Below are 111,767 nucleotides of genomic sequence, written 5' to 3'. Positions count from 1 at the left end.
CGGACTGGCGCCGGGTCACGGTGGTGACGCTGAGCGAGTTCGGTCGCCGGCTCCCTGAGAACGGGGCGGCCGGCGTGGACCACGGCTACGGGAACGCCGTCCTGGTCGCCGGTGGGGGAGTGCGCGGCGGCCGCTACCACGCGAGGTGGCCGACCCTGCGCGACGGACGCCTGGAGTCCGGTGACCTGACCGTGACCACGGACTACCGACACCTGCTCATGGAGGTCCTCCAGACCCGGTTCCCCGGGGTGGACGCCCATCGGGTCTTCCCGCAGGCGGGCTACCGCAGGCGGCTCGGCGTCATGCGCTGAGCCGGCGCCCTCCAGACGGTGCGGCCTCGGCTCAGCCGAGCACCACGGTGAGGACACCGAGGCCGTAGAGACCGAGCAGCCCCACGCTCTCGAAGCCGATGCCGCCCGGCCCGCGGGGCTCACGTCGGATCAGGCCGAGCATGAGGACGGCCGTCATCACCGCGCCCAGCGCGGTCCACAGCACCACGTTGCTGGAGACGGCGTGGTAGATCGAACCCTCGGTGTAGGCGACGTCGGAGAAGGCCGCGAAGAGCGTGTCGAAGGCGTTCCCGCCGATGATGCCGGCCACGGCGAGCGTCAGGGCCCCACGCCTGACCGCGGCCAACGTGGTGACCAGCTCGGGCAGGGACGTGGCGACGGCGGTGAACAGGACACCCATGAGCGCCTCGTCGAGCCCTGTGGCGTCGACGATGCCGGTGGCGGCGCGCTGCATGAGGAACCCGGCCACCCCCATCACGGCGACGAGGACCGCCGTGGTGCCGAGCAGCCCGCGGAGCGAGCGCTCCTCGCCCGCGGGGTCGGGCTCGTCCTCACGGGTCTCCTGTGTCCGTTGGGGCACCCACATCGGCTCCAGCCGGGTGTCGCGGGCCAACCGGAGCCCGTAGAGGTAGGAGACCAGCAGCAGCGGGGTCACCACGTGCACCGGCCCGATGGTCCACTGCGGCATCGCGAAGGCGAGGAGCAGCCAGGACAGCTGGGTCATCAGCAGCGCACCCTGGAGCAGGTTCCCCAGCGACGCGGCCGCGTGCTCGAGGTTCGCCCGCCGGTAGGCGAGGTCGGCCAGCGCGAGGAACAGCGTCTGGACCGCGATCCCGCCCACCGCGTTGGACAGCGCCAGCTCCGGGTGCCCGCTGGCGGCAGCCGAGGTGGACAGCACGCTGCCGCTGAGGGAGGTGGCCAGACCCATCAGGACCGCGCCCATGATCGCCTCGCCCAGCCCGGTTCGGTCCGCGAGGCGGTCGACGACCCCGGCCAGCCGGGTGCCGGCGACACCGATCGCGACCGTGCACGCGCAGAAGAGCGCGACGGCCGGACCGAGCGTGAGACTCTCGAGCACGGGACCCCCTGGGCCTGGTGTCTGGGTGTCTGGGCGGGTGGCGCCGCCTGGGCTGCCGGGCGTCCTTCGACCGTAGCCGTTCGTGGTCGAGCGCCCGCACCCTCGTGGACCGCCGAGGGGCGGAAAAGCAGAAGGCCCAGGTGCGCTGACCTGGGCCTTCTGTGTCTCTGGTGTCCGAGGGGGGACTTGAACCCCCACGCCCTAATACGGGCACTAGCACCTCAAGCTAGCGCGTCTGCCAATTCCGCCACCCGGACGAGTGCGGGCGCAACAGTAGCAGCGGCCTGGCGCGACCACCGCATCGGGACCGCTTCGGCGGTGATGCCATGCTGGAGGGCATGTCGACGCCCCACTCGGACGCCCACGGACCGCGCGACTACGACCCCGCCGGGGAGGTCGTGGAGCTGTGTCGCGACCTGATCCGCATCGACACCTCCAACTACGGCGAGGCCGAGGGGCCGGGCGAGCGCAAGGCCGCCGAGCACGTCGCAACGCTCCTGGACGAGGTGGGGATCAAGTCCACCGTCGTGGAGGGCACGCCGGGTCGCACCAGCATCGTCGCCCGCTGGGGCGACACCTCCAGCGACCGCGACGCCCTGCTCCTGCACGGCCACCTCGACGTCGTGCCGGCGGCCGCCGAGGACTGGCAGGTCGACCCGTTCTCCGGCGAGGTCCAGGACGGATATGTCTGGGGTCGCGGAGCGGTCGACATGAAGGACTTCGACGCGATGCTGCTGAGCGTGGTGCGCGCGCGCACCCGCGCCGGGCAGGTGCCCGACCGGCCGGTGGTGCTCTGCTTCACCGCCGACGAGGAGGCCGGCGGCCACCATGGCGCCCAGGTCATCGTGGAGGACCACCCCGAGCTGCTCGAGGGCTGCACCGAGGCCGTCGGCGAGGTGGGCGGGTTCTCCACCACGGTCCGCGGGCGCCGCGTCTACCTCGTCGAGGCCGCCGAGAAGGGCATGGCCTGGATGAAGCTCACGGCCCGGGGCCGGGCCGGTCACGGGTCGATGATCAACACCGACAACGCCGTCTCCCGGCTGACCGCCGCGGTGGCGCGGATCGGCGCCCACGAGTGGCCGGTGCGACTGACCCCCACGATGGAGGTCCTGCTCGCCACCGTCGCCGACCTCGCCGGGACGCAGGCCACCCCGGAGAACGCCCGCGACCTGATCGAGGAGTTCGGGGGAGCGGCACGGATGCTCGGTGCGGTCATCTCCAACACCACCAACCCCACGATGCTCGACGCCGGATACAAGGTGAACGTGATCCCGACCGAGGCGACCGCGCACGTCGACGGCAGGTTCCTCCCCGGCTTCGAGGACGAGTTCTTCGCCACCCTCGCTGAGCTCACCGGGGAGGGGATCGACATCGACTTCGTCTCCCACCAGCAGCCCTGGGAGACGCCGTACGACGGTGACCTCGTCGCCGCGATGAACCGCTCCATCCTCGCCGAGGACCCCGAGGGCATCGTCGCGCCGTACCTCATGTCCGGTGGCACCGACGCCAAGCACTTCCGCAAGCTCGGCATGCGCTCCTACGGGTTCGCCCCGCTGCGGCTGCCCGCCGACCTCGACTTCACCGCGCTGTTCCACGGCGTCGACGAGCGGGTCCCCGTGGACGCCCTGGAGTTCGGCGCCCGGGTGTTCGACCGATTCCTCGACCAGGTGTGATCAGGCGGTCCGCACCGCCCGGATGATCTTGCGGCGCAGGACGACCCGGCGGATGCCGTCGTTGCCGATCCGCACCCGGTCCAGCTCCCAGCCGCCGTGCTCGGCACGCTCGACGAGCAGCTTGGCGACGACGCCGCGGCTCAGCTCGCGGGAGAACGCCACCTGGGCGAACTCCCACTCCACTCCGGGACGGGGCGGTCTGCGATCGGCTCTCATCGGCCCTCCCTGTCAGCGGCGAGCGTCAGTCGGCGCTCACGTCGTCCAGTGCCGCCACGATCTCGGGCGGCAGGGTGAGGTCCTCGACGCTGAGGGCGGTCCGCAGCTGGGCGGCGGTCCGCGCTCCCACGATAGGCGCGGTCACCCCGGGCCGGTCGCGGACCCACGCCAGGGCCACCTGGACCGGTGAGAGGTCCAGGCCCTCGGCGGCGCGGCAGACGGCCTCGACGACCGCCATGGTCCGCTCGTCGTCGAGGTAGGGCTGGACGAACCGGGAGAACTGGCTGGTCGCCGCCCGGGAGTCCGCCGGCGTGCCGGTGCGGTACTTGCCGGTCAGGACGCCGCGCCCGAGCGGGGACCACGGCAGGACGCCGAGGCCGGTGGCGGCCGCGGCCGGCAGCACCTCGTGCTCGACGGCCCGGTTGACCAGCGAGTACTCCACCTGGGTCGAGGCCAGCGCCACCCGACCCGGCACGGCCGCCTGCCAGGTGGCCGCCTGGGCGGTCTGCCATCCGGTGTAGTTGGAGATGCCGACGTACGCCGCCCGGCCGCTGCTCACCGCGAGGTCGAGCGCGCTGAGCGTCTCCTCGACCGGGGTGCGCGGGTCCCAGGTGTGCACCTGCCACAGGTCGACGTGGTCGACGTCCAGCCGACGCAGCGAGGCGTCGAGGGTGGAGAGCAACGCCCCGCGCGAGGCGTTGACGTGGGTGCGTCCGTCGCGTGCGCTGATGGCCGCCTTGGTCGCGACCACCAGCTCGTCGCGGTGCGCGACGTCGCCCAGCAGGGAGCCGAGCAGCTCCTCCGAGCGGCCCTCGGCGTACGCCGCCGCCGTGTCCACCAGGGTCCCGCCGGCCTCCACGAAGGCGATCAGCTGGTCGCGGGCCTCGTGCTCGTCGGTGTCACGGCCCCAGGTCATCGTCCCGAGCCCCAGTCGGGAGACCCGCAGCCCGGTGCTGCCGACGGATCGCTGCTGCATGGGCGGTAACCTATCGGGACCGCTGGCTCGTGCCGCCGACGGCTCGCCGGAGGCACCCCCTAGGCTTGCTGTCCGTGCTCGACCTCCTCAAGGCCGTCGTGCTCGGGACCCTGCAGGGACTCACCGAGTTCCTGCCGATCTCCAGCAGCGCCCACCTGCGCATCTATCCCGAGCTGTTCGGCTGGGGCGACCCGGGCGCGGCGTTCACCGCCGTCGTCCAGATCGGCACCGAGCTCGCGGTGCTCGTCTACTTCCGCGAGGACATCTGGCGCATCGGCAGCACCTGGGTGCGCTCGCTGTTCCAGGCGGAGTACCGCGGTCACCTCGACGCCCGCATGGGCTGGTTCATCATCGTCGGCTCGCTGCCGATCGTGGTGCTGGGGATCGCCCTCAAGGACGTGATCGAGCAGGACTTCCGCAGCCTGTGGATCGTCGGCTGCACGCTCATCGTCTTCGGCGTCCTGCTCGGCCTGGCCGACCGGTTCGGCCGCAACGAGAAGGAGATCCGGAAGCTGACGCTGCGCGACGCGGTGCTCATGGGCGTCGCCCAGGCCTGTGCGCTCGTCCCCGGTGTGTCCCGCTCGGGCGCGACGCTCTCCATGGGGCGCCTGCTCGGCTACGAGCGTGCCGCCGCCACCCGCTACGCCTTCCTGCTCGCGATCCCCGCGGTCGTCGGCGCCGGTCTCTTCGAGCTCAAGGAGATCCCGCACGGTGACAACTCCTACGGCTGGGGCCCCACCCTGGTCGCGACGATCGTCTCCTTCGTCGTCGGGTACGCCGTCATCGCCTGGCTCCTGAAGTGGGTCACGACCCGCACCTACACGCCGTTCGTGGTCTACCGGGTCGTCCTCGGTGGTGCCGTGCTGGCGCTGCTGTCTTCGGGCGTCCTCACGGCCTGAGCGCCTCGCCCACCCGCGCAGCTCTGGAGGTCCGGCTCGGCACCTGGTGCCGGCCTGGACCTCCACAAGGGGGGGCCGGCAGAGGTGGCCAGCAGAGGACCCGGAGTCTCGCTACAGCCACCCGGACCGCCGGAAGAACCACCACAGCAATCCCGACACCCCGCCCATCAGCAGCAGGGAGAACGGGTAGCCGTAGGTCCAGCCGAGCTCGGGCATGTGGGTGAAGTTCATCCCGTAGACCCCCGCGATGAGGGTCGGCACGACGACCAGGGCGGCACCGGCGGAGATCTTGCGCATGTCGTCGTTCTGCTGCATCGAGATGCGGGCGACGTGGGCGTCGAAGGCGGTCGAGAGCAGCCCGTCGAGGGTGTCGACGTCCTCGGCGGTGCGGGCCAGGTGGTCCAGCACGTCGCGGAAGAACGGGGCGGCGGCGTCGTCGACCTCGCGGACCTGGCCGGCGGCGAAGCGGGCCATCGGCTCCCGCAGGGGCAGCACCGCGCGGCGTACCTCGGCGATCTCCCGCTTCAACGCGTAGATGCGGGCCGAGTCGTCGGTGCGCTCCTCGGAGAACACCGACGCCTCCACCTCGTCCACGTCGACCTGCAGGTCGTCGACCACCTCGACGTACTCGTCGACCACGCGGTCGCACACCGCGTAGACCACCGCCGCGGGTCCGTGCTCCAGGACGCGGGTGTCTCCCTCGAGTCCCTCGCGGGCGGCGGTCAGCCCGCTGCCGCGACCGTGCCGGACCGTGACGACGAAGTCGGCGCCCCAGAAGATGCTGATCTCGCCGGTCTCGACGGCGTCGTGCTCGTCGACGTACCAGAGCGTCTTCAGCACCAGGAAGAGGTTGTCGTCGTACCGCTCCAGCTTGGGCCGCTGGTGCGCCTTCACCGCGTCCTCGATGGCCAGGTCGTGCAGCCCGAACGCCTCGGCCACCTCGGCCAGCTCCTGCTCGCTCGGCTCGTGCAGGCCCACCCAGACGAACCCGTCCTCCTGCGCCGCGCGGGCTCGCAGGCCCGCGTAGTCGTGGGGTTCCCCGTCGGGCACGACGCGGGTGCCGTGCCGGTACAGCGCGCTGTCGACGATCACGGCACGAGGCTACGGTCCCCGGGCGCTGGCTACAGTCGCCCCATGGCCACCGTCGTCCTGCTCCGCCACGGCCGGACCACCGCCAACGCCTCGGGCGTGCTGGCCGGTCGCACCCCGGGGGTCCGCCTCGACGAGCTGGGCCGGGGTCAGGCCGACCGGGCCGGCACCCGGCTCGCCGGTGTCCCGCTGGCGCGGGTCGTCAGCAGCCCGCTGGAGCGCTGCAAGCAGACGACCCGTGCCGTCCTGGCAGCGCAGCCCACCGAGCCACCGCTGCTGACCGAGCGCGGCATCACCGAGTGCGACTACGGCGAGTGGCAGGGCCGCACGCTCAAGGAGCTGGCGAAGGAGCCGCTCTGGCGCACGGTGCAGGCCCACCCCTCGGCGGCGGCGTTCCCCGGGGGTGAGTCGATGTCGGCGATGCAGGCGCGTGCGGTCGAGGCGGTACGCCGCCACGACGCCGAGGTCGAGGCCGAGCACGGTCCCGGCGCGGTCTGGGTGGCGGTCAGCCACGGCGACATCATCAAGTCGGTGCTCGCCGACGCCCTGGGCATGCACCTGGACCTCTTCCAGCGGATCTCGGTGGACCCGGCGTCGTTGTCGATCGTGCGCTACACCGACCAGCGTCCCTACGTCCTGGCCAGCAACACCCACGAGGGCGACCTGTCCTGGCTGGTGCCGCCGGCCCACGCCCCGGCCGCGCCCGACGCGGCGGTCGGTGGGGGAGCGGGTCCGGGGGAGCAGGGCACTGGGGCGCACCCCTAGGCTGGTCGGCATGGCTCTCGTCCACGGCTTCGACCCGCCCGAGCGCTTCGTCGCGGGCACCGTCGGCCCGCCGGGCTCGCGCACCTTCTTCCTGCAGGCGCGCAGCGGCACCCGCCTGGTCAGCGTCGCCCTGGAGAAGCAGCAGGTGGCGGCCTTGGCGGAGCGGATCGACGAGCTCCTCGACGAGGTGATGGCCAGCGAGTCCGCCGGCACCGTCGTCCCCGCGGTGGCGCCCGTCGGCCTGCAGGACAACGCCCCCCTGGAGCAGCCGATCGAGGAGGAGTTCCGCGCCGGCACGATGACCCTGTCGTGGGACCCCGACGACGAGCGGGTGGTCGTGGAGGTCTTCCCCTACACCGAGGCGGCCGTGGTCACTCCCGACCAGCTCGACGAGGACTTCGAGGAGCCGGAGCCCGACGAGGTGCTGCTGGTGCGGATGCCCCCGGGGCTGGCGCGGGCCTTCGTCGCCCGCAGCGAGAGCGTGCTGGGCGCCGGGCGGCCGACCTGTCCCTTCTGCGGCAACCCGATCGATCCCGACGGGCACCTGTGCGTCCGGGCCAACGGCTTCCGTCGGCGCGACCCGGTCTGAGCGTGGGCGCCATGGGGGCGGTGCCGGTCGGCGAGCTGGTCCTCGACGGACGCGTCATGCCCGCCTCCAACGCGACCTTCGTCGGGAGCATCACCACGGGCGACGGTGAGGTGCGTGTCGTCTACAAGCCCATCGCCGGTGAGCGGCCGCTGTGGGACTTCCCGGGTGCCGTGCTCGCCCGGCGCGAGGTCGCGGCGTACCTCGTCGGCCGGGCCTTCGCCGGCCACGCCTTCTGCAACCCGGTGCCCCAGACGTGGCTGGCCGACGGGCCGCACGGGCCCGGCATGCTGCAGGCCTGGCAGGAGCCCGACGAGGCCCAGGAGGCGGTGACGCTGGTCGAGGCCGGCAGCGTGCCGCACGGCTACCTCCACGTCTTCGACGGGTACGACGCCGCGGACCGCCCGATCTCGCTCGTCCACGAGGACACCCCGGCACTGCGCCGCATCGCCGTGCTCGACGTGCTGCTCAACAACGCTGACCGCAAGGGCGGTCACGTCCTCGAGGCCGCCGACGGCCATCGTTGGGCCATCGACCACGGCATCGCCTTCCACGCCGAGCCGAAGCTGCGCACCGTGCTCTGGGGCTGGACGGGTCAGCCGCTCACCGACCAAGAGCGCGACGGGGTGGCGCGGGTCCGTGACGCCGTGGCCGCGGACCTCGGCACCACGCTCGGCGGTCTGCTGGACGACCCCGAGGTCGAGGCGCTCCTGCGCCGCAGCGAGCGCCTGCTCGCCCGGGGTGTCCTCCCCGGGCCCGGCGGTGACGGCCCGGCGATCCCGTGGCCGCCCTTCTGACCGCAGCTCGCCGCACTCCGTCTAGGCTCGGGCCCATGCGCGCCTGGCCTGCTCCCGACCTCCCGGACCTGCGGGTCGTGGCCCCGCCGGTCTCCCTGCACGACACCGCCTCCGGCGGTCGTCTGGTGCTGGAGCCCGAGGGCCCCGCCCGGCTCTACGTGTGCGGCATCACCCCCTACGACGCGACCCACATGGGCCATGCGGCCACCTACGTCGGCTTCGACCTGCTGCACCGGGCGTGGCGCAACGCCGGCCACCAGGTGACCTACGTCCAGAACGTCACCGACGTCGACGACCCGCTGCTGGAGCGGGCGACCAAGGTGAAGGTCGACTGGGTGGAGCTCGCCGAGCGCGAGACCGAGCTGTTCCGCCAGGACATGACCGCGCTGCGGGTGCTCCCGCCGGCGCACTACACCGGGGCCGTGGAGTCCATCCCGCTGGTCATCGACCTGATCGAGCGCATGGAGGCGGCCGGGGCGGTCTACCGCGTGGACGACGACCTCTACTTCTCCGTCACCGCCGACCCGGCCTTCGGCGCCGAGTCCGGGCTGGACCGCGAGGCGATGCTGGAGATCTTCCCCGAGCGCGGCGGCGACCCCGACCGGCCCGGCAAGAAGGACCCGCTGGACTGTCTGGTGTGGCGCGCCGAGCGTGAGGGCGAGCCGTCGTGGCCCAGCCCGTTCGGTCCCGGCCGGCCCGGGTGGCACGTCGAGTGCACGGCCATCGCCTGGGAGCACCTCGGCGGCACGCTCGACGTCCAGGGCGGGGGCTCCGACCTGGTCTTCCCGCACCACGAGATGTGTGCGGGGCACGCCCACGTCGCCACCGGCACGCCGTTCGCCAAGGCCTACGCCCACGCCGGCATGGTCGGCTACGACGGCGAGAAGATGTCGAAGTCGCGCGGCAACCTGGTCTTCGTCTCGGCGCTGCGCAACTCCGACGTCGACCCGATGGCCATCCGACTCACCCTGCTGCGCCACCACTACCGCAGCGACTGGGAGTGGACCGACGCCGAGCTGTTCGACCAGGTCGACACCCTCGATCGGTGGCGCCGCGCGCTGGCCCTGGGCGCCGGCGCGGCCGCCGAGCCCGTGGTCACCGGTGTGCTGGCCGCCCTGGCCGACGACCTCGACGCCCCGCGGGCGGTCCAGCTGGTCGACGCCTGGGTGGATGCCACCCTCGGCACCCACGGACTCGCCGACACCTCCGACCCCGACGCCGCGGTGCGCATCCACGCGCTCCTGGACGCCGCGCTCGGGCTGTCGCTCTAGCGGGGGACCCCCCGGCGGGGTCAGTCGTCCTCGCCGCGGCGCTTGAGGTACCGCTCGAACTCGCGCGCGATCGCCTCGCCGGAGGCCTCCGGCAGGTCGGTCGTGTCGCGGGTCTCCTCCAGCGAGCGGACGTAGTCGGCGACGTCCTCGTCCTCCTCGGCGAGCTCGTCGACGCCGCGCTCCCAGGCGCGGGCGTCCTCGGGGAGGTCGCCCAGCGGGATCGAGATCTCCAGCAGGTCCTCGATCTGGCCGATCAGCGCCAGCGTGGCCTTGGGGCACGGCGGCTGGGCCACGTAGTGGGGGACCGCCGCCCAGTAGGACACCGCCGGCATGTCCACGCGCACGCAGGCGTCCTGGAAGACGCCCACGATGCCGGTGGGTCCCTCGTAGGTCGACTGCTCGAGCTTGAGCCGGTCCACCAGCTCGGGCTCGGTGGCGGTGCCCGTGACGGGGATCGGTCGGGTGTGCGGGGTGTCGGCGAGCAACGCCCCCAGCGTCACGACCAGCTCGCCCCCGAGCTCGTCGGTCGCGGCCAGCAGCTCGGCGCAGAACTGCCGCCAGCGCATGTTCGGCTCGATGCCACGGATCAGGATGACGTCGCGCGCGAGGTCCGGGGGAGAGGCGACCGCGATCTGGGTGGTCGGCCAGGTGATCCGCCGGTGACCGCGCTCGTCGCTGCCGACGACGGGCCGGTTGACCTGGAAGTCGTAGAAGTCCTCGGGGTCGACGGCACCCACGATCCGGGCACCCCACACCCGGATCAGGTGGTCCACCACCGAGGAGGCGGCGTCCGCAGCGTCGTTCCAGCCCTCGAAGGCCGCGATGACGATGGGGTCCACCAGGTCCGGGGCGTCGTCGATCTCGATCACCCACCCAGCCTAGGCACCCGGTGGGCCCCGCTCCGAGGATTTCGGGGCCGCTCGGCCACGGTGTCAGGATCTGGATACGAGCCGCGCAGCGTCGTACGGCGTTCCTAGGCTGGTCCGTCCGCCCGAGAGGAGCCCAGCGATGACCCCCGCGACGACCCAGGACTGGCGTCCCGACGCCACCGAGGAGCTCAGCCGTGCGCTGAGGGAGCGGATCCTGGTCATCGACGGCGCCATGGGCACCGCCATCCAGCGCGACCGGCCCGACGAGGCCGGCTACCGCGGCGAGCGGTTCAAGGACTGGACCGGCGAGGACCTCCAGGGCAACAACGACCTGCTGACCATCACCCAGCCCGACATCATCGCCGGCATCCACCGCGAGTACCTCCTGGCCGGCGCCGACATCGTCGAGACGAACACCTTCAACGCCAACGCGGTCTCGTTGAGCGACTACGGCCTCGAGGAGCTCGCCTACGAGCTCAACCTCGAGTCCGCCCGGCTGGCCCGTCGCGTGGCCGACGAGGTCGCCACGCCCGAGCGGCCCCGGTACGTCGCGGGGGCACTGGGGCCCACCACCCGCACGGCCTCGATCAGCCCCGACGTCAACGACCCGGCCGCCCGCAACGTCACCTGGGACGACCTCGTGCCGGCCTACCTCGAGGCCGCCCGTGGCCTCGTCGACGGCGGCGCCGACCTGATCTTCGTCGAGACGATCTTCGACACCCTCAACGCCAAGGCCGCGATCTTCGCGATCGAGACGTTGTTCGAGGAGACCGGCCGGCGCTGGCCGGTGGTCATCTCCGGCACGATCACCGACGCCTCCGGCCGCACCCTGTCCGGCCAGACCACCGAGGCGTTCTGGAACTCCGTCCGGCACGCCCGCCCCCTGGCCGTGGGGCTGAACTGCGCGCTGGGCGCCCGGGAGATGCGTCCCTACCTCGCCGAGCTCTCCCGGATCGCCGACACGTTCGTCTCCTGCTACCCCAACGCGGGACTGCCCAACGCCTTCGGGGAGTACGACGAGGCGGCCGAGGAGACCGCCGCCATCATCCGCGAGTTCGCCCACGACGGGCTGGTCAACCTCGTCGGCGGCTGCTGCGGCACCACCCCCGACCACGTCCGCGCCATCGCCGGTGCGGTCGAGGGACTGCCGCGTCGTGAGGTCCCGACCATCCCGCCGGCGATGCGGCTCTCCGGCCTCGAGCCATTCACCATCGACGGGACGAGCCTGTTCGTCAACGTGGGGGAGCGGACCAACATCACGGGCTCGGCACGCTTCCGCAACCTGATCAAGGACGGCGACTACGACACCGCCCTCTCGGTGGCCGCCCAGCAGGTCGAGAACGGCGCGCAGGTCATCGACGTCAACATGGACGAGGGCATGATCGACGGCGTCGCGGCCATGGACCGCTTCCTGCGCCTGGTGGCCTCCGAGCCCGACATCTCCCGGGTCCCGCTCATGGTCGACTCCTCGAAGTGGGAGGTCATCGAAGCGGGTCTGAAGACCGTCCAGGGCAAGCCGATCGTGAACTCCATCTCGCTCAAGGAGGGCGAGGAGCCCTTCCTCGAGCACGCCCGGCTGTGCCGCAAGTACGGCGCCGCCGCCGTCGTCATGGCCTTCGACGAGGACGGCCAGGCCGACAACCTCGAGCGTCGCAAGGCCATCTGCGAGCGGGCCTACCGGCTGCTGGTGGACGAGGTCGGCTTCCCCGCCGAGGACATCGTCTTCGACCCCAACGTCTTCGCCGTCGCCACCGGCATCGAGGAGCACGCCGGCTACGGGCTGGACTTCATCGAGGCCACCCGGTGGATCAAGGCGAACCTCCCCGGCGCCAAGGTGTCCGGCGGCATCTCGAACGTCTCCTTCTCCTTCCGCGGCAACAACCCCGTGCGCGAGGCGATCCACGCGGTCTTCCTCTTCCACGCCATCCGGGCCGGCCTGGACATGGGCATCGTCAACGCCGGGGCGCTGGTGGTCTACGACCAGGTCGACGCCGAGCTGCGCGAGCGGATCGAGGACGTCGTCCTCAACCGCCGCGCCGACGCGGCCGAGCGGCTGCTGGAGGTCGCCGAGGCCCACAACCGAGCCGGTGAGCAGGCCGAGGCGGTCACGGAGGCCTGGCGCGAGCTCCCCGTCGCGGAGCGGGTCACCCACGCGCTGGTCAAGGGCATCGACGCCCACGTCGAGGCCGACACCGAGGAGCTGCGCCGCGAGATCACCGAGCGTGGGGGACGTCCCATCGAGGTGATCGAGGGCCCGCTGATGGACGGCATGGACGTCGTCGGCGACCTGTTCGGCTCCGGGAAGATGTTCCTCCCACAGGTCGTGAAGTCGGCGCGGGTGATGAAGAAGGCCGTCGCGTACCTCATCCCGTTCATCGAGGAGGAGAAGCGGACCAACCCGGCGCTGGCCTCGCAGAAGGACACCAACGGCACGGTGGTGCTGGCCACGGTCAAGGGCGACGTCCACGACATCGGCAAGAACATCGTCGGCGTGGTGCTGGCCTGCAACAACTACGAGGTGATCGACCTCGGGGTGATGGTGCCGGCGCAGAAGATCCTCGACGCGGCCGCCGAGCACAGTGCGGACGTCATCGGGCTCTCCGGGCTGATCACGCCGTCCCTGGACGAGATGGTCGGCTTCGCGACGGAGATGCAGCGCCTCGGCCTCGAGATCCCGCTGCTCATCGGTGGCGCGACCACCTCGCGCGCCCACACCGCGGTGAAGGTCGACCGGAAGTACGACGGCCCGGTGGTCTGGGTCAAGGACGCCTCGCGCTCGGTGCCGACCGTCTCGGCACTGCTCAACCCGCAGCGCCGCGAGACCCTGCTCGCCGACGTCAAGGAGGACTACGACGCCCTGCGCGCCCGGCACGCCGCCAAGTCCGACCGCCCGCAGCTGTCCTACGCCGAGGCCGTCGCGAACGCGACCCCGGTCGACTGGGAGGGCTACGTCCCTCCCGCGCCCCGGACCCCCGGCGTGCACCTGCTCGAGGACTACGACCTGGCCGAGCTGCGCGAGTACATCGACTGGCAGCCCTTCTTCAACGCCTGGGAGATGAAGGGGAAGTTCCCCGACATCCTGAACTCGCCGAGCCACGGCGAGGCCGCCCGCAAGCTCTACGACGACGCACAGTCCATGCTGGACACGGTCATCGCCGAGCAGTGGCTGACGGCCCGCGGCGTCTACGGCCTGTGGCCTGCCAACAGTGACGGCGACGACGTCGTCGTGTGGGCCGACGACTCCCGCACCCAGCAGCGTGCCGTGCTGCACCAGCTGCGCCAGCAGGGCAAGCACCGCGACGGCATCCCCAACCGCTCGCTGGCCGACTACGTGGCGCCCACCTCGACCGGGCTCGCCGACCACGTGGGCGGCTTCGCCGTCACCGCCGGCATCGGTCTCCCCGAGCGGGTCCAGGCGTTCAAGGACGACCTCGACGACTACAACGCGATCCTGCTCGAGTCCCTGGCCGACCGGCTGGCGGAGGCCTTCGCCGAGCGGCTGCACCAGCGCGTGCGCACGGAGTTCTGGGGTCACGCCGCGGACGAGACGCTCAGCAACCACGACCTGATCGCGGAGCGCTACACCGGCATCCGCCCCGCACCCGGCTACCCGGCCTGCCCCGACCACACCGAGAAGACCACGCTGTGGGACCTCATGGACGTCGAGGCCGGCACCGGGATCCGGCTGACGGAGTCGATGGCGATGTGGCCGGGCGCCTCGGTGTCAGGGCTCTACTACAGCCACCCCGAGAGCCAGTACTTCGTCGTCGGGCGGCTGGGCCGCGACCAGGTGGCGGCGTACGCCGAGCGCAAGGGCTGGAGCCTGCAGGAGGCCGAGAAGTGGCTCTCCCCGAACCTCGGCTACGACCCCGATGACTGAGTCGCGGCCCTCCGCCGCGCCCGCGGCGGTGCTGTGGGACATGGACGGCACGCTGGTCGACACCGAGCCGTACTGGATCGCCACGGAGCACGCCATGGCCGACAAGTACGGCGGCACCTGGTCCCAGGAGCAGGCGCTGTCCCTGGTCGGCAACGACCTGCTCTCCTCGGGCCGGGTGCTCAAGGAGGCCTGGGGACTGCCCCAGAGCCCTGCGGAGGTGGTCGAGGAGCTGCTCGACGGCGTGGTCGCCCGCGTCGAGGAGTCCGTGCCGTGGCAGCCCGGGGCGCCCGAGCTGCTCGCCTCACTGCGCGACGCCGGCGTGCCCTGCGCGCTGGTCACGATGTCCTACGAGCGGTTCGTGGCACCGATTCTGCGGCACCTGCCGGCCGAGACCTTCCGGGTCATCGTCACCGGTGACCAGGTCGAGCGGGGCAAGCCCCACCCGGAGCCGTACCTCACCGCCGCCGCCTCCCTGGGGCTCGACCCGCAGGACTGCGTCGCGATCGAGGACTCCAACACCGGGGCCAAGTCGGCCGAGGCGGCCGGCTGCGCCGTGCTCGTCGTGGAGAACCACGTCCCGGTCCTGGACGGCCCGCGCCGGGTGTTCCGCCCCACGCTCCAGGGTCTCGGCCCTGCCGACGTCGCCACCGTCCTGGCGGAGGTCGCCGCCCGCGGCTGACCGCGTCGAATGCTCGCGGGGCACCGGGGCACGGGACCACCCGGCGGCCACCCGGGCGGACTACCGGTGACTACTCGCGGGGTGGGTCAGGTGCTAGGACCACCGGACAAGTGGCGCCGTCCCTTTACCTTGGGCGAGGATGAGGTCACGCAGGGCGAACACCCCGGTCCTCAGCGGCGGACCGGGCGCCCTGGCCAGACCCAACCCCGTCGTCATGGGCATCGCGGCTCAGGCGCGGTGTCCGCACAGCGGCCCCCGGGAGACCGGGGTTGACGGCGGGGTTGGGCATGGCCGTTCCCTGTGTGTCTCGGAAGACGCCGTGAGACCCTGGGACGACCGTCACACCGGACATCCTTCGAAGGGCACCATGGACCACCTCAGCACCCGCCGCGCTCGTGGTCGGCGAGCCGCTGTCGCGGTCGCTGCCACCCTCGGCCTCGTCCTGGGGGCTCCCGCGGCCGTCGCCAAGAAGGACGACGCCAAGAAGTTCAAGGACGACTGCCGGGAGAGCAGCTCGGTCAAGCTCAAGGTCGAGCCCGAGTCCGGAGGTGTCCTCCAGGTGACCGCGGTCGTCTGGAGCGACGACAGCGATGTGTGGGACTGGCGGATGAAGCACAACGACGACGTCTCCGCGCGCGGCACGGTCAAGGCCAAGGACGCCGACAAGTCCTTCAAGATCGTGCGCGACATGGCTGATTTCACCGGCCCGGACGACATCGAATTCCGGGCGCAGAACACAGTGACCGGCGAGATCTGCAAGAACCAGCTGACGTACTGAGGCCGTGTCCGCTCCCCGCTCGCGGTTCGGCCGTCTCCTGCGCACGCCCCTGACGCTCTTCCTGGTCGTCAGCCTCCTGCTGGTCTCGGGCATCTTCATCGCGACCAACGCCATCGCCACCAGGGCCGCCGAGCGTGCGGCACTCGAGCAGGCCGAGTCGGTCACGCAGTCGTTGGCGGGCTCGGTGATGCCCGGGAACCTGCGGGAGGGCCTGCTGAACGGTCGCCCGGGGGCCGTCGACAAGTTCTTCCGGCGGCTGAAGCCCTTCAGCACTGGTGACATCGACAGCTTCGACGTGCTGACGACCGAGGGCCGGCTGGCCTTCGACTCCTCCGACGCGGGCGCCGCGCTCGACGACCACGTCTACGAGCTCTCCCGGAGCCAGGAGCGGGTGCTGGCGGACGGGGGCACGGTCTCGGAGTTCGCGGATCCGTCCTCCCTCCGCAGCTCCGACCGTCCCGGCTCGGAGGCGGGGCTGGTGAAGATCTCCACCCGCGTGTACGCGACCCGCGACTCCAAGGGCCGCGACACCGGGCTCAACCGGGGCCAGAGCGTGACCTCACCGGCCCTGTTCGTGGCCTACTGGGACCTCGACGACGTCGAGCAACGGCGCGAGGACATCTTCGGCACCTTCCGCTGGATCACGCTGGGGCCCCTGGTCCTGCTGGTCGTGATCTCCACCGCCATGCTGGCGGTGCTCACGAGCCAGGTGCGCCGGGGGAGTCGGGAGCGGGAGCGGCTGCTCCAGACCGCGATCGAGGCCTCGGACGCCGAACGGCGTCGCATCGCGCGCGACCTGCACGACGGCGTCGTCCAGGACCTGGCCGGGTCGGCGTTCGCGCTCTCCGGCGCAGCCCGGGACCCGGCCACGACCCCCGCGACCGCGCAGGTGCTCGGCTCCGTGAGCGCCTCGATGCGCGACAGCCTCAAGCAGATGCGCTCCCTGCTCGCCGAGATCCACCCGCCGGACCTGCACGGGCAGGGCCTGCAATCGGCGCTCGAGGACCTGATCGCCCCGGCGGCGGCCGCCGGGATCCACGCGTCCGTGAGTGCGGCGGGCGTGGAGGAGGCCACGGAGGCCGAGGTGGCCCTGCTGTGGCGGGTGGCGCAGGAGGCGGTGCGCAACGCGATCCGGCACTCCGGCGCCTCCACGCTCGCGGTCACCGTGCGCGGCGACACCGACGGCCTGCTGCTGGAGGTGGTCGACGACGGCGTCGGTTTCGACACCACCGCACCCAGCCCGCCGGACCGCTTCGGCCTCCGGGGCCTGCGCAGCCTGGTGCGCGACGTGGGCGGGGAGTTGGACGTCACCTCGGCGCTGGGCGAAGGTACCTCCGTGCGCATGGCGGTACGACGATGAGCGGCTCGGGGACCATCCGGGTCGTGCTGGTCGACGACCACGCCGTGATCCGGGCGGGCCTGGCCCAGCTGATCGCCACCGCGGAGGACATCGAGGTCGTCGGCCAGGCCGCCGACGGCGCCGAGGCGGTCGAGCAGGCGCGTGCCCTCACCCCCGACGTGGTGCTGATGGACCTGCAGATGCCCGGGGTGGACGGGGTCAGCGCGACCCGGGAGATCGTCTCGGCCGGGTTGGGGGTCGACGTCCTCGTGCTGACGTCGTACTCCGACAACGAGCGGATCCTCGACGCCCTCGACGCAGGAGCCGTGGGCTACCTGCTCAAGGACGCCGACCCCGACGACGTCCTCGCCGGGGTGCGGGCGGTGGCGCGGGGGGAGTCCCCGATCCACCCCAAGGCCGCGCGGGCACTGCTCGGCGCGCGCTCCGGAGGGGGCCGGCCCCAGCTGACCGCCCGTGAGGTGGAGGTGCTGACGCTGGTGCGCGACGGGCTGGCCAACAAGCAGATCGCCCGTCAGCTCGAGATCAGCGAGCGCACCGTCAAGGCGCACCTGACAAGTGCCTTCTCACGCATCGGCGTCACCGACCGGACCCAGGCCGCGCTCTGGGCGCAGCGCAACGGCCTCTGAGCGGCGATCGGCGGCCTCGGGGCAACAGTCTGTCGCGGGTCAGTCGCCGGAGGGCAGCGGCGGGGGAGTGCCGCCCCAGGACGGGCACAGGGCCTTGTGGGCGCACCAGCTGCACAGCGGCCCCTTGCTGGGCCGCCAGTCCTGCTCGTCGGTCGCGCGGCGGATCGCCTCCCACACCGCCTGGACCTTCCGCTCGGTCGCGAGCAGGTCGTGCTCGTCGGGGACGTAGCGCACCAGCTCCCCGTTGCCGAGGTAGACCAGCTGCAGCATCGCGGGCACCACGCCTCGCAGCCGCCACAGCACCAGCGCGTAGAACTTCATCTGGAACAGCGCCCGACCCTCGAAGCCCGGGCCCGGGGCGCGACCGGTCTTGTAGTCGACCACCCGGATCGCGCCGTCGGGGGCGACGTCGACGCGGTCCACGAACCCGCGCAGCAGCAGCTTGGAGTCCAGCAGCCACTCGACGTAGAGCTCGCGCTCGGCGGGCTCCAGACGCGTGGGGTCCTCCAGGGTGAAGTAGCGCTCCAGCACCGTCCGGCAGGTGTCCCACCAGCGGTCGCGGTCCACCGAGTCATCGCCCTCGAAGATCGCCGCCAACCCGGGCTCGTCCTCGAGCAACCGGTGCCAGGAGGGCTCGAGCATCTGCTCGGCGCGCACCGGGGTCCGCTCCAGCGCCGGCAGCTCGAAGAGGTCCTCGAGCACCTTGTGGACCAAGGTGCCGCGCACCGCGTCGGGCGAGGCCGGCTCGGGCAACCGGTCGATGGTGCGGAAGCGGTAGAGCAGCGGGCAGGTCATGAAGTCGCCGGCCCGGCTGGGCGAGAGCGCCCCCAGCACCTCCACACCGTCCACCGACGTCGAGTGCCGCTCGGCGGGGCTGGGTGCCGCCACCTCCCCGGTCGGGATCTCCCCGGGCAGTACCTCCGCGCTCATGGGAGGCACGCTAGGCGATGGCGCCGACAGCGTGACCGGCGCACCGCCGTACGCCGCTCGGACGGGGCCGCAGGGTCAGATAGCCTCCCCGCGTGAGTGATCAGCGACCGCCGGGCACCTTCAAGGTCGGCACCGTGGCGGGCAGCGACGTGCTGGTCAGCACCTCCTGGTTCCTCGTCGCCGCGCTGATCGCGGTGATCATGGCGCCGCTCGTGGAGCAGGTGCAGCCGGGCCTCGGTGCGCTCAAGTACCTCGCCGGCCTGGCCTTCGCGGTGCTGCTCTACGGCTCGGTGCTCCTGCACGAGGCCTCCCACGCGGTCATGGCCAAGCGGCTGGGCTACCCGGTCACCTCGATCACGCTGCACTTCCTGGGCGGCATGACGTCGATCGAGGGGGAGGCCAAGCGCCCGCGGGAGGAGTTCCTCATCGCGGTGGTGGGGCCCCTGACCTCGATCCTGGTCGGCGTCGTCGCCCTGCTGCTCCTGCCCGTCACACCGGACGGGCTGACCCGCCTGGCCATGGAGGGCCTGGCCGGCGCCAACCTCCTGGTCGGGGTCCTCAACCTGGTGCCGGGGCTGCCGCTCGACGGCGGCCGCCTGCTCAAGGCCGGGGTCTGGGGCGCGACCGGCAGCATCGTGCGGGGCACGGTCGTGGCCGGCTGGGGCGGCCGGGTCGCCGCGGTCGCGGCACTGGCCTGGCCACTGCTGCAGGAGTCCGTCCTCGGTGTCCCGCCCGACGTGGTCGACTTCGTCCTCGCCCTCGTGATCGCCGCCTTCTTGTGGTCCGGCGCGACGGCCTCGATGTCCGCGGCCCGGCTGAGGAGCCGGCTGCCGCACCTCGTCGCCCGTGACCTGGCCCGCCGCACCCTGGCGGTGCCCGCGGACCTGCCGCTGGCCGAGGCGGTACGCCGGGCCCAGGAGGCCCGGGCCGGCGGGATCCTCACCACGACCACCGACGGCCGCGCCACCGGGCTGGTCTCGGAGGCGGCACTGCTCGCCACGCCCGAGGATCGCCGCCCGTGGGTGCCGACGTCGAGCGTGGCCAGGACCCTCGAGGAGGGGCTGCGCCTCCCCGTCGGGCTGCGCGGGGAGGAGCTGGTGCGCGCCCTGACCCGCACCCCGGCCGCCGAGTACCTCCTGGTCGAGGAGGACGGCAGCGTCTACGGGGTGCTGAGCACCGCCGACGTCGACCGGGCCTTCCGGGAGACCGCCGGCTGAGGTCGGCCCGCCCTGAGTCGCTCGCCCTGAGTCGCTCGCCCTGAGTCGCTCGCCCTGAGTCGCTCGCGCGGAGTCGCCGCGCCGGGCCGCGCCGGTCTAGGGTGCGCGCGTGTCCGAGCACGACCAGCACCCGTCCCAGCCCGTCGACGACGTCCCCCAGGAGGCCTGGTCCGGTGTCCACCGGGGCCCCCTGCGTGCCGGTGAGTGGGTGCGACTGGTCGACGGCAAGGGGCGCAAGCACAACTTCGCCCTGGAGGCGGGCAAGCGGTTCTTCTCCAACCGCGGCCACCTCGACCACGACGAGCTGATCGGTCGCGAGGAGGGCTTCACCGTCACCACGTCCGGCGGCGGGGACTACCTGGTCTTCCGGCCGCTGCTCTCGGAGTTCGTGGTCTCGATGCCCCGCGGGGCGGCGGTGATCTACCCCAAGGACGCCGCGCAGATCGTCGCGATGGCCGACATCTTCCCGGGCGCCCGCGTGGTCGAGGCCGGGGTGGGCTCCGGGGCCCTCACCTGCTCGCTGCTGCGCGCGGTGGGCCCGCAGGGCAGGGTGTCCTCCTACGAGCGTCGCGAGGAGTTCGCCGAGGTGGCCCGGCGCAACGTCGACCAGTTCTTCTCCGCGCCCGAGGGCAGCAGCCACCCGGCCTGGACCCTCACCCTCGGCGACCTCGCCGAGGCGCTGCCGGCCAGCGGTGAGCGCTGCGACCGGATCATCCTCGACATGCTCGCGCCGTGGGAGTGCCTGTCGGCCGCCGCGGACGCGCTGGTGCCGGGCGGCATCGTCTGCGCGTACGTCGCCACGACCACGCAGCTCTCGCGGTTCGTCGAGACGGTGCGGGCCCACGGAGGCTTCACCGAGCCGCACGCGTGGGAGTCGCTGGTGCGCGACTGGCACGTCGAGGGGCTCGCGGTGCGTCCGGACCACAAGATGATCGGCCACACGGCGTTCCTGGTCACCGCGCGCCGGATGGCGCCGGGCGAGAGGCCCCCGCGCAAGACCCGCCGTCCGGCACCGGGCGCCTACGGCCCGGACTACACCGGGCCCCGTCCCCCCGACGTCCCGCAGGAACCCGTCGCGCCGGCCGATGAGTGAGGTGGAGGGCCTCCCGCCCGCCGCGACGACGGGGTGGGCGACCGCGACACGGTGGTGACACAGCCGGTCCGAAATCGTGACCGACACCGTCCTGGTTGGCCTTCCGTGCTTCACGCACACGAGTAGGGTCACGGCAAGGAGGTGCTCTGATGTCGACATCCGATGGCAGGTCACGAGAAGGTTCCCCGAGTCCCGAGGCGGGTCGCAGCGCCGAGGAGCTCATGGGGCAGGTGCGCTTCCTGGAGGCCGAGGTCACCGACCTGCGGCGCCGTCTCAGCGACGCCCCCGGCTCCCACCGCACCGTCGAGCTGCGCCTGGCCGACGCCCAGCGGTCGCTGGCGGCCGTCACCAGCCAGAACGAGCGGCTCGCCCAGACCCTGCGCGAGGCCCGTGACCAGATCACGAAGCTGAAGGAGGAGGTCGACCGGCTGGCCCAGCCGCCCGCCGGGTTCGGGACCTTCCTGCAGCGCAACGGCGACGACTCCGTCGACGTCTTCACCGGCGGACGCAAGCTGCGCGTCAACGTCAGCCCCGACGTCGAGCTCGACGACCTGCGCCGCGGCCAGGAGGTCATGCTCAACGAGGCGCTCAACGTGGTCGCCGCCTTGGAGTTCGAGCAGGTCGGCGAGGTCGTGATGTTCAAGGAGCTGCTCGCCGACGGCGAGCGGGCCCTGGTCATCGCCAACGCCGACGAGGAGAAGGTCGTCCGCCTGGCCGCGCCGCTGCGCGAGGAGACCATCCGCGCCGGCGACTCCCTGCTGCTGGACTCCCGTGCCGGCTACGTCTACGAGAAGGTCCCCAAGTCCGAGGTCGAGGAGCTGGTCCTCGAGGAGGTCCCCGACATCGCCTACGAGTCCATCGGTGGCCTCGGGGGACAGATCGAGGCCATCCAGGACGCGGTGGAGCTGCCCTACCTCTACCCCGAGCTCTTCAAGGAGCACCAGCTCAAGCCGCCCAAGGGCGTGCTGCTCTACGGCCCTCCGGGCTGCGGCAAGACGCTGATCGCCAAGGCGGTCGCCAACAGCCTGGCCAAGAAGGTCGCGGCCAAGACCGGGGCGGAGGGGAAGTCCTACTTCCTCAACATCAAGGGCCCCGAGCTGCTCAACAAGTACGTCGGCGAGACCGAGCGCCACATCCGCCTGGTCTTCCAGCGGGCCCGTGAGAAGGCGTCGGCCGGCACCCCGGTCATCGTGTTCTTCGACGAGATGGACTCGCTGTTCCGCACCCGCGGCACCGGTGTCTCCTCCGACGTCGAGAACACCATCGTCCCGCAGCTGCTCAGCGAGATCGACGGCGTGGAGCTGCTGGAGAACGTGCTGGTCATCGGCGCCTCCAACCGCGAGGACATGATCGACCCCGCGATCCTGCGCCCCGGGCGCCTGGACGTGAAGATCAAGATCGAGCGTCCCGACGCCGAGGCCGCCCGAGACATCTTCAGCAAGTACCTCACCGCCGACCTCCCACTGCACGCCGAGGACCTCGCCGAGTTCGGTGGGGACCGCCAGGCCTGCGTCGACGGGATGATCCGCGCGACGGTGGAGCGGATGTACTCCGAGACCGAGGAGAACCGCTTCCTCGAGGTCACCTACGCCAACGGCGACAAGGAGGTCCTGTACTTCAAGGACTTCAACTCCGGCGCCATGCTGCAGAACATCGTCGACCGCGCGAAGAAGATGGCGATCAAGGACCTGCTGGACCACCAGCAGAAGGGTCTGCGGGTCAGCCACCTGCTCCAGGCGTGCGTGGACGAGTTCAAGGAGAACGAGGACCTCCCGAACACCACCAACCCCGACGACTGGGCCCGCATCTCCGGCAAGAAGGGCGAGCGGATCGTGTTCATCCGCACGCTCATCACCGGCAAGCAGGGCACCGAGCCGGGTCGCTCGATCGACACGGTGTCGAACACGGGTCAGTACCTGTGATGCTGCGGAAGGTCTGACTGATGTCAGTCAGACCTTCGCGATGGCGGTCGAAGGTTCGACCGCGAACCGAAAGGTTGGACTGACATCAGTCGAACCTTCCCTCACGGGGGCCGCGGATCAGCCGGTGGCAGGCCGCCGGGCGAGGAGCCGGTACCCGTAGACCCAGGGGCGGGCGACGGCAGGGCCGGGCAGGTAGCGCTCGGTCCGGTCGACGACCTCGAGCCCGGCCTGCTCCAGCAGGGCGACGGGGTCGCGGGTGAGGTGGCAGCCGCCGGCCACCCGCTTCTCGATCGGGTCCAGCCGGCGCTGCCAGCGCGCGACGCGAGCATCGGGGGACAGACCGTGCTCCAGCACGTGCACGGTGCCGTCGGGGCGGACCAGCCGCGCCATCTCGCGCGCGGCCAGCGCGGCGTCGGGGATCGTGCACAGCGAGAACGTGCACAGCACCGCGTCGTACGCCGAGGAGTCGGCGTCCACGCGCTGGCCGTCGAGCCCGACCCGACTCACCGGCCGGCTCGCGGTCCCGCGGCGCGCGGCGGACATCTCCCAGCCGAGGTCGGACGGCTCGACCGCGTCCACGGCGGTGACCGACGGCGGCAGGTGCGGCAGGTTCATGCCGCTGCCGAACCCGATCTCCAGCACCCGACCGGACAGGCCCTCGCAGACCAGCGTCCGCTCCCGGCGTACGTCGCCGCTCGACAGCGCCTTCTCGACCAGGCGCGGGACCACGCGCCTCTCCCACCAGCTCACCCGCACCACCGTAGTGCGCCCGCCGCGTAGGCTCGATCCATGAGCGTGCGACGGGTCATGGGCACCGAGGTCGAGTACGGCATCTCCGTGCAGGGCCAGCCCACCGCCAACCCGATGGTGGCCTCCTCGCAGGTCGTCAACGCCTACGCCTCGGCGACCCTGAAGGCGCGCCGGGCGCGGTGGGACTTCGAGGAGGAGTCGCCGCTGCGCGATGCCCGCGGCTTCGACATGAGCCGCCAGGTCGCCGACCCCAGCCAGCTCACCGACGAGGACCTCGGCCTGGCCAACGTCATCCTGACCAACGGCGCCCGGCTCTACGTCGACCACGCGCACCCGGAGTTCTCCACCCCCGAGGTCACCAACCCGCTCGACATCGTGCGGTGGGACAAGGCGGGGGAGCAGGTGATGCTCGACGCCCAGAAGCGGGCCGCCGCCCTGCCCGGGGGCCAGCCGATCCTGCTCTACAAGAACAACACCGACGGCAAGGGCGCCTCCTACGGCGCCCACGAGAACTACCTGATGCGTCGCTCCACGCCGTTCGCGGACATCGTCAAGCACCTCACGCCGTTCTTCGTCAGCCGGCAGGTCGTCTGCGGTGCCGGCCGCGTCGGGATCGGTCAGGACGGCCGCGACCACGGCTACCAGATCAGCCAGCGCGCGGACTTCTTCGAGGTCGAGGTCGGCCTGGAGACGACGCTGAAGCGGCCGATCATCAACACCCGCGACGAGCCGCACGCCGACCCCGAGAAGTACCGCCGCCTGCACGTCATCATCGGCGACGCCAACCTGGCCGAGATCTCCACCTACCTCAAGGTGGGCACCACCGCCCTGGTGCTGGCGATGATCGAGGACCGCTTCATCGATCGCGACCTCGGCGTCGACGGCCCGGTCTCGGCGCTGCGGGCGGTCTCCCACGACCCCGGCCTGCAGGAGCTGGTCACGCTCCACGACGGACGGCGGCTGACCGCGGTCCAGCTGCAGCTGGAGTACCTCGACCTGGCCCGCAAGTACGTCGAGGACCGGTACGGCGCCGACGCGGACGACCAGACGCTCGACGTCCTGGCGCGGTGGGAGTCGGTCCTGGACCGGCTCGAGCGGGACCCGATGTCCTTGGCCTCGGAGCTGGACTGGGTGGCCAAGCTCAAGCTCCTGGAGCAGTACCGCCAGCGCGACGGTCTCGGCTGGGACGACCCCAAGCTCCAGCTCATCGACATCCAGTACTCCGACATCCGGCCCGAGAAGGGCCTCTACCAGCGCTTGGTGCAGAGCGGCCGGATCCAGCGCCTGCTCACCGACGAGACCGTCGAGCGGGCCATGCACGAGCCACCGACCGACACCCGCGCCTACTTCCGCGGGCGGTGCCTGGAGCGCTACCCGACCGCGGTCGCGGCCGCGTCGTGGGACTCGGTGATCCTCGACCTCGCCGGCCGGGAGTCGCTGCAGCGCGTGCCGACCATCGACCCGCTGCGCGGCTCGCAGGCGCACGTGGGCGAGCTGTTCGACCGGTGCGAGACCCCGGAGGAGTTCTTCCTCGCGCTCACCCGCTGACCCCTGCCGGTCGCCGGCTGCTCACCGGGCCCACCAGCGCCCCCCGGAACCCGCGCGGACACGGGCCGAACGCCACCCGCATCCACCCGGGGAGTGGATAGGGTCGGGTCATGGCACAGGAGCAGAAGCAGCCGCGACGGTCCCAGGAGACCGAGGAGGTCGTCGAGACCTCCCCCGAGACCGATGTCGCCGAGCGCAAGGAGGCGCTGGACTCCGAGGTCGACGACATCCTCGACGAGATCGACGACGTCCTGGAGTCCAACGCCGAGGACTTCGTGAAGTCGTTCATCCAGAAGGGCGGCGAATGAGCGACCCGCGCCTGCCCGTGTCCTACCTCCAGCCGGGCACGTCCTCGTTCACCGACTTCCTGGCCCAGCAGGCCCCCGACCTGCTCCCGGGTCGACGCAGCGTCCCGCAGGGCAACGCCGCGGACCTCGCCCCGCACGGCACGACGATCGTCGCGGTGACCTTCCCCGGTGGTGTGCTCCTCGCCGGTGACCGACGCGCCACGATGGGCAACATCATCGCCAGCCGCGACATCGAGAAGGTCTTCCCGACCGACGAGTTCTCCGCGGCCGGGATCGCGGGCACCGCCGGCCTGGCCGTCGAGCTGGTGCGGCTGTTCCAGACCGAGCTCGAGCACTACGAGAAGATCGAGGGCACGACGCTGTCCCTCGACGGCAAGGCGAACCGCCTCTCCGCGCTGATCCGCGGCAACCTCGGCATGGCGATGCAGGGCCTGGCGGTCGTGCCGCTGTTCGTCGGCTACGACCTCGACCATGCCGGAGGACGGATCTTCTCCTACGACGTCACCGGCGGCCGCTACGAGGAGACCGGCTACCACGCGGTGGGTTCCGGCTCGCTGTTCGCCCGCGGGTCGCTGAAGAAGCTCTACCGCTCCGACCTGGAGATGGAGGAGGCCGCCACGGTCGCCCTCGAGGCGCTCTACGACGCCGCGGACGACGACTCCGCGACGGGTGGGCCCGACGTGACCCGCAGGATCTTCCCGATCCTGCACGTCATCACGGCCGAGGGCGGACGCCGGCTGACCCAGGAGGTCGTCGGTGACCTGGCCGAGCAGGTGGTCGCCGGCCGGATGAACCGACCGGGCGGACCGCACGCACCGCTGAACCCGGGGAGCACCTCATGAGCACGCCGTTCTACGTCTCGCCCGAGCAGCTGATGAAGGACCGGGCCGACTTCGCGCGCAAGGGCATCGCCCGCGGCCGCTCGGTCGTGGCCGTGCAGTACGCCGACGGCGTGCTCTTCGCCTCGGAGAACCCCTCCCAGGCGCTGCACAAGGTCTCGGAGATCTACGACCGGATCGCGTTCGCCGCGGTCGGCCGCTACAACGAGTTCGAGAACCTCCGCATCGCCGGCGTGCGCCTGGCCGACATGCGCGGCTACGCCTACGACCGCCGCGACGTGACGGGTCGGGGGCTGGCCAACGCCTACGCCCAGACCCTGGGGACGATCTTCTCCTCCGGTGGCGAGAAGCCCTACGAGGTGGAGATCTTCGTCGCCGAGATCGGCTCCCGGCCCGAGGACGACCAGATCTACCGGCTCACCTACGACGGCCAGGTCGCCGACGAGCACGACTACGCGGTCATGGGCGGCGCGGCCGACGTGGTGGGCAGCTACCTCCAGGAGCACTACACCGCCGGCGCGTCGCTCGAGGACGCGCTGCGCCTGGCGGTCGCGGCCCTGGGGCACAGCGAGTCCGAGGACCGCACCATCCGCGCCGACGACCTCGAGGTCGCCGTGCTGGACCGCACCCGCACCCAGCCCCGCAAGTTCGCCCGGATCCGGCCCGAGCGGCTCGAGCCGCTGCTGGGCGCTCCCGCGCCCACGCCGTCCGGGGGTGGCGAGACCTCGGCGGCCGGCGGCCCGCCGGACGAGCCGCCCGTGGCACCGCCGGTCGGCTGACGCCCTGCCGGGTGGGGGCTTTGGTCACCGAACGGTCACCAAAGCCCTCACTTGCCGCCTGCGCCACCGCTCGACCCGTAGTGTTCCGGTATGGATCGTCGGATCTTCGGCATCGAGAACGAGTACGGCGTCACCTGCACCTTCAAGGGCCAGCGCCGCCTCAGCCCCGACGAGGTCGCGCGCTACCTCTTCCGGAAGGTCGTCAGCTGGGGGCGCAGCAGCAACGTCTTCCTGCGCAACGGGGCGCGGCTCTACCTCGACGTGGGCAGCCACCCCGAGTACGCCACCCCCGAGTGCGACGACATCGTCGACCTGGTCACCCATGACAAGGCGGGGGAGCGGGTCCTGGAGGGCCTGCTGCTCGACGCCGAGCAGCGCCTGCACGACGAGGGCATCGCCGGCGAGATCTACCTGTTCAAGAACAACACCGACTCCGCCGGCAACTCCTACGGCTGCCACGAGAACTACCTGGTCTCCCGCAGCGGGGAGTTCACCCGGCTCGCAGACGTGCTGATCCCGTTCCTGGTGACCCGGCAGATCATCGTCGGCGCCGGCAAGATCACCCAGACCCCGCGCGGGACCGGCTACAGCGTCAGCCAGCGCGCCGAGCACATCTGGGAGGGCGTCAGCAGCGCGACGACGCGCAGCCGTCCGATCATCAACACCCGCGACGAGCCGCACGCCGACGCCGAGAAGTACCGCCGACTGCACGTGATCGTGGGCGACTCCAACATGAGCGAGACCACGACCCTGCTCAAGGTCGCCTCCTGCGACCTGGTGCTGCGGATGATCGAGGAGGGCGTGGTGATGCGCGACCTCACGATGGAGAACCCCATCCGGGCGATCCGCGAGATCAGCCACGACGTCACCGGCCGGCGCAAGGTCCGGCTGGCCAACGGTCGCGAGGCCAGCGCCCTGGAGATCCAGGCCGAGTACCTCTCCAAGGCCCGGGACTTCGTGGACCGTCGCGAGATCTCCACCCCGGTCATCGAGCAGGTGCTCGACCTGTGGGAGCGCGGCCTCAAGGCCGTCGAGTCCGACGACCTCGGCCTGGTCGACACCGAGATCGACTGGGTCATCAAGTGGAAGCTGATCGACGCCTACCGTGCCAAGCACGGCCTGCCGCTGGGCCACCCGCGCATCGCCCAGCTCGACCTGGCCTACCACGACATCCACCGCCAGCGCGGCCTCTACTACCTGCTGGAGAAGCGGGGCCGGGTCGCCCGCGTCACCAGCGACCTGAAGATCTTCGAGGCCAAGTCCGTGCCGCCGCAGAACACCCGTGCGCGCCTGCGCGGTGAGTTCATCCGCAAGGCCCAGGAGCGCCGCCGCGACTTCACCGTCGACTGGGTGCACCTCAAGCTCAACGACCAGGCCCAGCGCACCGTGCTGTGCAAGGACCCCTTCCGCGCCTACGACGAGAGGGTCCAGCGTCTGATCGAGAGCATGTGAGCGGTAGGGTTCCCCTGCTCTGCACGCCACCTCGCGAAGGAATCCCCGGTGCCTCGACGCGTACGCCGACCGCTGGCCCTGCTGGTCGCCCCTGCTCTGCTGATCCCCGCCCTCGTGGCGTGCGGCTCCGACGACGCCGACGCGGGCGCCGGCCTGGACGCCGTGGAGATCACCGGCACCGTCGGGGAGGCCCCCGAGGTCACGTGGGGCGAGGACTTCTCCGCCACCTCCGACCCGCAGGTCGAGACCGTGGTGGCCGGCGACGGCCCGGAGCTGTCGGCCGACGGTGACGCGCTGGTGCACTACTGGATCGGCAACGGCTACGACGAGTCCGAGGCGCTGTCGACGTACACCTCGCTGCCCGAGGTCGTCGACCTCTCCGACGACCAGCTGACCGAGGTCTTCTCCGCCGCGCTCGACGGTGCCACCGTCGGCTCGCGGATCGCCGCCAGCGTCGTCGCCGAGGAGGTCGTGGGCCCCTCGGGCAACTCCGCCCTGGGCATCTCGAACGCCGACCCGCTGCTGCTGGTCTTCGACGTGCTCGGGCCCGACGCGGTCGACGAGCCGTACGCCGAGGACGGCACCGGCTTCGCCCCCGACCTGGTCCTCGACGAGGACGGCAAGCCCGAGGCCATGCGCTTCCAGGGCCGCCCGCGCCCGACCGGCCGGCTGCAGGTCCAGACCGTCGTCGAGGGCGACGGAGAGGTCGTGCGCAAGTCCGACGTCGTGATGGTCGACTACCTCGGCTCGGTCTACGCCAAGCCCAAGCCGTTCGACGGCAGCTACGACGGCGACCCGCTCGTCCAGCAGCTCAGCGGCCTGGTGCCGGGCTGGGCCGAGGCGCTGGCCGGCAAGACCGTCGGCAGCCGGGTGTGGATGGCCCTGCCGCCGCGCTTCGGCTACGGCGCCGCCGGCAACGAGGGCGCCGGCATCAAGGGGACCGACACGATCTACTTCCTCGTCGACATCCTGGCCCGCGCCCCGAAGCCGGTGCAGCCCGAGCCCGAGGAGCCCGAGGAGTCGGAGTCGCCCGCGGCCAGCCCCAGCGCTGACGCGTCCCAGAGCCCCAGCCCCTCGGACGACGAGTCCTGACCCCGACCACCCCGACCACCCCGACCACCCCGACCACTCCGCACCCACCCCGGGACCCGGCATGAGCGTCCGCAAGAGCGAGCGGCTGATGAACCTGCTCATCATGCTGCTCGTCCAGCGGCACTACGTGCCCAAGGGGCGGATCCGTGAGCTGCTCTACCCCGGGTCCTCCGACGAGGCGTTCGAGAAGATGTTCGAGCGCGACAAGGACGAGCTGCGTGCCCTGGGGGTGCCGATCGAGATCGGGCAGATGGATGCCTACTTCGACGACGACCCCGGCTACCGCATCCGCCCCGACGACCTGTCGCTGCCCGACATCGACCTGACCCCCGACGAGGCCTCGGTCATCGGTCTCGCGACCCGGGTCTGGCAGCACGCCAAGCTCGCCGAGGCGACCACCGACGCCGTGCGCAAGCTCAGTGCGCTCGGGGTGCCGGTCGACCCGGGTGCACTCGACATCGTCGAGCCCCGGCTCAGCGCCGACGAACCCGCCTTCGACGTCTTCTGGGAGGCCGTGCAGGAGCGGCGTGCCGTGGCCTTCGACTACCGCACCGCCCAGGCGACCGAGACCACCACCCGCCACCTCCAGCCGTGGGGCGTCACCCGCTACGCCGGACGCTGGTACGTCGTGGGGCTCGACACCGACCGGGGCGAGGAGCGGGTCTTCCGGCTCTCCCGGGTGCAGGGCCAGGCGCGTCCAGAGGGCCCGCCCGCGGCGTACGACGTCCCGGCGGGCACCGACGTCCAGGCCCTGGCCCGCCGGCTCGCGCCGGACCCGGTGCGCCTGGAGGCCACCTTGCTGGTGCGGCGCGGGGCCGGCCACACGCTGCGGCGCGGGGCCGACCACGTCGAGCAGGACGTCGTCGGCCCCGACGAGCGCACCCGATGGGACCGGGTGCGGCTCACCCGGGCCCGCCTCGGTCTCGACGACGACATCCTCACCCACGGCGACTCGGTGGTGGTCGAGGCACCGGCCGAGCTGCGCGAGCAGGTCGTCGACCGGCTGCGTCGGGCCCTGGCCGCCGACGGTCCGGTCACCGACGGTCCCGCCACGGGAGGGGACCGATGAGCACGACGCCCGCCCCGCAGGCACGTGACCAGGTCGCCCGGCTGCTGACCCTGGTGCCCTACCTGCACGCCCGTGGCACCGTGCACGTCGACCAGGCCGCCCGCGAGCTCGGCACGACGCCCACGCAGCTGGTCAAGGACCTCAAGGTGCTGCTGATGTGCGGGCTGCCCGGCGGCTACCCCGACGACCTGATCGACGTCGACCTCGACGCGCTGGAGGAGGGTGGCGACGGCGTCATCCGGGTCTCCAACGCCGACTACCTCGCCCGCCCCCTGCGCCTGACGCCGACCGAGGCCAGCGCGGTGATCGTCGCGCTGCGGGCCCTGCGCAACAGCGCCGGCCCCGACACCCGTGAGGTCCTCGACCGCACGCTCGCCAAGCTCGAGGCGGCCGCCGCCCACGGCGGCGTGGGACGGATCGACCCCGGCCAGGGTGCCGCGGACGCCGACGTCGCCCTGCTGGCCAGGCGGCTGCAGGAGGCCGTCGAGCGAGGGCGCCAGGTGCGCCTGCGCTACTACGTCCCCAGCCGCGACGAGGTGACCGTCCGGGTGGTCGACCCGCACGCGGTCACCCGCGGACAGGGCTTCGCCTACCTCGACGCCGACTGCCACAGCGCCGGTGCGCCGCGGCTGTTCCGGCTCGACCGGATCCAGGACGCGGAGGTCCTCGACACCGCCGTCAGCTCCACGCCCCGACCCGGTCGCGAGCTGCCCGCCGGCGTCATCGACGAGCAGGAGAGCGTGGTGGCCACCCTGCGCCTGGCGCCCGAGGCGCGCTGGGTCGTCGACTACTACCCGGTGCTGGCGACCCGCCCGGTCGACGGGGCGGACCCCGACGGCGCGCTGGAGGTGGACCTCCGGGTCGCCGACGCGCGGTGGCTGACCCGGCTGGTGCTGCGCCTGGCGCCGTACGCCGAGGTCGTGGCACCCCAGGAGTTCACCGACTCGTCGGTCGCCGCCGCGCGGGCCACGCTCGGTCTCTACTCCTGACGCGACGTAGGATGGTCCGCAGCAGACCGCGGCGCCCCCGGCGTCGTGTCCCCGAGAGAAGGCAGTGCCACAGATGTTCTCGCTGATCGCCATGCCCCAGGGCGCCGAGTGGCTCGTGATCCTCGCGATCGTGATCCTCGTCTTCGGTGCGGCCAAGCTCCCCGACCTCGCCCGGGGCACCGGGCAGGCGCTGCGCATCTTCAAGGCCGAGACCAAGGGCCTGCGCGACGACGACGACGAGACCCCGGCCAAGGACTCCACACCGGCGGGCGAGCTCCCCACCTCGACCACCCAGGAGACCTCCACGGACTCGCCCACCGTCGGCGAGACCAACCGCGACCAGCAGCACGGCTGAGTGGCGCTCCGCGGGATCGTCGGCCTCTTCGTCGGCAAGCCCCACCACCCCGTCGGTCCTGACGGGAGGATGGCCCTCAGCGACCACCTGCGCGAGCTGCGCGCCCGCATCCTCAAGGTCGCTCTCACGCTGATCGTGGCGCTGGTCGTCGCCCTGTTCTTCTTCGACCAGCTCTTCGACCTCGTCTACGGCCCCTACGAGCAGGCCGTCGAGCGGCTCGAGGACAAGCAGACCCTGGCCACCACCACCGGGGCCGGCGGCGGCCTGATGCTCTACCTCAAGCTGTGCGGCTTCGCCGCGCTGGTCGCCACCGCACCGGTGTGGCTCTACCAGATCTGGGCGTTCATCATGCCCGGCCTGCACGCCCACGAGCGCAAGTGGACCCGCGTCTTCGGCGCCGTCGCCACCCCGCTGTTCCTCGTCGGCATCTGGCTCGGCTACGTCACGCTCCCCAAGGGCCTGGAGATCCTGATCGGGTTCAACCCCGACGGCATCACCAACATCTTGGAGTTCTCCGGCTACCTGCAGTTCTTCACCCGCACCATGCTGGTCTTCGGCATCGCCTTCGAGATCCCCGTCTTCGTCGTGCTGCTCAACCTCGCCGGGGTGGTCAAGGGCCGCCAGCTGGCCGAGCACCGCCCCTGGATCATCGTCGGGCTCTTCGTCTTCGCCGCCGTCGCGACACCGTCGGCGGACCCGTTCACGATGACCTTCATGGCCGTCCCGATGGTCGTGCTCTTCTTCTTCGCCGAGATCATCGCCCGGTGGAACGACCGGCGGCGCGAGCGCAACAAGCCCTTCGCCGGGCTCTCCCCGGACGAGACCAGCCAGCTGTGAGGGGCCGGCTGTGAAGGCTCCGCACCCCGACGAGGTGGACCCCTTCGACCTGCCCGAGTGGCTCGGCACCGCCGAGGTCACCTGGACCTCTGCGTCCGGGCTGCGCTCGGGGCACCTGGTCACCGGCACCCTGCACGACCAGAGCCGCGAGCACGGCGAGCACCCCTGCGACCTGCTCGCCGTCGACGAGGCCTACCCGGCCCCCGTCGTCGACGACGACACCCGCACCCGCGCCCACCAGGCGTGGCGGCACGGCCAGGTGCTCTGCGTGACCCACCCGCCCGGTCCCGAGGGGCGGCTCTCGCTCGCCGTGCCCGGTCGTGACCTGACCGCCGGCCGTGCGCTGGACGCGCTGGCCCGGCTCTCGAAGGCCGTCGGCGCCTCCGCCGACGACTGGAGCGTGCTGATCCGCATCGGCGAGGAGCGTGCGGCGACCCGGCGCGGCCGCTAGGTTCGCGCAGGTGAACGGTGCCGTCCCGCGCGTCGCGCTGCTGACCAACCCGACCTCCGGCAAGGGCCGGGGTGCCCGTGGTCGCGAGGCCACCCTCGACGTGCTGCGGGGGACCGACGTCGAGGTGCTGGACCTGGTCGGCGCCGACGCGGACGAGGCGCTCGCGATGGCGCGCAGGGCCGTCCCCGACGTCGACGCCCTGGTGGTCTGCGGCGGCGACGGGCTCGTGCACCTGGCGGTGCAGGCACTGGCCGACTCGTCCACGGCGCTCGGCGTCGTACCCGCTGGCACCGGCAACGACGTGGCGCGCTACCTCGACCTGCCGCGCCGCGACCCCGCCGCCGCCGCGCACGCGATCGTGGCGGCACTGTGCCACCCCGAGGACCCCCGTCGCAGGCGCCGCATCGACCTGGCCAGGGCCGGGGACAAGCACTTCGTCACCGTCCTGGCCGCGGGCTTCGATGCCAAGGTCAACGAGCGCGCCAACGCGATGACGTGGCCGCGCGGGCAGATGCGGTACAACATCGCCACGCTGGCCGAGCTGCGCACCTTCGCCCCGATCTCCTACACCCTCGACCTCGACGGGGAGACCCGCTCGCTCGAGGCGATGATGGTCGCCGTCGGCAACGGGCCGTCCTTCGGCGGCGGGCTGCGCATCACCGAGGGTGCCGTGCTCGACGACGGGCTGCTCGACGTGGTCGTCATCAAGCCGATGGGCAAGGGCGAGCTGGTGCGCACCTATCCCAAGCTGTTCAGCGGCACCCACACCACCCACCGGCAGTACGAGCACCACCGCGTGCGTCGGGTGACCGTGGCCGCTCCGGGCATCGTGACCTACGCGGACGGCGAGCGCTTCGGGCCGCTCCCGCTGACGGTGGAGTGCGCGCCGGGCGCGCTGGAGGTTCTCACCCCCGCGTAGGTTGGGGGCCGTGAGTGACGCGACCGGTGACCAGAGCCCGGCCGAGCGGTACGCCGCCTTCCGCCGCAGCCAGTCCCACCCCGTGCTGGCCGACTTCCGTGAGCTCTACGGCTTCCCGCTCGACGAGTTCCAGATCGCGGCCTGCCAGGACATCGAGGACGGTCGGGGGGTGCTCGTCGCCGCCCCGACCGGCTCCGGCAAGACGGTGGTGGGGGAGTTCGCCATCCACCTGGCCCTCTCGCAGGGCCGCAAGGCGTTCTACACCACGCCGATCAAGGCCCTCTCGAACCAGAAGTACGCCGACCTGGTGGCGCGCTACGGTCCCGACGAGGTCGGTCTGCTCACCGGTGACAACACCGTCAACGGCGAGGCGTCGATCGTCGTGATGACCACCGAGGTCCTGCGCAACATGCTCTACGCGGGCTCTCGGACCCTGGACCGGCTCGGTTTCGTGGTGATGGACGAGGTGCACTACCTCGCCGACCGCAGCCGCGGGGCGGTGTGGGAGGAGGTCATCATCCACCTGCCGGAGTCGGTGGGGCTGGTGGCGCTCTCGGCGACCGTGTCCAACGCCGAGGAGTTCGGCGAGTGGCTGGAGACGGTGCGCGGGGACACCTCCACGATCCTGGAGGAGCGCCGCCCCGTGCCGCTGTTCCAGCACGTGATGGTGGGGCGTCGGCTGCTGGACCTCTTCGCCTCCTCCGACGTGGACGCCGCCGCGGGCTTCGTCAAGGAGGGCGCCCCGGTCAACGAGGAGCTGCTCAAGGTGGCCCGCGACGACTGGGCCGCCTCGCGCATCCGCGACCGACGCTCCCCGCGCGACCGCCGCGGCGGCGGCCGGCAGTCCGGGCCGAGGTCCGGCAACGGGCGCCGGGTCTGGGTGCCGAGCCGCCCCGACGTCATCACCCGCCTCGAGCGGGACCGGCTGCTGCCCGCGATCGTGTTCATCTTCAGCCGGGTCGGCTGCGACGCGGCCGTGACCCAGTGCCTGGCCGCCGGCGTGCGGCTGACCACGCCCGAGGAGCGCGACGAGGTCTTCGCCTTCGTCGAGGACGCCACCAAGCACCTCGACCCCGACGACCTGCACGTGCTCGGCTACCACGACTTCCTCGACGGCCTCACCCGTGGCGTCGCAGCCCACCACGCCGGCATGCTGCCGGCCTTCAAGCAGATCGTGGAGGAGCTCTACGTCCGCGGCCTGTGCAAGGTCGTCTTCGCCACCGAGACCCTCGCGCTGGGCATCAACATGCCCGCCCGGACGGTGGTGATCGAGAAGCTCACCAAGTGGAACGGCGAGACCCACGCCGACATCACGCCGGGGGAGTACACCCAGCTCACCGGCCGAGCCGGTCGTCGCGGCCTGGACACCGAGGGCCACGGCGTCGTGCTCTGGCAGCCGGGCACCGACCCGCGCGAGCTGGCCGGCCTGGCCTCCACCCGCACCTACCCGTTGCGCAGCTCCTTCCGGCCCTCCTACAACATGGCCGTCAACCTGGTCAGCCAGTTCGGCCGGGTGACGGCACGCGAGCTCCTGGAGCAGTCCTTCGCCCAGTTCCAGGCCGACAAGGCGGTCGTCGGTCTGGCGCGGCAGCTGCGCAAGGCCGAGGAGGCGCTCGACGGCTACGCCGAGGCGGCCGCCTGCGACCAGGGCGACTTCATCGAGTACGCCGGCCTGCGGCACCGGATCAACAAGCTGGAGAAGGGCGCCAGCCGCCAACGCCGCGAGGACCAGCGTCAGGAGGCCGTCGCCTCCTTGAAGTTCCTCAAGACCGGTGACGTCATCGAGGTGCCCACCGGCAAGTTCGCCGGGTACGCCGTCGTCATCGACCCGGGCTGGTCACCGGAGGGCCCGCGCCCCTACGTGGTCACCCAGGAGCGCCAGGCGCGCCGGCTGGCGATGATGGACTTCCCGGTGCCGGTGGAGGCGCTGACGCGGATGCGCGTGCCCAAGACGTTCAACCCCCGCAACGCGCAGATGCGCCGCGACCTCGCCCACCAGCTGCGTGAACGCACCAGGGACCTGCCGCGCGGGCAGGCGGCCGCCCAGCGGCGTACGGGGGGCCCGGCGCCGTGGGAGCAGGAGATCACCGACCTGCGCCGTGAGCTCAAGGCGCACCCCTGCCACGGGTGCCCCGACCGCGAGGACCACGCCCGCTGGGCCGAGCGCTGGTTCAAGCTGGACAAGGACGCCGCCACGCTGCGCCGTCGGGTAGAGAACCGCACCAACACCGTGGCCCGGCAGTTCGACCGCGTCTGCGACGTCCTCACCTCGCTGGGCTACCTCACCGCCGAGGGCGACGAGGCCCGCGTGACGACCGAGGGTGCGCACCTGCGCCGGCTCTACTCCGAGCTGGACCTGGTGGCGGCCGAGTGCATCCGGCGCGGTGTCTGGGCCGACCTGGACGCCCCGGGGCTCGCCGCGGCGCTGTCCACGCTGTGCTTCGAGGCGCGGCGCCCCGACGATGCGCGCTCGCCCCGGGTCCCCGGTGGGGCCACGAAGCAGGCGATCGGCGCGACCGTGCGGCTGTGGGGCGAGCTGGACCGGCTGGAGAAGGAGAACCACCTGGACTTCCTGCGCCAGCCGGACCTCGGCTTCGCCTGGATCGCCTACCGGTGGTGCGAGGGCGACGACCTCGACGAGGTCCTCGGCGAGAGTGAGCTGTCTGCAGGTGACTTCGTGCGCTGGATGAAGCAGCTGCTCGACCTCGCCGGACAGGTCGCCGACGCCGCGGGGGACAGCCCCCTGCGGCACACCGCGCGCCAGGTCGTGGACCGCCTGCGCCGCGGCGTCGTCGCCATGTCCGGTCTGGCCGAGTAGGGACCCCGACACGGCCGAACCGGCGTATTGATACGCCGGCTCGGCGGGCCGTGGTGGTCGAGCCGGCGTATTGATACGCCGGCTCGGCGGGGACGACGCTCAGACGAGGGCGCGTACGGCGTCGGCGACGGTGTCGTTGCCGGCCACGAGGTCCACCTGCTGGCCGACGGTGCCCGGCTCGTCGAGGACCGCGGCCAGGACCGCTCCCACGTCGGCGCGCGGGATCTCGCCGGGCTCCACCTCGGGCGCCAGCCGCACGGCGTCGGTGGCGGGGTCGTCGGTGAGGCGACCGGGACGGATGATCGTCCAGTCCAGGCCGGAGTCGCGCAGAGCGGCGTCCGCGTCGCGCTTGGCCTCGACGTAGGCGCGCCACACCGGCTCGGTGTCCTGGGGCACGGGGTTGTCGACCCCGATGGCGGAGAGCTGGACGAACCGGCCGATGCCGGCGCGACGCGCCCCCTCGATCGACTTCAGCGAGCCCTCCAGGTCGACGGTGCGCTTGCGCTCGATGTCGCCGTCCGGGCCACCACCGGCGGCGAACACGACCGCCCCGCACCCCTCGAAGGCGTTCGCGAACGCCGCGGCATCGTCGGCCTCGATGTCCAGGAGGCGCACCTCGGCTCCGAGGCCCTCGAGCTCCTCGCGGTAGTCGGGGTTGCGCACCAGCGCCACGGGCGTGTGCTCCGAGCGGCGCAGGGCGATGTGGAGGTGCTTGGCCACCTGTCCGTGGCCGCCGACGACAGCGATACGAGTCATGCCCTCGACGCTACGGGCCTGCCGGCGCCGGAGCTCGCCCGAACGGGTGGGAGGGCTTCAGCCCAGTGAGGCCAGCACGGTGGTGAGACGCTCGACGGGTCCCTCGAGGTTGTACTCCGCGGCCAGCGAGGAGAGCCGGGCGGCGTCGGCGGGCTCGGTGGGGAGCGTGAACCCGGTGCGGGGAACGTCGAGGGTGCGGCGCACCGCGACGACCTCGGGTGCCACGGCCAGGTAGTCCGCCGCGGCCTTGATCTTGGCGCGGACGCCGGGGGCCATGTCCGCCTCGGGGTCCGAGGCGGCGGTGAGGATCCCGTCCAGGTCGGTGAAGCGCTGCAGCAGGGTCGCGGCGGTCTTCTCACCCACGCCCTTGACCCCGGGCAGCCCGTCGGAGGTGTCCCCGCGCAGGGTCGCGAAGTCGGCGTACTGCGAGGCCTCGACGGCGTACTTCTCGCGCACCCACTCCTCGGTGACCCGCTCGTGGTTGCCGACCCCGCGGGCGATGTAGAGGATGCGCACCTCGTCGGCGGAGCCCGCGCCCGTGGAGCCGTCGTGCACGAGCTGGAACAGGTCGCGGTCACCGGTCACCACGTCGACCGGCTGTCCCGCGTCGGTGGCGAGGGTGCCGATGACGTCGTCGGCCTCGGCCTCGGGGGCACCGACGACCACGATCCCCAGGGCGGCCAGCACGTCGCGGATGATCGGCACCTGCACCTCGAGCGGGTCGGGCACCTCCTCGACGTCGGCGGAGCCCTCGACCACCTCCACGACGCGGTGCGCCTTGTACGTCGGCACCAGGTCGACGCGCCACTGCGGGCGCCAGTCGTCGTCCCAGCAGCAGACCAGGTCGCGCGGCTCGTACTGCTCCACGAGGCGGCTGATGAAGTCCAGGAGGCCGCGCACCGCGTTCACCGGTGTGCCGTCGGGGGCAAGGATCTCCGGCACCCCGAAGAAGGCCCGGAAGTACATCGAGGCGGTGTCCAGGAGCATCAGGCGGTCGGTTCGCGGCACGACGACACCCTAGGGGGCCTGCCCCGCGGCGTGCGGGGGCCTAGGGTGTCGCACGTGAGTCAGTCCGCCGTGGAGCCCACCGACCGCAAGATCCTCCAGCTGCTGGCCGAGGACGGCCGGATGTCCTTCACCGATCTCGGGAAGGCGACCGGCCTGTCGACGTCGGCGGTGCACCAGCGGGTCAAGCGCCTGGAGCAGCGCGGGCTGATCCAGGGGTACGGCGCGACGATCAACCACGCCGACATCGGACTGCCGCTGGCGGCGTTCATCTCGATCCGCCCCATCGACCCCTCCCAGCCCGACGACTGCGCCGCACGGCTGGAGCACATCCCCGAGATCGAGTCCTGCTGGTCGGTCGCGGGCGAGGAGTCCTACGTCCTGAAGGTGCGCTCGACGACGCCCGCCGCCCTGGAGGACCTGCTGGCACGCATCCGGTCCGCGGCCAACGTGTCGACCCGCACCACCATCGTCCTCACGACCTACTACGAGAACCGGCCGGTCACGGGGGAGTAGGTCTCGACGCCCGCTCGCTGGCGCTCGCTGCTCGACCAGCGATCAGTCACCAGGCCTGCAGCGCCGCCGTCCGACGCGACGCCTCGGCCACCTCGGCGGCCTTGAGCGCGGACTCGTCGAGCCGGCCGTGCTCCTCCCACCAGGCGCGCCCGGCCTCGGGCAGGGTGTGGATCGGGTCGTAGTAGGTGTAGGTGCGGCTCAACGCCTCGGCGTCGCCGGCCTCGATGGAGGTGCGGTAGTTCTTCGTCCAGTGCGAGATGCCGCGCTCGGTGTCGTAGCCGGCGATCTGGTGGACCCAGCGCTTGCCCACGAACGGCACGTCGCAGACGATGCGCGGCGTGGCGTAGCCCGGCAGGTAGCCCATGATGTGGTGCTGGAGGCGCTGGGCGTCGGCGACGGAGACCCGCCAGTGCTCCGAGAACGGGATCATGTCGCACATGTAGAAGTAGTAGGGCATGACCTGGGCGCCGTCGAGGAGCCGGAAGCACAGGTCTAGCAGCGCGTGCGGGTCGGCGTTGACGCCGTTGAGGAGCACGCCCTGGTTGCGGACGTCCCGCAGGCCGGCGTCGAGCATCGCCTTCGCGCCCCGGGCGACCATGGGGGTCACGGAGTTCGCGTGGTTGGCGTGGGTGTGCATCGCGAGGCTCACGCCCTGGCTGCGCGCGAGGGTGGCGACCCGGTGGACGCCCTCGACGACGTCGGGCTGCAGCCAGTGCTGCGGCATGCCGATGAGGGCCTTGGTCGCCAGCCGGATGTCGCGGATGTTCTCGACGGTGAGCAGCTCGGTGAGGAAGGCCTCGAGGCGGGGCCAGGGCATGTTGGCGACGTCGCCGCCGGAGACCACGACGTCGCGCACGCTCGGCGTACGACGCAGGTAGTCGATCATGGCGCCGAGCCGGTCGTTCGGCTTGCCGGTGAGCTTGAGCTTCTCGACGGTCGGCGTGGAGTTGCCGACCAGGTCCATGCGGGTGCAGTGGCCGCAGTACTGCGGGCAGGTGGGCAGCAGCTCGGCGAGGACCTTGGTGGGGTAGCGGTGGGTGAGCCCCTCGACCGCCCACATGTCGTGCTCGTGCAGGCTGTCGCGGGTCGCGTGCGGGTGGCTGGGCCAGTCGGTGCGACGGTCGGAGAGCACCGGCAGCATGTAGTGGCGCACCGGATCGGCGTAGAAGGCGTCGGTGAGGCTGCCCGGGCCCTTGGGCGTGACGTGCGGCGCCATGGTGTTGAGCATCTGCGGCGGAACGAGCATCGACATCGTGGCGCGCTCGGCCTGGTCGCGCTCGAGGTCGGCGTAGAACCGCTCGTCGACGAGGTCGCCGAGGACCTCACGCAGCTGCTTGAGGTTCTTCACGCAGTGGCTGCGCTGCCACTGGACCGACTCCCACTCCGCGGCCGTGACGTCCTTCCACCCCGGGAACCGGGTCCAGTCGGGCTCGACGAGCTCGACGCGGCGGTAGGGGTAGGGCTGGCCGGTCTCGTCCTCGACCAGGGCGGCGATGGAGGTCTCGATGCTCATACGAGCACGGTGCCAGATGATTTCCCGCCTGTCGAATACATCGCGGGAGATTCTCCTGCCGACGGGTGCCTGCATCCCCCGTCGACAGCGTCGGCGTCACGAGGACCGGAGGATCTCCAGCAGTGGCCCGGCCGCCTCGGACAGGAACGCCTCCTGGGTGGAGTCGCCGATCTGCACCAGGGCGACGTCGGTGAACCCGGCCTCGGAGAAGGCCGAGACCGCCTCGGCGATCTTGTCCAGGTCAGGGCCGCAGGGGATGTTGTCGGCCACGTCCTCGGGCCGGACGAACTGGGTGGCGCCGGCGAACCCGGCCGGGGTCGGGAGGTCGGCGTTGACCGACCAGCCGCCGGCGAACCAGCGGAACTGGTCGTGCGCCAGCTCCCGGGCCTCCGCCTCGTCCGGACCCCAGCAGATGGGGATCTGACCCACCGCACGACCCTCCGCGCCGATCCGCTTCGCGCCGGGCACCCCGTTCCAGGTCGAGATCAGCTCCGCCTTCGGCTCCACGGCGACGAGGTGGTCGGCCAGCGGGGCGAAGGTCTCGACCGAACGGTCACCGGAGACTGCGACGCCGATGTCGACGCCCTGCTCCGGGACGTCCCAGATCCGCGCGGAGTCCACCTGGAAGAACTCACCGGCGAAGTCGACCAGGTCGCCGGTGTGGAGCCGACGGATGACCTCGATCGCCTCGGCGAGCATCCCCTGCCGGGTCTGCACCGCCGGCCACCCCTCGCCGACCACGTGCTCGTTGAGGTTCTCCCCGCTGCCCAGCCCGAGGGTGAACCGGCCGTCAGCCAGGATCTGCAGGGTCGCGGCCTTCTGGGCGACCACGGCCGGGTGGTAGCGCATCGTCGGGCAGGTCACGTACGTCATCAGCTCGACGTCCGAGGTCGCCTGCGCCACGGCACCCAGCACCGTCCAGGCGTACGGCGCGTGGCCCTGGCTCGTGAGCCACGGTGAGTAGTGGTCGCTGCTCACCAGCAGGTCGAAGCCGACCTGCTCGGCGCGGGCGGCGTACTCCACCAGCTGCTTGGGCCCGGACTGCTCGGTCATCAACGTGTACCCGAATCGCGACATGCCCCTATCGCAGCGTGCCGGGCGCGCCGCGACCTCACCCGGCCATGCACACCCTTCCGTGTGGTTCAGGCGGTGTGGTGGCGGGGCAGCGTCGTGGGCATGGACCTCGGACTGGACGGACGCACTGCACTGATCACCGGCGGCGACTCCGGCATCGGCTGGCACACGGCCCGCATCCTCCTGGAGGAGGGGGCGACCGTCGTGCTGACCGACAAGGACGAGGAGGCGCTCGACGAGGCCGCCGCCCAGCTCGGCGCCGCGCCCGGCCGGCTGCACACGGTCGCGGCCGACCTCACCAGCGACGAGGCGGCGCAGCAGCTGGCCCGCCAGGTCGAGGAGGTCGCCGACGAGAAGGGCCTGTCCATCCTGGTCCACTCCGCAGGCGTCACCGGAGCCCAGGGCAAGTTCCACGAGATCGACGACGACGGCTGGGTCGACACCCTGACCATCGACCTGCTCGCGCCCGTGCGCGTGACCCGGGCCGTCCTCCCGTCGCTGCGCAGGGACGGCTGGGGCCGCATCGTCTACCTCACCTCCGAGGACGCGGTGCAGCCCTACGACGACGAGCTGCCCTACTGCGCGGCCAAGGCGGGCGTGCTCGCCTTCGCCAAGGGGCTCTCGCAGACCTACGCCCAGGAGGGGTTGCTGGTCAACTGCGTCTCGCCGGCGTTCATCCACACGCCGATGACCGACGCGATGATGGAGAAGCGCGCCGACGAGCTCGGCTGCTCCGTCGACGAGGCCATCGCGTCGTTCCTGGCCGACGAGCGCCCCCACATGGAGCTCGGGCGCCGGGGCGAGCCCGAGGAGGTGGCGGCCGTCGTGGCCTTCCTCTGCTCCGAGCGCGCGAGCTTCGTCAACGGGTCCAACTGGCGGGTCGACTCCGGCTCCGTCGCGACCATCTGACCCGACGACCACCGAGGAGCGCACCGTGACGCACTACGACCACCTGATCATCGGGGGCGGGATGGCCGCGGACGCCGCCGCCCACGGCATCCGTGAGCAGGACCCGACCGCCAGTATCGGCATCCTGGGCGAGGAGCCGACGTCGCCGTTCCCGCGCCCCGCGCTGTCGAAGAAGCTGTGGACCGATCCCGACTTCACCGTCGAGAACACCGCGCTGGACACCGTCGGCGAGACCGCTGCGACGTTCCACCCACGCACCAGGGTCGTCGCCGTCGACCTCGAGGCGCACGAGGTGACCACCCACGGCGGCGACACCGTCGGGTACGGCCGCCTGCTGGTCGCCACCGGCGGCCACCCGCGGACGCTCACCGACCTTCCGGGCGGCGACCGGGTCCTCTACTACCGCTCCCTCACCGACTACCACCGGCTGCGGGTCCTCGCCGACACCCGACCGCACGTGGCGGTGGTGGGAGGTGGCTACATCGGCACCGAGATCGCCGCCGCGCTGATCGGTCAAGGCTGCCGCGTCACTCTGCTGCACCCCGGCGAGGTGCTGGGGGAGCAGATGTTCCCCGCCGAGCTGGCCGACGACTTCGAGCGCCTCTTCACCGACGCCGGTGTCGAGGTGCGCGGTGGAGCCGAGGTCGCCGGCGGACGGGAGCACGCCGACGGAGTACGGCTGGAGCTGGAGTCCGGCGACACCGTGCAGGCCGACGTCGTGGTGGTCGGGCTGGGCGTGGAGCCGGCCACCCACTTCCTGCCCGAGGAGGTCGAGCTCGCCGACGACGGGGGCGTGGTGGTCGACGAGCACCTGCGCACCAGCGCGCCGGACGTGTACGCCGCCGGCGACGTCGCGTCGTACCCCGACCCGATCCTGGGGCGCACCCGCGTCGAGCACGTGGACAACGCGACCACGATGGGCACCGCCGCCGGGCGGATCATGGCCGGGTCGGAGGAGACCTACGACCACACGCCGATGTTCTACTCCGACGTGCTCGGCCTCGGCTACCAGGCCGTGGGGACCCTGGACTCGTCGCTCGAGACCTTCGTGGAGCGCGTGGGTGAGGGAGCCGTGGCCTACTACCTCGACGACGAGGCTGTGCGTGGCGTGCTGCTCTGGGACCTCGACGAGGGCGTCGAGGAGGCCAGGGCACTGCTCGCGAGGCACTCGCGGCCGACCGACCCCGCGGACCTGGCCGGCACCATCACCGGCTGAGCGTGGCCAGCGCCCGGAGCACGGCGGGGTGGTCCGGGGCCAGGTCGTAGCGCAGCGTCATCGCCGTGAGCAGGACCTCCCGGGCCGGCGGCGGGTCGCCGTCACCGAGCGGCAGGCACATCAGCCGCAGGCAGGGTGCGTGGCCGTCCTCGTCCTCGTCGGGCAGGTCGTCGCCGTGGGGCGGCGCGTAGTCGCGCACGGGCAGCAGCACCCCACCCGCCCGCTCGTAGAACGCGATGCGTCGGCGGTGCTCCAGCGCCGCATGCTCGCCCAGGCCCGGCTCGTCGGGGTCCTCGACGTCCCAGACCAGCAGCGAGCGGCCCTCGTCGGCCAGCATCGCGGCCAGCTCGCCGAGCATCGCCGTCCCGACCCCGCCCCCGCGCACACCGACGGCGTAGTAGCGCAGGAAGACCCACCCCGTGTCGCCGAGCGGCCGCAGCACCGCCAGGCCCTCGGGGGCGCCGGCCTCGGTCACGCGCACGACCAGGCGGTCGACGAGCAACGACTTGAAGTCGGCCCGCAGGTCCTCGGGGAAGGCGTCCTCGTAGATCGCGCGTACGGCCGCCAGCTGCCGGGCGTCCAGGTCAGTCGTCAGCACGCCACACCTCCTGTCCGCCCAGGATCGTCCTGAGCACCTCGATGTCCCGGATCCGCGCCGGGTCGCAGGTGGCCGGGTCGTCGGAGAGGACGGCGAGGTCGGCGAGCTTGCCGACCGCCACCGTGCCACGGTCGGCCTCGGCGTGCGAGGCGTACGCCGAACCGAGCGTGTACGCCGTCAGCGCCTCGAGCCCGGTGACCGCCTCGTCGGGGCCGCAGTCGGCTCCCGAGTCGGTACGCCGGTTGACCATGTCGTGCATGCCGCGCAGCGGGTGCCCGTCGACGACCGGCCGGTCCGAGGAGCCCGGGACCACCACACCGGCGTCGAGCAGCGACCGGTACCGGTAGGCCCAGCCCGACCGCTGTGGGCCCAGGGCCCGCAGCATCCCGTCGCCGATCTCGCCCACGAAGCGTCCCTGCGGCACCGGCACGACGCCGAGGGCGGCGCACCGCGCCACCTGGTCGGGCCGGGACACCCCGAAGTGCTCGATGCGGTGGCGCACGTCGGGTCGCGGCCAGCGCCGCTGCGCCTCCTCGTAGGCGTCGAGGACCAGGTCGATGGCGGCGTCCCCGATCGCGTGCGCTGCGACCCGCCAGCCGGAGCGGTGGGCGTCGAGTATCCGGTCGCGCAGCGCCTCGGCGGAGTCCTGCAGGTAGCCGCGCTCGCCGGGGGTGTCGGCGAACTCCTCGCTCAGCGCGCAGGTGTGCCCGATCAGCGACCCGTCGCTGAACACCTTGGTCGGCCCGATCCGCAGCCGGTCGTCGCCCAGGCCGCTGCGGATGCCGAGGTCCAGCCCGATGCCCAGGTCGTCGGTGGCGTGGCCGGCCAGCGGGTGCAGCGCGTCGGCGGCGACCATCAGCTCCACGCGCAGCGGCAGCCGGTCGGCGTCCCTGGCGGCCTGGTAGGCGGCCACCTCCACCGGGCTCTTGCCGATCCAGCCGCCCCCGACACCTGCCTCGACGACGGAGGTGAGCCCCTGGGCCAGGTAGACCTGTCCGGCCCGCTCGATGGCGTCGACCAGCCCGGCGATCGGGTAGGGGAGCACCAGCGCGTTGAGCAGCTGCTGCGCCTGCTCCTGCAGCAGACCGGTCGGGCGCCCGGCGGCGTCGACCACGACCAGCCCACCGGGCACCTCCCTCGGCGCCCCGGCGAGACCCAGGTCGGCCAGCAGCGGGCCGTTGATCGTGCACATGTGGCCACTGGTGTGCTTGAGCCACACCCGGCGGCCGCCGGCTGCCCGGTCGAGCGCGTCACGGTCGGGGTGGGCGCCGAGCTTGTTCTCGTCATACCCCGCACCGACGACCCACTCGTCGGGTCCGAGCTGCGCGGCCCGCGCGGCGACCGCGTCGTAGAGCGCCTCGAGCGAGGGGACCCGCAGGTCGACCTCGGCCAGCGACAGGCCGAACCACGCCATGTGGTTGTGGGCGTCGTGGAAGCCGGGGACCACCACGGCACCGTCGAGGTCGACGGTGCGCACGGCCGGGACGTCCTCGTCGACCGCCACGACCCGGTCGCGCCAGATCGCCACCGAGCGCGCCACGTCGGCGCGCCCCGGGCCCTCGAGGGTGCGGACCCGGGCGTGGGTGAGGAGGAGGTCAGCGCGCACTCTGGGCCTCCGCGCGCAGTGCGGCCTTCTCCACCCTCAAGGACGCGGTCAGCGGCAGGTCGTCGCGGAAGCGCCACACCGAGGGCACCTTGAACGGCGCGAGCCGCTCGGCGCACCACGCGGTGAGCTCCTCGGCGGTGGCCCCCGGCGCGACGACGTACGCCGCGACCTCCTCGCCCCGGACCTCGTCGGGGACCCCGATGACCGCTGCCAGCCGCACCGCGGTGTGCGCGAGCAGCACCTCCTCGACCTCGACGGCGGCGACGTTCTCCCCGGAGCGGCGGATCATGTCCTTGAGCCGACCGGCCAGGTAGAGGCGTCCGGCCTCGTCGGTGCGTGCCAGGTCGCCGGTGGGGAACCAGCCCTCGGCGTCGAAGGGGGAGGGGTGCCCGAGGTAGCCCTGCATCATCCCCGGACCGCGGAGCCACAGCTGGCCGCCCTCGTCGATGCGCGCCTCGCGGTGCGCCGCGGGCCGTCCCAGGCAGCCCGAGCCGACCAGCTCGTCGTGCTCGTCGGCGCTCACGCGGATGTCGGCACCGGTCTCGGTCATGCCGAACGCCTCGGTCCACGGCACGCCCCACCGCTCCTCGAGCTCGGCGTGCAGCGCGGGCGGGATCGCTGAGCACTGGACCGCGCGCACCCGGTGCTCGCGGTCGGCGGGGTCCGCGGGCATCCGCAGCAGCAGGACGGGCATGGAGGCCAGGCAGTAGAAGTAGGTGACCGCGTGCTCGCGCACCTTCGCCCAGAAGGTCGAGGGGTGGAAGCCGTCGAGCACGACCAGGTGGGCGCCGGCCATCAGCGCGGCGACGACGTTCCACTGCGGGTCGACGTAGTGGAAGGGCTGCGCGGTGAGCAGCACGTCGTCGGGTCCCAGGTGGGGGTGCTCGGTGAGCATCGACCCGCCCAGGGTGGTCCAGTAGGTGTGGTCGAGCAGGCAGCCCTTGGGGCGCCCGGTCGTGCCGGAGGTGTACTGCACGTTGACCACCGTGTCCGGGGTCGGCGTGAGCGCCGGCAGGTCCTGGGGCTCCTGGCTGGCGAGCTCGTCGGGCCCCACCACGGTCGCGTACGACGTCAGCAGCCCGTGGTGCTCGGGCCGGGCCACCACGAGGCGGACCGCGGCGTCGGAGAGCAGGTGGGCGACGTCGTCGCGGCGGTAGCGGGGGTTGAGGGGCACCATCGCTGCGCCGAGTCGCATCAGCGCCAGCCAGGTGAGCGGCATCTCGGGGGTGTTGCCCAGCATCACGCCGACCCGGTCACCGGGCCCCACGCCCCGGGCCGACAGGGCCGAGGCCAGCCGACGCGACCGGTCGGCGACGGCGGCGAAGGTCAGCTGCTCGCGCCCGTCGGGGAGGTCGAAGGTCCAGGCCGGCCGGTCCGGGTGCTCCGCGGCCGCCCGGTCGAGGAGGTCGACGAGCGTGGTGCCCTCAGCCACGGTTGAACCCCTCCCGCGGTGCCTCGCCCTCTCCGGAGAGCGAGGTCAGCAGGGCGTGCTCCACCTCGCGGGCCATCGCCTCGTCCACCGTGGAGTCCAGCCCGGCGTCGAGGACCTGCTTGGCCAGCGAGAGGGACAGTGCCGGTCGCTCCGCCATCCGCCGGGCGAGGTCGAGCGCCACCGTCTCGTGCTCGCCGGCGGGCACGCAGCGGGCCACCAGGCCCATCCCCGCCGCCTCGGCGCCGCTGACCCGCTCCCCGAGCAGGAGCAGCTCCTTCGCCCTGGCCCAGCCGACCAGGCCGGGCAGCAGCCGGGAGATGCCACCGGTGACCGAGAGGCCCACCGAGACCTCGGGGAACCCGAAGGAGGCGTCCTCGGCCGCGACGACGACGTCGCAGCACAAGGCGAACTCGGCCCCTGCCCCGAGGGCGTACCCGTGCACCGCGGCGACGACCGGTGCCGGCGACCGGCGCACGAGGCGGGTGACCTCCTGGATCTCCTCCAGCCTCGCCCGGGTCTGCAGGACCGTCTCGACCGCGGGCTCCTGCTTCAGGTCGTGGCCGGCGCAGAAGGCCCGTCCGGCGCCGGCCAGCACCACGGCCCGGGCACCGTCGGCCCCGGCGTGCGTGAGGGCGGCGACCAGTCCGCGGGTCAGGTCGACGTCGACGGCGTTGAGGCGGTCGGGCCGGGACAGGCGGATGACCGCCACGGTCCCGTCGAAGGAGTACTCCACGCTGGGGTGGAGGGGCGGGCGGGTCACGGGGGCTCCCATCGCGTCGGACCGGCGGTCACGGTGCAGTCGATCGATCGATCGATAGCATAGGCCCATGACCCCCACCGCCGTGCGCGTGCGCCGGGCCGCGCTCGAGCTCTTCGCGGAGCGAGGCTTCCACGGCACCGGCATCCGCCAGCTCGCCGAGCGTGCCGGAGTCTCCTCGGCGTCGCTCTACCACTACATGGGCACCAAGGAGGAGCTGCTGGTGGCGCTGATGACCGACAGCCTGGAGCGGCTGGTCGCCGATGCCCAGGCGGCCGTCGCCACCAGCAGCGACCCGGTGTCTCAGCTGGAAGCACTGGTGCGGATGCACGTGACCGCCCACGCCTCCCGTCCACTGGACACCCGGGTGGGCGACCACGAGGTGGAGGCGCTCTCCGAGCCGGCGCGCGCACAGGTGGTGACGCTGCGCGACCGGTACGAGCAGCTGTGGCAGGAGGTCCTCGCGGCCGGGCTCGAGGACGGGGTGCTGCGGTCCGAGCACCCCGCGGTCGCCCGTCGTGCCCTGCTGGAGATGTGCAGCGGGGTGGCCCGGTGGTTCGACCCCGCCGGGCCGCTCACCCTGGAGGGCCTCGCTGACCACTACGCAGCCCTGGCATGCAGGCTCCTCGGCGTGTCGCCCCCGACACGCCGAGGCGGTGCAGACATTTGCGTCTGATCGGGCCTGGATCCTGTCCTCGTTCACACCCTCCTGACCTGCGGATTCTCACGTCCTCGCAGGTCAGGAGGCGGTTGACACACGCCGCGTCCCGCAGCAAGGTGAGCCGTCCGCTCGTGCAGATCGCGGGAGACGGACCGGCGTCCGAGTGGCCGCCTCGGAGGGTGGGGGTGCCAGCCACCTGTCCGAGGTTGTTCGCGGAGGTCGGTTCGTCCTGCGAGGGCGGACACGAGAGGGCCTGGGTCCCCCTAGACAACAGCCTGCCCCGGCCGCCTGTCGGACATCAGCCTGGACCGAAGGCGTCCCGGGCCCTCTCGTCGCTCTGCACCCGTCACGCCCGCCCGGTACCGTGGCGGCGTGCTCCGCCTGGCCCTCGCCGTCGTCTCGGGCCTCGTGCTCTCCCTCGCCTTCGAGCCGGTCGCCTGGCCGGTGCTGCTGCCGTTGGCCGTCGCCGGCTTCGTCGGCGTCGTCCACGGGGTCGGTGCCCGCCGCGGCCTGGCCCTGGGCCTGGCCTTCGGCGCCGCGTTCTACCTGACCCACATCTGGTGGATGCGGGCGGTGGCGGTGCCGGCGTGGATCGGCCTGTCGCTGCTGGAGACCCTCTTCTACGGCCTGGCCGGCGCCGCGGCGGCCGTGCTGACCAGCCATGCCCCCACCCGCCGCTGGTGGCCGGTCTGGGTGGCGGCGGCCTGGACCGCCGCCGAGGTCGTGCGCAGCGGGTGGCCCTTCAGCGGCATGCCCTGGGGTCGCCTGGCCTTCGCGGTCGTCGACACCCCGGTCGCGCGGCTGCTGCCCTGGGTCGGCATGGTCGGGGTCTCGTTCCTCCTCGCGCTCGCGTCCGCGTGCCTGGCCCACCTGGTCCTCACCCGGGCGCGCGCCTGGCGCGCCGACGCCTCCGTGCTGCTGGTGCTGGTGGCGGGCACCACGCTGGCCGCGCTGGCGCCGTACGACGCCGGCGACCCGAGCGGGACCGCGACCGTGGCCGCGGTGCAGGGCGACGTGCCGGGGCCCGGCAACGACGTGCTCTACGACCACCGCCAGGTCACCCGCAACCACGTGGACGAGACCGTGCGCCTGGCCGGCGAGGTGGCCGCCGGTGAGCAGCCGCGACCGGACCTGGTGGTGTGGCCGGAGAACTCCACCGCTGTCGACCCGTTCCTGGACTTCTCGACCAACCAGGGCATCGAGCGCGCGGTCGAGGCCATCGGCGTGCCCGTGCTGGTCGGGGCCATCGTCGACGACGGGCCCGACCACGTGCTCAACCAGGGGATCGTGTGGGACCCGGTGACCGGCGCGGGGGAGCGCTACACCAAGTGGCACCCGGTGCCTTACGGGGAGTACATCCCCTTCCGCCGCTACCTCGACGTCAACTTCGGCGAGCTGGCACGCATCCGGCGCGACATGCGCGCCGGGGACCGCACCGAGCCGCTGCGGGTCGGCGACATCCTGCTGGCCGACGCGATCTGCTTCGACGTGGCCTACGACGACGGGCTGCACGCCCAGGTGCGCGAGGGCGCGGAGCTGCTGACCGTGCAGACCAGCAACGCCACCTTCATCTTCACCGACCAGGTCGACCAGCAGTTCGCCATCACCCGGCTCCGGGCCATCGAGGCCGGCAAGTGGCTGGTGGTCGCCTCCACCAACGGTCGTTCGGGGATCATCGCCCCCGACGGGACGGTCGTGGAGACCACCGAGCGGCGCACCACCGCCTCGATGGTGGCCGAGGTCGAGCTGCTCCCCGGCGTCTCACCGGGCATCCGGCTCACGCCGTGGGTGACCCGCGGAGTCGTGGCGCTCGCCCTGCTCGGACTGCTCCTCGTGCTGGTGCCGGTGATCGCCGCGAGGGCCGCCACCCGGCGTTCGCGCAGGGTTGCTCCGGAGTACGCCGATGCGTCCTCCTGACTCCCGTACAGTCCGGCCAATGCGCGTGATCATGGTCGTCCCGACCTACCAGGAGGCCGACAACATCGCCTGGATCCTGGGCCGGTTGCGCACCGCGCTCCCGGCCGTCGACGTGCTCGTCGTCGACGACAACTCCCCGGACGGCACCGGCCGGATCGCCGACGAGATCGCGGCCGCGGACCCGCAGGTGCAGGTGCTGCACCGGGTGAACAAGGGCGGTCTGGGCGCGGCGTACCGGCACGGCTTCGCGCACGCGCTCGAGGCCGGCTACGACGTGATCGGGGAGATGGACGCCGACGGCTCCCACCAGCCCGAGCAGCTGCACCGGCTGCTGGCGGCGATCGAGGGGAGCGACGGCGGTCCGGCCGCGGACCTGGTCATCGGCTCGCGCTGGGTCCCCGGCGGCACGGTGGTCAACTGGCCGCGCCGACGAGAGGCGCTCTCCCGCGGCGGCAACCTCTACGTGCGGGCCCTGCTGGGCATCTCGGTGAAGGACGCGACCGCCGGCTTCCGGCTCTTCCGCCGCGAGGCGCTGGAGAAGCTCGACCTGGCGACCGTGCGCTCCACCGGGTACGTCTTCCAGACCGACATGGTCGTGCGCGCCCTGCGCGCGGGGCTGAGCGTGCGGGAGGTGCCCATCGAGTTCGTGGAGCGGGTGCGGGGGGACTCCAAGATGAGTGGCAAGGTGGCGGTGGAGTCGCTGCGTCGGATCACCGCGTGGGGGCTGCGGGAGCGCCGGGACCAGCTCCGGCGCATGTGGAGCAGGAGCAGGAGCAGGGGATGAGTGGACGACGCCGCGGGGGCGTGGCCTGGGCGCTGGGACTGGCCTTCATCGGCCTGCCCCTGCTCGAGCTCTACCTGGTCATCCAGGTCGGTCAGGCCATCGGCGCCTGGTGGACGATCCTGCTGCTGGTGGTCGACAGCGTGCTCGGCGCGCTCATCGTGCGCCGCGAGGGCGGCCGCGCGTGGCGGGCCCTGCGGGAGGCGCTGGCACAGGCCAGGATGCCCCACAAGGAGCTCGCCGACGGCGCGCTGGTGCTGATCGGCGGCACGCTGCTGCTGACGCCCGGCTTCGTCACCGACGCCCTGGGGGCGCTGCTGGTGCTGCCGGTGACCCGGCCGTTCTTCCGCGGGCTGCTGGCCCGCGTCGTGGCCGCCCGGCTGGTCGTGGTCCCCGGGCGGGGAGGCCCCGGGAACGACGAACGCCCCGGACCGGTGGTCCGGGGCGACGTGGTGGACCCGCCGGAGTGAGGGCGGGTCGGAAGGTCAGGCCGAGGCCTTGCCCTTCTTGCGGTTCGCGCGGTGCAGGTGCGCGGGGCCGATCTCGCCACCGCGGAGCAGCTCCAGGCGCTCCTTGAGGATCTCCTCGAGCTCCTTCTCCGAGCGGCGCTCGAGCAGCATGTCCCAATGGGTGCGGGCCGGCTTCTCGGCCTTCACCTCGGGCTTGATGCCGCTGACGCTCAGCGCCTCGGCGCCGCACCGCGGGCACTCCCACACCGCCGGCACCTCGGCCTCGACGGACATGGTGATCTCGAACTCGTGGTCCTGCTTGCAGCGGTAACCGACCTGCTGCCGCGCGGCGAACTCGATGCCGCGCTCGTCCTCGAAGCTCTGGCCTCCGAGTCGCGCTCCCCGTAGTGTGCGCTCTGCCATCTGAGCCCTCCAGTCTCTACCGAAGACGGTGCCGTGCCGCCCCGTCTCAAGTTTTCAACGGTAGCGACCCGGCGATGATTCCGACAATCGCCGAGGTGGGTGGTCGAGCCCCGGATTCTCGGACTCCTCTCAGGAACCCGCCGGGACCGACGCCTGCCGAGCCTGCTCGATGCCCTTGGCCGTGTCGACGCGGGTCAGGATCGCGCCACCGATCACGAAGAACGCGATCAGCGCGAACAGCGCCGGTCGGTAGGAGTCGGTCACGGTGTAGACGATGCCGAAGACCAAGGTGCCCAGCCAGGACGTCCCCCGCTCCATCGCGTGGTAGAAGCTGAAGTACTCCGCCTCCTTGCCCTGCGGGATGAGCAGGGAGAAGTAGGAGCGGGCCAGTGCCTGGGTGCCTCCCAGCACCACGCCGATCGCCGCACCCATCGCCAAGAACGGCACCAGCTCGCCGGCCGGCAGGAACAGCCCGACCGTCACGATCGCCATCCAGATCACCAGCCCGACCAGGATCACCGGCTTGGCGCCGTACCGCCCCGCGGCGCGACCGAAGCCAAGGGCCCCGAAGACCGCGACGGCCTGCACCAGCAGGTAGGTCGCGAGGACGGTGCCGGTCTCGAAGCCGAGCTCCTCCACGCCGTAGACCGACGCGGAGGCGATGACGGTCTGGATGCCGTCGTTGAAGAAGAGGTAGGCCACCAGGAAGGTCAGGGCGACGGGGTAGCGCCGCATGTCGCGCAGGGTGTGCCACAGCTGGCCGAAGCTGCGCTGCAGCAGCCCGCCCTCGGTCGGCTCCACGGCCAGCGGTGGCCGGTCCTTGATGCCGAGGTAGGGCACGAAGGTGAACACGCCCCACCAGATCGCCGCGGAGAGCAGCGAGAGCCGCACGGCCATCCCCTCGGAGAGCCCGAAGGTGTCGTGCATGCTCACCACGACGAAGTTGAGCGCGAGGAGCAGCCCGCCACCGGCGTACCCGGTGGCCCAGCCCCGCGAGGAGACGCCGTCCCTCTCCTCGGGCTCGGAGATGAGGCACAGGATCGAGTCGTTGACCACGGCCGCCGCCCCGAAGCAGAGGTTGGCGACCAGGAAGGCGACGACCCCGAGCTCCCAGTTGTCGTCCTTCATGAAGAACAGCACGGCCGCGGCCAGGGCGCCGGCCCAGGCGAAGCCACCCAGCAGCTGGCGCTTGTGGGAGGTACGGTCGGCGACCGCGCCCAGCAGCGGCAGCAGCACCGCCGACAGCAACGTGGAGGCGGTGATGGTGAACGACGGCAGCGCGCCCGGCGCCACCGAGATGCCGAGCACCGAGATGCGGTCGTCGACGGCCGCCTCCTCGGCGATCGCGATGAGGTAGGGCCCGAAGAGCACGCCGGCGACGGTGGTGGAGAAGGCGCTGTTGGCCCAGTCGTAGACGTACCAGGCGCGGTGCTCGCGGCGCCGCTCGGCGGTGGTCATGGGTGCGATGGTCATGTGGTCCCCTCCCAGAGTCCCTGCTCCTCCAGCACCTCGCGCAGCACGTCGGTGCGGTCGGTGAACAGCCCGTCGACGCCCTTCTCGAGGAGCTCCCGCATCTCCCCGGGCTCGTCGATCGTCCACACGTGCACGTGCTTGCCGGCCGCGTGCACCCGTCGGACGAACCCGGTGGTGACGACCGGGACGGTGACGCTCAGCCCGGCGAACCGCAGCGTACGCCGGTGCGGCACCTGCAGGGCCGCGACACGGCCCCGGGTCAGCCGGTCGGCGAGGCGGCCGGGCAGCAGCGCGAACGCCGCGGCCTCGAACGGATGGGCCGAGGTCGGTACCCGACCTGCGGTGAGCCGGCGGAAGCGGCGCAGCCGGGCGGGGGAGAAGGAGCCCACCAGGAGCCGGTCCCACTCCCCGCGCTCGGCGACGAGCGCCGCCAGCGCGTCCACGGCGCCCTCGGACTTCAGGTCGATGTTGAACCGGGCGTCGGGGAAGGCGTCGAGCAGCTCCACCAGCGTGGGGACCGACTCACGACCCCCCACGCGGGCCCGCCGGACCTCGGCGTGGCTGAGCGCGGCGACCTCGCCGGCGGAGTCGGTGACCCGGTCCAGGACCTCGTCGTGGAAGGCCAGCAGGACCCCGTCGGCGGTGAGGTGCACGTCGGTCTCGAGGTAGCGGTAGCCCAGCTCGACGGCGTGCTCGAAGGCCGCCAGGGTGTTCTCCAGCCCCTCGATCTCGGGGTGGTAGGCGCCGCCGCGGTGGGCGAAGGCGATGACCCGGCGACCGCCCCGGGCGGCACCGGCGGGGCGCACGTCGAGGTAGGCATGGCCCGTCACCGGTGACGTCACGGCTGCAGTCTGGCAGGTCAGATGTCGCGGAAGGGCTCGATCTGCGCACCCAGCTCGTTGAGCCGCTCCGCGAGGTCCTCGTAGCCGCGGGCGATGACGTAGGTCGAGCGCAGGACCGAGGTGCCCTTCGAGGCCAGCATGGCCAGCAGGATCACCACGGCCGGACGCAGCGCCGGCGGGCAGACGATCTCGGTGCCCGAGAAGTGGGTCGGGCCCTCGATCATCACGCGGTGCGGGTCGAGCAGCTTGACCTGCGCACCGAGCTTGGTGAGCTCGGTGAGGTAGATCGCGCGGTTCTCGTAGACCCAGTCGTGCAGCAGGGTCTGGCCGGTCGCCACGGCGGCGATCACGGCGAAGAACGGCAGGTTGTCGATGTTCAGCCCCGGGAACGGCATCGGGTGGATCTTGTCCAGCGGTGCGTGCAGGTCGCTGGGGTGCGTGGTGAGGTCGACGAGCCGGGTGTGACCGTTGGCGGCGACGTACTCCTCGCTCTGCTCGTAGACGAAGCCCATCTCCTCCAGCAGCGCCAGCTCGATCTCGAGGAACTCGATCGGCACGCGGGTGATGGTGATCTGCGAGCGGGTCACGATCGCCGCGGCGAGCAGCGACATGGCCTCGATCGGGTCCTCGGCCGGCGCGTAGTCGACGTCCACGTCGATCGACTCGCGGCCGGTGACGGTCAAGGTGGTGGTGCCGACGCCCTCGACCTGCACGCCCAGGCGCTGCAGGTAGAAGCAGAGGTCCTGGACCATGTAGTTGGAGGAGGCGTTGCGGATGACGGTGGTGCCCGGGTGCAGCGCCGCCGCCATCAGCGCGTTCTCGGTGACGGTGTCGCCGCGCTCGGTCAGCACGATGGCGCGCGTCGGCGCGACGGTGCGGTCCACGCTCGCGTGGTAGCTGCCGTCGGTGGCCTTGACCTCCAGGCCGAAGGGGCGCAGCGCGGACATGTGCGGCTCGACGGTGCGGGTGCCGAGGTTGCAGCCGCCGGCGTAGGGCAGGTCGAAGGTGTCGGCGCGGTGCAGCAGCGGCCCGAGGAACATGATCACCGAGCGGGTGCGGCGCGCCGCTGCCTCGTCGATGGCGTCCAGGCGCAGCTCCTTGGGCGGGATGATCTCCAGGTCGCCCTCGTCACCGAGCCAGCGGGTCTGGACCCCGAGGCTGCCGAGCACCTCCAGGAGCCGGTTGACCTCCTCGATGCGCGCGACCTTGCGCAGGGTGGTCCGGCCGCGGTTGAGCAGCGAGGCGCACAGCAGCGCGACGCCGGCGTTCTTGGAGGTCTTGACCTCGATGCTCCCCGAGAGCGTGGTGGGCCCGGTGATCCGCAGGTGCGTGGGCCCGGCACCGAGCGCGACGATCTCGGAGTCCAGGGCGGCGCCGATGCGGGCCAGCATCTCCAGCGAGAGGTTCTGCTGGCCCTTCTCGATCCGGTTGATCGCGCTCTGGCTGGTGCTAAGCAGGTCGGCCAGCTGGCTCTGGGTCAGCCCGCGGTGCTTGCGCGCGTCCCGGATCAGCATGCCGATGCGTCCCTTGTAGCCCTCCGTCATGGGACCGACGGTAACTCACATGTGAGATAACCCGATATCGCCGCGCGGGGTGGTCTCCGGGGGTGGCGTGGACCCCCGTCCGGGGTGCGATGCTCGCCCCATGCGAGCCACCACCATCCACGCCCCGCGCGACATCCGGCTCTCCGAGGTCGCCGACCCGACCATCGAGAAGCCGACCGACGCCATCGTGAAGGTCACCAGCGCCTGCATCTGCGGCTCGGACCTGTGGCCCTTCCGCGGGGAGAACGACATCACCCCGGGCGACACCATCGGCCACGAGTGCATCGGCGTCGTCGAGGAGGTCGGCGCCGACGTGCGCGACGTGCGGCCCGGCGACTTCGTGGTCGTGCCGTTCGACCACTGCGACAACACCTGCGCCCACTGCCGTGCCGGCATGCAGTCGGCGTGCGTGGAGCTGTCGATGACCAGCTCCGGGCAGGGCCAGTACGCCCGGGTCGGGCACGCCGACGGCAGCCTGGTGAAGGTCCCCGACCTCGGGGCCTCCGGGCCCGACGCCGCGATGGTCCCGCACCTCGTCGCCCTCTCCGACGTCATGCCCACCGGCTGGCACGCAGCCGTCGCCGCCCGGGTCCAGCCCGGCGGGACCACCGTGGTCGTCGGCGACGGCGCCGTCGGGCTGTGCGGCGTCCTCGCCGCGGCCCAGATGGGCTCGGAGAAGGTCGTGCTGATGTCGCGCCACGAGCCGCGCCAGGAGATCGGTCGTGCCTTCGGTGCGACCCACGTGGTCGCCGAGCGCGGTCGGGAGGCCGCCGCCGCCGTCAAGGAGATCACCGGCGGGGTCGGGGCCGACGCCGTCCTGGAGTGCGTGGGGACCGACCAGGCCATGGGCACCGCGTTCGCCGTGGCCCGCCCCGGCGCGACGGTCGGCTTCGTCGGCGTGCCCCACGGCGTCCAGCTGCCGGTGGGCCGGATGTTCCAGAAGAACGTCGGGCTGGCCGGGGGGATGGCGCCGGTGCGCGAGTACCTCCCGCACCTGCTCGACCTCGTGCTGGCCGGCACCATCGAGCCGGGCCGGGTCTTCGACCTGACCCTGCCCCTGGACGAGGTGGCGGAGGGCTACCGCGCCATGGACGAGCGCCGGGCCGTCAAGGTGCTGCTCGACGTCGACGGCTCGCTGGGGGCCTGAGACCACCGTGGCCGCGCTCGTCCTCGGGCCGCTGCTGCGGCACTGCGACGAGTCCACCGCGACCCTGTGGGTCGAGGTGGACTCCGCGTGCACCGTGTCGGTCACGGCCGGGGGACGCTCGTGGAGCGCCCCCACGTTCGCCGTGCACGGGCACCACTACGCCCTGGTCGCCCTCGACGGGCTGGCCCCCGGATCCGTGCTGCCCTACGTGCTCGAGCTCGACGGGGACGCCGCCTGGCCCGAGCCTGGGTCGGACCTCCCGGCCCCCTGCGTGCGCACGCTGGACCACGACCGGCCCGTCCACCTGGCCTTCGGGTCGTGCCGGGTCAGCGTGCCCCACGACGCGGAGCACCATGCGGCGTACGGCGTGGACGCGCTGCGCTCCTGGGCGCTGGACGCGGCGGCTGCGCCCGAGGACCGGCGCCGGCTGCCCGACCTGCTGCTCTTCCTGGGCGACCAGGTCTACGCGGACGAGACCAGCGAGGAGATCCGGTCGTTCATCGCCGCCCGGCGCGACCCCGAGCAGGCGCCGTGGTGGGAGCTGCAGGACTACCAGGAGTACGCCGAGCTGTACCGGATCGCCTGGAGCGAGCCGGCGAACCGTTGGCTGCTCTCCACGGTCCAGACCGCGATGATCTTCGACGACCACGACGTGCGCGACGACTGGAACACCTCGGCCCGCTGGCGCGAGGACATGGCCCGCAAGGCCTGGTGGCACGACCGGATCGTCGGGGCGCTGGCGTCGTACTGGGTCTACCAACACCTGGGCAACCTCTCGCCGGCCGAACGCGCGCAGGACCCGCTGTGGCGGATGGTCCTCGACCACGAGGGGCCGGCGGAGCTCGACCTCGGCGAGGCGCTGGACGCCTTCGCCGAGCGCGCCGACGACGACCCCGCCTCCTACCGGTGGTCCTTCGCCCGCGAGCTGGGGCCCCAGGCCCGGCTGGTCGTGGTGGACTCGCGGGCCGCGCGGGTGCTGGAGCCGGAGCACCGCTCGATGATCGACGCCGAGGAGATGGCCTGGCTGGACGACCAGCTGCGCGGGGACGTCGAGCACCTGCTCATCGGCACGTCCCTGCCCTACCTGCTCAGCCCGGGGCTGCACCACGTCGAGGCGGTCGTCGAGGCCCTCGCCGAGGGCGCCCTGGGGCGCCCGGGCCACGAGGTCGGGGAGTGGGTGCGCCGGGCCGCGGACACCGAGCACTGGGCGGCCTTCCAGGACGGGTTCCGTCGGGTGGGGGAGATGGTGCTCGACGTGGCGACCGGAGGGCGGGGGAGCGCCCCCAGCTCGGTGGTCTTCCTCTCCGGCGACGTCCACCACTCCTACGTCGCCGAGGCGTGGGCGGCCGAGGAGTCGGTGAGGGAGCGCAGCGGGCGGACCCGCATCCTCCAGGCGGTGTGCTCGCCGATCCGCAACGAGCTGCCCCGGGTGATGCGTGGTGCCGTGCGGGTGGCCAGCCGGGGGACCGCGCGTCCCACGGGACGGTTCCTGGGTCGATGGGTCCCGCCCTCCCCGCTGCACTGGCGGGTCACCCAGGGGCCGTGGCTGGACAACCTGCTGGCCGAGCTGGAGATCGACGGCCCGCGGCTGAGCATGTGGTGGTCGACCGGGGTCGTCGAGGACGACGACCACGCGCGACCGCGACTGCGTCGGGTGGCCGACCTCAGCCCGCGGCGCGCACCGGCACGCTGACCGGCTCGCAGCCGCACGAGGCGTCGCACGCCAAGAAGGTGTGCATCGCGTGGCCGCAGCGCACGCACGGCCGGTCGTGCGAGAGGTGCTCCTCGGCGCACGCGTCCTGGGTGGTGGTCTGTCCCCACGAGTCCTGCACGGTGTCCCACATGGTGCTGTCCTTCGGTCCGATCTCCTGCTCCTGACGGTAGGGAACCCATCGGCCCTGCCGTGGCAGATCTGCGCCCAACGCGCCGAACGCCGCCCAGGTCCGCCCGGGTGGGGCGGCCGGGATGGCCCGAACGGGCCATCCCTAGGCTGTCCGGGTGAGCACCGCACCCGACCTGCACACCACCGAGATCGGGGACACCGGCGAACGCGTGGTGTTCCTGCACGGCCTGTTCGGGCAGGGACGCAACTTCACCCAGGTCGCGAAGGCGCTGCAGCCCGAGCTGCGCTCGACCCTGGTGGACCTGCCCAACCACGGGCGGTCGGCCTGGACGGGCAGCGTGGACTACGTCGACGTCGCCGACACCGTGGCCACCTGGCTGCGGACGGCGTACGACGGTGAGCCGGTGCACCTGGTCGGCCACTCGATGGGCGGCAAGGTCGCGATGGTCCTGGCCCTGCGCCACCCCGAGCTGGTCGACCGGCTCGTGGTCGTGGACATCTCACCGGCACCCAGCGACGGTGCCGGCGAGTTCGAGCACCTGCTGACCTCCCTCACGGGGCTGGACCTGGCCGCGGTGGGACGACGCTCCGACGCCGACGAGCAGCTGGCGGCGGCGATCCCGGACGAGCGGGTCCGCGGCTTCCTGCTGCAGAACCTGCGCAGCACCGACGGCGGCTGGCACTGGCAGGCCGACCTCGACCTGCTGCTGCGCGAGCTGCCGTCGATCGCCGGCTTCCCCGAGGTCGGTGCGACCTTCGACCACCCGGTGCTCTGGATGGCCGGGGAGCGCTCCGGCTACGTGCGGCCCGAGCACGAGGAGCGGATGCGCGAGCTCTTCCCGCGCACGTTCACCGTGACCGTGAAGGGCGCCGGGCACTGGGTGCACTCCGAGCAGCCCGAGGCCTTCGTCTCCGCGCTGCGGGTCTTCCTGCTCGCCGACTGAGCCCTGCCCCCCCCCCCCCCCCCCCACAACAGCCGGGGCTCTCTCGCTCACCGGGGTGGGGGTGGGCTCCCGCCGGCCGGGTAGGAAGGACGCATGCAGACGCGAGAGATCGGCAACGACACCGTCGGCCGGGTCACGGTGGGCGCCGTAGGCCTGGGCCTGATGACATTCGACCAGACCGGGGCCCAGCCCCGTGAGCAGCTCCTCGACACCGTCCGGGCGGCCCTCGACGCCGGCGTGACGCTCTTCGACACCGCCGACGCCTACGGCCCGGGGGAGGAGAAGGGTGCCGACGCCCAGGGCGAGAACGAGCGGCTGATCGCCTCGCTGCTGGCCGAGCTCGGGGTGCGGGACCGGGTGTTCCTGGCCACCAAGGCCGGCCACGTGCGCACCGAGGGCGGGGGCTGGGACGTCGACAGCTCGGCGGTCCACCTGGAGTCCGCGGTCGAGAAGAGCCTCGAGAGGCTGGGCGGCGACCACATCGACCTGTGGCAGCACCACCGCCCGGACCCGACGGTGCCCTACGAGGAGGTCGTGGAGACCCTCAAGCGCGTGCACGACGCGGGCAAGGTCCGGATGGTGGGGCTGTCCAACGCCGACCCCGACCAGATCCGGCTGGCGCACTCGGTGCTCGGCGACGCGCTGGTGAGCGTGCAGAACCAGTTCTCGCCGGCCTTCCGCTCCAGCGCCCCGGAGATCGAGGTCTGCGCCGAGCTCGGCCTGGCCTTCCTGCCCTGGAGCCCGCTCGGTGGCCTCAACGGCGCCAAGGGACTCGGCGACTCCCACCCGGCCTTCGCGGAGGTCGCGTCGGAGCGTGGCGTCTCCCCGCAGCAGGTCGCGCTGGCCTGGGAGCTGGCCCAGGACCCGTGCGTCATCCCGATCCCGGGGGCCAAGCGGCCCTCGTCGATCACCGACTCTGCGGCGGCGGCCGATCTCGACCTCACCCCCGAGGAGCTCGCCCGGCTCGACGCCTCCTGAGCCCACGGGCGGTCACAGCGGCCGCTTGAACCCCTTGTGCGAGGCGGTGTAGCCCAGCCGCTCGTAGAAGCGATGGGCATCGGCGCGGGCGGAGTCCGTGGTGAGCTGCGAGAACGTGGCGCCACGGGCCCGCCCGTGGTCGTGGGCCCACTCCAGCATCGCCGCCCCGAGACCTCGCCCGCGCAGCCCGGCCGCGATCCGCACGCCCTCGACCTGGAGCCGCGTGGCGCCCGCACGGGAGAGCCCCGGCAGGACGCTGAGCTGCATCGTGCCGACCACGGCACCGGCCCGGTCGCGGACCACGGCGAGGAACTCGCCGGGGCTGCGGGCCACGGCGTCGTACGCCGCCTCGTAGCGCACCACGTCGTCCACCTCGCGCGCGCCGCTGATCGGGTCGTCGGCCAGGAGCGCCACGATCGCAGTCACGTCGGTGCGCCGGGCCCGCTGCAGCCGGAAGCGCCCGCCGCCTACCTCCAGGACACCGCCGACCTGCTCGGCGGCCTCCTCGCGCAACCGCGCGACCAGCCGGTCCAGCCAGCGGCCGACGCCGGCGCGGGCCTGGGGCGTGTCGGGGTAGCGGCAGCGCAGGTGCAGCCCGGACTCGTCGAGGACGAACCAGAGCATCACGCCGTCGGTGAGGATCGAGGCCCCGACGTACTGCGCCTCGAGGCCGACGGAATCCACTCGCACCGGCAGCCGGCGCAGGTCGAGCCAGGAGATCGCGAACATGCCGGGCGCCTCGGGCATCCCGCCCCACGGCTCGAGCACGTCCTCCAGCGGCCAGGAGCCGAGGCGCACGGCCTCCTTGACCGCCTCGGCGCAGGCGGCGGGGTCGGGATCGGGGGACTCGAGGACCGAGTTGGTGATGAACCACCCGACCGAGTCGTGCCAGGTCGCGTCGTAGCGGCTGTGCACGGGGAACACCGCCCGCAGCGGCTGGTCGGCCACCTCGCGCGTCACCTCGGTCATCGCGGCCACCACGAGCGAGAGCGTCGAGACGCCGAGCTCGCTCGCCCGGACGCCGAGGGCGCCGCTGTCGTCGACGTCGAGCACGTCGCGCACCTCGACCCGCTCGGGCTGGGGGCCCTCGGACCCGCCCAACGGCATCGGGAAGCAGGGCATCACGTGCCCGGACGCGCCCAGGACCTCGGCCCAGCGCCGGCGGACGTCGGCCGGGGCCCTGGGACGCTCACGCAGGGCCGCGGTGTGCTCGGCGAAGGCCGGCACCGGCGGTCGGTCGGCGAAGGGCTCGCGCCCGGCGCGGCGGGCGTCGAGGGCGGCCAGCAGGTCACGGACGACGACCAGCATCGACCACATGTCGACGTGGGAGTGGTCGGCGGCCACGACGACGGTGGGCCCGTCGGCGGTCTCCAGCACGCAGAGGCGGTGCGACGGGGCGGCGTACGGCGTGCACCGGGTGTCGAGGACGTCGCGCAGCGCCTCGTTGACCGGCTGACCGGGGGAGATCGGGTGCTCGACCCACCGCCCCTCGCCGATGCCGACCTCGTGCAGCGTCGGGCCGTCCTCGCCGGGCAGGAACACCGTGCGCAGGGTGCCGTGACGCTCGACGACGGCGCGCCAGGCCTCCGCGAGGTCGGCGAGCTCGCGCTGCCCGGTGAGCCGGAAGGAGAGCGCCATCCAGGAGCCGGCGCGGTCGCCGCCGCCCACGTGGCGGCGCTGGTCGAAGGAGACCGGCAGGGCGGGGCCCGGCTCGCCGACCTGCAGGTCGTAGCCGACCAGCCGCCCGAACGGGAGCCTGAGATGCGCCACGTTCGTCAGCCGCATGCTGCGTACTCTAGGCCCACCGAACTCTGGGTCCTGCCGCCGTCGCCGGGGCCGCTGTGCGTTGCGAGCCGACCAGGAGATCCGCGTGCCCACCTTCGACGTCCCCGGAGCCGTGCTCGACTGGGAGATCAGCGACGAGGGCGGTGAGCCGGTCGTCCAGCTCCACGGGCTCACCTCCAGCAGGTACCGCGACCGCGTGCTCGACCTCGACCTCGGGGTGGGGCTCAGCGGCACCAGGCTGCTGCGGTACGACGCTCGCGGGCACGGCCGCTCGACCGGCCGGCCGGTGCCGGAGGACTACCGGTGGGAGCGGCTCGCCGACGACCTGCTGCGGCTGCTCGACCACGTCTTCCCCGACGAGCCGGTGCACGGCGTCGGCCCGTCGATGGGGTGCGCGACCCTGCTGCACGCGATCACCCGGGCGCCGGAGCGGTTCTCGGCGCTGACCCTCGTGGTGCCCTCGACCGCCTGGGAGACCCGGCAGGCCAAGGCCGCCGACTACCTCGCTGCCGCGGACCTCGTGGAGGCCCAGGGGATGGCGGCGTTCGTGGAGGCCGGGCGGCTCGCGCCCCGGCCGCCCGCCACCGTCGAGGCGCCCGAGACGGTCCCGGACGTGCGCGAGGACCTGCTGCCCGCCCTGCTGCGGGGTGCTGCGTCGACCGACTACCCGCCCCGCGAGGCGGTGGCCGGCATCGCGGTGCCGACCGCGATCCTCGCCTGGACCGAGGACCCGGCCCACCCGCTGTCGACCGCCCAGGCGCTGCACGACCTGATCCCCGGCTCGCACCTCGTGGTCGCCGCCACGCCGGCGGACCTGTCCACCTGGCCCGGGCGGTTGCACGACCAGGTGGTGGCCGTCAGCGGGCGGGAGGGCTGAGCCGGCTGGTTCCTGCCGGGCTCAGTCGGCGGGCTGGCACACCGGGCACCAGAAGATCGACCGGGCCGCGAGCTCGTCGCGCTGCACCGGCGTACCGCAGCGACGGCAGGGCAGTCCTGCCCGGCCGTAGACGTAGTGGGCGTCGACGCGACGCGCCCTCCCCGCTGGGCGTTCCCGGTCCTCGGGCTCGGTGGTGACGATGCGCCCGGCGCGGACGCCGGCCCTCAGCAGGACGACCAGGCCCTCCCAGACCGCCTGCCAGACCGGTCTGGTCACGTCGCGCCCGGCCGTCCAGGGCGAGATGCCCGCCCTGAGCAGGACCTCGGCGCGGTAGACGTTGCCCACGCCCGCGATGACCGACTGGTCCAGCAGCAGCGTGCCGGCCGGGGCGCGACTGCGGCCCACCCGGTCCAGGAACCGCTCGACGTCGGCGTCAGGGCGCAGGGGATCGGGTCCGAGTCGTGCCGTGCGTGCCTCGACCTCCGGAGCGGCGAGCAGCTCGCAGGCCGTGGGCCCGCGCAGGTCGAGCCAGTGCCCACCTCCCACCAGGCGCAGCCGGAGCGCGCCCCGGGGCTCCGGCGGCGTACCCGACCCGTCGCGGAACTTCCCGTACAACCCCAGGTGCACATGCAGGACGTGGTCGCCGTAGTCGTGGAAGAGGTGCTTGCCCCACGCATCGGTGCCCAGCAGGACGGCCCCGTCGATGACGGCGGCGCCGTCCTCGAACCGCCCCTGGGGGCTCGACGCGGTCACGGCGTGGCCGCGCAGCAGGTTGCGGTGGCGACGGGCGAGTCGGTGGATCGTGTGGCCTTCGGGCACCGCTCCATGCTCCCCAGGCGCGAGCTCACCCCTTCGGAGACCCATCCGCCCGGGAGGACCGCTCCGAAGACGTGATCAGGACCACCCATCACCCCCGAGGAGAATCCCGATGAACCGCACGCGCAAGACCATCGCCGCCGTGGGCGCGGCCGCCGCCGTGAGCGCCGCCGTCGCCCTGCCCGTCACCTCGGCCTTCGCCGGCCACGAGAACACCGTGGCCAAGGCCTCGCTGAACGGCAAGAAGGAGGTCGACGACACGGTCAAGAACAAGCGCATCGTCGGTGACAAGAACGGTCGCGGCCAGGCCATCGTGTTCGGCATCGACGGCGACCCGGCCACGCTGTGCTACTCGCTGATCGTCAAGAAGATCAAGACCGCCACCGGCGCCCACATCCACGAGGGTGCCCCGGGCGAGAACGGCCCGGTCGTGGCGTTCCTCGCCGCTCCCGGCGACGGCACCGCCGCCGACTGCCTCACCGACGGCGAGGAGGGCAAGTTCGCCGAGGGCGTCACCGCCGCGGAGATCCTCGACAACCCCGAGGACTACTACGTCAACGTCCACAACGAGCAGTTCCCCGGCGGCGCGATCCGCGGCCAGCTCTCGGTCGTCGACTGACGTACTCCTGAGCTGCGGCTCACCTCTCGTACGGCGGTGCGCGCCGCCCGGGTCTCTGGCATCCCGGGCGGCGCCACCGCCGTGCTGCGTCCGACGACGCTGCGCCTGACGACGTGCTGGGGCCGGACGGCGTGCCGGGCGGCGTACGACGCAGGGGAGTGGCACGCTGACGGGCATGGCCGGCTACTACTCCTGCATGGCGTGCGGGCACGAGTTCGACCCGATCGCGACACGATGGTTCTGCCCGCAGTGCAAGTTCAAGGCGAACTGCTGCGAGGGCGAGCCGCTCTGAGCTGGCCGGCCACGGCCTGCCTCAACGGGTGAACAGGCCGTCACCCACACCTCTTGTCTTCGAACGTACGTTCGAATAGACTGAGGCATGGACTCGGGCACCGCACCTCACGACCTGATCGCACAGGTCCGTGAGCGGGTGCGGGCCCTGGAGTCCCTCGAGGCGGGGGAGCGGGACGTCTGCGCTGTCGACCTCATCGACGAGATGGAGTCGCTGAAGAATGCCGCAGCTGCCGCCCAGGCGCGCGCCTCGCACCTGCTCAGGCAGGCCCGCGTGGCCGCGCGTGCCCACCTGCCGGCGCCGATGCGGGAGCGTGGCGTCGCCACCGAGGTCGCCCTGGCTCGGCGCGAGTCGCCGCACCGCGGGTCGATCCACCTCGGACTGGCGGGCGTGCTGGTGCGGGAGCTGCCGCACACGCTGGCCGCGATGGAGGCGGGTCGGTGCAGCGAGTGGCGGGCGATCCAGATCGCCCAGGGCACCGCCTGCCTGTCACTGGAGGACCGTCAGCAGATCGACGCCGAGCTGATGGCCGACCCGGCCACCACCGAGGGCTGGGGTGAGCGCCGCTTCCGGGCCGAGGTCGACCGCCGGGCCTACACCGCAGACCCGTCGGCGGTGCTCGCCCGGCACCGCAGGGCGGCGGGGGAGCGGCACACCTCGCTGCGGCCGGCACCCGACGGGATGGTGCGGTTCTCCGCACTGCTGCCGCTCTCGGTCGGCGTCTCGGTGCACGCCACCCTGGGTCGCGCTGCCGACGAGGCCCGGGCAGCCGGCGACGAGCGGACGCGGGGACAGGTCATGGCCGACGTCTTCACGGCGCGCGTCCTGCGCGGCCGGACGGATGACGACGAGGGGCCTGTGACGCCGGTGGCGGTCCAGGTGACGCTGTCCGACGCCACGCTGCTCAACCTGGCGGGCAAGCTGGGCGACGAGCCCGGCTGGGTGTCGGCTCCGGGCGTGGCGCCCATCCCGCTGCCCGCCGACGTGGTGCGCGACCTCGTCGCCCGCGCCCAGGCCGACGGTGAGGCCACCCTGCGCAGGCTCTACGTCCGCCCCGACGACGGTCAGCTCGTCGCGATGGAGTCAGTCGCCCGCTGCTACCCGGCCGGGCTGGCCGCGTTCCTGACGGTCCGTGACCGGAGCTGTCGCACACCCGGCTGCGACGCGCCGATCCGGCACCGCGACCACGTCGTCCCCGCCGCGCGGGGTGGCCCCACGTCGGCGACCAACGGTCAGGGCCTGTGCGAGGGCTGCAACCAGGCCAAGGAGGCCGAGGACTTCCGCTCGTGGGTCGTGGACGCCGAGCTCCACGACCTGGTCCTCGAGACGCCGAGCGGCCATCGCTATCGATGCGTGATCCCGAAGCTCCCGCCTCCACAGGAGCACGGCTTCGCGGCGCACTTCGAGGAGAACCTCGCCAGGCTGCTGCGCCGCAGCGCCTAGCCTGCAGACATGTCTCGGTTGCTCGGCCGTCGCTGGCTACTCCCGGCCGTCGTGGTCGGCTGCCTCCTGGTGGGAGGCTGGTGGTGGTCGCACCCCGACGTCCTCGACGAGGAGTACGGCGGCTCGATGCGCGCCGCCCCGGTCGCGTGGCGGGAGGGCAGTGTCTTCAGCGTCGGTCTCACCGACCCCGGACACTTCCCGGCGGACGGGACGCTGAGGCTGCGCTCCATCGCCGTGCACTTCAGCAAGGCGCCTGAGGAGGACCCGACCGTGGAGGTGCTGCGCTGCCGCGAGGTCCGTACCGAAGGTGGCGGCACCCTGGCGGTCGGGGCCCTCCATCGACGGCCACCTCGGGAGCACGAGTGCGTCGCCGCCGAGGCGGGAACGGTCCTCGGCCCGGAGCACCAGCTCGTGGCGGTGCTGCATCCGGGGTCACCCGGTCGCTACCGCATCGCCGGACTCACCATCGGCTACCGCCTCGACCGGGCCCACCTGTGGCGCACCGGGACGGAGACGATGAGCACGAGCGTCAGTGTCGGGTTCCGCGAGTGACGCCTGGAGGCTCTCGATCACCGTCGGCGTGACGGAGGCCTCGTGGCTGACACGTGTAGCGGGGGAGTCGTGGTGGGTAGCACGCAGTGAGTCCTGGTGCCCTCGACACAGGAGAGCTCGATGCCCGGAAAGCACGCCGCGCGGCAAGGCCGTTTCCTGCGACCCCGTCCGACCTTCCACGCCGCAACCTCCGTCGGAGCCCACCGCTCACCTGGAGGCGGCAGTCAGGTCGGACGCGGCTCGTCGCTGGCAGCGATCGGTCTCACCGGCACCTTGGCACTGACCCTGGGTGGCGTCGCCGTGGGCGACGAAGACCAGCCGACGATCAGCCGCCACGACTTCGCCGTCCTGCCCGCGACCAGCAACGGCAGCAGCGCCGTCGGGTTGCTCGACCCCTTGCGTCGCGCCAGCCAGACGCTGGAGGCCGCGGCGGTCAACGGCGACGAGGGAGCCGGCGAGCCAGCCGAGGTCTACCGACCTCGTCACCGTGGTGAGTCCACCGAGGCTGCGCCCGGCACGCGCGATCAGGCCGATTCGCACGGTGCCGGCACGAACGGCACGCCAGACGGCGACACCAGCTCAGCCGGCGACGAACCCGGAACAGCTCGCTCAGCCACCGATGCGGTCGTCGAAACCGTGCGGAAGGCCGCCGACCGAGCGCCCGACCAGTCGGACCCGGTCGTCGACCCGGTCGTCGAGGCCGCCGACGAGAGCCTGAGCGGTGCCGCCGACATCGTGGACGGCCTGCTGCCGTGACCTGTCTCCGCGGCACCGCACCTCAACTGGAGTGCTGACGGCACGGCATACGTGTCGCCTGCACTCCAGATGCGGGTTTGACTGCGAGGGAACCGCCGATAAGCGACACCGTGGGGGCCTGGACGGTCCGGGTGTGGCTGGATCTGGCTGCTGAGTACGGCCCTGGTGAGGTCGGTCAGGCGGTCGTCCCGATCACGGGTCCGCTTGGTTGGCTGTCGTACCTGTCCAAACACGCTTCGCGTGGGGTGGCTCACTACCAGCGTCGGGGCACTCCACCCGGTTGGACCGGGACGGGTCGGCTGTGGGGAAAGGGTGGCTCCTGGCCGGTGGCTGAGCCGGTGGTCGCTGAGATCTCCGATGTGACGATGCGTCGGCTTCGTCGACTGGTTCGGTCCTACGTGATCGCGGATGCTCGTAAGGCTGCTCTGCAGACTCGACCGGGGTCGGTCGAGGCTCGTCGGGCCTGGGCTCGGGGGGCCTGGGCTCGCCGGATGCTGCGGTGCAACGACCGGGGCCTGTCGGCGGTCCGCGGTATGTCTGAATGGGTGCCCGGTCACGTGCTGCTGCAGTTCGCGCTACTGGCGGGCTGGACCGGCGAGTCAAAGGTGAGTGGTTCTGGTGAGTGACGATCTGGCCCTGGCGCGGATGTTCCGACGCGAGTGCTCCGGCTGCGGCGGCACCAACCTCGCGTGGTCCACCGGACACGACTTCGCTGCCACCGGCAACGGTCAGGCACACCTCGCAGACGCAGTCGCCAACTCCGGTGGCCTGCTCTCCATGCGCGAATGCCTGGCCCGGGCAGTGGAGTCCAGCAGAGTGGTGTACGAGCAGCCCCGGTGAGTGAGTCCCTACCGACGTAGAGACGGCCACCGGGTGATCCTTCGAGTGATCTGCGAAAACCGACTCGAAGAAGGACCACACCGATGACCGCCATGCCCAGTATCGACCCTGCCCAGTTCCTGAACGAGCAGCTGTCCCAAGCATCCCCGGATCTGATGCGGGACCTGCTGACCACCTTCGTCAACGCGCTGCTCTCCGCACAGGCCGACGCGGTGTGCGGCGCCGGCTACGGCGAACGCTCCTCGGAGCGGGTCAACTCCCGCAACGGCTACCGACACCGCGACCTCGACACCCGCGTCGGCACCCTCGATGTCGCGGTCCCCAAGCTCCGGCAAGGGTCGCTGTACCCCGAGTGGCTGCTCGAGCGCCGCAAGCGAGCCGAACGCGCCCTAACCAGCGTGGTGGCGACCTGCTACCTGCTCGGCGTCTCAACCCGCCGGATGGACAAGCTGGTGCAGACCCTCGGCATCACCGGCCTGTCGAAGTCCCAAGTCAGCGTGATGGCCAAAGAGCTCGACGAGCACGTCGAGGAGTTCCGCACCCGACGCCTCGAGGACGCCGGCCCGTTCACCTTCGTCGCGGCTGACGCACTCGTGCTCAAGGTCCGCGAAGGCGGCCGCGTCGTGCCGGTCCACGTCCTGGTCGCGACCGGGGTCAACGCGGATGGGCACCGCGAGATCCTCGGCGTCCAAGTCACCACCAGCGAAGACGGCGCCGGCTGGCTCGCCTTCTTCCGCGACCTGACCGCCCGCGGCCTGACCGGGGTCAAGCTCGTCACCTCCGATGCCCACGCAGGCCTGGTGGCCGCGATCGGCGCCACCATCCCCGGCGCCGCCTGGCAGCGGTGCCGCACCCACTACGCGGCCAACCTGATGGCCGCGACCCCGAAGACCTCATGGCCGTGGGTCAAGGCGCTGCTGCACTCGATCTACGACCAACCCGACGCCGAGGCCGTCCACGCCCAGTTCGACCGGGTCCTCGACGCCCTGACCGAGAAGCTCCCCGCCGTCGCCGAGCACCTCGAGACCGCTCGCGCCGACATCCTTGCCTTCACCGCGTTCCCCAAGGAGATCTGGCGTCAGATCTGGTCCAACAACCCCAACGAGCGGCTCAACCGCGAGATCCGCCGCCGCACCGACGTCGTCGGGATCTTCCCAGACCGCACGTCCATCATCCGGCTCGTCGGTGCCGTGCTCGCCGAGCAACACGACGAGTGGGCCGAAGGCCGCCGCTACCTCGGACTCGACGTCCTCGCCCGCGCTCAAGCAGTCGACACCACGACCGAGGAGGTGACCAGCACCGAGCTAGAACTCCAGGCCCTCACAGCCTGACGACACTCCCAACCGAGGGATCAACCTCGTACACCACGCCCCTGGACTTGACCGACGACTCAAGCGCCAGGCAATGCGGGGGAGTCGCACGGGAAGCGGCATTCGCCACTGGGCGGCCTCCTGGCGGGCCCGCTGCAGCGCTTCGCGTCGAAGGGCGGCCTGACGAACGGCTTGGCCGGTGACGTCGAGCTCGTGACCGATGCGGGCCCAGGAGGCGCCTTCGGAGCGGGCAGCGTCAGTCCAAAGACCGATGGCGGCGTCCACGTTGTCCCGGGCGTGTCGCAGCGCCCGCAACGCGGTCAGCGGCTCCTGCGGCCCGCGTCGGGTGGAGTCCATGGACCGGATCGCCCATGCAGTGAGAACACGGGCGCGGCTGCCTGCCTCAGTGCTCACAGCCGCAACGTAAACCGAGATTCACAGTCGGCGGAAGCAACCACGACAAAAGAGCCGAAATATGGGTTTCCGTTTATCGCTAATGGCGCTTGCAACAGCAAGCGCCCGAGGTGTCTGGCGAAACCTAAGCGGCGCGCCTGCCGGACCCGGCTCTTGATTAGTAGTTGCATATCGCGACGGAGCCCGAGTGGCTCCCATCAAACAACTGCAAACAGAAGAGCCCCGGCGACGTTGGCGCGTCCCGGGGCGTGGTCACCAGGAGTTGGGTCATGGCGACGTTTAAAGCGTACCCATCGGGCGCGTCTATGGGCTGTCCCGGAAAGGGCGGCGCACGGGAGAACAAGCGCGGCAGCGTGAACGGCTGGAGCGCGGCCAGCGTGAGGCGTCACGTCCGCTGGTTGTGGTCAGTCGACGTGCCAGCACTCGACGGTGACGGCTACGGCGTCACGTTGACGGTGCGCGACACACCTGCCGATCACGGCGACTGGAAGCAGCTGCGCGAGGCGTACCTGCGGAAGTTGCGCGACGCCGGGTGCATCCGGTGGCACTGGGTCACTGAGTGGCAGCGTCGAGGGACCCCGCACATGCATCTGGCGGTGTACGTCCCGACTGGCTGGCTTCCTCCCGAAGCGCCGATAAGCGACAGTGCAGCAGCACGTCGAGCCGTCACCCAGGCATGGCTCACCTCGACCTGGTGTGAGGTAGCGGGGGAGTACGGGGCACTGTGGGGCGCGCAGGTCGCCAAGCAGATCACTGGACCACAGGGCTGGTTGAAGTACCTGGCCAAGCACTCCGCACGCGGTGTCCGGCACTACCAACGACAGGGCGTGCCGTCAGGCTGGACGGGCACTGGCCGACTGTGGGGGCACGGCGGCTCCTGGCCGGTTGTTGAGCCGGTCGCCGGAGTGATGGAGCAGGCGACCTTCTTCCGCATGCGTCGCCTCGTCCGTCGCCGTCTGATCGCCCAAGCGCGCGCACAGGGTGACTGGCGCCGAGTCGCCTACCTGCGACGCATGCTGAAGAACGGCGACCCGACGCTCTCAGCAGTCCGAGGCGTCTCCGAATGGCTCCCAAGTGACCTCTTCCTCACCATGGCGTTCGCGGCTGGCTGGAGCGGCGAACTAGGAGCAATCACGGACACGTCCGCGCTTCCGGAAGTCGCCTAGCAACCCAGGAAGACTGGCCGGCCGTCCCCTCTCGGCGAGTGATCGCCCTCGAGGCTCGACGGAACCGCGCCAGCGGGGCCGTTGAGTAGGGCGAGCGCTCGTTGGGACGGACAGCCTTCCGGTCACCCCTCCAGGACCGAGCGTCCAAACGCACTCATCTGCCGATGTGCGGACGCTTGCGCTCCGCACGATGTGGCACCGTCGGGGGGTGATCACTGCCTTGGACGCCGAGTCGCTGGCTGACTGCGTGTCGCTCTACGTCGACACCTTCAACGCGCCACCGTGGGACGAGTCCTGGAGCCCCGACGATGCGTCACTGCGACTGAACGACTTCCTCGCGACGCCTCGGTCAACAGGGCTCTGCCTATGGGGAACCGAACGAGAGCGCGACCTTCAAGGCTTTGTGCTTGGCCACCTAGAGCGATCAGGCGCGGACGACCACTTCCTGATTCAGGAGATGTGCGTGCGCCGCACCCTGCAACGCCAGGGGCACGGAACACGCCTGCTCGAAGCGCTCGCCGAAGCACTCCCGACCGTGAACCACTGGTACCTGCTCACAGCCCGCGACAGTGAAGCGTCGTCGTTCTACGAGAAAAACGGGTTCCGTCCGGCTAGGCGTCAGGGAGTCTTCGTCCGGCCCTAGGCATCCGCATCTGCCGCAGCGCGCGCAAGGCGCTGACTGGCTTCGAGCTGCTGCATAGAGGACCTGAGCACCGCGCGTGGGGCTCAGGAAACGACTAGTGCAGCAGTGCTGCATAGGCACTCCTGAGCGTCGCAACTCCTGCGGGGCTCAGGGCCTTCGGGTCCTCCGCACAAGGCCCCGGAAGGAGCCATCCATGAGCGACACGCTCACTATCCCAAGCGCCTCAGCAGCAGCGCTGGCCGCGATCGTGCTGGGCATCACTGCCAGGCAGTTCAACGGCGAGCCGGACCTCACCAAGTCCGGTGTCCAGAAGTACTCCGTCCGCGCGGTCCTCGACGGCGGTAACGGTGACGTCGTGACTGTCACGGTGCCGATGGTCGAGGTGCCGTCGTTCACCTTCGGTCAGCAGGTCGTTTTCACCGGCCTCCGGATCGGCAGCACGCCCAAGGGTCTGTGGCTCAGCGCCGCGGCGGTCGAGCCGAAGCAGGCCACCCGATGAGCGGGCAGGAGCAGCAGCGCAAGCCGATCACCAACGACACGCATCACCTGCAGCCGGGTGAGGACCAGACGAACGAGGCCATGACGGACGAGTCGACCCATCCGGGTCCCCCGGAGGACCTGGCCGAAGCCGCGCGCGACGACGCCCTGGGTGTCTGGTGCAACGTCATGATCCGGTTCGAGGGTTACGCCGCCCGGTACCGGGAACTCGCTGTCAGCGCTCACGTCGCCGAGCAGGACCGTGCTGGTTACCTGGTACTGGCGGAGAAGGCTGAGCGGGTCGTGGCAGCCACGCGGAAGTGGTGCCGCTGGTTTGAGCAGCACCCGACCTTCGAGTGACCGCTGCCTGTGGCTTCGCCTCGTCGCTTCGGTGGCGGGGCGGAGCCGTCTGGGCGGTGCGCCGTAGCGAGCAAGACGTGCCTGAGCGAGCAAGCGACGTAGGAGCGCGCCGAGCGAGGGGTACGGCGCGTCGAGCGTCAGGCCGCCGTCTTGCGGCGACGACTCAAGCGCCAGGCAATGCGGGGGAGTCGCACGGGAAGCGGCATTCGCCACTGGGCGGCCTCCTGGCGGGCCCGCTGCAGCGCTTCGCGTCGAAGGGCGGCCTGACGAACGGCTTGGCCGGTGACGTCGAGCTCGTGACCGATGCGGGCCCAGGAGGCGCCTTCGGAGCGGGCAGCGTCAGTCCAAAGACCGATGGCGGCGTCCACGTTGTCCCGGGCGTGTCGCAGCGCCCGCAACGCGGTCAGCGGCTCCTGCGGCCCGCGTCGGGTGGAGTCCATGGACCGGATCGCCCATGCAGTGAGAACACGGGCGCGGCTGCCTGCCTCAGTGCTCACAGCCGCAACGTAAACCGAGATTCACAGTCGGCGGAAGCAACCACGACAAAAGAGCCGAAATATGGGTTTCCGTTTATCGCTAATGGCGCTTGCAACAGCAAGCGCCCGAGGTGTCTGGCGAAACCTAAGCGGCGCGCCTGCCGGACCCGGCTCTTGATTAGTAGTTGCATATCGCGACGGAGCCCGAGTGGCTCCCATCAAACAACTGCAAACAGAAGAGCCCCGGCGACGTTGGCGCGTCCCGGGGCGTGGTCACCAGGAGTTGGGTCATGGCGACGTTTAAAGCGTACCCATCGGGCGCGTCTATGGGCTGTCCCGGAAAGGGCGGCGCACGGGAGAACAAGCGCGGCAGCGTGAACGGCTGGAGCGCGGCCAGCGTGAGGCGTCACGTCCGCTGGTTGTGGTCAGTCGACGTGCCAGCACTCGACGGTGACGGCTACGGCGTCACGTTGACGGTGCGCGACACACCTGCCGATCACGGCGACTGGAAGCAGCTGCGCGAGGCGTACCTGCGGAAGTTGCGCGACGCCGGGTGCATCCGGTGGCACTGGGTCACTGAGTGGCAGCGTCGAGGGACCCCGCACATGCATCTGGCGGTGTACGTCCCGACTGGCTGGCTTCCTCCCGAAGCGCCGATAAGCGACATTATGTCACCTTATGAAGAGCGGGACTCCTCCACCTGCCCGCCTTGACCGATGTGCCGCACGCAGCTGCGCGTCCCTGGCGACTCGTGAGTTCGCCGAGCATTCGACGTGCGAGATCTCGATCCCTGACGCACAGAGTCGGGACGGCCCACTGCCACGGCGCACTGCCAGGCCGAGCACCGCCGTCGCCCGCGCCGGCACCCTGCCGCACGGTCGACATTCGATCCTCGGTGACCCACGTCACGCACGTCAATAGTTGCCCTGAGCAACCATCGTGCCGTCTCATGGTGCGGTGCCCGACTCCGCCGTGACCAGCGATCCCATCCCGAACGTGCCTGCAGCGCGTCCTCTCGCCGCCGTGGTGGCGCTGTGCTCCGGCGGCCTGGCGGCCGCGCTCAGCCAGACGATGGTCATCCCGATCCAGGGCGAGCTGCCCCGACTGCTCGACAGCACGGCCGCGAACACCGCCTGGGTCGTGACGATCACGCTCCTGGCCGGCGCGGTGACCATGCCGGTGTCCGGGCGTCTGGCAGACATGCTCGGCAAGCAGCGCGTCCTGGTGGCCAGCACCCTGCTCCTGGTCGCCGGTTCGGTCGTCTGCGCGCTGGCGGACTCGCTCGCCCCGATGCTCGTGGGCCGTGCCCTCCAAGGGCTGGCGATGGGCTTCATCCCCGTCGGCATCGCCCTGCTCCGCGAGATCGTCCCGCCCCACCTGGCCGGCTCCTCGGTCGCGGCCATGAGCGCCACCCTCGGCGTCGGCGGCGCCATCGGCCTGCCCCTGTCGGCCTGGATCGTCGAGGTCGGCGACTGGCACCTGCTCTTCTGGGTCTCCGCGGCCGTGGCACTGGTCGTCCTGGCGGGCATCGTGCTGCTGGTCCCCCACGTCCACGACGCCCACCCCGCCCGCTTCGACACCGTCGGGGCGATCGGCCTGGCCACCGGGCTCGTCCTGTTCCTCGTCGGCCTGTCCAAGGCCAGCGCCTGGGGCTGGGGCTCGGGGCGCACCCTCGGCTTCATCGCCGCGGGCCTGGTGGTGCTGGTGGTCTGGGCCCTGGCCGAGCTGCGTACGACGGAGCCGCTGGTCGACCTGCGCAGCACCGCGCGCCTGCCCGTGCTGCTGACCAACCTGGCGGCGATCGCGGTCGGGATGGGGATGATGGCGCAGGCGATCGTGGTGCCGCAGCTGCTCCAGCTCCCGGAGGCGCTGGGCTACGGCCTGGGGCAGTCGCTGCTGGCCGCCGGCCTGTGGATGGCGCCCGGCGGACTCATGATGCTCTTCTTCGCCCCCGTCTCCAGCCGTCTGATGGCCTCGATCGGCGCGAAGGTCACGCTGATGATCGGTGCCTCGGTGCTGGGCGGCGGCTACGTGCTGGCCCTGTTCCTCATGGGCTCGGCCTGGCAGCTGGCGGCTGCCGCGGTGGTCATCTCGATCGGCGTGGGGATCGGCTACGCCGCGATGCCCTCGCTGGTCCTCGACGCCAGCCCCGCCCACGAGGCCGGCTCGGCGGTCGGCGTCAACGCGCTGGCCCGCTCCCTGGGCACGACGCTGGCCTCCGCCCTGATGGGCACCGTGCTGACGAGCAGCACCCTGACCCTCGGCACGGGCGCAGGCGCGGTCGTGGTGCCCACCGAGGGCGCGTTCCAGGTCTGCTTCGTGATCGGTGCCGCGGCGGCTCTGCTGGGCGTGGCCATCGCCGCGACCATCCCGCGCAGCCGCCCCGCTCCCCCGGCGGTGCCTGCCGGTCTCACTCCTCGTGAGGACGTGGCGACGAGCGCCTGAGCGTCTCCCGCGTGGGCCACCGCTTCTCGATCTCCGCGTTGAGCTCGGCCCCCAGCAGCAGCGCGACCGCGCTGACGTAGAGCCAGAGCACGACCGCGATCGGGGTGCCGAGCCGCTGGTAGACCTGGTCGTCCTGGCCGGCGAGGGCCAGGTAGGCGCGCAGGACCCCGGACGCGGCGAACCAGACCGCCATCGCCAGGACCGCACCGGGCAGGTCACGGTGCCACGGGGTCCGCCACGGCACGCCGAGGTGGTAGAGCGTGGCCAGCGCCGCGAGCACCAGCAGCCCCAGCGTCGGCCAGTACAGGACGCTGAGCACCGACAGGCTCGCCTCGGCCACCGTCTCCGGCGCGACCAGCCGCACGATCCGTGGCCCCAGCACCAGCATCGGCAGCACCGCCACGGCGCCCACGAGCCCAGCGACCGTCAGCCCCAGGGCGACCAGGCGCCGACGCCAGCCGGGGCGCGGGGTGACGTCGTAGGCGATCGACACCGTCTCCAGGATCCGGTTGACCGCCCTGGACCCGGTCCACAGGCTCAGCAGCAGCCCCACCGACACCACGTCCGCGCGGCCGTTCTCGACCACGGTGCGGGCGATGTCGGCGTACGCCTCGTAGGTGCGCTCGGAGAAGAACGTGCGCGGCAGCTCGAAGACCAACCGGTCCAGCTCGTCGGCACCCTCCGGTCCCAGGGCGTCCGCGACGAACCCGAGGGACCCCAGGACCACGAGGATGAGCGCCGGCAGCGAGATCAGGGTGAACAGCGCGGCCTCGGCGGCCAGCCCCGGCACCCGGTCCTTGATCGTGTCCCGCGCGGTGCGGGCCGCCAGGTCGACCCCGGTCCGCACCCAGGACGGGCTCCTCTCGAGCGTCGCGCCCACCGCCGTACGTGCGCCGCCGCGCGCCGACTCCACACCTGCCCTCGCCCGTGACGCCACTCCCACCCCCACGAGGCTACGGCGGCACCGATCCCGGCCGGGGGCAGGGCGGGGACGGGAGGCACGACCTCGACGCCACTGCCGATACGGTGGGCGGCATGCCGGTCGCGACGCCCTACCTGCGCGTCGACCTGGGCCGGCTGCGCCGCAACGTACGCCGGGTGGCCGACCAGGCCGCGGCCGCCCAGATCTCGCTGAGACCGCACGCCAAGACCCACAAGAGCCTGGAGATCGCCCGTCTCCAGCTCGCCATGGGTGCCCGCGGCCTCACCGTCGCCACGGTGGGCGAGGCCGAGGCCTTCGTGCGCGGTGGGTGCACCGACGTCTTCATCGCCTACCCCCTCTGGGTCGACGACCACCGCGCCGAGCGGCTGCGCGACCTCACCGAGCAGGCCCGCGTGGCCATCGGCGTGGACTCGGTCTACTCCGCGGCGAACCTCGGCCGCCGCCTGGGCGGCACCGGTGTCGAGGTGCTCGTCGAGATCGACTCGGGGCACCACCGCACCGGGGTGCGGCCCGAGGAGGCCGGCGACGTCGCCCGGGCCTCCGCCCGCGTCGGGCTGCCGGTGCGCGGGGTGTTCACCTTCCCCGGGCACGGCTACTCCCCCGGTGCCGCCGACGAGGTCGTCGCCACCGAGGCGCGCGCGCTGCGCCGGGCCCGGGAGGCGGTCGAGGCCGAGGGCATCGAGGTCCGCGTCGTCTCCGGTGGCTCCACCCCGACCCTGGCCGCCAGCCTCGTCAGCGCCGGTGTCTCCGGCGCGGACGAGGCCGGCGGCCAGGACGTCGGGCGGGTCACCGAGCTGCGTCCGGGCGTCTACGTCTTCGGCGACGCCCAGCAGTGGGAGCTCGGCACGACCGACCCCGACGACATCGCGCTGACCGCCCGCACCACGGTCGTGAGCCACGCTGGCGGCCGGGTCGTCCTCGACGCGGGCTCGAAGGTGCTGGGCGCCGACCGGGCGGCGTACGCGACGGGGTACGGGCGCGTGCTGGAGCGACCCCGGGCGCGCATCGTCTCCCTCTCCGAGCACCACGCCGTCGTGGAGTGGCCGGGACGGCGCCCACGACTGGGCACCCAGCTCGACGTCGTCCCCAACCACGTCTGCGCGGCCGTCAACCTCTCCGACGCCCTGTGGGTCGAGGAGGCCGGGCGGTTGCGGGCGTGGCCGGTCGCGGCCCGCGGCCTGAACTCCTAGGTCGCTCGCCTACCATCGGCGCCATGCTGACCCGACCCCTCGCGACCGTGGCCGTGCTGGCCCTCCTGGGCTCCCTCACCGCCTGCGGCTCCGAGGACGACTCCACCGCCACCGACGACCCCACGACCACGGCCTCCTCCGACGGTGGCACCGGCTCCTTCGAGCCCGCGCCCGAGGGCGAGTGCGCCTACCCCTCCGACGGCAACCCGGCGGTCGAGGGCGTCGAGCCGCCCTCCCCCGACCCGACCGTGGAAGGCGAGGTCGAGGTCAGCATCGCGACCAGTGCCGGGCAGATCGACGCCACCCTCGACGCCGCGGCGACCCCCTGCACGGTCAACTCCTTCGTCTCGCTGGCCGACCAGGGCTACTTCGACGGCACCGAGTGCCACCGGCTGACCATCGCGCCCAGCACGATCTTCGTGCTCCAGTGCGGCGACCCCACCGCCACCGGCACCGGCGGGCCCGGCTACACCATCCCCGACGAGCTCAGCGGCGAGGAGACCTACCCCGCCGGCACGCTGGCGATGGCCAAGACCCCCTACCCGGACTCCGGGGGCTCGCAGTTCTTCATGGTCTACGAGGACACCCCGCTCCCGCCGAACTACACGGTCTTCGGCACCGTCGACCCCGAGGGCGTCGACGTGCTGCGCGCCATCGCCGAGAAGGGCACCGCCAACGGCGGCCCCGACGGGCCCCCGACCGAGACCGTCGAGCTGGAGTCCGTCACCGCAGGCTGAGCCCGACCCCGCTCAGCTCGACCGAGGCGTCCCAGCACGCACGGGCCAGCGCAGGGTCGGCGGCCGCCGCGCTGCGGCCCACCATGGTCGGCCACCCGAGGAACTCCCCCGGCCCGTGCGGGCCGATGTAGGAGTTCCCGGGCACGTCCATGGTGGCGGCGTACAGGGTCGGCAGCGCCCCGCGCCAGGCCGGCATACCGACCAGCTGGTGGCCCCAGGACCCGAGCCAGCTGAAGAACCCGTGCCCGCTGCTGGCGGTGATCGCGGTGGCCGTCGAGCCCGGGTGCGCCCCGGTCACGCGCAGCGTCGACCCGTCCTGCGTCAGCCGTCGCTGCAGCTCGAGCAGGAAGAGCATGTTGGCCAGCTTGGAGGCGGCGTACGCGGCGTACGGCTTGTACGGCCGCCGCTGCCAGCCGAGGTCGGAGACGTCGAGCTCGCCGTGCCGGTGGGAGTTCGAGGACACGACGACCACCCGGTCGCCGATGCGGGGCAGCATCCGCAGCGCCAGCGCGTGATGCCCCAGGTGGTTGGTGGCCAGGTGCAGCTCGACCCCGTCGACCGAGGTGCCCTGCGCGACCCCCAGGATGCCGGCGTTGTTGACCAGCACGTCCACGTCGCCCACGCGCTCGGCGAAGGCCTCCACCGAGGCCAGGTCGGAGACGTCGAGGCGCTCCACGACCGCCCGTCCGGGGCCGGTCATCCGGTCCGCCGCCGCGGCGCCCTTCTCCACGTTACGTACGCCGAGGACGACCTCGGCTCCACGGTGCACCAGCACCCGCGCGGTCATCAGCCCGATGCCGCTGGTCGCCCCGGTGACCACGAAGCGGCGACCGCGCTGGTCGGGCACCGCGGTCCAGGGACGCACGCTCACGCCGACGGATCCGGCTCGGGCGCGATCGAGTCGTCGGCGTCCGCGTCGGTCGCGAGGCTCCCGGTGCGGTAGGCCACCGGGTCGCCGAGGGTGACGGTGCGCCCGACGGTGCACAGCCGCTCCTCGATCTGCCGCATCGCCCGCGGCAGCGACTCACGTGCCGCGTCGCCGCCCTCCCCCTCGGGGAAGGTCACGTCGAAGGTGACCGTGAGACCGGTCAGGTGGTTCCCGCCCTCGTCGCGGACCTTGTGCCCCTCGGCGCGCGCGGCGAAGGACGCGAACGGCGCCCGCTTGCCGGTGAGGTGGTCGAGGTCGATCGCCCCGCAGCCGGCCAGCGCCGCGAGCAGCAGCTCGACCGGGGTGAAGTCGGGGTCGTCACCACCACCGATGGGCAGCACTCCCCCGCGGCCGTTGGTGGCCTTGTAGCGGTGCTCCCCGATCCGGACCATGTCGATGGCGCGCAGCGTGTCGTCGGTAGCCATGGGGTCAGCCTGCCAGAGGTCGGACACCTCCGTGGGGCACCCCCGACCCGCACCCGACTTGATCCGCGCGGTCCCAGCGGGCACGGTGGAGGATTCACCCGTACGCGAGACGGAAGGCGAGCCATGCTCACCCTCACCCAGAACGCCACTCTCATCGTCAAGGAGATCGCCGACCAGCAGGGCGGCACCGAGGGCTCCGGCCTGCGGATCACCGCCGAGCCCGGCCCCGAGGCCGGCCTGGCGGTCACCACCGCCGAGACCGCCGAGCCCGGCGACCAGGTCCTGCAGCAGGACGGCGCCACGGTCTACCTCGACCAGGACGCCGCCACCATGCTCGACGACAAGGTGCTCGACGCCGCTGTCGACGAGGGCGGTCGCGTCGAGTTCGCCCTCGGCGTCCAGGGCTGACGCGACCCACGCAACACCTGCAGGACCCCCGGCCGGCCGGGGCTGCGGACCCGTTGGATCCCCGTGGCAGCATCGGTTGACATGAGCAACCGCACCCGCGAGATCCACCTGACCCGCCGCCCGGTCGGCCGACCTGTCTCCGAGGACTTCACCCTCGCCGAGGTCGAGCTCCCCGACCCCGGGCCCGGCCAGGTCCTCGTCCGCAACACCGTGCTCTCGGTGGACCCCTACATGCGCGGCCGGATGAACGACACCGAGTCCTACGTGGCGCCCTACGCCCTGAACGCCGCGATGGACGGCGGTGCCGTGGGCGAGGTGGTCGCCAGCGAGGACCCGTCCCTGGCCGTCGGCGACACCGTCACCCACATGGCCGGCTGGCGCGAGCACGCGCTGCTCGACGCCGGCGAGGCCCGCCGGGTCGACGTGAGCCGGGTCCCGGGGTCGGCGTACCTCTCGGTGCTGGGCATGCCCGGCCTCACCGCCTACGTCGGCCTCACCCGCATCGGGAAGCTCGCCGAGGGCGAGGTCGTGCACGTCTCCGGCGCCGCCGGCGCGGTCGGCTCCCTGGTCGGCCAGATGGCCACGCTGCTCGGCGCCTCCTACGTGACCGGGTCCGCCGGGTCGCCGGAGAAGGTCCGCTGGCTGACCGACGACCTCGGTTTCGACGCGGCCTACGACTACCGCGACGGCGACCTCACCGGCCAGCTCGGTACGGCCCTGGACGGTCGCCGCATCGACGTCTACTTCGACAACGTCGGCGGTGACCACCTCGAGGCCGCCATCGAGCACATGGCCGACTTCGGCCGCGTCGCGGCCTGTGGCGCGATCTCCACCTACGACGCCACCGAGCCGCCCCCGGGCCCGCGCAACCTCACCCGGATCGTGCAGCGCCGGCTGACGGTGTCCGGGTTCATCGTCGGGGACCACCGTGACGCCGCCTCGGAGTTCTACCGCACGGTCGGCGGCTGGCTGGCCGAGGAACGGCTCAGCTTCCGCGAGACGTTCGTCGACGGCCTCGAGAACGCCGTCGAGGGGTTCCTCGGGCTGGGCACCGGCGGCAACACCGGCAAGATGCTCATCCGTCTCTGACCCGGCCCCGGACGCACGTGCGGCCCCGGATCCCTCTCGGGGTCCGGGGCCGCGCGTGTGTGGTGCTGCGTGGGGTGCGGGTCAGCAGCCCCGGCAGACCGGGCCGCCGCGGCCGCCGTCGAGGTCGACGTAGTAGTACTTGCGACCCACGACGACCGAGGACTGCTCCTCGCTCATCACGTTGATCTTCCCGCCGTTGCGGCGCAGGCGCAGGTTGAACAGCACCTGGTCGTTGCTGGCGGAGTCGGCGTAGGCCTCCTGCACCTCGGCGACCGACTTGGCGTTCCAGATGTTCGTCCACTGCGAGGCACCGCCCATGACGTTCAGGCTGCCGCTGCGGGCGCGGGGCCCGATGCGGGTGCTGAACGGGGCGTAGGACAGCGTGCCGTCGGCCGCCTTCAGCACGGCGCGGACCTTGAGCATCTTCCCGCGCTCGACCGTCAGGCCGTAGCGGCGCCCGACCTTCACCCACTCGCCGTCACGCAGCTGCTCGACCGCGCTGAGCCGCAGCTGGTCGGTGTTGTCGTCGACCGCACCGTCGGTGGTGATCGAGTCGATGTGCACGTCCGGAAGGTTGGACAGGACGTAGACGGTGTCGGCGAGGTCCCACGACGAGGCGAAGGTGATGTCGTAGTTCGAGACGTAGCGGTCCTCCCACGACAGCTCGAACGGGGCGCCGGACTCGTCGGTGCCGGTGATGGTCCAGGCGAGGTCCTCACCGCCGGGGATGATCGCGTCGAGCACCCGGTCGTGGTTGGCGATCTGCTGGCCGAAGGTCACGTCCGCGGAGTACGGCGTGTAGTAGATGTCGGAGGAGCCGGTCCGTGAACGGCTCTCGTAGCTGACCGTGGAGGTGATGGTCGCTGCGTCCGGCAGCGCCCCGAAGGCTCCGCTGATGCCCGTGAGGCGGTCCTGGTCGATGGTGCCCGTGGCCGGCGAGATGTTCGCGACCTTGAACGGCGCCCCCAGTGAGTCCGGCTGGACGTAGAGGGCGTCGGCGGGGTGCAGGCCCAGCGTGGTGCCCCCGAGGAACGAGAACGGGTGCCCGAAGCCGACCACGCGGCCGTCGCACACCGAGGTCACGGTGCCGACACCGGCGTACGTCACGTCGCCGTAGGAGATCGACGCCGCGATGTTGCCGCCGGCGACCACCGTCTCGGGGGCTGCCTCGCGGGCGCTGGTGCGTCCGATCCGGCCGCTGGCCAGCGCACCGGAGGCGAAGTAGCCCTTGTCGTGCTTGGTGGCGTAGCGGTGGGCCTTGTCCAGGCGCGCCTGGGAGAGACCGGTGACGCCCATCGGCACCGGCAGGGCGGTGAAGCCCTGGGCGGCCTGGGAGCGGCTGACGTCGCTCTGGCGGGCGATCGCCTTGGCGGTGCGGCGGTCGACCTCGACGTCCTGCGTGGCGCCGGGAGCGCGACGGGCGGCGAGGTAGTCGTCCATCTCCGAGAACGGCGTGACGCCCGCGATCGGCGAGGGTCCCCAGCTCAGGCCGTAGGCGACGGCGCCCAGGAGCTCCCCGTCGACGTAGACCGGCGAGCCGGACATGCCCTGCCAGATGCCGCCGGCGCGCTGCAGCGCGGGGCTGTCGAGCTCGACCATGATCATGTCCAGGCCGACGGCGATCCCGTCGTCGAGGACACCGATGACCTCGCCGGTGAACTCCTCAGGAGTGGTGCCGGACTCGACCGTCAGGCCGGTCACGGCGTCGCCGCGCTCGAGCTGCGCGACGTCGTACGGCGCCGTGCAGTCGGGTGCGGGCTCCGCCGAGCTGGCCGCGCCGCCGGTCACGGCGAGCGTGCCGAGCGACAGCCCGGCAGCAATGGTGGCGGCCAGGGCCCGAGCCCGGCCCGCCTGGATCGAACGCGTCATCGCGTTGTGTCCTCCCTAGACGTGCGGGCACGGAGTGCACCCGCTGCCATGGTGACGTGTCCCACCCCCGTTTGGTTGCCGGACACGTCGAGAAATGTCTGGACAGGTTGGTGACGCTGGCCCTCAGGTGCCCCGACAGCACCCCCGACCGCGTGAGGAAGGCGCCCCGCCGCGGACGTAGGGTCGCCCCGTGCCTGACCTCTCCGACGCCGACGCCACCCCCTCCGCCCAGCCCGTCCGGGGCCTGCAGCGCAGTGAGGCGCAGGCCCGTGCCGACCTGCTCGTCGTGGACTCCTACGACGTCACCCTCGACCTCGCGAGCTCGGAGGAGACCTTCGGGTCGGTGACCCGGATCGCGCTGACCTCGCACGGTGGCAGCACCTTCTTGGACCTCAAGCCGGCCTCGGTGCGCTCGATCACCCTCGACGGTCGCGCGGTCGACGTCGACCTGCTGCGCGACGGGCGGGTGCCGCTGACCCTGGACGCCGGACGCCACGAGCTCGTCGTCGATGCCGTGATGCGCTTCCGCAACGACGGCGAGGGGCTGCACCGCTCGGTCGACCCGGCCGACGGACGGCACTACGTCTACGGCATGTCCTTCATGGACGCCGCGCCCAGCATCTTCGCCTGCTTCGACCAGCCCGACCTCAAGGCGCCCTACACCTTCCACGTCCGCGCGCCGCGGGACTGGGTCGTCATCGGCAACGCCCCCGCCACGAACCCGGAGCCGGGCGTGTGGGAGCTCGAGCAGACCCAGCCGCTGTCGACGTACTTCGTCACCCTCGTCGCCGGCCCCTACCACCTCGTGCGCGACGAGCACGACGGCATCCCGCTCGGGCTGTCGGCGAGGCAGAGCATCGCCGCCGACCTCGACCGCGACGCCGACGAGCTGCTCACGATGACCAAGCAGTGCTTCGACGAGTTCCACCGCCTCTTCGACATCCGGTACCCGTTCGGGGACTACCACCAAGCGTTCGTGCCCGAGTTCAACGCCGGCGCCATGGAGAACCCGGGGTGCATCACCTTCCGGGACCCGCTGGTCTTCACCAGCAAGGTGACACGGGGCGTCCGCATCCAGCGCGCCACCACCGTGGCCCACGAGATGGCGCACCAGTGGTTCGGCAACATCACCACGCCGCGGTGGTGGGACGACCTGTGGCTCAACGAGTCCTTCGCCGAGTACATGGGCGTGCGCGTCACCGCCGCCGTGACCGAGTACGACGACGCGTGGGTGCAGAACTCCTTCGCCCGTCGTCAGTGGGGGCTGGTCGCCGACCAGCGGCCCAGCACCCACTCCGTGGCCGGCAACGGCGAGGAGGACGCGCTCGCCGCGTTGCAGAACTTCGACGGCATCTCCTACGCCAAGGGCTCGAGCATCCTCAAGCAGCTGGCCGCCCGGCTCGGCGACGAGGTGTTCCTCGAGGGCGTGCGCGACCACCTGACCCGGCACCGCTTCGGCAACGCGACCATGCACGACCTCTTCGACTCCTGGACCCGCGCGGGCGCCGGCGGCTTCGACGCCTTCTCCCGCGAGTGGCTGGTGACCGCCGGGCCCGACCGGCTCCAGCTGGACCGCTCCGCCGGCGAGCTGGTGCGCACTCCCCCGGCCGACCACCCCGCCGACCGCAGCCACTCGCTGCGCTTGGCGACCGCACCCGCCGGCGGTGCCTGGACCGGCACCGACGTCGAGGTCACCGGCGAGCGCACCCCGGTCGAGGTGCCCGAGGGCCACGCCGTGCTGGTCGACCCCTGGGAGGACACCTGGGCGGCCTGCCTGGTCGACGGCCCGACACTGGACCTGCTGCCCGGACTGGTCACCCGCACCGAGGACCCGATGATGCGCGCGGGCATCTGGAACTCCGTGCGCTCGGGCTTCCACCACGCCGAGGTCGACCCCGACGCCGTCGTCGACCTGGCCGAGGCCTGGCTCCCCGTCGAGTCGCAGGACGCCGGCCTGACCTACACGACCCCGTGGCTGCTGCGCTCCGCGGTGCCGTTGAGCAGCGACCCCGCGACCGCCGCTTCTCGCCTGCACGCCGCGGCGCTGCGGGCGGCGCACGCCCACGAGCCCGGCTCCACGCTCCAGCTCGGGTCCCTGCAGACCGCGGTCGCGACGGCCTCCGACGAGCAGCTGCTCCGCGGCTGGCTGGCCGGGCGGGACCTGCCGCCGGGTCTCGAGGTCGACCTCGAGCTGCGCTGGCGGATGTGGGTGCGCCTGGCGGTCCTCGGGGCCACCGACCGGGCCGAGCTCGACGCGGCGCTCGAGGCCGAGCCGACAGCGGTCTCCCGGGTGGAGCACACCCGCGCCGTCGTCTCGATGCCCACCGCCGAGGCCAAGGAGTTCGCCTTCGAGCGGTTCACCGGCGCCGTCGCGGTGCCCAACTACGAGCTGCGGGCCGCCGGGCAGGGGATGTGGCGCGAGGCCCAGGCCGAGCTGCTGACGCCGTACGTCGCCCGCTACGCCGACCAGCTGCCCACCGCCGCGCGGGCGCACTCGGGGTGGGTGCAGGCCGACGTCGCGGAGGACTTCTTCCCCGCCTGCATGGCCGGCGACGAGGCGATGGCGCTGCTGGCCCCGCTGCGCACGAGCGACGACCTGCCGGCGCCGGTGCGTCGTCGGGTCACCGACGCCGTGGACGAGCTCGAGCGCCGACGTGCGGTGATCGCCCGCTTCCGACGGGGCTGAGGCGTGCGGCGTCCCGGTCCCACCGTCCGCACCCGCGTCGTCGAGCACCTCGACGGCGGGCTCGAGCGACGCCGCGAGGACCGGCTGGTCGGCGAGGAGCCGTTGGAGCTCCGACTCGCCTGGCCCGGTGCCGCCGCGCGCCGGGTGTGGGTCACGATGCGCACCCCCGGGCACGACTTCGAGCTGGCCGCGGGCTGGGTGCGGCACGAGGGCCTCGTCGGGGACGACCCCGGCTCGGTGGTCGGCGTCGGCTACTGCACCGACGCGGCACTGAACGAGGAGGAGCGCTACAACGTCGTCACCGTGACGCTCGCCGCTCCCCCGCTGCGCGACCCGGGCCACCGGCACCAGGCCGCCTCGGCCGGCTCGTCGGCGTGCGGGGTCTGCGGCTCGGACTCCCTCGCCGACGCGCTCGCGGTCTCCTCGGGACGCCGCTGGCCCGGCCCCCTCCCCACCCCCGAGGTGGTCCGGGGACTGCCCGACACCATGCGTGGCGCCCAGCAGGTCTTCGACCGCACAGGGGGCGCGCACGCCGCAGCCCTCACCACGGCCGACGGCGAGGTGCTCGTGGTCCGCGAGGACGTCGGCCGGCACAACGCCGTCGACAAGGTCACCGGCGCCCGGCTGCTGGCCGGCCTCTCCCCCGCCGAGGCGTGCCTCGTGGTCAGCGGGCGGGCCGGCTTCGAGCTGGTGCAGAAGGCGGTCGCCGCCGGCATCGGTTCCCTGGTCGCCGTCGGCGCCCCCACCTCGCTCTCGGTGCGGCTGGCGACCGAGCACGGGCTGGCGCTCTACGCCTTCACCCGCCCCGACCGGGTCGTGGCGTACGTCGGCTGAGACCGGCCTCTCCGCCTCAGGACGGCAGCCAGGCGGACCGGCCCAGCCAGGTGCCGTGCTCCGAGCGCGGCCGGAACCGCATGAAGGCCGACTCGTGGTGGAAGTCGCGGCGCGCCTGCTCGGCCATCGCCTGCGCGTGCACGGCGGCGGGGACCGGCCCGTCGGGGCCCGGGACGTCGGGGCCGTGGCCGTGCACCATGGCGGTCATCTCCGCGACCGAGCGCCACAGCGAGAACGTCGAGAAGTGGCGTGGCGGTCGCATCGCGGCCAGGGCCAGGGTCGTGCCTGGGTGCTCGACGACGAGCCGCTCGACGGGCTTGCCCCAGCGCAGGAAGCGCGGCAGCTCCGGCAACCTCAGCCGGGCCAGGGTCACCGCCACCACCGCCTCGTCCCCGTCCCAGCGACCCGCACGCTCGGGCAGGTCGGGGAGGCTGGCGAGCGAGCCGTACCGGCGCAGGAAGTCCATCCGGACGTGCCAGCCACCCGCGAGGGCGGTGCCCCAGGGCGATGCCGCGAGGAACCGCTCCAGCGCGTCCTCGTCCTCCCACCGCGCGAAGTACGCCACCCGCCGCACCTGCATCCGTTGACGCGACACCGTGGGCGACCCGAGCTGCATGAAGGCCAGGGCCTCACCGTGCCGCAGTCCGGGCACCTGCTGCGGCGTCGGCGGCCGCAGCAGCGCCCGGGCGCCGAGCGACGCCGGGACCTCGGCGAGGTGGTAGCTGAACATGGTGTGCGCACGCTAACCCCCGACACGCTGCGCCGTGGCTCCACCGGCGCGGTCTAGGGTCCAGGTCATGCGTACGTCGCCCTCGGGGGCTGCCCGCCGCGCGCGCGGCTGGAGCGCGGTCGATCTCGGCACCCGGAAGTTCTGGCGCACCGTGGGTCGAGCGGTCGACCTGGCCGGGGAGCACGCCTGGCTGCGCGCGCCGACCAGCGGCACCGGCCGGGTCACCGACGACTGGCTCGAGGTCGAGGCCGCCCACCACGGCGGCCGGGTGCTCCGCGACGAGCCCGGCGCCGGGTTGCTGCGCGACCTGGCCGACCTGGACGGACCGGGCTTCTCGGCGGCCGCGGTGCGTCCGGAGATCCGGGACTTCTACGAGCACACCAGTCGCTGGCGCCTGGAGGTGTGGGTGGGCTGGTCACCGGTCCTGTGGCCCGGTGGCGAGCTGGTGGCGCGGCTGTTCGGCCGACGGCTCGAGCAGCTGGCCCTGCCCATGCGATCGCTCGACGTGGCGCACGGGATGGACAGCGCCGTGACGCCGATCCTCGATGCGGCCGGTGTCCAGCAGGCCGCCGGGTGGGCGCGCACGGTCCGCGCCACCGGGGAGCGGGCCTTCAGCGGGTCCTACTCCAGTCGGCTCCTGCCGGGCGCGGACCGGCGCAGCGTCCACGCAGCGTTCCCGCTGGAGTCGGGCAACGTGCAGGTCTTCCTACGGCCCGACCACGGGACGGACGGCTCCTTCCACCTGCGCTCGCTCGGAGGTGCGTTCGGCGCGGACGGTGCCTACGTCGTGGCGCAGGACGGTGGCACGACCTACGCCGCACGAGCCCCCATCCGCGAGACGTTCCACCTCTACGTCGACGACGAGGGAGTGCTGCGCGCCGACCACGACCTGCGGCTGCTGCGCACCTCCGCGGTGCGGCTGCACTACCGCCTCGACCCCCGCTGACCGCTACGGTCCCTCCGTGCCCCGTCGCCTGCGCCCCCTCGTCGGTCTCCACGTCGCGCTGCTCGCCGTCGGCGGCGTGGTCCTCCTGCTCGAGCCCCCGGCCAAGGGCTGGGCGGTCCTGCTGCTGCTCGTGTCGTACGCCGCTGGGCTGCTGTGGGCCACGCGGCACTCGGGACGGCGCGAGCTGGTGGAGCTCGCGGGGTTCCTGCTGCTGGTCTCGGTGTTCCAGGTGCTACCGGACTGGGTGCTGGCCGACGTGCTCGGCACCCTGCGCTTCCCCGACACCGGTGGCCCGAGGGTCGACGACACGATCTCGCTGTCGATGGCCCTGATGTGGGTGCCGCCGCTGTTCATGGCGCTCGCCCTCGCGGGTCTGCGGCCGGGGCGATCGGGTCTCTTCGCCGGCGTGATCTTCCTGGGCGCCGAGATCCTGGCCCCCGTGCTCGAGCTGTGGGAGCCGATTGGTGCCACTACGCGCGTGCTCGGCGTCGCCGTCTACGTGCTGCCGCCCGAGGTGGCCCTGGGATGGGCCGCCGCCGTGGCGTTCGCCGCGACCCGCCGCCGGTCCTGGGGCGTGCGGGTGGCCGCCGCGCTGGCGGTGTCCACCTTCTACCTCGGTGCGCTGGTGCTGTCCTACTTCGTCATCGACGTGGCGACCTGGCGGGTCACCTGGTGACGTGACCCGCCCCTGACCGCTCCCGACCCGCCTACGCCGGGTCGTCGGGCAGGTCGGCGAAGGTCTGCTTGGTGTCGCGGTACCACCCCATGGCCTTGACCGGCCGGCGCCAGCGTCCCTTCATCTCCTCGCGTGCGGCCTGGTGCGAGGCGTCACCGGCCTCCTCGGCCTCCTTGAGGTGCGCGTCCTGGGCCTTGATCACGTCGTCGGCGGTGTCGCCGCGGTGGGCCACGTCGCAGGGGCCGCCGAGCTGTCGGCAGGTCATCGTCTTCACGGGGTCTCCTCGGGGGTTCCGGGTGGGTTCACGCTACTGACGCAGCCGGGCCCGCCAGTGTGACCGGCGCAGCGTGACGGGCGCAGCGTGACCACTCGGGGTCGAGTCGTGCCCCTGAGCGGGCGCCATGGCGCCCGCTGACGGGCACGACTCCCACGGTGGGCGGGCTCAGGCCCTCGCGTCCGCGCCCTCACGGCGCACCACACCGGCCAGGGCGTCGGGCTCTGCCCGGAACACCAGCCCGGTGACCACTCCGCCGGCGACGGTGAAGTCGAAGGCGACCGCGGCGTCGCCCCGGTGGAACCACGCGTAGCCCGGGCGACCCTCGCAGAGCACCGGCAGAGCGGCATGGGCCGAGCCGTCGAAGAAGTCGGCGACGGCGCTTCGGCCCACGATCCGCTCCGGCGTGCCGGCGAGGACGGCTGCGTCGTCGGCCGTGACCACGACGTCAGGCGCGAGCAGCGCGAGCAGCCGGTCGAACTCGCCGCCCCGAGCGGCCGCCATGAACGCGTCCACGACCTCCCAGTCGGCCATCGACACATCGACGGCCGGAGGGCGCAGCTTGGCACGCGCCCGGGACGCGAGCTTCCGCGCCGCGGCGGGGCTGGTGTCGAGGACCTCGGCGATCGTCGGGAACTCCACCGCGAAGCTGTCGTGCAGCACGAACGCCACCCGCTCCTGGGGTGACAACCTGTCGAGCACGAGCGCGAGCGCAGCCCCCACCTCGCCGGTGAGCACCGCCTCGTCGGCGGGGTCGCGCGTGCCGACCGGGTCCTCGGGCAGCGCGCCGGCGTCGTCGACGAGCACCGGGCGGCGTACCCGCAGCCGGTCGAGGCACAACCGGCTGGTCACCGTGGTGAGCCAGGCGGGGAGGTTGTCGATGTGCGCGTCGGTGCCGTGCCAGCGCAGCCAGGCCTGCTGCACCACGTCCTCGGCCTCGGCGCCGTCGGCGAGGACGCGCGCGGCGAGCGCGACGAGCCGGGGCCGCTCGGCCTCGAACACCTCGGTCGTCACGGCTCCTGCTCCTCCTGCTCGGTCCACGCGGCGGTGCGCCGATGAGTCCGGGCCGCCGCGGCGGTCACACCCTAGGCCCGTGGTCCGTCGAGGGGACGGGCGGACCTGCCAGGATCGTCCCGTCGCCGTCGACTCCCCTGCCGGAAGTGAGCCACCCGTGACCCAGCACCCCGCCGACAGCCACGACCTCATCCGCGTGGTCGGCGCCCGGGAGAACAACCTCAAGGACGTCAGCGTCGACCTGCCCAAGCGGCGGCTCACGGTGTTCACCGGGGTCTCCGGGTCGGGCAAGAGCTCGCTGGTGTTCGGCACGGTCGCCGCCGAGAGCCAGCGGCTGATCAACGAGACCTACAGCTCCTTCGTGCAGGGCTTCATGCCCAGCCTGGCGCGGCCCGACGTCGACGTGCTGGAGGGGCTGACGACCGCGATCATCGTCGACCAGGAGCGGATGGGCGCCAACCCGCGGTCGACGGTCGGCACCGCGACCGACGCGCACGCGATGCTGCGCATCCTCTACAGCCGCATCGGCGACCCCTACGTCGGTCCGCCGACGGCCTACTCCTTCAACGTCCCCACCCGCAAGGCAGGGGGTGTGATGACCACCGAGAAGGGCGGCCGGGTCGAGAAGAAGGTCGTGAAGCAGGAGGTCTACCTCGGCGGCATGTGCCCTCGCTGCGAGGGCACCGGCTCGGTCAAGGACATCGACCTCACGGCGTTGTACGACGAGGAGAAGTCGCTGGCCGACGGGGCGCTGACGGTGCCGGGCTACTCCATGGACGGGTGGTACGGCCGGCTCTTCGCCGGCATGGGCCTGCCGATGGACAAGCCGATCAAGCAGTTCACCAAGAAGCAGCTCGACACGATGCTGTGGTCGGAGCCGACCAAGATCAAGGTCGAGGGCGTCAACCTGACCTTCGACGGGATCATCCCGAAGATCCAGAGGTCGATGCTGTCCAAGGACCCCGAGGCCATGCAGCCGCACGTACGCCGCTTCGTGGACCGCGCGGTGACCTTCCAGACCTGCCCCGACTGCGAGGGCACCCGGCTGACCGAGGCCGCGCGCGGGTCGCGGATCGCGGGGAGGTCGATCGCCGACGTGTGCCAGATGCAGATCTCCGACCTCGCGGAGTGGGTGAAGGGCCTCGACGAGCCGTCGGTGGCACCGCTGCTCACCGCCCTGGGCGAGGTGCTCGACTCGTTCGTCGCGATCGGGCTGGGCTACCTGTCGCTGGACCGGCCCAGCGGCACGCTGTCGGGTGGTGAGTCCCAGCGCACCAAGATGATCCGTCACCTCGGCTCCTCGCTGACCGACGTCACCTACGTCTTCGACGAGCCCACCATCGGGCTGCACCCGCACGACATCGAGCAGATGAACCAGCTGCTCCTGCAGCTGCGCGACAAGGGCAACACCGTGCTCGTGGTGGAGCACAAGCCGGAGACGATCGCCATCGCCGACCACGTGGTCGACCTCGGCCCCCGGGCCGGCGCGGACGGCGGGGAGGTGGTCTACGAGGGCGACGTCGAGGGCCTGCGCGCCAGTGGGACGCTGACCGGCACCCACCTCGACGACCGGGCCCGTCTCAAGGAGTCCTTCCGCGAGCCCACGGGCGCGATCGAGGTGCGCGGGGCCTCCACCCACAACCTGCGCGGCGTCGACGTCGACGTGCCGCTGGGGGTGCTGTGCGTGGTCACCGGCGTCGCGGGCTCCGGCAAGAGCTCGCTGGTGCACGGGTCCCTGGCCGGCCGCGACGAGGTGGTGGTCGTCGACCAGGGTGCGATCAAGGGCTCCCGGCGCAGCAACCCGGCGACGTACACCGGTCTCCTGGAGCCGATCCGCAAGGCGTTCGCGAAGGCCAACGGCGTGAAGCCGGGGCTGTTCAGCGCCAACTCCGAGGGCGGGTGCGGCACCTGCAACGGCGCGGGCGTGATCCTCACCGAGCTCGGGGTGATGGCGACGGTGGAGTCGCCCTGCGAGGAGTGCGACGGTCGTCGGTTCCGCGCCGAGGTGCTGGAGCACACCCTCGGCGGCAAGGACATCGCCGAGGTGCACGAGATGTCGGTCGCCCAGGCCCGTGAGCACTTCTCCGACGGTGAGGCGAAGCTGCCGGCCGCGGTGAAGATCCTCGACCGTCTCGCCGACGTCGGTCTCGGCTACCTCACGCTCGGCCAGGCCCTCACGTCGCTCTCCGGCGGCGAGCGGCAGCGGCTGAAGCTGGCCACCCAGATGGCGGAGAAGGGCGACGTCTACGTCCTCGACGAGCCGACCACGGGCCTGCACCTCGCCGACGTCGAGAACCTCCTCGGCCTGCTCGACCGGCTCGTGGACTCCGGGAAGTCGGTGATCGTCATCGAGCACCACCAGGCCGTGATGGCGCACGCCGACTGGATCCTCGACCTCGGCCCCGGCGCCGGCCACGACGGCGGCACGCTGGTCTTCGAGGGCACGCCCGCCCAGCTCGTCGAGGAGGCGTCCACCCTGACGGGTCAGCACCTGGCGGCGTACGTCGGCAGGTAGCCCGCCGAGCCGGCGCATCAATACGCCGGCTCGACCCACCGCCCCCGCCGAACCGGCGTATCAATACGCCGGCTCGACGCGTTGCGGCTGTCCCCGGAGCGTCAGGCGGTGGCGTTGGCCCAGAGCAACGCGTTGCTGGCGGTCGTCCAGAGCTTGCCCAGGCAGACCATCAGGGCCACGGTGGCGGCCGTCCAGGCGTACGTCGTCCGCGGGCGCGACAGGGTCAACGACGCCAGCGCCACGCAGAGCAGGCCGGAGATCAGCACCCAGCCGGCGACCCCGACCAGCCCCATGAAGAACGCGGCCGCGCCGTTGGCCTCCTCGAAGCGACCGGTGCCCATCATCAGCACGGTGGTCAGCCCGTCCCCGACGATGGCGATCGTCCAGAGCGCGACCACGAGCCGCACCCACGGCGAGTGGCGGCGAAGCGCGGCTCCCGACGAGCGGGCCTGACCCACCACGTCGGCGCCGGCGCTGGCCAGCTCTGCCCGCAGGCTCGTGGCAGCCCCTCCGTGACCGGAGGTGCGGCGGCTGTGGATCAGAGTCGTCATGGTGTTCCCCTCCTCCAGGATTGCTCGCTGGTGGTGAGGACCAAACCCTCCAGACGGAACCTTCACGCCCCGGGGCGCTGTCGCAGACCGCCGGCGCCGGGCATCATCGGTGTCATGCCACTCGTCGAGTCGCTCGTGCCGACCGAGGCCGTGACCTCCCCGGTCTTCCTCGGCGTGCGCCTGGCGCTCGACCTGGCCTTCGGGATCTTCCTCATCGGCGGCCTGATCCGTCGGTCCGCCGTCCGCGGCTCCCGCCCGCGCTACACCTGGGCCACCATCCAGCGCGCGGCGTGCTGGCCGGGTCTGGTCTTCGTGGTGATGACGACGCTGCGCTCACTGGCGTTGCTGCAGCCGCTCGCACTCGTCCTGGTGCCGGCGGCGCTCGCGGGCTGGGCCTACACCTACCGCCAGCTGCGCGCCGACGGTGACGACGACTGGTTCACCCGCGCCGCCTCCCGCGTACGCCGCTGGGCGGCCGCCCGGAGGACAGCCGTTTCACCGGCGCTGGCCGGCGGGCGCGCCTGAGGCCCACGCCCGGCCCCCACGCCCGGCCCCCACGCCCGGCCACTGAGCCCGGCCCCTACGCCGGGTCGTGCTCGACGGCGTACTCCGCCCCGAGTTCCACCTCGCCACCCTCCAGCACGCGACACACCGAGCCGGCCCGACGCCGCAGCGCCTCCTGGGCGCCCGGGCCGATGGTGTCGTCGAGCAGCTTGCACGGTGCGGCGACCCGCACCACCTCCAGCAGCACCGGGCCGAGCCGCAGTCGCGCCCCGGGCGTGCGCGGCACCGCCGCACCGCTGATCGTCACGTTGCGCCGGGTCAGCTCAACCGGCACCGGACGGCCGTAGGCCTCGGCCGCCTCGTCGAGCGCTTCCTGGCTCTGCACCGTCACGTGCCGGTGCTTGGTGCCGTGGTAGCGGTCCCCGACGATCCCGCGACCGGTCTCGACCTCGACCCGGTCGACCGCGCGCATCGGCAGTCGGGTCGCCTTCGCGACGTGGAGGGCGCTGACCCGGGCGTGGTCGGTCACGCCGTGAGCCTACGAGCCGGGCACCAGCCCGAGGACCGCCCGGCCCAGCTCGGCACCGGCGTCCTCCTGGAGGAAGTGGCCGGCCCCCTCGAGCGTCCGGTGCTCCTGACCGGCCGCGCCCGGGACGTGCTCGGCGAACACCGACTCCCAGCCACGCGTGGCCGGGTCACCGTCGGAGTAGCAGGTGAGGAACGGCTTCTCCCAGGTCGACAGGAACCGCATCGTCCGCCGCCCGAGCCGGGCACCGACGTCGTTCCTCGTCAGCGGCAGCAGCGCGGTCATCTGACGCAGCCCCGCCGTGTGCTCCTCGGCCGGGAAGGGCGCGTCGTAGGCACGCAGCACCTCTGGCGACGGCATCACCGCGCACCCACCGGCCACGAAGTCCGAGGCCCGCAGGTTCGGCGCCCGCTGGGTGTGCAGCAGGTAGTCCAGCAGGCCCTGCTCCAGCAGCACGTGCGACTCCCCCACCCCGTGCACCGGCCAGGTCAACCGGTTCGCCAGCTCCGGCGAGGCCGTGTGCAGGATCGTGTTGGCGGCCACCACCGCGGTGTACCGATCGGGGTCCGCGGCCAGCGCCGACAGCCCGATGGGGCCACCCCAGTCCTGGCAGACGAGAGTCACGTCGCGCAGGTCGAGGGCCTCGACGAACGACCGCGTCCACCCCACGAACCGCTCGAGCGTGTAGTCGTAGCGCGAGGTCGGCTTGTCCGAGCGCCCGAACCCGATGTTGTCCGGCGCCACCACCCGCATGCCGCCCTCGACCAGGACGTCGATGACGTGCCGGTAGAGGTAGCCCCACGTCGGCTGCCCGTGCAGCAGCAGCACCGTCGGCGCGTCCCGCGGGCCCACGTCGACACACGCCATCCGCAGCGGCCCGGACCCGTCCCCGGCGTCGACCTCGACGTACGTCGGCTCCCACGACCAGCCCGGCAGGTCGGCGAAGCGGTCGTCGGGGGTCCGGGCGATCTCGACACCCGCTCGCTGATCGACCACCGTGCTACCGCGACAGGATCAGCCCGGACGTCGGCACGCCCGTGCCGGCGGTGACCAGGACGTGCGGCCTGTCGTCCAGCGAGACCGGGTTCACCGAGGTGCCGCGGATCTGCCGCACCGCCTCGGCGATGCCGTTCATGCCGTGCAGGTAGGCCTCGCCCAGCTGGCCGCCGTGGGTGTTGAGCGGCAGTCGACCGCCCACCTCGATCGCACCGTCCTTCACGAAGTCCTTGGCCTCGCCGCGGGCGCAGAAGCCGAGCTCCTCGAGCTGCATCAGCACGTAGGGCGTGAAGTGGTCGTAGAGGATCGCCATCGGCATGTCGTCGGGCGCCAGCCCGGACTGGCGCCACAGCTCCCGGCCCACCACGCCGATCTCGGGGATGCCGATGTCGTCGCGGTAGTACGACGTCATCACGAACTGGTCGGTGCCCGACCCCTGCGCCGCCGCCGTGACGTACGCCGGGGTCGAGGCTAGGTCCGCGGCCCGCTCGGCCGACACGACGACGAAGGCCTGCCCGCCGTCGGTCTCCTGGCAGCAGTCGAGCAGGTGCAGCGGGTCGACGATCATCCGGGAGGCCTGGTGGTCCTCGAGGCTGATCGGCTTGCCGAAGAAGAACGCCTCGGGGTTGGTGGCGGCGTGCCGGCGGTCGGCCACGGCCACCCGGCCGAAGTCCTCCGACGTGGCGCCGTACTCGTGCATGTAGCGCCGTGCCTGCATCGCTACCGTGCCCGCGGGTGTCGAGAGCCCCATCGGGTAGGACCAGGCGTTGTCGAGACCGTTGGTGTTGACCTGGGCGTTGGCCCACGAGGACACCTGGCCGAAGCGCATGCCGGAGCGCTCGTTGAAGGCCCGGTAGGCCACCACCACGTCGGCGACGCCGGTCGCGACCGCCATGGCGGCCTGCTGGATCGTGCCGCAGGCCGCTCCCCCGCCGTAGTTGACCCGGCTGAAGAAGCGCAGCTCGCCCATGCCGAGCTCACGGGCGACCGCGATCTCGGAGTTGTTGTCCATGGTGAAGGTGGTCAGCCCGTCGACCTCCGACGGGGCGATGCCGCAGTCACGCAGCGCGTGGCCGATCGCCTCGACGGCCAGCTGCAGCTCCGAGCGACCGGACTCCTTGGAGAACTCCGTGGCGCCGATGCCGACGATGGCGGCGCGGTTCGAGAGCGTCATGCCACCGCCACCTTCACGGTGCCGATCACGTGGTCGCCCAGTGACACCGAACCGGTCACCTTCAGCACCGCGACGCCGTCCTCGACCGACTCCACCGAGCCGGTGAAGGTCAGCGTGTCGTAGGGGTACGCCGGGGCGCCGAGCCGGATCGCGATGCCGCGGACGACCGCACCGTCGCCGGTCTGCTCTCGGACCCAGTCGTTGACGTAGCGCTCGACGTAGGCCGTCGAGGTCAGGATGTTCATGAAGACGTCCTTCGACCCGGCCGCCTGGGCGACGTCACGGTCGTGGTGGACGTCCTGGAAGTCACGCGTCGCGATCGCCGTCGACACGATCACGGTCGGGGTGAGCGGGATGCTCCACTCCGGGAGCGTCGCCCCCGGGACCATCACGTCGGCCAGGACAGCAGTACCGGTCGTGCTCATGCCAGCCTCCACACGGGCAGCGTCAGCTCGTCGTCGACGTGCTGGAAGTCGATGCGCACGGCGGCGCCGATCAGGTCGTCGGTGGTGTCCGGGTCCACCCCGAGCAGCTCGCCGAGCACCCGGGGGCCCTCGGCCAGCGTCACCAGGGCGATGACGAACGGCGTCTGCCGCCCGGGCACCTGCGGGTGACGGTGGACCACCCAGGAGAAGATCTCGCCGTCCCCGGAGGCCACGACGTGACCGCGGTCCAGGGCACCGCAGTCGGGGCACGCCGGCCCCGGTGGGTGCCGCAGCGCGCCGCAGGCGTTGCACGTCTGCAGGCGCAGCTCGCCGGCCGCCGTCCCCTCCCAGAAGTACGCCGTGTCGCGGTTGTGCTGCGGGCGCAGGACGCCGCTCATGCGCTGGTCTCGACAGGCTCGACCGACGGACGTCGGGGGATGAACTTCAGCACCCGGAACAGCATCGTCGCCACCACCTCACTGGTTCCATCTGGGCGGGTGACGTACCAGGTGTTGCGAGAGGTCACGAAGTACCCCACGCCCATGCCGGTGCGCTTGGGGCCGACCACCGAGTCGAGCGCGGTGGTCACGCGGACCTGCTCGCCGACCCGCAGCGTGCGGAGGTACTCCTGCTCGCAGTTGGTGCCCAGCACGGCGGTGAACCCGGCCTCGGTGAGCACGCCCATCATCCCGTGCAGCGGGTCGTCGGCCGGTGGCTTGCCGCCGAGGCCGTACATCGTCCACACCTGCGCCATCGACGGCGGTGCCTCACCGGCCTGCCAGCGCGGGTCGGTGTTGCCCATCGCCTCGAGCCAGTTGTTGATCGTCGGCTGGTTGACTGGGTCGCGCGCCTCGCGCTCGGCGGCCTCGCCCAGCGCCTTGATCCGCTCGGCCTCGGCCAGGACCTTCTCGTGGACGGCCGGCTCCACGCCGAAGAGCTCGGGGGTCTCGACGCCCGGTCGCTGCGCTCCCTGCTCGACCACCTTCTCGCCGCTCATCGGGGCACCCGGGGCATCTGCAGCCCGAACATCCCGATCAGCTCGCGCTGGACCTCCTGGACGCCGCCGCCGAAGGTGAGCACGAGGTTCCGCTTCGCCTGGGCGTCGAGGTAGGCCAGCAGCCGTCCCGTCGCGGGTTCTCCCGGATCCCCGTAGCGGTGCACGAGCCCGACGAGGTCTGCGGAGAGGTGCTGGACCTGGTCGGCGGCGAAGACCTTCGACGAGGACGCGTCGGCGACCGAGAGCTCCCCCGTCGCGGCCGCCCGGGCCACCTCCCAGTTCAGCAGCTCGTTGACGCGGAAGGCGGCCGTCACCCGGCCCAGGACCTCCCGGACGTCCGGCCGGTCGAGCAGGTCGCGCTCGGCCAGCCAACCGGCGACCTTGTCGCGCAGGCCCTCGATGCGGCCGGCGGGCCCGAGCATCACGCGCTCGTGGTTGAGCTGGGTGGTGATCAGCTTCCAGCCCTGGTTCTCCTCGCCGACCAGCATGTCGACCGGCACCCGCACGTCGTTGAAGTACGTCGCGTTCACGTGGTGCGAGCCGTCGGCGGTGATGATCGGGGTCCAGGAGTAGCCCGGGTCCGACGTGTCGACGATGAGGATCGAGATCCCCTTGTGCTTGGGCGCGTCGGGGTCGGTGCGCACCGCGAGCCACAGGTAGTCGGCCTGGTGGCCGCCGGTGGTCCACAGCTTCTGGCCGTTCACCACGTAGTGGTCGCCGTCGCGCCGCGCGGTCGTGCGCAGCGAGGCCAGGTCGGTGCCGGCGTCGGGCTCGGAGTAGCCGATCGCGAAGTGCACGTCGCCCTCGAGGATCCGCGAGAGGAACATGTCCTTCTGCTTCTGCGTGCCGTAGCGGATGAGGGTCGGCCCGACGGTCTGCAGGGTCACGGCCGGCAGGTGCACGTCGGCCCACTGGGCCTCGTTGGCGAAGATCGTCTGCTCCACCTCGCCGAGCCCGCGACCGCCGTACTCCGTCGGCCAGCCGACGCCCATCCAGCCGTCGGCGCCCATCTGCCGGATCACCCGCTGGTAGGTCTCGCCGTGCCGGTCGCGGGCGCCGTCGGCCATCGAGTCGCGGTGCTCGTTCTCGGCGGCGAGCCCGGAGAAGTACGCCCGGACCTCCGCCTTCAGCGCCCGCTGGGCCTCGGTGAGCTCGAGGTTCTTGGAGTCGGCGCTCTCGACCGGCACCGCGGCCGCCACCGTGTCGAGGTCGTGGACCAGGTCGGTGACCCAGGAGAAGTAGTGGTGCAGCGGGTAGGTCTCGTCGACCCCCATGCCGCCGTGCAGGTGGTGGCAGGTGCGCAGCGCCTTCGGGCCCTCCTGGCACAGCCAGTACGCCGCCACCGACAGGTCGTCGGAGGCGTCGAGCCCCTCGGCGACCCGCCAGGCCGCGTTGTCGGCGGCCAGGTCGGTCGTGCGCGAGGCGATGTAGACGTCCGCCACCTGCATGGCCACCGCCTGGAACTGCGCCAGCGAGCGCCCGAACTGGGTGCGTCCCTTGACGTAGTCGGCCGTGAGGTCGCGGGCACCGGCGAGGAGTCCGGCGCCGATGAGGCACAGGCCGGCGACCGCGTGGTCGACGAGCGTCCGGGCCGCGTCACCCTCCAGCAGGTCGGCGGGCGCGTCCTCGAGGACGACCGTGTGCCGGTCGATGCGAGCCGAGGTGGGCGAGGCCTCCAGGCGGACCCCGGGGCCCTCCGGGTCGACCAGGGCGACCACCGTGCGGTCCCCGTCGCGGGCCGTGACGAGCAGCCGCGCCGCGTCGGCCGCGTGGCTGACCGCGATCTTGCGCCCGGTGACCCGCCCGTCGGCGTACGTCGTGGCGGGAGCCGCGGTGAGTCCCGTGCCGACCTCTCTCAACGCCGGGGTCAGGACGACCTCGCCGCTGACGACGCCGGGCAGGAGCTCCTTGCGCTGGGCGTCGGAGCCGTGGGCGGCGAGCACCAGTCCCCCGCAGACGAGCGTCTCCCACAACGGCAGGTGCCGTGCGCGGGCACCGGCCTCGCGCAGCAGGACGCCGACCTCCAGCAGCCCGAGCCCGTCGCCACCGTGCTCCTCGGGCACCCCGAGGCCCAGCAGGCCCGCCTGCGCGAGCGCGGACCAGTCGGCCTCGCGCTCGAGCGCCTCGCGAGCGACGGCACGCACGGCCTCGATCTGCTCGGCGTGCTCCTGGGGGTCGTAGCCGTCGGTGGGGCTCACGGGTTCTCCCTCGTGTGATGGGGCGGGTGCGGGTGGGACGAGTGCTGGTGGGGCCTGCGGGGTGGGATGCTGGACCGCACCCCGCACCGAAACTGTAACGTGTTCTACCTGACCTTGGCAGCGTCGACCAGGAGGCACGTCGTGTTCTCGCCCCGCCAGCTGCTGCGCAGCGCCGTGTACATGCCCTTCGCCCACATTCCGCCCGGCCGGGTCGTGGAGCTGCCGGGTCGCGGCACGACCTACGTCACCGACACGCCCGGCCCCTCGGAGGGATCGCCCACGATCGTGCTGCTGCACGCGCTGGGGTGCACCGGCCTGCTGACGTGGTACCCCGCGATCGCCCCGCTCTCCCAGCGCTACCGCGTGGTGACGCTGGACCTGCGCTGGCACGGGCAGGGCATCCAGGCCCCCGAGATGTCGCTCTACGACTGTGCCGACGACGTGGTCGCGCTCGCCGACGTCCTGGGCATCGAGCGCTTCGTCGCGGCCGGCTACTCGATGGGCGGCGCGGTCGCCCAGCGCGTGTGGCGTCAGCACCCCGACCGCGTGGAGGGCCTGGTGCTGGCCGCCACGTCGGCCGCGTTCCGCTTCACCCCGTGGGAGCGGCTGTTCTTCACCGGCCTGGAGGCCGGGATGATCGCCGCCCGCGGGATCTCCGGCTCGCGCGCCGCGATGACCGCCAGCCGCTCGGCGGCCCGCGCGCTGCAGCTGGTGCCCTCCGACATCCACGACTGGGCGATGCAGGAGTTCCGCAGCACCAGCCCCTGGGCGGTCGGCCAGGCGCTCGCGGCATTGGGGCGCCACCACGCCCGTCCCTGGCTGGGCCGCATCGACGTGCCCACCGCCGTCGTGGTCACCACCGGTGACCACGTGATCCCGCCGTCACGCCAGGTCGCGCTGGCACGGGCCATTTCCGGCGCCACCATGCACGAGGTCGACGGCGGGCACGCCGCCTGCGTGCTGCAGGCCGAGCGGTTCGTCCCCGTGATGGTGCAGGCCGCCACCACGGTGGCCGCCCGCCGCCGCGACCTCGGGCGGCACAGCGACCTCGGGGCGCCCCAGCAGGTCTAGGACTCCGGGCAGGTCCAGACGTCCGGGCAGGTCTAGGCGTCCGGGGCAGCCTTGGCCCGCGGCCCCCGTCGCCGGCGCAGCGGCACCGCGAGGTCCTTGGCCGCGACCGCGGCCTTGAGCGTGGCCAGCTCGGCCGGGAAGCGCTTCACCAGCGCGTCGGGGTCCGGCACCGACTCCCGGCAGGCGATCGCCCCCACGTGCAGCTGCCCGGCGTTGGAGAGCACCGTGAGGTTGAGCCCGGCGCCGTGGAAGACCGGCCCGAGCGGGTAGAGCGCCTCGATCCGCGCACCGCACAGGTAGAGCGGCACCGGCGGGCCGGGGACGTTGGAGATCACCAGGTTGTGGGCCACCGGCAGCCGGTCGGCGAGCCCCAGGCCGGCGTACGCGCGCACGGCGAGGCCGAAGGTGCGCGGCGCCGCGAACTCGGCCCAGTCCTGCAGCGAGTCCGCGCTGATGGCGTTGTGGTGGTCCTTGGCGTGCTTGTTGCGCTCGGAGAGCTCCGCGAGCCGCTCGAGCGGGTCCTCGAGGTCGGTCGCGAGCTTGGTGAACAGCGCCGAGACCTTGTTGGCACCGCTGGTACGCCGGGTCGAGGAGTGCACCGAGACCGGCACCGTCGCCAGCAGCGACTCGTCGGGCAGCTCGCCGCGCTCCTCGAGGTAGGAGCGCAGGGCACCGCCGGCCAGGGCGAGCACCACGTCGTTGACGGTGGTGCCGGTGGCGTTCTTGACCTCGCGGACGTCCTCGAGGTCGATGTCGACGAAGCCGATGCTGCGGTGGCCGGTGATGGTGCCGTTGAAGGAGGTCCGCGGCGCGGTGAGCGGCGCGGCCATGGCGGTGCCGGCCCGGGCACGACCGACGGTCTTGGAGACCAGCTGGGTCGTCGGGGAGACCAGCTTGGCCACGGCCACCGGCTTGGTGAGGTTGGTGAGGACACCGCGGCCCAGCAGCTCCATCGGCCCGGCCTCGCGACCGTGCGGTTGGGGTTCCTCCAGCTGGAGCGGTGCGTCGGTGGGCGAGAGGCTGCACAGGTGGCTGATCAGGTTCGACCCCGAGACGCCGTCGACCGTCGCGTGGTGCATCTTGGAGAACACCACGACCCGCCCGTCGGCGTACCCCTCGATGACCCACATCTCCCACAGCGGCCGCGAGCGGTCCAGCGGCAGCCCGGCGAGGTGGGCCGTGAGCGAGGTGAGCTCCTCGTAGCCGCCGGGCGTCGGCAGGGCCAGCCGGTGGACGTGGCGCTCGATGTCGAAGCTGCGGTCCGGCACCCACACGGGGTGGTCCAGGCCCAGCGGCACCCGGCGCAGCTTGCGGGTGAAGGTCGGGACGTCGCGCACGGCGTCCTCGATCTGGCGCTGCACGCGGGCGAAGGAGTACGGCTCGGGCATGGTGCTCGGGTCGAGCACGAACAGCCCGCACACGTGCATCAGCTGCGCCGGCGTCTCCAGGTACAAGAAGCTCGCATCGAGCCCGGAGAGTCGGTCCACGTCAGTCCTCCTCGCTGTGCGACGACGGTCGGGGCGACCACCGCCGAGAACAGGTTCTACCACTCAACGAGCGAGTCGCTCCCCGGGCACGGTGACCTCCCGCACGGCGCCCCGTCTAGTCTCCAGGCATGTCGTTCCTGCGCCGCCAGGTCATCACCGCCGCCCTGACAGCCAACGCCATCCGGCCCCTGCCCGGTTTCCGTGCCGGCATCCCGGCGTTCTTCGCCGGCTGGCTCACCGGCGAGCTCGCGCCGCACGTGCTGGCCGCGACGACCGCCGACGCGCTGGCCCACGCCCGCGGGTCGCGTCGAGACCCCCGCGGCCTGGCCCTCGCCGGCGCGAGCGCGGTCGGCCTGGGCTACCTCATCCACCAGAGCCGCCGGGTCGGGACCACCGCCGAGCAGTCGCTCGTCGACGGGCTGGGCGCGGGGTACGTCGACCAGCTCGACTCCGCCCCGACGCCGGCCGACCTCGCCGTGCCGTGGCGCAAGCTGGTCTACCCCTTCCGGATGCGCGAGCCGCGGGTCACCGTCCACAAGAACATCGCCTACGACGACGAGACCGGGCGGCGGGGCCTGCTCGACGTCTACGTCCCCGCCGAGACCCCGCCGCAGGGCGCCCCGGTGCTGCTGCAGGTGCACGGCGGCGGCTGGACCATCGGCAACAAGGACCAGCAGGGCATCCCGCTGATGCAGCACCTGGCCGCCAAGGGCTGGGTCTGCGTCGCCATCAACTACCGCCTCTCCCCCAAGCACGCCTTCCCCGCCCACGTCATCGACGTGAAGAAGGCGATCGCCTGGATCAAGGAGCACATCGAGGCCTACGGCGGCGACCCCGACTACGTCGCCATCACCGGCGGCTCCGCCGGCGGTCACCTCTGCGCGCTCGCCGCGCTCACCCCCGACCGCGTGGAGTGGCAGCCCGGCTTCGAGGACGTCGACACCTCGGTGCAGGTCGCGGTCCCCCACTACGGCGTCTACGACTTCGCGGGCAGCACCGGGCTGCGCTCGGCCGAGCTGCTGCGCGACCGGTTCCTCGCCCCCCGCATCCTGCAGCGGACCTGGGCCGAGGAGCCGGAGGCCTTCGAGGCGGCGTCACCGATCCTGCAGGTCACCGAGGACGCGCCGGACTTCTTCGTGCTTCACGGGCAGTACGACACGCTCGTGCCCGTGGACCAGGCCCGGCTCTTCGTCGAGGAGCTGCGGCGTACGTCGAAGCGGACCGTGACCTACGCCGAGCTGCCGGGTGCCCAGCACGCCTTCGACGTCTTCCCCTCGATCCGCAGCTCCCACATCGTCCGCGCCATCGACCGCTACCTGCACTGGCACTGGAACCAGCACCGGCGCGGCTGAGCCTGCGGAACCGGATCAGCGCGGCAGGCCGAGGATCCGCTCGCCGGCGACGTTGCGCAGGATCTGCGTGGTGCCGCCCGCGATGGACAGGCACCGGGTGTTGAGCATCTCCCAGACGTCGGCGGCGAAGCGGTCCTCGCCGCGGGTGGCCGGGTCGACCAGCAGCAGCCGCTCCTGCTGGAGCGTCACCACCAGCTCGGAGGCGTCCTGACGGTTGCGGACGCCGAGCAGCTTGGCCACGCTCGACTCCGCACCGGGACCCTGCCCGGCCAGGGAGCGCAGCGTGGACCGCACACCGAGCAGGGTGCAGACCGTCGACAGCGCCACGGCACGTCCCACGGCCACCCGCTCGGCCGCCGACAGCGTGCCGGCCGACGCCAGCTCCACCGCGCGCTCGGTGGAGGCCGAGAGCCGCGTGGTGGCCATGGCGACCCGCTCGTTGGCCAGGGTGGTCCGGGCCAGCCTCCAGCCGTCCCCGGGCTCGGCGACCACGCAGTCGTCGGGCACGAAGACCTCGTCGAGGAACACCTCGTTGAACAGCGCCTCGCCGGTGATCTCGCGCAGCGGGCGCACGTCGATGCCCTCGCTGCGCATGTCGACCAGGAAGTAGGTGATGCCCTTGTGCTGGGGCACGTCGGGGTCGGTGCGCGCGAGGCAGATCGCCCAGTCGGCCCGCTCCGCCACCGACGTCCAGACCTTCTGCCCCGTGATCAGCCAGCCGCCCTCGACCTTCACCGCTTTGGTGCGCAGGGAGGCCAGGTCCGAGCCGGAGCCCGGCTCGGAGAAGAGCTGGCACCAGACCAGGTCGCCGAGCAGCGAGGGGCGGACGAAGCGCTCGCGCTGAGCGTCGGTGCCGTGCTGCAGGATCGTCGGCAGCGCCCACCCGGCGATGACGATGTCGGGCCGGGTGACGCCGGCACGCGCCAGCTCCTCGTCGATCACGACCTGGGTCACGGCGTCCGCGGCCCGCCCGTACGGCGCGGGCCAGTGCGGCATCAGCAGACCGGTGTCGACCAGCGCGGCGCGGCGCTCCGACTCCGGCAGCGCGGCGACCGACTCCACCTCGGCCCGCAGCCCCGGTCGCACGGCCTCGTCGCGCCCCTCCAGGTCCACCTCGACCCGGCGACGCACGCCGTCGACCGCGGCCCCCGTCAACCGCTCGGCGGCGGCGTCGGGTCGCGCGAAGGCGGCCCGGAGCGACAGTGCCCGACGCAGGTAGAGGTGGGCGTCGTGCTCGAAGGTGAAGCCGATCCCGCCCAGCACCTGGATGCAGGTCTTCGCGACCTCGACGGCCCCGTCGAAGCAGGTCACCTCCGCGACGTCGCACGCGAAGCCCCACTGCTCGGCGGCGTCCTCGCCGCGCGCGTCGGCCGCTGCCGCGGCGTCCCACGCCGCCGCCGTGACGGCCTCGGCCGTCTCCAGCATCTCGGCGCACAGGTGCTTGACGGCCTGGAACGATCCGATCTTGCGCCCGAACTGCTCGCGGACCCCGGCATAGGCGACGGCCGTGCGAAGGCACCAGCGGGCCACCCCCGCGGCCTCGGCCGCCGCCAGCGTCACCGCCGTACGCCGCACGGTGCCGTCGTCGACCTCGACCGGATCCCCCGCGACGCCGCCGGCGACCAGCCCGGCCCGCCGGGACAGGTCGAGCCCGGTGGCCGGTGAGACGTCCAGCGCGTCGACCGGCGCGAGCACCCAGCCCGCGGGCCCCCGCAGGAGCGCCTGCTGGGCCGACGGGGCGTCGAGCAGCACCGTGCCGTCGACGCCGTCGACGCCCAGGGAGACCACCGCCCCGGCAACCAGGGCCTCGAGCCCGGCCGAGTGCCCGGCCCGTGCCAGCACGCGGGCCACGATCGCCGGCCCCAGCAGCGGGCCCGCGACGAGCTCGGTCGCACAGGCCTCGAGCGCGACGGCCTGGTCCAGGGTCGTGCCGCCACCGCCGCCGAGCGACTCCGGCACCGCGATGGTGGCCAGCCCCATCTCGACGACGCCCTTCCAGGCGTCCTCGAACGCCGCGTCGGCGTCGCCCTCGGCGGCGCGCGCCGCCTCGACGCCGCCGACGGAGGCGGCCCATCCGCGCAGGCTGTCAGCGAGTCCGGTGTGCTCCTCGGAGATGCCGATCGACATGGCTGTCCCTTCGTCCCGCGCGAGGTCGAGCCCGCACGGGGTGGCGAAAACTAGAACGTGTTCTCACTCTATAGGCTGGCCCGGTGAGTGACGACTGGTTGGACCACGCCCTGGCCGCGAAGGGCTTCATGCCCGAGGACGAGGGGATGCTGCTCCACCGCCGCGCCCTCGAGCAGCTGGCGCACGGCCCCGCGCTCGAGGTCGGCACCTACTGCGGCAAGTCGGCGGTCTACCTGGGCGCCGCCGCCCGCGTCGTCGGAGGTCCCCAGGCCGTCGTGTTCACCGTCGACCACCACCACGGGTCGGAGGAGAACCAGGCCGGCTGGGAGCACCACGACGCCAGCCTGGTCGACGCCCGGACCGGCCGGATGGACACCCTGCCGGTCTTCCGCCGCACGATCGAGGACGCCGGCCTGGAGGACGTCGTCGTGGCGGTCATCGGCCAGTCGACGACGGTGAGCGCCCACTGGCGCACTCCCTTGTCACTGCTGTTCATCGACGGCGGTCACGCGGAGGTCCACGCGCAGAACGACTACACCGGGTGGGCGCACCACCTGGCCCCCGACGGGCTGCTGGTCATCCACGACGTGTTCGCCGACCCCGCCGACGGTGGGCAGGCGCCGTACCACGTCTACCAGCGCGCGCTGGCCTCCGGGAGCTTCGAGGAGGTCGAGGCACTCGGGTCGATGCGGGTGCTGCGCCGCACCTCGGGCGAGGCGGGCGACCCGGTCGGCTAGTCCTGGAGCTGGGAGCGGACCGACTCGCAGCCGCACTCCAGCGCGATCTCGTCGAAGTGCGGGGCAAGCGACGTGCCGCGCATGATCCCCGACCCGGGGGTCGCGTGGCCGTGGGTCTCCCCCAGGGCGTCGACCGCCAGCACCACGGCGGCCGCCGTGTAGGTCGTGTGCTCGTGGGGCCAGTAGACGTCGGAGGGCTCGTCGGTGCGTCCGGTGTCGTAGACCCAGCCGGTCCAGTAGCGCCCGTCGTGCTCCCGCAGGTGCTGCATGTCGCGCACCAGCGCCAGCGCCCGCTCGTGGTCGCCGATCGCGTCCAGCGCCATGGCCAGCTCGCAGGTCTCGGCGCCGGTCACCCACGGGTTGGTGTCGACGCAGTGGATGCCCAGGCCCGGCACCACGAAGTCCTCCCACCGGTCGGCGAGGCGGTCGAAGGCCGCCGTCCCGCGCAGGGCACCTCCCAGGACGGGGTAGTACCAGTCCATGGAGTAGGTCGACTTGTCGGCGAAGAGGTCCTGGTGCTCGCGCACCGCGTGGCCCAGCCGGCCACCGGCCAGCTCCCACTCCGGCTGCGGCTCGTCGAGCAGCTCGGCGAGCGCGACACCGGCTCGCAGCGAGTGGTAGATGCTCGAGGAGCCGGTGAGCAGGCAGAAGTCGTCGACCGGGGTCCAGGCGATCCCGCCCCACTCGGCCTGCAGCGAGACCACGAAGTCCAGGCCGGCACGCACGCTGGGCCAGTAGGTCCGCACGAACTCGATGTCGCGGCGCACCAGCCAGTGGTGCCACAGCCCCACCGCGAAGTACGCCGACATGTTGGACTCTCCGCGCGCGTCCTCGACCGTGTCGGCCACGATCTTCATCGGCCACGAGCCGTCCTCGCGCTGCATCGTGGGCACCCACGCGTAGGCGCGCTCGGCGGCCTCCACCTCGCCACCGACCAGCAGGGCCATGGCGGCCTCGACGTGGTTCCAGATGTCGACGTGCTCGCCGGTGGTCCACGGCACGGCGCCACAGGGCTCCTGCATGGCCGCGATCGCCCGAGCGGTGTCGGCGACCTGGTCGGCAGTGAGCAGCCCCTCGACGTACGGGACCGGGCTCACGCGGCTCCCCCGGCAGCGCCCGCCGCGGACTCGGGCTTGCGGAAGTAGAGCACCATGCTCTTGCCGATCACCGGGTCGAGCACCTTGCCGGCCAGCTTGAGGGCGGTGGGCTGCTTCATGATCTCCCAGACCAGCAGCTTGTGGTAGGCCTTCACGGCCGGGTGCTCGTCGTTCTCGACGCCGACCGCGCACTTGATCCACCAGTACGGCGCGTGCAGGCCGTGGGCGTAGTCCTTGCCCTCGAAGATCATCGCGTCGCCGGGCGTGCCGTCGTTGAAGCGTCCGGCCTTGGTGACCTTGTCGATCAGCTCGTGGTCGGTGTAGATGCGGATGTGCCCGCCCTCGGCGTGGTGGTAGTCCGGCGAGAGCTTCCAGTTGATGACCTCCGGCAGCCAGCGCGGCACCGAGATCGCCAGCGTGCCGCCGGGGCGCAGCACGCGCACCAGCTCACGGATCGCCTGGACGTCCTCGTGGATGTGCTCGAGGACCTCGGCGGCCACGATGCGGTCGAACTCGCCGTCGGCGAACGGCAACGAGAGCGCGTTGCCCTCCTTGACGTCGGCCTCGGCGCCGGCGGGCGCCTCCCCGGCCTCCTTCATGGCCACGAACAGCTCGCGCACGCGCTCGAGCTCCTCGGCGTCCATGTCGAAGGCGATCACGTCACCGCCGCGGCGGTAGGCCTCGAAGGCGTGCCGGCCGGCGCCGGCGCCCATGTCGAGGATCCGCTCGCCGGGCCGAAGGCCCAGCCGGTCGAAGTCAACGGTCAGCACGTGCAGCACTCCACTTCTTGGTACGACGGCCCTTGCGGCCCGGGTCGGGCATCGGCCCCTCGGCGTGCCAGGACGCCACGACCTGCTCGTAGGCGGCGGCGACCTTCACGGCCACGGCGCGCCAGCTGAACATCTCCTCGACGCGCTGGCGTCCGGCAGCACCCATGCGCGCACGGCGCTCGGGGTCGTCCAGCAGGGCGGCCAGCGCCTGCTCGAGCTCCCCGACGTCGCCGGCGGTGACCATGTCGGCGCACAGCCCGTCGGGGCCGGTCACCTCGGGGATCGCGCCCGCCCGGGACACGATCAGGGGCGTGGCGCAGGCCATCAGCTCGGCCGTCGGGAGGGAGAACCCCTCGTAGAACGAGGGGACGCAGGCGACCTCGGCCGAGCCCATCAGGGCCACCAGCTCGGCGTCGGAGATGCCGTGGACGAAGCGCACGGAGTCGCCGATCGACAGCTTGTCGATGAGCTTCTCGGTGCGTCCGCCGGGCTTGGGCTTGGTCACCAGCAGCAGCTCGACGTCGCGCTCGGTGCGCAGCTTGGCGAACGCCTCCAGCAGGGTGGCGATGCCCTTCATCGGGGCGTCGGCGCTAGCCATCGCGAGGATGCGTCCCGGGACGCGCGGCACGGTGGGCGGGACGAACGCGTCGTCGACCCCGAGCAGGATCACCTGCATGCGTGCCGGGTCGACGCCGAAGTCGGTGGCGATGTCGCGCTTGGAGGTCTCCGAGGGCGTCATGACGTGCCGCGCGGCGCGGGCGACCCGGCCCTGCATCCGCAGGAAGCCGTACCACCGCGAGAGCGTGAACTTGCGCCACGGGTTGCGGGTCTGGGCGATGTCGATGCGCCGGTCGAAGGTGATCGGGTGGTGCAGCGTGGTGATCAGCGGCAGTTGCTGCTCGATGTCGAGCATCCCGTAGCCGAGCACCTGGTTGTCGTGGGCGATGTCGAAGTCCGCGACCCGTTCGCGCAGGATGCGTGCGACCCGGCTGCTGAAGGTCTTGGGCTCGGGGAACCCGGCCACGCACATCGTCGCGAACTCCTCGACGTCGATGCGGTCGCGGAACTCCCGGGGGTGCGGGACCCGGAACGGGTCGGGCTCGCGGTAGAGGTCCAGGCTGGGCACCTTGGTCAGGCGCACCCCCTCGTCGAGCTCGGGGTAGGGCTGGCCCGAGAAGACCTCGACCTCGTGCCCGAGGGCGACGAGCTCACGGGAGAGGTGGCGCAGGTAGATGCCCTGGCCGCCGCAGTGCGGCTTGGAGCGGTAGGACAGCATCGCGATGCGCATGGGCTGGCCCTCCTTCGGCTGGCTGGGGGTGGTCCGGAAGCACTTCCCGGACTGCAGGTCGGCGACGCGCGGAGTCGGCGCCGAGCCGAAGAAGTGAAACGTGTTCCTATTATGGACCACGTATCCCCAGCCTAGTAGCAGGACACGTGACGTGCTGCCGAGAGGTGGTCCGTGGCACCGGGCCGGGGAAGCGGTACCGTCTTTGAACGTTCAACCCACCACATCATGGGGACTCACATGACCACGACGAACAGCACGGCCGGCCCCGGTACCGCCACGGCGACCGAGGAGCTCGGCTCGTCGGCGCAGCGCGAGCGGCGCAAGCGCATCCTCGACGCCACGATCGAG

Annotated in this window: 110 protein-coding genes and 1 tRNA gene (2 of these 111 running past the window's edge); 67 read left to right on the top strand and 44 right to left on the bottom strand. The window is 72.3% G+C overall.

Going from position 1 to position 111,767, the window contains the following annotated elements; all coding sequences use genetic code 11:
* Window positions 1–311, top strand: the 3' portion of a protein-coding gene (locus tag BKA05_RS08820) for a DUF1501 domain-containing protein (protein ID WP_179531105.1). The gene continues 940 nt to the left of window position 1, outside the view; only the last 311 of its 1,251 coding nucleotides appear in the window; the start codon falls outside the window, past its left edge; the stop codon is at window positions 309–311.
* A gap of 31 nt (window positions 312–342) precedes the next feature.
* Here the strand turns inward: BKA05_RS08820 and BKA05_RS20280 are convergent, their stop codons facing one another.
* The gene (locus tag BKA05_RS20280) at window positions 343–1,368 is read right to left on the bottom strand and encodes a sodium:calcium antiporter (RefSeq protein ID WP_179531104.1); all 1,026 of its coding nucleotides are present in this window, start codon (window positions 1,366–1,368) and stop codon (window positions 343–345) included.
* 168 nt (window positions 1,369–1,536) lie between these two features.
* Window positions 1,537–1,625: transfer RNA gene (locus tag BKA05_RS08810), tRNA-Leu, on the bottom strand.
* Between the two features lie 81 nt (window positions 1,626–1,706).
* Between BKA05_RS08810 and BKA05_RS08805 the strand changes: the two genes are divergently transcribed.
* Window positions 1,707–3,041 (top strand): M20/M25/M40 family metallo-hydrolase, encoded by a 1,335-nt coding sequence (locus BKA05_RS08805; protein WP_179531103.1) that lies wholly within the window; start codon window positions 1,707–1,709, stop codon window positions 3,039–3,041.
* Here the strand turns inward: BKA05_RS08805 and BKA05_RS08800 are convergent, their stop codons facing one another.
* Both BKA05_RS08800 and BKA05_RS08795 read right to left on the bottom strand, forming a co-directional pair.
* Window positions 3,042–3,224: a DUF5703 family protein gene (locus tag BKA05_RS08800; RefSeq protein ID WP_179531102.1), complete on the bottom strand. Its 183-nt coding sequence runs from the start codon at window positions 3,222–3,224 to the stop codon at window positions 3,042–3,044. It abuts the gene before it with no gap.
* A 58-nt stretch (window positions 3,225–3,282) separates the two neighbouring features.
* Window positions 3,283–4,233 (bottom strand): aldo/keto reductase, encoded by a 951-nt coding sequence (locus tag BKA05_RS08795; RefSeq protein WP_179531101.1) that lies wholly within the window; start codon window positions 4,231–4,233, stop codon window positions 3,283–3,285.
* Window positions 4,234–4,307: 74 nt separating this feature from the next.
* Between BKA05_RS08795 and BKA05_RS08790 the strand changes: the two genes are divergently transcribed.
* On the top strand, window positions 4,308–5,132 hold the full coding sequence (locus BKA05_RS08790; RefSeq protein WP_179531100.1) for an undecaprenyl-diphosphate phosphatase: 825 nt from the start codon (window positions 4,308–4,310) through the stop codon (window positions 5,130–5,132).
* Window positions 5,133–5,243: 111 nt separating this feature from the next.
* Here BKA05_RS08790 and corA read toward each other — a convergent pair whose 3' ends face one another.
* The gene (corA, locus tag BKA05_RS08785; RefSeq protein ID WP_179531099.1) at window positions 5,244–6,224 is read right to left on the bottom strand and encodes a magnesium/cobalt transporter CorA; all 981 of its coding nucleotides are present in this window, start codon (window positions 6,222–6,224) and stop codon (window positions 5,244–5,246) included.
* Between the two features lie 42 nt (window positions 6,225–6,266).
* On the opposite strand from corA, the gene BKA05_RS08780 reads away from it, so the two are divergent.
* From BKA05_RS08780 to mshC, 4 genes are read left to right on the top strand one after another with little or no spacing between them, the layout of a single operon-like run.
* Entirely contained in the window at window positions 6,267–6,986 is a 720-nt protein-coding gene (locus BKA05_RS08780; RefSeq protein ID WP_179531098.1) for a histidine phosphatase family protein, read from the top strand.
* Window positions 6,987–6,996: 10 nt separating this feature from the next.
* Window positions 6,997–7,575 (top strand): DUF3090 domain-containing protein, encoded by a 579-nt coding sequence (locus tag BKA05_RS08775; protein ID WP_179531097.1) that lies wholly within the window; start codon window positions 6,997–6,999, stop codon window positions 7,573–7,575.
* 11 nt (window positions 7,576–7,586) lie between these two features.
* Complete coding sequence (locus tag BKA05_RS08770) at window positions 7,587–8,369, top strand: SCO1664 family protein (protein ID WP_179531096.1); 783 nt, start codon at window positions 7,587–7,589, stop codon at window positions 8,367–8,369.
* 35 nt (window positions 8,370–8,404) lie between these two features.
* Entirely contained in the window at window positions 8,405–9,640 is a 1,236-nt protein-coding gene (mshC, locus tag BKA05_RS08765; protein ID WP_179531095.1) for a cysteine--1-D-myo-inosityl 2-amino-2-deoxy-alpha-D-glucopyranoside ligase, read from the top strand.
* A 20-nt stretch (window positions 9,641–9,660) separates the two neighbouring features.
* Here mshC and BKA05_RS08760 read toward each other — a convergent pair whose 3' ends face one another.
* Window positions 9,661–10,509 (bottom strand): PAC2 family protein, encoded by an 849-nt coding sequence (locus BKA05_RS08760; RefSeq protein WP_179531094.1) that lies wholly within the window; start codon window positions 10,507–10,509, stop codon window positions 9,661–9,663.
* A gap of 139 nt (window positions 10,510–10,648) precedes the next feature.
* On the opposite strand from BKA05_RS08760, the gene metH reads away from it, so the two are divergent.
* From metH to BKA05_RS08735, 5 genes are all read left to right on the top strand, one after another.
* Window positions 10,649–14,389, top strand: a complete 3,741-nt coding sequence (gene metH, locus BKA05_RS08755) for a methionine synthase (protein ID WP_179531093.1) — start codon at window positions 10,649–10,651, stop codon at window positions 14,387–14,389.
* Complete coding sequence (locus BKA05_RS08750; protein ID WP_246289776.1) at window positions 14,382–15,068, top strand: HAD family hydrolase; 687 nt, start codon at window positions 14,382–14,384, stop codon at window positions 15,066–15,068. The genes metH and BKA05_RS08750 overlap by 8 nt, the downstream gene beginning before the upstream one ends.
* 367 nt (window positions 15,069–15,435) lie before the next feature.
* Window positions 15,436–15,846 carry a hypothetical protein gene (locus BKA05_RS08745; RefSeq protein ID WP_179531092.1) on the top strand — a complete coding sequence of 137 codons (411 nt, stop codon included), beginning with the start codon at window positions 15,436–15,438 and terminating at the stop codon, window positions 15,844–15,846.
* Between the two features lie 4 nt (window positions 15,847–15,850).
* A complete protein-coding gene (locus tag BKA05_RS20275; RefSeq protein WP_179531091.1) occupies window positions 15,851–17,206 on the top strand; it encodes a histidine kinase in 1,356 nt (451 codons plus the stop codon).
* Window positions 17,203–17,832 carry a response regulator gene (locus BKA05_RS08735; protein WP_179531090.1) on the top strand — a complete coding sequence of 210 codons (630 nt, stop codon included), beginning with the start codon at window positions 17,203–17,205 and terminating at the stop codon, window positions 17,830–17,832. Before BKA05_RS20275 ends, BKA05_RS08735 begins: the two co-directional genes overlap by 4 nt.
* Before the next feature lie 39 nt (window positions 17,833–17,871).
* On the opposite strand, the gene BKA05_RS08730 is transcribed toward BKA05_RS08735, so the two are convergent.
* Entirely contained in the window at window positions 17,872–18,762 is an 891-nt protein-coding gene (locus tag BKA05_RS08730; RefSeq protein WP_179531089.1) for a RecB family exonuclease, read from the bottom strand.
* A 92-nt stretch (window positions 18,763–18,854) separates the two neighbouring features.
* Between BKA05_RS08730 and BKA05_RS08725 the strand changes: the two genes are divergently transcribed.
* The 3 genes from BKA05_RS08725 to arc all read left to right on the top strand — a co-directional run bounded on the left by BKA05_RS08725 (window position 18,855) and on the right by arc (window position 22,994).
* A complete protein-coding gene (locus BKA05_RS08725; RefSeq protein ID WP_343045579.1) occupies window positions 18,855–19,979 on the top strand; it encodes a M50 family metallopeptidase in 1,125 nt (374 codons plus the stop codon).
* A 109-nt stretch (window positions 19,980–20,088) separates the two neighbouring features.
* The gene (locus BKA05_RS08720; protein WP_179531088.1) at window positions 20,089–21,072 is read left to right on the top strand and encodes a tRNA (adenine-N1)-methyltransferase; all 984 of its coding nucleotides are present in this window, start codon (window positions 20,089–20,091) and stop codon (window positions 21,070–21,072) included.
* A 149-nt stretch (window positions 21,073–21,221) separates the two neighbouring features.
* Window positions 21,222–22,994, top strand: coding sequence for a proteasome ATPase (gene arc / locus BKA05_RS08715; protein WP_179531087.1), 1,773 nt, complete (start codon window positions 21,222–21,224; stop codon window positions 22,992–22,994).
* Window positions 22,995–23,111: 117 nt separating this feature from the next.
* On the opposite strand, the gene BKA05_RS08710 is transcribed toward arc, so the two are convergent.
* Window positions 23,112–23,744, bottom strand: a complete 633-nt coding sequence (locus BKA05_RS08710) for a methyltransferase domain-containing protein (RefSeq protein WP_179531086.1) — start codon at window positions 23,742–23,744, stop codon at window positions 23,112–23,114.
* A 39-nt stretch (window positions 23,745–23,783) separates the two neighbouring features.
* Between BKA05_RS08710 and dop the strand changes: the two genes are divergently transcribed.
* The 13 genes from dop (at window position 23,784) to BKA05_RS08645 (ending at window position 37,200) form a co-directional block, all read left to right on the top strand.
* The gene (gene dop / locus BKA05_RS08705; RefSeq protein WP_218842376.1) at window positions 23,784–25,292 is read left to right on the top strand and encodes a depupylase/deamidase Dop; all 1,509 of its coding nucleotides are present in this window, start codon (window positions 23,784–23,786) and stop codon (window positions 25,290–25,292) included.
* A 110-nt stretch (window positions 25,293–25,402) separates the two neighbouring features.
* Window positions 25,403–25,600, top strand: a complete 198-nt coding sequence (locus BKA05_RS08700) for a ubiquitin-like protein Pup (protein ID WP_179531085.1) — start codon at window positions 25,403–25,405, stop codon at window positions 25,598–25,600.
* On the top strand, window positions 25,597–26,442 hold the full coding sequence (gene prcB, locus BKA05_RS08695) for a proteasome subunit beta (protein ID WP_179531084.1): 846 nt from the start codon (window positions 25,597–25,599) through the stop codon (window positions 26,440–26,442). Before BKA05_RS08700 ends, prcB begins: the two co-directional genes overlap by 4 nt.
* Window positions 26,439–27,218, top strand: a complete 780-nt coding sequence (prcA, locus tag BKA05_RS08690; RefSeq protein ID WP_179531083.1) for a proteasome subunit alpha — start codon at window positions 26,439–26,441, stop codon at window positions 27,216–27,218. Before prcB ends, prcA begins: the two co-directional genes overlap by 4 nt.
* A 90-nt stretch (window positions 27,219–27,308) precedes the next feature.
* Window positions 27,309–28,670, top strand: coding sequence for a Pup--protein ligase (gene pafA, locus BKA05_RS08685; RefSeq protein ID WP_179531082.1), 1,362 nt, complete (start codon window positions 27,309–27,311; stop codon window positions 28,668–28,670).
* 48 nt (window positions 28,671–28,718) lie between these two features.
* Window positions 28,719–29,762 carry an FKBP-type peptidyl-prolyl cis-trans isomerase gene (locus BKA05_RS20270; RefSeq protein ID WP_179531081.1) on the top strand — a complete coding sequence of 348 codons (1,044 nt, stop codon included), beginning with the start codon at window positions 28,719–28,721 and terminating at the stop codon, window positions 29,760–29,762.
* 61 nt (window positions 29,763–29,823) lie between these two features.
* Entirely contained in the window at window positions 29,824–30,831 is a 1,008-nt protein-coding gene (locus BKA05_RS08675) for a helix-turn-helix transcriptional regulator (RefSeq protein WP_179531080.1), read from the top strand.
* Complete coding sequence (locus tag BKA05_RS08670; RefSeq protein ID WP_179531079.1) at window positions 30,828–31,820, top strand: helix-turn-helix transcriptional regulator; 993 nt, start codon at window positions 30,828–30,830, stop codon at window positions 31,818–31,820. The genes BKA05_RS08675 and BKA05_RS08670 overlap by 4 nt, the downstream gene beginning before the upstream one ends.
* A 73-nt stretch (window positions 31,821–31,893) precedes the next feature.
* A complete protein-coding gene (locus tag BKA05_RS08665; RefSeq protein ID WP_179531078.1) occupies window positions 31,894–32,175 on the top strand; it encodes a Sec-independent protein translocase subunit TatA in 282 nt (93 codons plus the stop codon).
* Window positions 32,176–33,012 (top strand): twin-arginine translocase subunit TatC, encoded by an 837-nt coding sequence (gene tatC / locus BKA05_RS08660; protein WP_179531077.1) that lies wholly within the window; start codon window positions 32,176–32,178, stop codon window positions 33,010–33,012.
* 10 nt (window positions 33,013–33,022) lie between these two features.
* A complete protein-coding gene (locus tag BKA05_RS08655; RefSeq protein ID WP_179531076.1) occupies window positions 33,023–33,463 on the top strand; it encodes a hypothetical protein in 441 nt (146 codons plus the stop codon).
* A 10-nt stretch (window positions 33,464–33,473) separates the two neighbouring features.
* Complete coding sequence (locus tag BKA05_RS08650) at window positions 33,474–34,382, top strand: YegS/Rv2252/BmrU family lipid kinase (protein ID WP_179531075.1); 909 nt, start codon at window positions 33,474–33,476, stop codon at window positions 34,380–34,382.
* 10 nt (window positions 34,383–34,392) lie between these two features.
* Window positions 34,393–37,200, top strand: a complete 2,808-nt coding sequence (locus BKA05_RS08645) for a DEAD/DEAH box helicase (protein ID WP_179531074.1) — start codon at window positions 34,393–34,395, stop codon at window positions 37,198–37,200.
* A 99-nt stretch (window positions 37,201–37,299) separates the two neighbouring features.
* Here the strand turns inward: BKA05_RS08645 and BKA05_RS08640 are convergent, their stop codons facing one another.
* Together BKA05_RS08640 and BKA05_RS08635 are read right to left on the bottom strand one after the other, a co-directional pair.
* Window positions 37,300–37,956, bottom strand: a complete 657-nt coding sequence (locus BKA05_RS08640) for an SDR family oxidoreductase (RefSeq protein ID WP_179531073.1) — start codon at window positions 37,954–37,956, stop codon at window positions 37,300–37,302.
* A 57-nt stretch (window positions 37,957–38,013) separates the two neighbouring features.
* Entirely contained in the window at window positions 38,014–38,964 is a 951-nt protein-coding gene (locus BKA05_RS08635; RefSeq protein ID WP_415836702.1) for a 5'-3' exonuclease, read from the bottom strand.
* A 54-nt stretch (window positions 38,965–39,018) separates the two neighbouring features.
* Between BKA05_RS08635 and BKA05_RS08630 the strand changes: the two genes are divergently transcribed.
* Window positions 39,019–39,477 carry an Lrp/AsnC family transcriptional regulator gene (locus tag BKA05_RS08630; RefSeq protein WP_292603111.1) on the top strand — a complete coding sequence of 153 codons (459 nt, stop codon included), beginning with the start codon at window positions 39,019–39,021 and terminating at the stop codon, window positions 39,475–39,477.
* A 46-nt stretch (window positions 39,478–39,523) separates the two neighbouring features.
* On the opposite strand, the gene BKA05_RS08625 is transcribed toward BKA05_RS08630, so the two are convergent.
* On the bottom strand, window positions 39,524–40,990 hold the full coding sequence (locus BKA05_RS08625) for a KamA family radical SAM protein (RefSeq protein WP_179531072.1): 1,467 nt from the start codon (window positions 40,988–40,990) through the stop codon (window positions 39,524–39,526).
* A gap of 96 nt (window positions 40,991–41,086) precedes the next feature.
* Complete coding sequence (locus tag BKA05_RS08620; protein WP_179531071.1) at window positions 41,087–42,067, bottom strand: LLM class F420-dependent oxidoreductase; 981 nt, start codon at window positions 42,065–42,067, stop codon at window positions 41,087–41,089.
* A 99-nt stretch (window positions 42,068–42,166) separates the two neighbouring features.
* On the opposite strand from BKA05_RS08620, the gene BKA05_RS08615 reads away from it, so the two are divergent.
* Both BKA05_RS08615 and BKA05_RS08610 read left to right on the top strand, forming a co-directional pair.
* On the top strand, window positions 42,167–42,973 hold the full coding sequence (locus BKA05_RS08615; protein WP_179531070.1) for an SDR family NAD(P)-dependent oxidoreductase: 807 nt from the start codon (window positions 42,167–42,169) through the stop codon (window positions 42,971–42,973).
* A gap of 25 nt (window positions 42,974–42,998) precedes the next feature.
* Window positions 42,999–44,189: an FAD-dependent oxidoreductase gene (locus BKA05_RS08610; RefSeq protein ID WP_179531069.1), complete on the top strand. Its 1,191-nt coding sequence runs from the start codon at window positions 42,999–43,001 to the stop codon at window positions 44,187–44,189.
* On the opposite strand, the gene BKA05_RS08605 is transcribed toward BKA05_RS08610, so the two are convergent.
* Genes BKA05_RS08605 through BKA05_RS08590 form a run of 4 tightly spaced genes read right to left on the bottom strand, consistent with a single transcriptional unit; the run spans window position 44,179 to window position 48,585 of the window.
* Window positions 44,179–44,787 (bottom strand): hypothetical protein, encoded by a 609-nt coding sequence (locus BKA05_RS08605; protein ID WP_179531068.1) that lies wholly within the window; start codon window positions 44,785–44,787, stop codon window positions 44,179–44,181. The genes BKA05_RS08610 and BKA05_RS08605 overlap by 11 nt on opposite strands.
* Window positions 44,774–46,393 (bottom strand): amidohydrolase family protein, encoded by a 1,620-nt coding sequence (locus BKA05_RS08600; protein WP_179531067.1) that lies wholly within the window; start codon window positions 46,391–46,393, stop codon window positions 44,774–44,776. The genes BKA05_RS08605 and BKA05_RS08600 overlap by 14 nt, the downstream gene beginning before the upstream one ends.
* Window positions 46,383–47,825: an AMP-binding protein gene (locus BKA05_RS08595; RefSeq protein ID WP_179531066.1), complete on the bottom strand. Its 1,443-nt coding sequence runs from the start codon at window positions 47,823–47,825 to the stop codon at window positions 46,383–46,385. Before BKA05_RS08595 ends, BKA05_RS08600 begins: the two co-directional genes overlap by 11 nt.
* On the bottom strand, window positions 47,818–48,585 hold the full coding sequence (locus BKA05_RS08590; RefSeq protein WP_218842374.1) for an enoyl-CoA hydratase-related protein: 768 nt from the start codon (window positions 48,583–48,585) through the stop codon (window positions 47,818–47,820). Before BKA05_RS08590 ends, BKA05_RS08595 begins: the two co-directional genes overlap by 8 nt.
* Window positions 48,586–48,652: 67 nt before the next feature.
* Between BKA05_RS08590 and BKA05_RS08585 the strand changes: the two genes are divergently transcribed.
* The 4 genes from BKA05_RS08585 to BKA05_RS08570 all read left to right on the top strand — a co-directional run bounded on the left by BKA05_RS08585 (window position 48,653) and on the right by BKA05_RS08570 (window position 52,411).
* Window positions 48,653–49,258, top strand: a complete 606-nt coding sequence (locus BKA05_RS08585) for a TetR/AcrR family transcriptional regulator (RefSeq protein WP_179531064.1) — start codon at window positions 48,653–48,655, stop codon at window positions 49,256–49,258.
* A 357-nt stretch (window positions 49,259–49,615) separates the two neighbouring features.
* On the top strand, window positions 49,616–51,160 hold the full coding sequence (gene lnt, locus BKA05_RS08580) for an apolipoprotein N-acyltransferase (protein WP_343045578.1): 1,545 nt from the start codon (window positions 49,616–49,618) through the stop codon (window positions 51,158–51,160).
* A gap of 19 nt (window positions 51,161–51,179) precedes the next feature.
* Window positions 51,180–51,944 carry a polyprenol monophosphomannose synthase gene (locus BKA05_RS08575; RefSeq protein WP_246289775.1) on the top strand — a complete coding sequence of 255 codons (765 nt, stop codon included), beginning with the start codon at window positions 51,180–51,182 and terminating at the stop codon, window positions 51,942–51,944.
* Complete coding sequence (locus BKA05_RS08570; protein WP_179531063.1) at window positions 51,941–52,411, top strand: FxsA family protein; 471 nt, start codon at window positions 51,941–51,943, stop codon at window positions 52,409–52,411. Before BKA05_RS08575 ends, BKA05_RS08570 begins: the two co-directional genes overlap by 4 nt.
* A 15-nt stretch (window positions 52,412–52,426) precedes the next feature.
* Here the strand turns inward: BKA05_RS08570 and BKA05_RS08565 are convergent, their stop codons facing one another.
* From BKA05_RS08565 to BKA05_RS08550, 4 genes are all read right to left on the bottom strand, one after another.
* Complete coding sequence (locus BKA05_RS08565; protein ID WP_179531062.1) at window positions 52,427–52,813, bottom strand: RNA polymerase-binding protein RbpA; 387 nt, start codon at window positions 52,811–52,813, stop codon at window positions 52,427–52,429.
* A 129-nt stretch (window positions 52,814–52,942) separates the two neighbouring features.
* Window positions 52,943–54,286, bottom strand: coding sequence for an MFS transporter (locus tag BKA05_RS08560; protein WP_179531061.1), 1,344 nt, complete (start codon window positions 54,284–54,286; stop codon window positions 52,943–52,945).
* Window positions 54,283–55,128: a glycerophosphodiester phosphodiesterase family protein gene (locus tag BKA05_RS08555; RefSeq protein ID WP_415836701.1), complete on the bottom strand. Its 846-nt coding sequence runs from the start codon at window positions 55,126–55,128 to the stop codon at window positions 54,283–54,285. Before BKA05_RS08555 ends, BKA05_RS08560 begins: the two co-directional genes overlap by 4 nt.
* A 17-nt stretch (window positions 55,129–55,145) precedes the next feature.
* On the bottom strand, window positions 55,146–56,672 hold the full coding sequence (locus BKA05_RS08550; RefSeq protein ID WP_179531060.1) for a helix-turn-helix domain-containing protein: 1,527 nt from the start codon (window positions 56,670–56,672) through the stop codon (window positions 55,146–55,148).
* Between the two features lie 100 nt (window positions 56,673–56,772).
* Here BKA05_RS08550 and BKA05_RS08545 point away from each other — a divergent pair, with 100 nt between their 5' ends.
* Together BKA05_RS08545 and BKA05_RS08540 are read left to right on the top strand one after the other, a co-directional pair.
* The gene (locus tag BKA05_RS08545; RefSeq protein WP_179531059.1) at window positions 56,773–57,819 is read left to right on the top strand and encodes a zinc-dependent alcohol dehydrogenase family protein; all 1,047 of its coding nucleotides are present in this window, start codon (window positions 56,773–56,775) and stop codon (window positions 57,817–57,819) included.
* A 7-nt stretch (window positions 57,820–57,826) separates the two neighbouring features.
* Window positions 57,827–59,512, top strand: coding sequence for a DUF7800 domain-containing protein (locus tag BKA05_RS08540; protein ID WP_179531058.1), 1,686 nt, complete (start codon window positions 57,827–57,829; stop codon window positions 59,510–59,512).
* Here BKA05_RS08540 and BKA05_RS08535 read toward each other — a convergent pair.
* Complete coding sequence (locus tag BKA05_RS08535; RefSeq protein WP_179529589.1) at window positions 59,484–59,663, bottom strand: hypothetical protein; 180 nt, start codon at window positions 59,661–59,663, stop codon at window positions 59,484–59,486. The two genes, BKA05_RS08540 and BKA05_RS08535, sit on opposite strands and share 29 nt — an antisense overlap.
* Window positions 59,664–59,817: 154 nt before the next feature.
* Between BKA05_RS08535 and BKA05_RS08530 the strand changes: the two genes are divergently transcribed.
* The gene (locus BKA05_RS08530; protein ID WP_179531057.1) at window positions 59,818–60,606 is read left to right on the top strand and encodes an alpha/beta fold hydrolase; all 789 of its coding nucleotides are present in this window, start codon (window positions 59,818–59,820) and stop codon (window positions 60,604–60,606) included.
* A 93-nt stretch (window positions 60,607–60,699) separates the two neighbouring features.
* A complete protein-coding gene (locus BKA05_RS08525; RefSeq protein WP_179531056.1) occupies window positions 60,700–61,584 on the top strand; it encodes an aldo/keto reductase in 885 nt (294 codons plus the stop codon).
* 12 nt (window positions 61,585–61,596) lie between these two features.
* On the opposite strand, the gene BKA05_RS19645 is transcribed toward BKA05_RS08525, so the two are convergent.
* Window positions 61,597–63,369 (bottom strand): GNAT family N-acetyltransferase, encoded by a 1,773-nt coding sequence (locus BKA05_RS19645; RefSeq protein ID WP_179531055.1) that lies wholly within the window; start codon window positions 63,367–63,369, stop codon window positions 61,597–61,599.
* Between the two features lie 85 nt (window positions 63,370–63,454).
* Here BKA05_RS19645 and BKA05_RS08515 point away from each other — a divergent pair, with 85 nt between their 5' ends.
* On the top strand, window positions 63,455–64,246 hold the full coding sequence (locus tag BKA05_RS08515) for an alpha/beta fold hydrolase (RefSeq protein ID WP_179531054.1): 792 nt from the start codon (window positions 63,455–63,457) through the stop codon (window positions 64,244–64,246).
* Between the two features lie 21 nt (window positions 64,247–64,267).
* Here BKA05_RS08515 and BKA05_RS08510 read toward each other — a convergent pair whose 3' ends face one another.
* Complete coding sequence (locus BKA05_RS08510) at window positions 64,268–65,065, bottom strand: Fpg/Nei family DNA glycosylase (protein WP_179531053.1); 798 nt, start codon at window positions 65,063–65,065, stop codon at window positions 64,268–64,270.
* A gap of 109 nt (window positions 65,066–65,174) precedes the next feature.
* Here BKA05_RS08510 and BKA05_RS08505 point away from each other — a divergent pair, with 109 nt between their 5' ends.
* The 11 genes from BKA05_RS08505 (at window position 65,175) to BKA05_RS08460 (ending at window position 73,934) form a co-directional block, all read left to right on the top strand.
* On the top strand, window positions 65,175–65,681 hold the full coding sequence (locus BKA05_RS08505) for a CHRD domain-containing protein (protein ID WP_179531052.1): 507 nt from the start codon (window positions 65,175–65,177) through the stop codon (window positions 65,679–65,681).
* A 175-nt stretch (window positions 65,682–65,856) separates the two neighbouring features.
* Entirely contained in the window at window positions 65,857–65,973 is a 117-nt protein-coding gene (locus tag BKA05_RS19365) for a hydrogenase maturation nickel metallochaperone HypA (protein WP_218842370.1), read from the top strand.
* A gap of 87 nt (window positions 65,974–66,060) precedes the next feature.
* Window positions 66,061–67,416: an HNH endonuclease gene (locus tag BKA05_RS08500; protein WP_179531051.1), complete on the top strand. Its 1,356-nt coding sequence runs from the start codon at window positions 66,061–66,063 to the stop codon at window positions 67,414–67,416.
* 9 nt (window positions 67,417–67,425) lie between these two features.
* Entirely contained in the window at window positions 67,426–67,968 is a 543-nt protein-coding gene (locus BKA05_RS08495) for a hypothetical protein (RefSeq protein ID WP_179531050.1), read from the top strand.
* A gap of 120 nt (window positions 67,969–68,088) precedes the next feature.
* Window positions 68,089–68,724 (top strand): hypothetical protein, encoded by a 636-nt coding sequence (locus tag BKA05_RS08490; RefSeq protein ID WP_179531049.1) that lies wholly within the window; start codon window positions 68,089–68,091, stop codon window positions 68,722–68,724.
* Between the two features lie 618 nt (window positions 68,725–69,342).
* Window positions 69,343–69,564 (top strand): hypothetical protein, encoded by a 222-nt coding sequence (locus BKA05_RS08485; RefSeq protein WP_179531048.1) that lies wholly within the window; start codon window positions 69,343–69,345, stop codon window positions 69,562–69,564.
* Window positions 69,565–69,647: 83 nt separating this feature from the next.
* Window positions 69,648–70,895: an IS256 family transposase gene (locus tag BKA05_RS08480; protein ID WP_179531047.1), complete on the top strand. Its 1,248-nt coding sequence runs from the start codon at window positions 69,648–69,650 to the stop codon at window positions 70,893–70,895.
* 662 nt (window positions 70,896–71,557) lie between these two features.
* On the top strand, window positions 71,558–72,454 hold the full coding sequence (locus BKA05_RS08475; protein WP_179531046.1) for a rolling circle replication-associated protein: 897 nt from the start codon (window positions 71,558–71,560) through the stop codon (window positions 72,452–72,454).
* A gap of 208 nt (window positions 72,455–72,662) precedes the next feature.
* Window positions 72,663–73,097, top strand: coding sequence for a GNAT family N-acetyltransferase (locus BKA05_RS08470; protein ID WP_179531045.1), 435 nt, complete (start codon window positions 72,663–72,665; stop codon window positions 73,095–73,097).
* A 193-nt stretch (window positions 73,098–73,290) separates the two neighbouring features.
* Window positions 73,291–73,596, top strand: a complete 306-nt coding sequence (locus BKA05_RS08465; RefSeq protein ID WP_179531044.1) for a hypothetical protein — start codon at window positions 73,291–73,293, stop codon at window positions 73,594–73,596.
* Window positions 73,593–73,934 carry a hypothetical protein gene (locus tag BKA05_RS08460; RefSeq protein WP_179531043.1) on the top strand — a complete coding sequence of 114 codons (342 nt, stop codon included), beginning with the start codon at window positions 73,593–73,595 and terminating at the stop codon, window positions 73,932–73,934. The genes BKA05_RS08465 and BKA05_RS08460 overlap by 4 nt, the downstream gene beginning before the upstream one ends.
* Window positions 73,935–74,071: 137 nt before the next feature.
* Here the strand turns inward: BKA05_RS08460 and BKA05_RS08455 are convergent, their stop codons facing one another.
* Window positions 74,072–74,431 carry a hypothetical protein gene (locus BKA05_RS08455; RefSeq protein WP_218842369.1) on the bottom strand — a complete coding sequence of 120 codons (360 nt, stop codon included), beginning with the start codon at window positions 74,429–74,431 and terminating at the stop codon, window positions 74,072–74,074.
* Between the two features lie 269 nt (window positions 74,432–74,700).
* On the opposite strand from BKA05_RS08455, the gene BKA05_RS08450 reads away from it, so the two are divergent.
* Window positions 74,701–75,123, top strand: a complete 423-nt coding sequence (locus tag BKA05_RS08450; RefSeq protein ID WP_179531041.1) for a rolling circle replication-associated protein — start codon at window positions 74,701–74,703, stop codon at window positions 75,121–75,123.
* Window positions 75,124–75,367: 244 nt separating this feature from the next.
* Entirely contained in the window at window positions 75,368–76,855 is a 1,488-nt protein-coding gene (locus BKA05_RS08445; RefSeq protein WP_218842368.1) for an MFS transporter, read from the top strand.
* Here BKA05_RS08445 and BKA05_RS08440 read toward each other — a convergent pair.
* Complete coding sequence (locus tag BKA05_RS08440; RefSeq protein ID WP_343045577.1) at window positions 76,821–77,702, bottom strand: YihY/virulence factor BrkB family protein; 882 nt, start codon at window positions 77,700–77,702, stop codon at window positions 76,821–76,823. The two genes, BKA05_RS08445 and BKA05_RS08440, sit on opposite strands and share 35 nt — an antisense overlap.
* Window positions 77,703–77,890: 188 nt before the next feature.
* Between BKA05_RS08440 and BKA05_RS08435 the strand changes: the two genes are divergently transcribed.
* Window positions 77,891–78,988, top strand: a complete 1,098-nt coding sequence (locus BKA05_RS08435) for an alanine racemase (RefSeq protein ID WP_179531040.1) — start codon at window positions 77,891–77,893, stop codon at window positions 78,986–78,988.
* 23 nt (window positions 78,989–79,011) lie between these two features.
* The gene (locus BKA05_RS08430) at window positions 79,012–79,725 is read left to right on the top strand and encodes a peptidylprolyl isomerase (protein WP_179531039.1); all 714 of its coding nucleotides are present in this window, start codon (window positions 79,012–79,014) and stop codon (window positions 79,723–79,725) included.
* Here the strand turns inward: BKA05_RS08430 and BKA05_RS08425 are convergent.
* A complete protein-coding gene (locus BKA05_RS08425; RefSeq protein ID WP_218842367.1) occupies window positions 79,712–80,596 on the bottom strand; it encodes an SDR family NAD(P)-dependent oxidoreductase in 885 nt (294 codons plus the stop codon). The genes BKA05_RS08430 and BKA05_RS08425 overlap by 14 nt on opposite strands.
* Entirely contained in the window at window positions 80,593–81,078 is a 486-nt protein-coding gene (locus BKA05_RS08420; RefSeq protein WP_179531038.1) for an OsmC family protein, read from the bottom strand. The genes BKA05_RS08425 and BKA05_RS08420 overlap by 4 nt, the downstream gene beginning before the upstream one ends.
* A gap of 123 nt (window positions 81,079–81,201) precedes the next feature.
* Here BKA05_RS08420 and BKA05_RS08415 point away from each other — a divergent pair, with 123 nt between their 5' ends.
* Window positions 81,202–81,486, top strand: a complete 285-nt coding sequence (locus BKA05_RS08415; RefSeq protein WP_179531037.1) for a HesB/IscA family protein — start codon at window positions 81,202–81,204, stop codon at window positions 81,484–81,486.
* Window positions 81,487–81,567: 81 nt separating this feature from the next.
* A complete protein-coding gene (locus BKA05_RS08410) occupies window positions 81,568–82,575 on the top strand; it encodes an NADP-dependent oxidoreductase (RefSeq protein WP_179531036.1) in 1,008 nt (335 codons plus the stop codon).
* Window positions 82,576–82,656: 81 nt separating this feature from the next.
* Here BKA05_RS08410 and BKA05_RS08405 read toward each other — a convergent pair whose 3' ends face one another.
* The gene (locus BKA05_RS08405) at window positions 82,657–84,444 is read right to left on the bottom strand and encodes a SpoIVB peptidase S55 domain-containing protein (protein ID WP_179531035.1); all 1,788 of its coding nucleotides are present in this window, start codon (window positions 84,442–84,444) and stop codon (window positions 82,657–82,659) included.
* A gap of 190 nt (window positions 84,445–84,634) precedes the next feature.
* On the opposite strand from BKA05_RS08405, the gene pepN reads away from it, so the two are divergent.
* Entirely contained in the window at window positions 84,635–87,130 is a 2,496-nt protein-coding gene (gene pepN / locus BKA05_RS08400) for an aminopeptidase N (protein ID WP_179531034.1), read from the top strand.
* 3 nt (window positions 87,131–87,133) lie between these two features.
* Entirely contained in the window at window positions 87,134–87,964 is an 831-nt protein-coding gene (locus BKA05_RS08395) for a formate dehydrogenase accessory sulfurtransferase FdhD (RefSeq protein WP_179531033.1), read from the top strand.
* Window positions 87,965–87,980: 16 nt separating this feature from the next.
* Here the strand turns inward: BKA05_RS08395 and BKA05_RS08390 are convergent, their stop codons facing one another.
* Window positions 87,981–88,694, bottom strand: coding sequence for a hypothetical protein (locus tag BKA05_RS08390; protein ID WP_179531032.1), 714 nt, complete (start codon window positions 88,692–88,694; stop codon window positions 87,981–87,983).
* A 67-nt stretch (window positions 88,695–88,761) separates the two neighbouring features.
* Here BKA05_RS08390 and BKA05_RS08385 point away from each other — a divergent pair, with 67 nt between their 5' ends.
* Window positions 88,762–89,640: a hypothetical protein gene (locus tag BKA05_RS08385; protein WP_179531031.1), complete on the top strand. Its 879-nt coding sequence runs from the start codon at window positions 88,762–88,764 to the stop codon at window positions 89,638–89,640.
* A 16-nt stretch (window positions 89,641–89,656) separates the two neighbouring features.
* Window positions 89,657–90,316, top strand: a complete 660-nt coding sequence (locus BKA05_RS08380; RefSeq protein ID WP_179531030.1) for a DUF6989 domain-containing protein — start codon at window positions 89,657–89,659, stop codon at window positions 90,314–90,316.
* A gap of 31 nt (window positions 90,317–90,347) precedes the next feature.
* On the opposite strand, the gene BKA05_RS08375 is transcribed toward BKA05_RS08380, so the two are convergent.
* Together BKA05_RS08375 and BKA05_RS08370 are read right to left on the bottom strand one after the other, a co-directional pair.
* Window positions 90,348–90,581, bottom strand: coding sequence for a hypothetical protein (locus tag BKA05_RS08375; protein WP_218842751.1), 234 nt, complete (start codon window positions 90,579–90,581; stop codon window positions 90,348–90,350).
* A 177-nt stretch (window positions 90,582–90,758) separates the two neighbouring features.
* Entirely contained in the window at window positions 90,759–91,604 is an 846-nt protein-coding gene (locus tag BKA05_RS08370; RefSeq protein WP_343045576.1) for a sigma-70 family RNA polymerase sigma factor, read from the bottom strand.
* A gap of 157 nt (window positions 91,605–91,761) precedes the next feature.
* On the opposite strand from BKA05_RS08370, the gene BKA05_RS08365 reads away from it, so the two are divergent.
* Window positions 91,762–94,119, top strand: coding sequence for an ATP-binding cassette domain-containing protein (locus tag BKA05_RS08365; RefSeq protein ID WP_179531027.1), 2,358 nt, complete (start codon window positions 91,762–91,764; stop codon window positions 94,117–94,119).
* Between the two features lie 101 nt (window positions 94,120–94,220).
* On the opposite strand, the gene BKA05_RS08360 is transcribed toward BKA05_RS08365, so the two are convergent.
* Window positions 94,221–94,670 carry a hypothetical protein gene (locus BKA05_RS08360; RefSeq protein WP_179531026.1) on the bottom strand — a complete coding sequence of 150 codons (450 nt, stop codon included), beginning with the start codon at window positions 94,668–94,670 and terminating at the stop codon, window positions 94,221–94,223.
* A 114-nt stretch (window positions 94,671–94,784) separates the two neighbouring features.
* Here BKA05_RS08360 and BKA05_RS08355 point away from each other — a divergent pair, with 114 nt between their 5' ends.
* Window positions 94,785–95,195 carry a hypothetical protein gene (locus BKA05_RS08355; protein ID WP_179531025.1) on the top strand — a complete coding sequence of 137 codons (411 nt, stop codon included), beginning with the start codon at window positions 94,785–94,787 and terminating at the stop codon, window positions 95,193–95,195.
* Window positions 95,196–95,250: 55 nt separating this feature from the next.
* Here BKA05_RS08355 and BKA05_RS08350 read toward each other — a convergent pair whose 3' ends face one another.
* From BKA05_RS08350 to BKA05_RS08320, 7 genes are read right to left on the bottom strand one after another with little or no spacing between them, the layout of a single operon-like run.
* Window positions 95,251–95,703, bottom strand: a complete 453-nt coding sequence (locus tag BKA05_RS08350; RefSeq protein WP_218842366.1) for an MOSC domain-containing protein — start codon at window positions 95,701–95,703, stop codon at window positions 95,251–95,253.
* A 9-nt stretch (window positions 95,704–95,712) separates the two neighbouring features.
* On the bottom strand, window positions 95,713–96,696 hold the full coding sequence (locus tag BKA05_RS08345; RefSeq protein ID WP_179531024.1) for a haloalkane dehalogenase: 984 nt from the start codon (window positions 96,694–96,696) through the stop codon (window positions 95,713–95,715).
* Window positions 96,697–96,700: 4 nt separating this feature from the next.
* Entirely contained in the window at window positions 96,701–97,870 is a 1,170-nt protein-coding gene (locus tag BKA05_RS08340) for a lipid-transfer protein (protein WP_179531023.1), read from the bottom strand.
* Window positions 97,867–98,295, bottom strand: coding sequence for a MaoC family dehydratase (locus BKA05_RS08335; RefSeq protein ID WP_246289774.1), 429 nt, complete (start codon window positions 98,293–98,295; stop codon window positions 97,867–97,869). Before BKA05_RS08335 ends, BKA05_RS08340 begins: the two co-directional genes overlap by 4 nt.
* A complete protein-coding gene (locus tag BKA05_RS08330) occupies window positions 98,292–98,693 on the bottom strand; it encodes a Zn-ribbon domain-containing OB-fold protein (protein WP_179531022.1) in 402 nt (133 codons plus the stop codon). Before BKA05_RS08330 ends, BKA05_RS08335 begins: the two co-directional genes overlap by 4 nt.
* Window positions 98,690–99,292: an FAS1-like dehydratase domain-containing protein gene (locus BKA05_RS08325; protein ID WP_179531021.1), complete on the bottom strand. Its 603-nt coding sequence runs from the start codon at window positions 99,290–99,292 to the stop codon at window positions 98,690–98,692. The genes BKA05_RS08330 and BKA05_RS08325 overlap by 4 nt, the downstream gene beginning before the upstream one ends.
* On the bottom strand, window positions 99,289–101,490 hold the full coding sequence (locus BKA05_RS08320) for an acyl-CoA dehydrogenase family protein (protein ID WP_179531020.1): 2,202 nt from the start codon (window positions 101,488–101,490) through the stop codon (window positions 99,289–99,291). Before BKA05_RS08320 ends, BKA05_RS08325 begins: the two co-directional genes overlap by 4 nt.
* A gap of 141 nt (window positions 101,491–101,631) precedes the next feature.
* Between BKA05_RS08320 and BKA05_RS08315 the strand changes: the two genes are divergently transcribed.
* The gene (locus tag BKA05_RS08315; RefSeq protein WP_343045575.1) at window positions 101,632–102,561 is read left to right on the top strand and encodes an alpha/beta fold hydrolase; all 930 of its coding nucleotides are present in this window, start codon (window positions 101,632–101,634) and stop codon (window positions 102,559–102,561) included.
* A gap of 32 nt (window positions 102,562–102,593) precedes the next feature.
* Here the strand turns inward: BKA05_RS08315 and BKA05_RS08310 are convergent, their stop codons facing one another.
* The gene (locus BKA05_RS08310; RefSeq protein ID WP_179531019.1) at window positions 102,594–104,048 is read right to left on the bottom strand and encodes a wax ester/triacylglycerol synthase family O-acyltransferase; all 1,455 of its coding nucleotides are present in this window, start codon (window positions 104,046–104,048) and stop codon (window positions 102,594–102,596) included.
* Window positions 104,049–104,176: 128 nt separating this feature from the next.
* Between BKA05_RS08310 and BKA05_RS08305 the strand changes: the two genes are divergently transcribed.
* A complete protein-coding gene (locus tag BKA05_RS08305; protein ID WP_179531018.1) occupies window positions 104,177–105,400 on the top strand; it encodes an alpha/beta hydrolase in 1,224 nt (407 codons plus the stop codon).
* 15 nt (window positions 105,401–105,415) lie between these two features.
* Here BKA05_RS08305 and BKA05_RS08300 read toward each other — a convergent pair whose 3' ends face one another.
* Window positions 105,416–107,527 (bottom strand): acyl-CoA dehydrogenase family protein, encoded by a 2,112-nt coding sequence (locus BKA05_RS08300; protein ID WP_179531017.1) that lies wholly within the window; start codon window positions 107,525–107,527, stop codon window positions 105,416–105,418.
* A gap of 83 nt (window positions 107,528–107,610) precedes the next feature.
* Between BKA05_RS08300 and BKA05_RS08295 the strand changes: the two genes are divergently transcribed.
* A complete protein-coding gene (locus BKA05_RS08295) occupies window positions 107,611–108,264 on the top strand; it encodes a class I SAM-dependent methyltransferase (protein ID WP_343045574.1) in 654 nt (217 codons plus the stop codon).
* Here BKA05_RS08295 and BKA05_RS08290 read toward each other — a convergent pair.
* The 3 genes from BKA05_RS08290 to BKA05_RS08280 are packed head-to-tail and all read right to left on the bottom strand — an operon-like array spanning window position 108,261 to window position 111,419.
* On the bottom strand, window positions 108,261–109,361 hold the full coding sequence (locus BKA05_RS08290; RefSeq protein WP_179531016.1) for a prenyltransferase: 1,101 nt from the start codon (window positions 109,359–109,361) through the stop codon (window positions 108,261–108,263). The two genes, BKA05_RS08295 and BKA05_RS08290, sit on opposite strands and share 4 nt — an antisense overlap.
* The gene (locus tag BKA05_RS08285; protein ID WP_179531015.1) at window positions 109,358–110,131 is read right to left on the bottom strand and encodes a methyltransferase domain-containing protein; all 774 of its coding nucleotides are present in this window, start codon (window positions 110,129–110,131) and stop codon (window positions 109,358–109,360) included. The genes BKA05_RS08290 and BKA05_RS08285 overlap by 4 nt, the downstream gene beginning before the upstream one ends.
* Window positions 110,118–111,419, bottom strand: a complete 1,302-nt coding sequence (locus BKA05_RS08280; RefSeq protein WP_179531014.1) for a glycosyltransferase family 4 protein — start codon at window positions 111,417–111,419, stop codon at window positions 110,118–110,120. The genes BKA05_RS08285 and BKA05_RS08280 overlap by 14 nt, the downstream gene beginning before the upstream one ends.
* Before the next feature lie 237 nt (window positions 111,420–111,656).
* Here BKA05_RS08280 and BKA05_RS08275 point away from each other — a divergent pair, with 237 nt between their 5' ends.
* Window positions 111,657–111,767, top strand: the 5' portion of a protein-coding gene (locus BKA05_RS08275; RefSeq protein ID WP_179531013.1) for a TetR family transcriptional regulator. Its footprint extends 513 nt past the window's final position; only the first 111 of its 624 coding nucleotides appear in the window; its start codon is at window positions 111,657–111,659; its stop codon lies off the right edge, out of view.

It is taken from the genome of Nocardioides marinus (assembly GCF_013408145.1).
GTDB lineage: Bacteria > Actinomycetota > Actinomycetes > Propionibacteriales > Nocardioidaceae > Nocardioides > Nocardioides marinus.
The sequence above is the reverse complement of the archived record's forward strand: the minus strand, read 5'-3'. Positions and strand labels throughout refer to the sequence as shown.

Excerpts from the sequence above, each read along its gene's own strand:
- metH (WP_179531093.1), top strand. The coding sequence starts at position 10,649 with ATGACCCCCGCGACGACCCAGGACTGGCGTCCCGACGCCACCGAGGAG.
- BKA05_RS08385 (WP_179531031.1), top strand. The coding sequence starts at position 88,762 with ATGCGTACGTCGCCCTCGGGGGCTGCCCGCCGCGCGCGCGGCTGGAGC.
- BKA05_RS08560 (WP_179531061.1), bottom strand. The coding sequence starts at position 54,286 with ATGACCATCGCACCCATGACCACCGCCGAGCGGCGCCGCGAGCACCGC.
- BKA05_RS08585 (WP_179531064.1), top strand. The coding sequence starts at position 48,653 with ATGACCCCCACCGCCGTGCGCGTGCGCCGGGCCGCGCTCGAGCTCTTC.
- pafA (WP_179531082.1), top strand. The coding sequence starts at position 27,309 with ATGGATCGTCGGATCTTCGGCATCGAGAACGAGTACGGCGTCACCTGC.
- BKA05_RS08330 (WP_179531022.1), bottom strand. The coding sequence starts at position 98,693 with ATGAGCGGCGTCCTGCGCCCGCAGCACAACCGCGACACGGCGTACTTC.
- BKA05_RS08390 (WP_179531032.1), bottom strand. The coding sequence starts at position 88,694 with ATGTTCAGCTACCACCTCGCCGAGGTCCCGGCGTCGCTCGGCGCCCGG.
- BKA05_RS08340 (WP_179531023.1), bottom strand. The coding sequence starts at position 97,870 with ATGACGCTCTCGAACCGCGCCGCCATCGTCGGCATCGGCGCCACGGAG.
- BKA05_RS08795 (WP_179531101.1), bottom strand. The coding sequence starts at position 4,233 with ATGCAGCAGCGATCCGTCGGCAGCACCGGGCTGCGGGTCTCCCGACTG.
- prcB (WP_179531084.1), top strand. The coding sequence starts at position 25,597 with ATGAGCGACCCGCGCCTGCCCGTGTCCTACCTCCAGCCGGGCACGTCC.
- BKA05_RS08780 (WP_179531098.1), top strand. The coding sequence starts at position 6,267 with ATGGCCACCGTCGTCCTGCTCCGCCACGGCCGGACCACCGCCAACGCC.
- prcA (WP_179531083.1), top strand. The coding sequence starts at position 26,439 with ATGAGCACGCCGTTCTACGTCTCGCCCGAGCAGCTGATGAAGGACCGG.
- BKA05_RS08670 (WP_179531079.1), top strand. The coding sequence starts at position 30,828 with ATGAGCACGACGCCCGCCCCGCAGGCACGTGACCAGGTCGCCCGGCTG.
- BKA05_RS08435 (WP_179531040.1), top strand. The coding sequence starts at position 77,891 with ATGCCGGTCGCGACGCCCTACCTGCGCGTCGACCTGGGCCGGCTGCGC.
- BKA05_RS08480 (WP_179531047.1), top strand. The coding sequence starts at position 69,648 with ATGACCGCCATGCCCAGTATCGACCCTGCCCAGTTCCTGAACGAGCAG.
- BKA05_RS08770 (WP_179531096.1), top strand. The coding sequence starts at position 7,587 with ATGGGGGCGGTGCCGGTCGGCGAGCTGGTCCTCGACGGACGCGTCATG.
- BKA05_RS08550 (WP_179531060.1), bottom strand. The coding sequence starts at position 56,672 with ATGACGGAGGGCTACAAGGGACGCATCGGCATGCTGATCCGGGACGCG.
- BKA05_RS08620 (WP_179531071.1), bottom strand. The coding sequence starts at position 42,067 with ATGTCGCGATTCGGGTACACGTTGATGACCGAGCAGTCCGGGCCCAAG.
- BKA05_RS08565 (WP_179531062.1), bottom strand. The coding sequence starts at position 52,813 with ATGGCAGAGCGCACACTACGGGGAGCGCGACTCGGAGGCCAGAGCTTC.
- BKA05_RS08280 (WP_179531014.1), bottom strand. The coding sequence starts at position 111,419 with ATGCGCATCGCGATGCTGTCCTACCGCTCCAAGCCGCACTGCGGCGGC.
- BKA05_RS08500 (WP_179531051.1), top strand. The coding sequence starts at position 66,061 with ATGGACTCGGGCACCGCACCTCACGACCTGATCGCACAGGTCCGTGAG.
- BKA05_RS08700 (WP_179531085.1), top strand. The coding sequence starts at position 25,403 with ATGGCACAGGAGCAGAAGCAGCCGCGACGGTCCCAGGAGACCGAGGAG.
- BKA05_RS08300 (WP_179531017.1), bottom strand. The coding sequence starts at position 107,527 with ATGTCGATCGGCATCTCCGAGGAGCACACCGGACTCGCTGACAGCCTG.
- BKA05_RS08505 (WP_179531052.1), top strand. The coding sequence starts at position 65,175 with ATGAACCGCACGCGCAAGACCATCGCCGCCGTGGGCGCGGCCGCCGCC.
- arc (WP_179531087.1), top strand. The coding sequence starts at position 21,222 with ATGTCGACATCCGATGGCAGGTCACGAGAAGGTTCCCCGAGTCCCGAG.
- BKA05_RS08430 (WP_179531039.1), top strand. The coding sequence starts at position 79,012 with ATGCTGACCCGACCCCTCGCGACCGTGGCCGTGCTGGCCCTCCTGGGC.
- BKA05_RS08375 (WP_218842751.1), bottom strand. The coding sequence starts at position 90,581 with ATGACCTGCCGACAGCTCGGCGGCCCCTGCGACGTGGCCCACCGCGGC.
- BKA05_RS08730 (WP_179531089.1), bottom strand. The coding sequence starts at position 18,762 with ATGAGCGCGGAGGTACTGCCCGGGGAGATCCCGACCGGGGAGGTGGCG.
- BKA05_RS08745 (WP_179531092.1), top strand. The coding sequence starts at position 15,436 with ATGGACCACCTCAGCACCCGCCGCGCTCGTGGTCGGCGAGCCGCTGTC.
- BKA05_RS08570 (WP_179531063.1), top strand. The coding sequence starts at position 51,941 with ATGAGTGGACGACGCCGCGGGGGCGTGGCCTGGGCGCTGGGACTGGCC.
- mshC (WP_179531095.1), top strand. The coding sequence starts at position 8,405 with ATGCGCGCCTGGCCTGCTCCCGACCTCCCGGACCTGCGGGTCGTGGCC.
- BKA05_RS08475 (WP_179531046.1), top strand. The coding sequence starts at position 71,558 with ATGGCGACGTTTAAAGCGTACCCATCGGGCGCGTCTATGGGCTGTCCC.
- BKA05_RS08625 (WP_179531072.1), bottom strand. The coding sequence starts at position 40,990 with ATGAGCATCGAGACCTCCATCGCCGCCCTGGTCGAGGACGAGACCGGC.
- BKA05_RS19365 (WP_218842370.1), top strand. The coding sequence starts at position 65,857 with ATGGCCGGCTACTACTCCTGCATGGCGTGCGGGCACGAGTTCGACCCG.
- BKA05_RS08575 (WP_246289775.1), top strand. The coding sequence starts at position 51,180 with ATGCGCGTGATCATGGTCGTCCCGACCTACCAGGAGGCCGACAACATC.
- BKA05_RS08665 (WP_179531078.1), top strand. The coding sequence starts at position 31,894 with ATGTTCTCGCTGATCGCCATGCCCCAGGGCGCCGAGTGGCTCGTGATC.
- BKA05_RS08305 (WP_179531018.1), top strand. The coding sequence starts at position 104,177 with ATGTCGTTCCTGCGCCGCCAGGTCATCACCGCCGCCCTGACAGCCAAC.
- BKA05_RS08415 (WP_179531037.1), top strand. The coding sequence starts at position 81,202 with ATGCTCACCCTCACCCAGAACGCCACTCTCATCGTCAAGGAGATCGCC.
- BKA05_RS08465 (WP_179531044.1), top strand. The coding sequence starts at position 73,291 with ATGAGCGACACGCTCACTATCCCAAGCGCCTCAGCAGCAGCGCTGGCC.
- BKA05_RS19645 (WP_179531055.1), bottom strand. The coding sequence starts at position 63,369 with ATGCGGCTGACGAACGTGGCGCATCTCAGGCTCCCGTTCGGGCGGCTG.
- BKA05_RS08460 (WP_179531043.1), top strand. The coding sequence starts at position 73,593 with ATGAGCGGGCAGGAGCAGCAGCGCAAGCCGATCACCAACGACACGCAT.
- BKA05_RS08325 (WP_179531021.1), bottom strand. The coding sequence starts at position 99,292 with ATGAGCGGCGAGAAGGTGGTCGAGCAGGGAGCGCAGCGACCGGGCGTC.
- BKA05_RS08450 (WP_179531041.1), top strand. The coding sequence starts at position 74,701 with ATGGCGACGTTTAAAGCGTACCCATCGGGCGCGTCTATGGGCTGTCCC.
- BKA05_RS08525 (WP_179531056.1), top strand. The coding sequence starts at position 60,700 with ATGCAGACGCGAGAGATCGGCAACGACACCGTCGGCCGGGTCACGGTG.
- BKA05_RS08410 (WP_179531036.1), top strand. The coding sequence starts at position 81,568 with ATGAGCAACCGCACCCGCGAGATCCACCTGACCCGCCGCCCGGTCGGC.
- BKA05_RS08775 (WP_179531097.1), top strand. The coding sequence starts at position 6,997 with ATGGCTCTCGTCCACGGCTTCGACCCGCCCGAGCGCTTCGTCGCGGGC.
- BKA05_RS08615 (WP_179531070.1), top strand. The coding sequence starts at position 42,167 with ATGGACCTCGGACTGGACGGACGCACTGCACTGATCACCGGCGGCGAC.
- BKA05_RS08750 (WP_246289776.1), top strand. The coding sequence starts at position 14,382 with ATGACTGAGTCGCGGCCCTCCGCCGCGCCCGCGGCGGTGCTGTGGGAC.
- BKA05_RS08495 (WP_179531050.1), top strand. The coding sequence starts at position 67,426 with ATGTCTCGGTTGCTCGGCCGTCGCTGGCTACTCCCGGCCGTCGTGGTC.
- BKA05_RS08335 (WP_246289774.1), bottom strand. The coding sequence starts at position 98,295 with ATGAGCACGACCGGTACTGCTGTCCTGGCCGACGTGATGGTCCCGGGG.
- BKA05_RS08675 (WP_179531080.1), top strand. The coding sequence starts at position 29,824 with ATGAGCGTCCGCAAGAGCGAGCGGCTGATGAACCTGCTCATCATGCTG.
- BKA05_RS08735 (WP_179531090.1), top strand. The coding sequence starts at position 17,203 with ATGAGCGGCTCGGGGACCATCCGGGTCGTGCTGGTCGACGACCACGCC.
- BKA05_RS08420 (WP_179531038.1), bottom strand. The coding sequence starts at position 81,078 with ATGGCTACCGACGACACGCTGCGCGCCATCGACATGGTCCGGATCGGG.
- BKA05_RS08535 (WP_179529589.1), bottom strand. The coding sequence starts at position 59,663 with ATGTGGGACACCGTGCAGGACTCGTGGGGACAGACCACCACCCAGGAC.
- BKA05_RS08490 (WP_179531049.1), top strand. The coding sequence starts at position 68,089 with ATGCCCGGAAAGCACGCCGCGCGGCAAGGCCGTTTCCTGCGACCCCGT.
- dop (WP_218842376.1), top strand. The coding sequence starts at position 23,784 with ATGAGCGTGCGACGGGTCATGGGCACCGAGGTCGAGTACGGCATCTCC.
- BKA05_RS08640 (WP_179531073.1), bottom strand. The coding sequence starts at position 37,956 with ATGACTCGTATCGCTGTCGTCGGCGGCCACGGACAGGTGGCCAAGCAC.
- BKA05_RS08355 (WP_179531025.1), top strand. The coding sequence starts at position 94,785 with ATGCCACTCGTCGAGTCGCTCGTGCCGACCGAGGCCGTGACCTCCCCG.
- BKA05_RS08805 (WP_179531103.1), top strand. The coding sequence starts at position 1,707 with ATGTCGACGCCCCACTCGGACGCCCACGGACCGCGCGACTACGACCCC.
- BKA05_RS08360 (WP_179531026.1), bottom strand. The coding sequence starts at position 94,670 with ATGACGACTCTGATCCACAGCCGCCGCACCTCCGGTCACGGAGGGGCT.
- BKA05_RS08405 (WP_179531035.1), bottom strand. The coding sequence starts at position 84,444 with ATGACGCGTTCGATCCAGGCGGGCCGGGCTCGGGCCCTGGCCGCCACC.
- BKA05_RS08545 (WP_179531059.1), top strand. The coding sequence starts at position 56,773 with ATGCGAGCCACCACCATCCACGCCCCGCGCGACATCCGGCTCTCCGAG.